The organism is Sphingomonas sp. Root241, assembly GCF_001428865.1.
Lineage (GTDB): Bacteria > Pseudomonadota > Alphaproteobacteria > Sphingomonadales > Sphingomonadaceae > Sphingomonas.
The window spans coordinates 1,720,931-1,834,447 of sequence record NZ_LMIV01000001.1; the positions used below are offsets into that span (position 1 = coordinate 1,720,931).

Consider the following 113,517-nt stretch of genomic DNA (forward strand, 5'->3'; position numbering starts at 1 on the left):
GAGGCCCCATTCAACCGCGTCGTCGCGATGTGAGCGAAGCCCGAAGCGCGAGGACCAGGAGCAACATCAAGGCCGAGGCCATCACGCCAAGCTGTGCGGAACGCAGCTCCCTTGCCACCGCGATCGCGATCTTGACGAGGATGAGCAGGCCGGCGAGCCACAGCAACCCCCGGCCGAGATATACCCAGTGTTTCGCAGCCAAGGTCTGCAACCTTCTCGATTCGAAGCGATGTTCCGCTGGCCGGGCGGGAACAAAGCCCTCCTCAACCCTAAGACACCGACGGCGGGGCATCCTCATTGCGAGCGGAGAGCGACGACCGCGCGCAGGATCACCGCGCGGGCTCCGCCCGGCGCGCGCGACGCCGGCCGACAGATCGCCGAAATTGCTGCTCGAATCCGTCCACCAGGGCGAACACCACCGGCACCACCAGTAGGCTGAGGAAAGTCGATGTAAGCAGGCCCCCGATCACGGCAATCGCCATGGGCTGACGAAAGCTGGCGTCGGCGCCGAAACCAAGGGCTATCGGCGCCATACCGGCGATCATCGCGACGGTGGTCATGATGATCGGACGGGCGCGCATTCGGCAGGCGTCGATCAGCGCATCGGTACGCGACAATCCTCGCTCGGCGATGCCGAGGATGGCATATTCGACCAGCAGGATCGAGTTCTTGGTGACGATGCCCATCAGCATGACCAGACCGATCATCGCGGGCAGATCGATCGCGCTGCCGGCCAGCAACAGCGCCACGAATGCGCCGCCGACCGAAAGCGGGATCGCCGACAATATGGTGATCGGCTGCAGGAAGTCCTTGAACAGCAGCACCAGCACGCAAAAAATGCACAGGATGCCCGCAATCAGGGCGGTGACGAACCCGAATGCGATCTCCCCGCCGATCTCCGCGCCGCCGGCCGGGTCCAGCTTCACCCCCGACGGCAGGGCGGTGATGGCGGGAAGTACGTTGATCCGCGCCAGCGCATCGCCTTGCGCCATCCCGTTCAGGTCCGCGGTCACGGTGATAGTGCGTTCGCGATCGTAGCGATCGATCTGCGATGGCCCGCTCTCGATCGCGATGTCGGCGATGCTCGCCAGCGGCACCGGGCCGTCGCGTCCGGCAACGCGCAGATCGCCGAGTGTCTGCGGATCCCGTCGGGCTTCGTCCGCGATCCGGGTCCGGATGAACAGCTGCCGGTTGTCGAGGTTGAGCCGCGCCAGCTGGGCATCGAAATCGCCGCTCGTCGCGATCCGGACGACCTCGCCGATCGCATCGGCGGTGACGCCGCGCTCGGCGGCGCGCTGGAGGTCCGGCCGGATCACGATCTCGGGCCGGTCGAGGCTGGCGGTCGAAGCGATGTTCGACAGGCTCCCGACCTCTCGCATTTCGCGCTCCAGTTGCCGGGCGGTCGCCGCCAGCGCCTGTGAATCGCTGCCGGCGAGGATCAGGTCCAGCCGGGCGGTGCCGTCGCCGACGGTGAAGCGCGCGCCCGGCACCCTGGCCAGCCGCTCCCTAACCATGGTTTCGATCGCGGACTTGGAGGGCCGCGATCCGCGCGGCGCCAGCAACAGCGTCGAGGATGCGAGACGGACTCCGCTGGCGTCATCCCCGTCGCTTCCCGCCTGCCCGACTGTAGTGAAGATGCTCTCGATGCCCGCGATATCCTTGAGGGCGCCGCGGACTTCCTCGGCGGCCGCCGCCGTCGTTCCCAGCGCGGCGCCCGGCGGGAGCTCGATCGACAGTTCGGTGGTGCTGCGGTCATCGGGGGGCAGGAATCCGGTCGGGATCAACGGCAACAGCGCGATCGACGCAGCAAGGAAAGCGAGCGTCGCCGCGATCGTGGATTTCCGATGGTCGAGGCACCAGCGCACCGCGGCGAGATACGGCCGCATGAGTCGCTGGTTCTTGGGCTCGGGCGCCGCGTCTCCTTTCAGGAGATAAGCGGCCATCATCGGCGTCAGCAGGCGGGCGACCAGCAGCGACGCGAGCACGGCGATCACCGCCGTCCAGCCGAAAGGCTTGAAGATGAGCCCCGCGAAGCCGGACATCATCGCGGTCGGCAGGAACACCGCGACGAGCGTCATCGTCGTCGCGATCACGGCCTTCGCGATCTCGGCGACTGCTTCCTCGGTCGCCTCCATGACCGGTTTGCCCATCCGCCGGTGCCGCTCGATATTCTCCACTTCGACGATCGCATCGTCGACGAGGATTCCGACGACTGCCGCGAGGGCGAGCAGCGTCAGCGTGTTGAGCGAGTAACCGAGCCACTGCATCGCGGCGAAGGTGGGAAGGATCGAAAGCGGCAATGCGGTCGCGGCGATCAGCGTCGCCCGCCCGTCGCGCAGGAATAGCCAGACGACGAAGATCGCCAGAAGCGCGCCTTCGTACAGCATCGCCATCGAGCCTTCATATTGCTCGATCGTATAGTCCACCGACCCGCCGACCGGCGTCAGGGTGAGGCCGGGACTACCGCTCTTCAGCTTGTCGAGCGCGGCCTTGACGCCTTCGGCCACCTCGGTCTCCCCTGCTCCCCGCGCGCGAAAGACCCGAAAGCCGATGACGGGCCTGCCGTTCAGCGACGCCGCCTGGGTGCGTTCGCCGGCGCCGTCCTGGATCGTCGCGACCTGATCGAGGCGCAGACGGCGTCCGTCGGGCAAGGCGATCGGCAGCGCCGCGAGCGCAGACGCCTGCCCGACGATCGCGACCGTCCGGATCGACTGTTCGGCGCCGCCCATTTGCGCGCGGCCCCCCGACGATTGCTGCTGCACTTCGCGAAGAGCGCGCGAAACGTCGCCCGCCGTCACGCCCAGCGCAGCCAAATGCGCGGGATCGACCGTCACCAGCACCTCGCGCTGCACGCCGCCCACGCGCTCGACGCGTCCGACCCCGGGAACCGATCGGACCGCCTTGGTCAGGCGGTCGTCGACGAACCAGGAGAGCTCCGCCTCGTCCAGCCGCGGAGAGGAGACCGCATAGACCAGAACCGGCGCCGCCGCGAAGGTGACGGCGCTGACGGTGGGCTGCAGCATGTCCGCCGGCAAATCCGAGCGAATGCCGTCCATCGCGTCCTTGGTCTGGATCAGCGCGTCCGAAAGCGGCTTCTCCAGATCGAAGGCCGCTTCGATCCGCACGGTTCCGTCGGTGATCGAGGTGGTGACGTGCCGCAGGCCGTCCAGCGCGGCGATCGCGTCCTCAGCCTTTCGCGCGATCTCCGTCTCGAGCTGCGCCGGCGTGGCGCCCGGAAGCGTCGCGACGACCGAGACGGACGGCAGCGTCATATCGGGCAGATCCTGCACTGCCAGCATGCTGAACCCGCGAATGCCCGCGATGGCCAGCAGCACGAACAGCAGGATGGATGGGATCGGGTTTCGAATCGACCATGACGCGAAATTCATGGCCGGGCCTCACGCGCGCCGGCAACGCGAACCACATCCCCATCGCTGAGGAACCCGGCGCCCTTTAGGACGAGCCGCTCGCCTCCGCCGATCCCGCGCAGTATCTCGACGGTCTCGCTTTGGCGTCTGCCGGTCGTCACGCCGCGCAGCACGACCTGCGGGACCGCGGCAGTCCCTGCGATTTGCATGACATAGCTGCGGCCGTCGCGGATCACGACGCATTCCGCCGGCACGGCCAGCGCCGGCGACGTCCCGAACGCGATCTCCCCGGTCACGAACATCCCGGCCCGCGCCCGGCTGCCGGGCACGAGATCGGCATAGACCAGAGCGAGACGCGAGCCGGCATCGAGCGCTGGCGCGGTCTGGCGCACCACTGCGCTGGCCCTGCTTCCGTCCGGAAGCACGAGCGCGATCCGCTGTCCCTCGGCGACGGAGTTTAGCTGCGGGGCAGTGAGCTCACCGCGCCACTCCAGCCGGTTCTGGCGGATCATGCGGAACAGTTCCTGCCCCGACGGCACGACTGCGCCCAAGGTGGCGGTGCGCGCGGTGATCACGCCGTCGTCGGGAGCCAGGACGGCAGTGTAGCGAAGCTCCAGACGCTTGGCGACGAGGAGCGCCGACGCGGTCCTGGCTTCGGTCGCGAACTGCAGCACCTCCAGCTCGCTGATGGCACCGTTCGCCTGCAGCGCTTTCGCGCGCCGGTCATTTGCCGCCGCCTGCTCGTGGCGCGCGAGCAGTTGCGCCTCCTCGGCGCGGAGCAATGCCGGATTGAGCCGGGCGAGGACCTCGCCGCGCCGGACCTGATCGCCGACATTCACGCGCACGTCGATCAGTTGATAGCTGCCGATCTGGGTCCCGATGCTCGCTTCCTGCCAAGGCGCGATGACGCCGGACGCGGTCAGGCGGTGCGGCAGTGTCACGCGCTTCGGAGTGACTACGGTGACGGTCAGCTTGGGTCGCGGCGCGGCCGCGGCCGGCTGCGGGCTTGGCGGCCAGAGCAGATACGCTCCCACGAGCGCCGCTAGAAAGACCGCGATCGCGCCCCCGATGATCCGTTTTCGCGAAGGATTCGCGGAATCCCGTTCGGTCGTAGCCATCGTATCGCTCATCGACGATCATTCCCGTTTCTACCGGGACCGGGCTCGGCCGCGAGCATCTGCCAGGGTGTTCCGGTTCGTCGCACGAGCGCGATCCAGGCCCGTGCCCGATCGGCCGCGGCGACAACCGCGCTTTCCTGCGCCCGGTTGGACTGGCGCCGGGCCTCCTCGAGCTCCAACTGGGCGATCGAACCGGCGCGCCACAGGGCTTCACTGGCCGCCAGCGTGAACCGCGCGGCCTCGATCGCCTCGCCTGAGGTTTCGATGCGCGCGGCAGCCGATTGCTGCGCGGCAAGGGCATCTTCGATGTCCCGGACCGCGGTCCGGACCGCGAAGACGAGCTGCGCCACCGCTTCGCGATAGGACGCTTCGGCAAGCCGCACGTTCGCGGCGCCGGCGCCGCCATCGTGGAGCGGTGCCGTCAGTCCCGCGCCGATCGAGCCGCTGACCCAGGAATCGCTCGATCCCAGCGCCCGGAGCCACTGCCCGGTGAGCAGCGCCGTCAGGTCGATCCGCGGAAGCCGCTCGGCGCGGGCGACTGCGATCTCCGACCACCGCGCCGCCACTTCGCGCTCCGCCGCGACGACTCCGGCGTGCCGGAGGAGGATCGTGGCGGGCAGCGCCGGCGCGAAAGGCGGCGGCGCGGGCATGTCGCCGGGCGCAAGCCGCGAAACCGCCTCCGCATCGAGGCCGGAGAGCGCCACCAGCGCATCGACGTGGCGCCGGCAGATCTCCTCCTGCGCGATCCGTTCGGTTCGCGCGGAGGCCAGATTGCCCTGCGCGGTGGCGACCGCCGCCGGCGCGACATAGCCGAATTCCAGCCGCGCCCGGATGATCATCGATTCCACCTCGCGCGAGGCGATGTCGCGCTCGCGGATCCCGTGGACGAGATGGCATGCACGAAGCGCGAGCGTCGTGTCCGCGATCTCCGCGACGATCGACAGGCGGGCGGCCTCGGCGTCGGCGGTGCGGGCAGTCAGGCGATGCCGCGCGGCGGTCGCCGTCTCGCGGAGCCGCCCCCAGAGATCAAGCTCCCACGCCAGGTCGGCGCCGATGTCGACCGATGCACTGCCCAATCCCGAGCGGTCCCGGCTCCCCGACACGTTTGCACCGATGTTGACACCCGCCCTCCGCCCCGCATCCTCCACCGCCGCCACGGCGCGCGCCTGATCCACTCGCGCCGCCGCCTCCGCAAGCGTCGGATTGTCACGCAAACCGGCTGCCACTAGCTGGTCGACAGCCGGATCGCCGAGCAGGGTCCACCAGTTCTCGCGCTCGACCGTCTCGGGCTGAGCCGCGCCGGCAGAGGCATTGCTCCATTCGCCCGGCAGATCGAGCGCCGGACGCTGATATGCAGGTTGCAGGGTACACCCACCGATCAGAACGAAAGGCACGAATACGAGGCCGGAAAACCGTCTCACCACCAAAAGGAACTCCGCTGTCGGCGCGTCGGAAAATGGCCGGCGATAGCCGGGACGGATCGTTCGGGCAGGACAAGAGGGGCGCCCCTGCTAGGGGAGAACAAGGGCGCCCCGGACAGCCGCCTCAGAAGTTGTAGCTGACGAACGCGATGCCGAAGGGCTGCGTCTTCCGCTTGACGATCGGGCTGTCCTTGACGTCGCCCAGCAGCGTCGTGACGCCGCCGACTACGCCCACGCCGATCCGGTCGGTCAGGCGATATTGCAGGCCGAGATCGGCCTTGGCATCAATGAAGCCGCTTCCTGCGCGAAACTGCGGGAGCCCCGATGCCAGCGCCTGCTGCGCGTTCACGCCGAAATAGCGGTTGTTGTGCTTTTTATCGCCATAGGTCGTCCCGATCGACGGGTTCAGCATCAGCTTCTCGCTGATCATCACCGGGTAGGACAGGCTCGCGTCGACGAGGACCCCCTTGGTGCTGCCGGCGAGGATCTTGGTGGTGCCGAGCGTCGCCTCGAAGCCGAACTGGCGAAATTTCACGAAGCCACGCGCGCCCACTCCCATCGAAAGCTTGCCGATGCCCGGCGGGGCGTCCTTCTTCCGATAGCCGTCCGCCGGAGTGAGGCCGACGCCCACGGTCACGCTCTCGCTGTCGAAGAGATTGGCGCCGACGCCGTCCTGAAAGTTGACGAAGAATCGGCCCAGCTGGATGTCGATCGCGGGCAAGGGCTGGAACCGGTATTTCTCGGCCCCCTGATAGACCGGCATATAAGCGGCGCCGGCCCCGATCGAGATATGGTCTCCGCCTCCATCGGGCCCGGGGCCTTCGGGCTGGACCGGCACCGCGGCTTCCGCCTCCGCCGGAATCTCCGTCTGCGCGAGCGCCGCGCCGGACCAGAAGAAAAACGGAGCCGCCAGGATAACCGCTCGACTGGACATCATCGTTGTAAATTTCATGGATAATCCCACCAGGTGTTGAGTATTGTCAGTTCAATTCCAGCGAACCGCCGGGAAACAGCTTCCATCGAAGATGAAGAGGCTTCCCTCGGTCCTGGACCGTGCGCGCCTGTGTTGCCGGGACGGATCAACCAGGTCGTCGACTTCTTCTATTTGCTTGTGGCCGAAGCCCGACTCGCGAAGCCGCTCACGCTCAGCTTCGATTTTCGCGGCCCCGTGCACTCGGCGAAGGATCGCGTAGCGCCGCAGCGCCTCGAGCCGCGGATTGGCGAGTGGCAGCGGCCCGGTCGGCAGTCCGAGGATCCAGCCGCGCGTGCGGCTTCCGGGCCGCAGGCTCGAGATGGGATCCTTGCACGACAAGGCGATCACCGCCCTTTCGAGCGGTGTCAGTTGTTCGGACATCGGGGTTTTCTCCTTCCTGCCCTGAGACACCGACAGGTCGAAGGACCCTCACCAAAAAAGTGAGGGCCGTTTCTCGCCAAGGCAGAACATGTGGAGAATCCCGGTTCGCGGGTTGCGGCGAGCCTGTCGCCTAGGCGTGCTCAGAAGCGCGCGTCGAACCCCAGCCTTACGGTCCGCGGCCGCAGCGGCGTGACCTGATTTTGACGGCTCAGCCCGAAGGGATTGCCGAATGCGAAGGTGTTCGCACGCGCATCGCCGATATTGGAAACGTCCAGTGAAATGCCGAAGCGCGAGAAATCGAGCCGGGCGCCGATCGCGCTGGTGAGATACTGCCCCTGCGTCACATTCAGGGGCGGAGTCGCGCCCAGATGCGATTGGCCGACATAATGCGCCGAAGCCTGTCCCGTCAGCGTGACGTCGCGTGCCAGCTCGAACCGCCACTGGCTGCCGATCCGCACGCCGTCCTGAGGAATGTTCGGCAGCGTGATCGAAGATGCATTCGTCACCTCCGTCTCCGTTCCAGTCAGATTGGTATAATTGAAGAAGCCGGAAGCCGTCAGCGTCCACACAGTCGAGGCGCGCCAGGTGATCTCGCCGTCCAGCCCATAGATCCTGCCGCTGCCGATATTGGCAGTGGCGGGGAGACCCGAACTGTCGACGAGATCCGCCTGAACATGGTTCCAGTCGACCGCGAAGAGGGCCGCGCGGAGGGACAAGCGGTCCCGCGCAGTGTCTCGCCAACGAATGCCGAGCTCGGTCTGGCTCAGATCGTCCGCCTCGAACTGCTGGCTCTGCGTGGCCGATCCTGAGGCCACCGCGAAACCGCCGGGACGAAATCCCTGCTGATAATGGAGGAAGACCGACAGCGACGGCGAAATATGCCAGTCGAGCGCGGCGTTTCCCGCGAAACGCACTCGCGCTTGCGACGATTTCTCGTCTCCGCCGCGGACATCGTCGAGCAGCTTTCCCGCGCCGTCGGACACGGTCACTCGCCCGCCGCCGGTCAGGGTCAGTGACGGAGCGATCGGGTAGGAAGCTTGTCCGAAGACGGAGAACTCCACTTGCCGATTGCGCACGCCCGCGATCTGCGCCGGGTCCTCCGGAGAACCCAGGAAGCGCGAAAGGCGGCTCACGCTGTAGATCCCGGACAAGCCGGCTACCCAGGGAGTCCGCCGCCCGCCGCCCGAAAGCCGCGTCTCGTTCGAGAGAAGCGCGATATTGTTCTTCTCTTCGAAGCGCCGGGGCGATGTCGCGCCGTCAGAGCCCGTCGCATCGAATATCGAAATCAGATCGTGCCAGACGAGCGATGTCGTGGTGACGAGTTCGCTGCTTCCGAGCACCGGGCGCCGCGCGGTTATATAAGCAAGGCGGTAATCGTTGCGGAACGGCTGCGCGAGGGCATTGCTGCGCTCGAACGGCGGATCGCCGCGCAACGTATATTGCCCGTCGTCGGTCTTGATGTTCTGGACCACCGAGCCAAGGTCGATTGTCCATCCCGCCAGGTCTTCCACACGGAACGTCAGGCGCTGGCCGAAGCTCAGGCTGTCGTTGATGTCGCGCAGATTGCGGGAAGGATCGTCGATATAGCCGGGTTCGCGCGTGCCATAGACGACGAGACGCAGCGCCATCCGGCCCTTGGCGAGCGGCAGATTGAACATCGCAGCGACGTCGCCCCCTGTTCCGCCGAAGCGCGTCGCGCTGGCCCCGATGGACGCAGTCGCATAGGTTTCCGTGCTGTCGGGGAGGTTGGGAACGAGCCGCACCACCCCGCCCAGCGAGCCGGCGCCATACAGCGTGCCCTGCGGGCCGGCGAGTATCTCCACCCGCTTCAGGTCATAGAGATTCAGGTCGGGATCCGGCGCGTTGTAATTGAGCCGAGCGTCCCCCCAATATTGCCCCACCGTCGCCTGGGTGGGACCATTGAAACTGCTGTCGGAGATGCCGCGCACATAGAGCTTGTTGCGTCCGCGACCGAGATTGGTCGAACTGAGCGTCGGCAGCGTCTCGGTGAGCGCGGCCGTTCCTTTCGATCCGTTGCGGGAAAGCCAGGCCGGCTCGAAATCGATTATCTTGGCCGAACCGGGATAATTATCGAGCAGCACGTTCTGCTTGCTGGCGGTGACGACGATCTCTTCCGGCTCGGCGGGCGGATCGGGCGTTTCGACAATGGCCGGCTTCTGCTTGACCGGGCGGGGTTTCGCGCGCGCCCTGATGATCCTGACGGTCACCTTGTCGTAGAAGACGGCCTCGGCGTCGGTTCCCCGCAATGCGCGCTCCAGCGCGTCGCGCACGGAAAAATTGCCGCGCACTCCAGGCGAGAGGCGCCCCGCGAGCTCGGGATCGGTGACGGCAACGGTGATCCCCGCCTTCGCTCCGATCGCGGCCGCCACCTGGCCGAGCGGACCCGGCGCGATATTGAATGTCTCTGCCCGGGCGGCACCGGTCGCGCCGAGGCCGAACGCGATCGCGACGATGGCCGCCGCCCGCTTATTGCCCCGCACTGCCGACCGGTTTCATGATCCACCCGCCCGCTTCTTTCTCCAGGCGCACGTTCAGGGCGAGCTGCAAGCGCCGCAGCTGTTCGGGGCCGCTGCCATCCAGCATGATCGTCCCCGAAAACGGTCGATCGGCCAGGCCGAGGGCGGCCGTGATGGGCACGTCCATGCTGCGGCTCAGATCGGCCGCGACGCGCGACAACGGAGCAGCCGCATAGACAAGCGATCCGGTCTTCCACGAGCCCACGCGCTCGGGTGAAATGCGCGTTACTGCGACGCCGCCCGCTGCCTCCCGGTCGACCAACGCCTGACCGGCGTCCAGGGACACCGCGCCCGATCCGGGATTGTAGACGATCTTCCCTTCGGCAACCGCCACCCGGACCTCGCCAGTCTCATGGACGACGTTGAACACCGTCCCGGCGTCCTCGACGATGTTGTCGCCTACCTCCAGCCGAAACGGCTTCGCACCGTCGTGCCGAATCTGGAAGAGCGCCTCCCCTTTTGCCAGCGAAGCGAAGCGCGGATCCTTGCGATCGAAGGTCATCCGCGTCGCGCCGTTCAGCGTGACCTGCGTGGCCGGATCGAGCTGGACCATTCGCCGCTCACCGGAACGCGTGGCGACTTCGTACCGGCTCGATTCCGCCTGAGGCAGCAGCAGGAACGCGGCCGCAACCGAGGCTGCGAGCCCACCGCCCGCAAGGCCCCAGCGCCATCCGCGCCGAATCGCCGGCTCCGGTTGTTCTTCGGCATCGTTCGCGACTTCGCGGATGAGGACATGCGGCAGCAGCGGTTCGATCGCGAGATCGGCCTGTTCGATCGCGTCATAGGCAGCCGCATGGCGCGGATCTTCCGCGAGCCATTCGGCGAATCCCTCCCAAATTGCGTCGTCGCCGTCGCGTAGCCTGATGTGCCACTCGATCGCGCGCGCCTCGATGCTGTCCGGCGACTCAGCTGGCATGGCGGCCTCTTTCCCCTGTGAGACTCCGCCGACCCGGATGATCCTCATCCAACCGAAGCTTCGCGGCCGAGATCGCTTCATAGGCGCGCGCTAGATGCTTTTCGACTGCGCTGACACTGATGCCGAGTTCTCCGGCTATCGCCCGTTGCGGTTCTCCGTCGATCCGAAAGCGACGGAAGATCATTCGCGTTCGTTCCGGCAGGCCATCCAGGATTCGCTGGAGAATCTTCAGCTGCTCCCTTGCGATGAGTTCGGTCTCGATCGACGGCTGGTCGTCCGCCTCTCCGCCGGCGCCATGCGCGCTCGCCCAATCCTCCTCGCGGCGCTCACGCCGGCCGGCGGTACGCCGATGCAGCAGGAAATGGTTGTTGGTCATTTTATAAAGATAGGCGCGCGGCTGCGCTACGGGTCCAGACCGTTCGGCCAGCAGTTTGATGTTCACGTCCTGAAGCACGTCCTCCGCCTCGTCCGGCGACGCACCACGGCTTTGGAGGAAGCGCGCCAGCGCGGGACGCAATTCCGTAAACAGGGGAATGAGGCCGCCGCCATTCAACATTTCATGCGCACATTCGGCTTTCGGCAGCGATAGTCGATGGACGCCTGATCATTGCCCGCCCTGATCGCATCGATGCCTGGCTGGACATCCATGATGGCATCACGCCGCGCTCTATTGCATCGCTACCGGAGCAAGGTCAACGCGCGCGATCGTAGCTGCCATGAGGTCCGCTTGAATCGGATATACTGATGCTATAAAAGCGACATGATCGGGTGTCAGTTCGCTCAAAGATACCACTTCAGCGCAAGAGGAAAGGATCAGCACCATGCGATTGACCTGTACTTTGCCCCGTACGGCAAGGTGGGCAATCGCCGTCCTGCTTGGAGTGGTAGCGTCGAGTGCGACGGCTCGCACTACCCATCCCGGCAATGCTTCGGGCGCCGCCAAATGCGACGCGATGCGCAGCTTGCGGCTTGATGGAGCAACGATCACTTCAGCCGTGTTCACGCAGGCCGGCAAAGCAATATTGCCGGATCGGGAGGGCAAGGCGGTCCCCGCGCCGCAGCTCCCCGCTTTTTGTCGCATCAACCTGACGATGCGCCCTGAAAGCGGATCGGCAATCGGCGTGGAGCTCTGGTTGCCTGCCGCTGGATGGAATGGGCGCTTCCTGGCGACGGGCAATGGCGGCGGCGGCGGCCGGCTCTCGCTTGGAAATCCGATGATGCAGAATCTCAAGCGCGGCTTCGCGGTTGCGAACTCCGATCTTGGGACTGCGCCCAATGTCCTCACCACGATGGGGCAGCCGGCACGGTGGCGCGACTTCGGCCATCGCGCCAACCACGAGATGACCCGCGCGGCGCGACGGTTCATCAAGGCCTTTTACGGCAGGCTGCCGCAATATTCCTATTTCATGGGGTGTTCGACCGGCGGTCAGCAGGCTTTGGTCAACGCGCAACTTTATCCCGCCGATTATGACGGGATCCTCGTCGGAGCCCCGGCGCAGGATCGGACGCACATCCACATGTCGTTCGTCTGGAACTGGAATGCTCTCGTGGAGACGCCCGGCAGCAGGCTTTCGAATGCCAAGCTGGACCTCGTCCACAATGCGATCATCAAGGCCTGCGGGCGCGGCAAAGACGGTGGCGCACCGGGTGACACGTACCTCACCGATCCGCGGGGGTGCCGGTTCGAGGATGCGGATGTCCCTCGCTGCACCGCCGGCGATCAGGAGAATTGCCTTACGGATGCGCAGTTCCTCGCCCTTCACAAGGTCTATGGCGGCGCGGTCAATCCCCGCAGCGGCGAGCGAATCTATGCGCCCGTCGCGATCGGCAGCGAGGCGGCGCCGCCGGGCCTCGGGGCGCAGCAGCTCGGCACCTGGCCGCTTACCCAATTCTACGCCTTTTACTGGGTCTTTGGCCGCGACACGTTCGAGCCGGCCTCGTTCGACTTCGATCGCGACGTGGACCGCGTCGACGGCGAGCTGGCGGGCATCCTCAATGCGAACAGCACGGATCTGGCCCCTTTCCGCCGGCACGGAGGGAAGATCCTCTGGTACCACGGCCTCAGCGACCCGGTCATCCCGTTCGACACCTCGATCGACTATTACGAGAGAGCGGTGCGCGCGAACGGAGGCGATCTTGCCGCTGTGCAGGATTATATGCGCCTCTTCCTCGTGCCGGGCATGGCGCATTGCGTGCGGGGACCGGGAGCGTGGAACATCGGCCAGGACGTTGCGCCGGGCACGGAGACCTCGGTCGACCGCGACGCGCTCGTCGCCCTCGTTCAATGGGTGGAGAAAGGCCGCGTGCCGGCGCAGCTGACGGGCACGCGCTTCGAGAAGGACGACGTGCGCAAGCCGATCGTCGCCCAGCGCCCGCTTTGCCCCTATCCCGCATTCCCATATTATTCCGGCGGCGACCCTGCCCTCGCGAACAGCTTTCGCTGCAAGGTCCGGACGCGGGGCACCGCTCACGCCAGCGCCGCCCGCTATCTGAACTGAGACCGGCACCGGCACTTTCGTAACGATTCTAGCAAGCATTGCCCGCGATCGTGAAGCCGGTCGCCGCTTGGCATCCCGCGCAGGTAGGCCATTCATCTAATTGTATTTCAATGAAAACATCTTCCTTTCCGGAGGCATTTACGGACGCTTGCCACAAATATACTGGTGCTATATAAGCGACACAAACAAGCCAATCGGCAGGGAGAGGGGAAATATGCGCGCATTGGGACCAATCTGGCTCGCCGGCACATGCCTCGTCGCACTGGCAGCGCCCGCATTCGCGCAGGAGGCGCCCCCCGCGGACACGGCGAACGAGACCCTTACGCCGGAGCAGGAGATCGTCGTCACCGGCGTCCGCCAGAGCCTGGACAAGGCCCGGACGATCAAGCGCGACTCCACCCAGTTCGTCGACGCCATCGTAGCGTCGGACATCGGCAGCCTGCCGGATACCAATGTCGCGGAATCGCTGGCCCGCGTATCCGGCGTGCAGCTCGATCGCGGCATCGGCGAAGGCACGAGCATCGCCATTCGCGGCCTGCGCCAGAACGTCACCCTCTACAACGGCCGCGAACTGTTCGACCCGACGGGCCGCGGCGGATCGGGCATCGACGAGCTGGGCGGCTCCACCTACGGCCTGCTCGCGCTGATCCCGTCGGAACTCGTCGCCAGCCTGCAGGTGACCAAGCTCGCCGGATCCGACCAGATCGCGGGGGCGCTGGGCGGGATCGTCGACATCAACACCCGCAAGCCGCTCGACAACAAGGGGTTCCACGTCACCGCGAGCGGGGGCGTCATCTACGACAGCATGTCCGGACGAAGCGGCTACGAGGCGTTCGGGCTGGTTTCAAACACGATGGCGAGCGACACGTTGGGGTACCTGTTCAGCGTGTCGATGAGCGAACGGCACATCGCCGAGCAGGGGCTCAGCACCTTTTCCGGCTACACCGCCTTCACCAATGGCGGCGTCCGGCGCACCGGCGATGCCGATATGCGCGCGCAGCAGATCCGCGACGACCGCAAGAAGCTGGGCGCGACCGGGGTGCTGCAATGGCGCCCCGGCAACGGCCTCGAAGTGACCGCCGACGCATTCTACAGCCGCCTGACGTCGGATCGCGACCGCTACTGGATCGCCTTCGTGCCGACGGCGGGTCTCTCCAATCCGGTCTTCTCGCCGAACAACGTCCTGCTCGCCGGCACCTCGACCACCACGCCCAATACCAACATGTCGTTCTACGACATCGAGAACGAAGTCTGGTCGACGGCGATCACGGCGCGATACCAGGTGTCCGACGCACTCACGCTGTCGGGCCAGGTGGCGATCGGCGACTCGGTCGCGAATTCCACGCGCAACTATGTGCGCCTGACGCTCCCCGCCTCCGCCGCCAGGCCGATCCGGTTCGATTTTCGCGAGGGCGATTTCGGATCCTTCGACTTCTCGAACTTCAATCTCAGCGATCCCGCCGGCATGACGTTCGGGCTCTATTATGACGACGGACGAAGGGCGGCCACGAAGAACACCCAGGCCCGTGGCGACGTGGAATATGCCTTCAATTCGTCCTTCCTCTCTTCGCTCGAGATCGGCGGCCGGTACGAGCGGCTCGAATCCACCGTGCGCCCGCACAACGCGTTGCTGCGGCCGAACCTGCCGGCATCCGTGTTGACGGGATATCTCAGGCTGTTCTCGAACTCGGATTTCCTGCCCGGACAGTTCGCCGGCGTACCGCGCTCCTATCTCGGCGCCATCGAATCGGCAGTCGGCTCCTGCCACGCCTTCACGGCTTTCCCGACGGTCTCGCAGGATCCCGCCTGCCTCAACCCCTCGCAATCGGTCAGCAGCCTCGGCTCCACCTACGACATCAACGAGACCTTCTGGAACGGCTATGCCAAGCTGAACTTCAAGTCCGACCTCGGCTTCGCGCAGTTGGAGGGCAATGCCGGCGTGCGCTATATCGGCCGGAAGCTGGAATCGATCGGCAACATTCTGGCCGGCACGACCGTCACGCCGACGACCTTCCGCCGCGACGACACCGACTTCCTTCCTTCGGCCGTCGCCAAGCTCAGCTTCAGCGACGATCTGGTGGTCCGCCTGGGCTATGCGAAGGTGCTCTCCTTCCCCAGCACCGCCTCGCTCAACAACGGCATCGCGCTCAACAACGATCCGGTTTTCGCGAACGGCGTGCAGATCCAGGCCGGTACGGGCAGTGGCGGGTCGCCGGATCTCGATGCCTTCTCCGCGACGCAATATGACGCGTCGATCGAATATTATTTCGGCAAGGAGAATCTGATCTCGATCGGCGCCTTCTACAAGGACGTGGGCAGCTTCATCGTCTCGGCTTTGTCGCCCGAACGATACAACAATATCGATTATGTGATCGGCCGCGCGACCAACGGCCAGAACGGCACCGTCAAGGGATTCGAAGTGCTGTACCAGCAGCCCTTCACCTTCCTGCCCGCGCCGTTCGATGGCTTCGGAGCGCTGGTGACCTATTCCTACATCGCCTCCCAGACGCCGCTGAAGGACCCCAACGGGCACAGCTTCACCTTCCCCGGCTTGTCCAAGAACAACGTCAATGTCGTCGCTTATTACGACAAGGGCCCGCTCAACCTGCGCGTGGCGTATAATTGGCGCGACGCCTATTTCGTCTCGCTCAACGGATCGAGCGGCAACGGCGTGTACAACGACAGTTACCAGGATCTCGCCGTGACCTTCAAATATGGAGTCACCAAGAACCTGGAATTCCGCCTCGAAGGGATCAACCTGTTGGACAGCCAGCAGCGCTCCTATGACGGGTTCAGCGAGGCGCTCGTGACCAATGTACAATTCGGCCGCGTCTTCAAGCTCGGCGCATCCCTGAATTTCTGATGTCCCTACGATCGCGACCTGGGCTGAGGACTCATTCTCTCCCCCGTCACCCCGGCCTTGAGCCGGGGTCCCGCTGTCTTTCGGGCGAGCAGAAGAAGCGGGATCCCGGCTCAAGGCCGGGATGACGGCAAGGGGTTTCGCGGTGGACGACATGCAGCCGTTATGAATCGACAGCCTGTATAGGTTCTCAATCAGGATCCCTAGGGTTGCGCGTGGGACAGGATCCGGCAGCCGGAGCGCAAGGAGAGGCGAATGCGATCGACTGATTTCCCGATCCCGCGGATTTCCCGGCGCGGCCTGCTCCTGCTTGCCGCGGCCCCCGCCGTCCTGTCCGCAGCCACCGCGGCCGCATCGGAGCCTCGCCCTTCCCCGCTACCGCCGCGGGACCGGACGACGCGCCATTCGTTGGACGGCGTCTGGAAATTCCGCATCGATCCCTATTCGGACGGCGAGGACCACGCCTGGTTCGCGCCCTCGCTCGATGCGTCCGCCTGGGAAGACATGACCGTGCCCGGCGTCTGGGACGTGATCAACGAGCATTCGGAATATGCCGGCGCCGCCTGGTACCGCACCGGATTCGCGACCGATCCCGGTTGGTCCGGCAAGCTGGTCCGGCTGGTGTTCGAGGCGGCCTATAACGACGCGACGGTCTGGCTGAACGGCCATCTGCTGGGCACGAACGACAATGGCTTCCTGCCCTTCCATTTCGACCTGCGGAACCTGGCGCCGCCCGGCAAGCGCAACCAGCTGACCGTCCGCGTCGACAATCGCCGCAGGCTCGGCGCGGTATGGAATTGGGGCGGCATCCGCCGGCCGGTATGGCTGGAGATCACGGACCCGACCCGGCTCGAGCGCGTGAAGATCACGGCCGAACCCGATCTCCAAACCGGACGCGCCAGGGTCATCGTGCGGGCGCAGGCGGCCAGCCATGGCAGCTCCGCGGCAGACATCAGTGCACAGGTGACGCTTCGCCGGGACGGTGTCGTTATATGGACTTCGCCGGTCCTGGCCGGCACCGGTGACTTCGCTTTCGAGACCGTGCTTGAGCCCGCACAGGTCCATCTCTGGCACCTGAACTCCCCCCAGCTCTACGAGGCCGAGGTCAGCCTGATGCGGGCGGGTGCGACGATCCATTCGCAGGCCAGCCGTTTCGGCATCCGCAAGGTCGAGATCGCTGGCGAGCGGCTGCTGCTCAATGGCGAGCCGATCCGCCCGGTGGGCTTCAATCTCGTCCCCGAAGACCGCCGCACCGGCTCCGTCCTGCCCCCCTCACGCTATCGCGCCGATATCGATCTGATGAAGATGCTCGGCACGACCATGGCCCGGCTTTCGCACTTTCCGTTGCCGCCGGAGGTTCTCGACTATCTCGACGAGGTCGGCATCCTCAGCATCAGCGAGCTGCCGATCTGGGGCAAGAGCGAGTTGGTCGATGCCCGCTCGAAGGTGGCGGCGGATTGGCTGGAACGGCTGATCGACACCCAGTTCAACCATCCCTCCGTCATCGGTTGGAGCGTCGGCAACGAGATCGGCCGGTACGATCGCAATCCGGGCGCGAGGGAGTATGTGCGCACCGCCATCGCGCGCGCCAAGGCGCTGGATCCGGGCCGCTTCGCCGTCTACGTGACGAACACCGCCGGCAATCAGAAGGACGATCCGATCGCGTTCGCCGATCTGATCACGATGAACGCCTATGGCGACCTCGCCGAAGCGATCGAGAAGACACGGGCGCTCCATCCCGGAAAGCCGATCTTCCTGTCCGAATATGGCGGCGGCGGCGCGCTCGACAGCGAGGATCCGAACGAAGCGAAGGACACGGGCGACGCCTTCCTGAACCAGTTGCGCGGCAAGCCCTATGTGATCGGCGGCTCGCGCTGGACGCTGAACGACTATCGCAGCGACTGGGCCGGCTGGCCGTTCAGCCCGCCGACCGGCCCGTCGCAGAATCGCAGCTGGGGCATCTTGACCAGCGATCGCCGGCCGAAGCGGAGCTATTTCTCCTATCGCGCGGCGCATGCGCCGGTGGCGAAGATGGCGCTGGAGCGGCGCGGCGCGGACTGGTCGATCACCCTCGCCCCCCGCGGCGTTGACGATTTGCCTGCTTATGCGATGCGCGGATACCGGATCCTATGGCGCGTGCTGGACGCAGCGGGCAACCCGAGCGACGCCGGGCTGATCGATCTGCCCCCGCTTGCCCCCGGCGCCGCGCCGGTGACCCTCAGGCTGCCGGCGAAGCGTGCAGGTGCGACGATCCTGGCCGACCTGATCGATCCGCTCGGCTATTCGGTGCTCACCGTGAAGAACGACCTGGCGCCTCCCGCGGCACCAGTCATCCGCCATGTCCATGCATCGATCAAGACCGCGCGGATCCTGTTCGATCCCGTCGCCCGGTCCGACGGCTATCGCCTTGCCTATGACGGTCCCGGCGGTCCCAAACAGGCGGCACCCACAATCAACGATTTCATCGATATCGCCGGCCTGGAACTCGATCAGCGTTACGCCTTCCGGCTCGTGGCGTTCAACGAAGCGGGCGAAAGCGCGCCCAGCGCCACCGTCTCCGCCATGACCACGCGTGACGACCTCCCGCCGATCCTGTGGTCCATCCAGTCCGCCGATCGGGCGGTATTCGTGAACTATTCGACCGAGGCGACCGATTATCTCTTCGAGATCGAGCTGACGCTGCCCGGAACCGAACGGGCGCGCAGGATCAGCGTCACCACCCGCGGCACCACGCGGATCCCCGGGCTGGAGAACGGCAAGACCTATCGATTGCGCATGCGCCGCCGCAACGGGATCGGCTTCGACAGCGCCTGGTCCGAACCGCGTTCCGCCACGCCGCGCGGGCCCGGCGATCTGCCGGCGCCGGCGAGCGGCTGTCTCGTGCCCGGCCCGGGCGATCTCACCCTGCTCGTCTTCGATCCGGTTCCCGATGCCGCCGGCTATGAAGCCCGCTTCGGCGGGCGAACGGCATCCATAGGATCGGCCGCATCGGGCACCGTGTTCCTGCGCGGCATCGATCGCGCGCAAGCGGTGTCGCTGCGCGCGATCGACGATTTCGGGCAGCCGGGCCAGGCGCTGGAACTCAGGCGCCTGCACTGATGCCAGGGATAGGAGAAAGTCACATGTTCCGAGCCGCGAAGTTGCTCTGCGCCGCGCTGCTGACACCCGCGTCCGCCGGGCATGCCGGCCCCGCGCCGGATCTGCGCGCGCAGGTCGTGATCTATGGGTGCACGCCCGCCGGGATCACCGCCGCGATGGCCGTGAAAAGGCGCGGGCACGATGTCGTGCTCGCCTGCCGCGACGGCTGGATCGGCGGGATGAGCACCAACGGGCTCGGCTATGCCGATGCCGGCGACCATAAGGCGATCGGCGGCCTCGCACTGCAATTCTACCGCGACGTCAAATCCTATTATGCCGAACGCCACATCACCGACATTCCCGCGCCGCAGCGCCATCCCGGCATATCGAACGAGGATCGCGACACCCAATGGGTGTTCGAGCCCCATGTCGCCGAGGCGATCTACCGGAATTGGCTGACGCGCAACGGCGTGGTTCCGGTCTACGACTTCAAGCTGCGGATCGATCGATCGGGCGTCGTCTCGCGGGGCGGCAAGATCCGGGAAATGGTCGCGAAGGACGGCCGCAGGATCGCGGGCGACCTGTTCATCGACGCCAGCTACGAAGGCGATCTGATGGCGATGGCCGGCGTGTCCTTCACTATCGGCCGCGAAGCCAATGCCCAATATGGCGAAACGCTCAACGGCAATCAGCCGCGCAATTCGGTCTCGCACAATTTCACCCGCGACGTGGATCCCTATGTCGTGCCGGGAAAGCCCGAGAGCGGGCTGCTGCCGCGGATCGAGCCGGGTCCCGCCGGCGTCGAGGGCGCGGGAGACAAGCGCATCCAAGCCTATACCTATCGCCTGTGCATGACGAAGCGGCCCGACATCCGCGCGCCGTTTGTAAAGCCGGCCCACTATGATCCACGGCAATATGAGCTGCTCGCCCGCTATTACGACACCGGCTGGCGCGATCCCTTCACCAAGTACGACGCGATTCCGAACGGCAAGACCGATACCAACAATTTCGGGGGTTTCTCGTTCGACAATATCGGGATGAATTACGGCTATCCGACCGGCTCCTATGCCGAGCGCGAGCGAATCCTCGCCGAGCATCGCGACTATCAGCAGGGGCTGTTGTGGTTCGTGCAGAACGACCCGCGCGTGCCGGCCGACGTCCGCGCGGCGATGGCGCCCTGGGGGCTGTGCGGCGACGAGTTCAGGGACAATGCCCACTGGCCGCGCGAGATCTATGTGCGCGAGGGACGCAGGATGGTCTCCGATTTCGTGATGACGGAGAAGCATTTGCGCGGCCAGGTCCCGACCCCGCAATCGGTCGGATTGGGCTCGTACAACATGGATTCGCACAATGTTCGTCGCTACGTCGACGCCCGTGGCTTAGCGCGCAACGAAGGCAATATCGAAGTCAGCCCGGGCGGCGTCTATGAGATCAGCTACCAGTCGCTGCTGCCCCGCCGGGGCGAGGCACGCAACCTGCTGGTGCCGGCGGCGATCTCGGCATCGCACATTGCTTATGGCTCGATCCGCATGGAACCGGTCTTCATGATCCTGGGCGAGTCCGCGGGCATCGCCGCGAGCCTGTCGCTGCGCTCGCAGGGCGACGTGCAGGATGTGCCTTACGATGCGCTCGAACGGGAGTTGGTCGCGGCGGGCCAGGTGCTCCACCAGCCGAAATAGCCGGCGGATCAGCGTCGGGTGATCCCCGCCCCGCCATCTATTCCCACCACGGTACCGGTGATCCACGCGGCAGCGTCGGAGGACAGGAAGAGGATGAGCTCGGCCACTTCCTCCGCGGTGCCGAGGCGGCCCAGCGGATGCCGGAGCACGTTCGCCGCACGCGCTGCCGCGGGATCGGGTGCGCGATCGAACGAGGCCTGCAGCATCGGCGTATTCACCGACGCCGGCGCGACTCCATTAGCGCGGACGCCGCTATCGGCGACTTCGAGCGCGAAGGTCTTGAGGAAGGTCTCGAGCCCGCCCTTGGACGCGGCATAGGCGGCGAGCCCGGGCGCGCCCATCCGCGCGTTGATCGATGAAACGAAGGTGAACACCCCCTTCCCCGCGCGCTGCATGTCCGGCGCGAACGCCTGCGCCAGGCGAAGGGCGCCGCCGACGTTCACGTCATAGACGCGCAGAAACGCGGCGGGCGACGATTGCAGCGTGCCGGCGAACTCGGTCGTCGCGGCGGCATGGACGACGATCGTCGGCGCGCCGAGCCGAGCCCGGATCGCATCGGCGACGGTCGTCACCGCATCGTCGTCCGCGAGATCGCAGGCAAGCGCCATATCGCCGACGGACGGCACCTGAAGGTCGAGCGCGGCGACGCGCGCACCGGCCGCGGCGAACCGCTCGCACACCGCCGCGCCCATCCCGCCTGCGGCGCCAGTCACCACTGCGATCTCTCCGTCGAGCCGCATCTCTATCCTCCCAGCTCAGCTCTCGGCTTGCCCGCGGTCGCGCGCGCGATCAGCCAGCCGATTGGGTGCAATGCCGCCATCACGAGGAAGACAGTGCCATAGTCGCGCGTCGCGGCGAAGGCGCCGACGAGCTGGGTCGAGAGAATGCCGCCGATCCCGCTGCCCGCCGCGATCAGCCCGAAGATGGTCGCGACTCGGGCCTGGGGGAAGCGATCCACCGCCAACGTGGTGAGGTTGCCTAGGAACATCATGTGCGAGAGTGCGACGAGCCCGGCGAGCGCATAGGTGACCGGCAGCGACGGCTGGAGCGCGATCAATGCACCGAGCGGGGCTAGGCAGGCGCCGATCCCCATCACGCGCAAGCGGGCAGTGATCGGGGTGGTGCCGCGGCGGACGAAGCGACCCGAAAGGAGGCCGCCGCCGATGCTGCCAAGGTCCGCCGCAAGGTAGACGACCCACGCGGTCGCAGCGATCACGGCAAGCGGAAGCCCACGCGCATCGCCCAGATATTTGGGAAACCAGAAGAGGTAGAAATACCAGACCGGATCGGTGATCGTTCGCGTGAGCGCGAGGCCCCAGACCGACTTGTCCCTGAGGATCGCGCCGATCGAGGGCATTTCGGCCGCCGCACCGGAGGCGACCTCGCTCGGCTGGCCGTGGCGTAGCGCAAGCCAGACAGCCATCCACACGAATCCCAGCGCACCCGTCGCCATGAACGCCGAACGCCAGCCATAAGTGAGCGCCAGCCACCCGATCAGCGGCGGCGCGATCGTCGCGCCCGCCATCGCGCCCGCGGTATAGACGCCCACCGCAAAGCCGCGCTCGTGCGGGGCGTAATGCTCGGAGACCGCCTTCGGCGCGGCGACGTAATTGCCAGCCTCGCCGAGCCCGAGCGCGAAGCGCGCCGCGCCGAGCTGGCCGATGCCGTGGACCAGCCCCGTCATCATGTTGGCGATCGACCACCAGCCGACGAACAGCGCCAGCGCCAGCTTCAAGCCGAGCCGGTCGGTGAGCCACCCGACGACGAAATAAGCGAGCGTGTAGGCGATCAGGAAGAGCTGGACGACACGGGCATAGCCGATGTCGTCGATCCCCAGATCCTTCTGGATCGTGGTCGCCAGGATCGAGAGCGTCTGCCGGTCGACATAGTTGAGGACGGTCGAGAAGAAGAGCAATGCGAGGATCGCCCAGCGCACGCGCGGCCGCGGCATGCCCAGGGCACTCATGCCGGCACGCGTTGCGCATGCGTGGCAAGCGCGGAGAGGCCCGCAAGGCTCGCGGCATGGCCGTCGACCAGGTCATGGCCGATCCCGAGCCGATCGAGCACCGCGCCGTACAGCGCCGAGAGCTCGGGCGCGCCGATCAGCGTCACATGGTCCACCGGCTCGCCCGCCTCATGCAGTGCTCCAATCGCGTCGCGCACCTCACACCCGATCAGCAGGCCGGAGAGATAGGGCCGTGCCGTCTCCGCCGAGAGGCTTCCCATGACGAGGAGGCTGCGCGCCGAGAACACCGCATGTTCGAACGCCAGCCGCGGATTGGCGAGCACGGTGTCCACGCCGCGGACGAACGCCGGGTCGCGCGCGGCGATCGGCACGCCCGGCTCGGCAGGGGCCATGCCGCGCCCGACAAGGCTGTGCGTCACGAGGATCTCGAACATCTCACCCGTCATGCTGGTGAAGAAGCGCGTCACGCGCTCGTCCGCAACGCTGCACCATTTGGCGTGCGTGCCGGGCAGGCACAATGTTCGGCGCCCCATGCTGCCGGCACGCACCAGCCATCCGAAGACCTGCGCCTCCTCGCCGCGCATCACGTCGGGCAGGCCGAAGAGGTTGGTGCAGGAAATGCCCGGCACGATCGCGACCGGTACGCCGCGCACTTCGAACCGCGTCATCCGCGCCGCGAGATCGTCGAGGTTCGCCGGGCAATCCGCATAGGGGCAATCGACCCAGCCGATATTCCCCCCCACCATCCCGGCGAGCACGACCGGCAGCGGGCCTTCGCGTGCGATCCACGGCCCCGCAACCTCGAAGAATGTGGCTTCGGGATCGTCGCAGAATTTGATGCCGCGACCATTCGCCGTCTCGATCACGCGCACCGGCGCTCCAGGCTCGCAGAGGTGCAGGCGCATGAAGCTCGAGCCCCAGTCCCCCGCGATGAAACGTCCACTCGCCACGCATACCTCCCCGCACGCCGGCCTCTGGCCTCTATTTGCCCAAAGTGTTGCGTATTTAGCGACAAGTCAATCGACACCTGCCATAGCCGATTGCGCTCGGCAGTCGCATGGATCATGTCTGTCGCGCGAGCGACAACGGAGGAAGCGCCCCTGTGCGGCCCAAACCAAATGCCCAACCCAACCAGAGCCTGATCGACGGCATCGCCACGCTCCAGGCACTCGCCGTCTCGCCCGAGCCGATCGGCAACCGCGAGCTTGCCCGCAAGCTCGGCTTCAACCCGACGCGCGTCAACCGCCTGCTCAAGACGCTCGCTTATCTCGGCATCGCCCGGCAGACCGCCAATCGCAAATACACTGCTGGCCCCGGCATGCATGTGCTTGCCGCGCAAAGCCTTTTCGCCTCGCGCTTCGTCCAGAACGCAATGCCCGCGCTCGAGCAGCTGCGGCGCTTCGGCCTCACGATCGCGATGGGCGTGCTGTGGAACCATGACGTGAGCTATCTCTTCCACGCGCCTCCGGGGATGGAGACGGCGCAGGCGCTCGGCCGCATCGGGCTGCTCCCGGCGAGCGAGAACGGGATCGGCGTCGCACTGCTCGCGGAGCTCGACGACGGGCATATCGCCGAGCTCTACGAGGGCGAGGAAGTGCCCGGCTATCCCGACGGGCTGGACTCCCTGCTCGAGGTCTTGGCCACGACGCGCGCGCAAGGCTATGCGCGCGTTCGGGTCGGCGAGAACCAGGATCGGCACACGATCGCGATCGGAGTCTCCAGCCCCGCCTTCGCAGCGATCGGCATGTCGGGCTGGATTCCGGAAGAAGCCACGCCCGAGATCGTCGCCGCCCTGCGCAAGGCGGCGGCCGAAATCGCGGAATGACGCGAGCGCTGTTGCGGTCATAGAAACATTTTTATTGCTAGTTTAGCAATGATATGGTTGGACGTCCCGACGCCCCAGGGCGCGCACAAGGGATGAACATGTCTACGATCAGCGGCGCATTTCCGGTCCTGCCAACCATCTTCACCGACCAGGGTGCGGTGGACGAGAAGGGGATCTGCGCCGTTACCGACTGGGCGATCGACTGCGGCGTCGACGGCGTCGTCTTTCCCGGGCTGGCGAGCGAATATGATCATCTCACGCTCGACGAGCGGCTCCATCTGATCGCCCTGATCGGCCAGCGCGCGGCCGGACGGGTCGCCTTCATCTGCGGAGCGGGCGGCAAGAGCGATGCGGAAAGCGAGGCAGTGATCGCCGCCGCGGCACAGGCCGGCGCCAGCGCCGCGATGGTGGTGACGCCGAGCCGCCATGCCGACGACCTGGACCGCCTCGCCAGCTTTTATCGCCGGCTTTCCGCCGCGGCGGACGTGCCGATCATGCTCCAGAACGCCCCCAGGCCCATGGGCCTCGGCCTCTCGCCTGCGGCAGTGATCGGGATCGTCCGCGCGGCACCGGGCATCCGATATGTGAAAGAAGAAACTCTTCCCTGCGGCCAAAGGATCACTGCGCTTCGCGAACAGGGCGGCGGGCTGTTGGACGGCGTGTTCGGCGGCGCCGGCGGCCGCTACATCACCGACGAGCTCGCGCGCGGTGCGGTGGGCACGATGCCTGCGGTCGAGATCGCCGACCTGCATGTTCAGCTGATCGCGGCGCACCGTGCGGGCGACTGGGCCCGCGTGCGCCGGCTGTTCGAACGCACGCTGCCGCTGCTCAACATGCAGGCGATCTACCGCTGGCGCCTCACCAAGGAAGTGCTCCGGCGCCGCGGCCTGATCTCCAGCGCCTTCGTGCGCGCACCGGGGCCGGCGCTCGATGCGCATGACCAGCGCGAACTCGACGAACTGCTCGAGGGCCTGGCGGACCTGTTGACGCCCACCGCGACCGTCGCCCAATTTCACGCGGGCTGAGCGGAGACAAATAGATGGACGACCGGATCGAGCGCATCGAAGCCTTTATGGTCACCATTCCGCGCGACACACCCTATCTCGGGCCGCTCGGCGCGGGCGAGGAAATCAACGCGCGCGGCTATTTCGTGCGCAAATCCAACCGCACCATCTATCCGACCCAGGACCGCTCAGTGGTAGTCCGCGTCACCACCAAGAATGGCGTCGTCGGCTGGGGCGAGACCTATGGTCTCACCGCGCCGCAGGTGATCGGCACCTTCATCGAAGACCTGATCGCGCCGATCGTCACCGGACGCGATCCGTTCGACGTCGCGGTGCTGTGGGAGGATCTTTACGACATATTGCGCGTCCGCGGATATGGCGGCGGCTTCTACCTGGACGCAGTCGCCGCGGTGGACATCGCATTGTGGGACATTTGCGGCCGCATCGCGGGCCTGCCCATCCGCAAGCTGCTCGGCGGTGAGCGGCGCCGAACAATCCCCGCCTACATCTCGGGTCTTCCCTGCGCGACGCTCGACGAGCGCGTGGCACTGGCGAAACACTTCGCCGACCAGGGCTTCACGGCGTTCAAGATCGCCGCGGCGGTGAGCTGGGACGGGCTCGACCGCGAGCTCGGTGCGTTGCGCGAGGCGCTGGGCCCCGAGGCGCAGCTGATGGTCGACTTTCATTGGATGCACGGGCGCGGCGACGCCGCCCAGCTGATCCGCCGGCTCGAACGCCACGATCTCGCCTTCGCCGAAGCGCCGGTGAAACCAGAGGATGTGGCTGGGCTCGCGCATGTGGCGCGTTCGGTGACGACGCCGATCGCCGCGGGCGAGGAGTGGCGGACGGTCCACGATGCCGAACCTCGGCTGACGGCGGGCGCGATCGCGATCGTCCAGCCCGAGATGGGCCATACCGGCATCACTCAGTTCATGCGCATCGCACAGCTCGCCGGCGCACACCACCTCCCCACCATCCCGCACGCAACGATCGGAACGGGTATCTTCCTCGCGGCCAGCCTGCAGGCCTCGGCGGCGATCCTCGACTTGCCGATGCACGAATATCAGCATTCGATCTTCGATCGGAACGCCGCGCTGCTCGAGGGACTGCCGGCATGCGAAGCCGGCGCCTATCGCCTTCCCCAAGGCCCGGGGCTGGGCGTCGCCCCGGGCGAAAACTTCTGGCGCTATATCGAAGCGATTTGAGGCCTCGCCCGGAGAGAGCGCGCGTTTGCGCAGCGGCCGTCGCATGCCCGTGCGCAACTCATCGCAAAGCCGCCGGGCGAGCCCTTCCGGACCGACAAATTCTTCCTAGCTTCCTCACGAGAGGGAGGACCTAGAATGGAAGCGTCGCGAGCGAGGATCGCGCCCGAGGTCATCGACTGCATCGCGCAGGACAGATTGCCGAGCATCGACGAGCTGTATCGCGTTGCCGATCGCATCCGCTCCGACTTGCGTGGCACCAAGCCTGCCTTCGCATGGGGAGAAGCCGACCCGGAGGGCATCGAGCGCCTGCTAACCCTGCGGGTGGCTCAGGCCGCGCTGGTCGGCGACGGCGGCGCGAAATAGTTGGCGGTATCATCGCCCGCACCGGATGCGCGCGGCCGCCAGACGGTCTGCCCGGATCAATTTGGCACGCCAATGGCCTCCCTAGAGCAAAACTCGATCGAGAGGCGCGCGAGGCCCGAACTTATATGCTGCTTGGCAAGGGCGCTCTCATGACGCACAAATAGTCGGGGACTGATACGAGGGGCAGACAGATGCGTTGGATCCGCTGGACTGTACGGGCAGTAGCCCTGCTTGCGGTGGGCTGGTCCGGCATCGCGGCGGCGCAGGATGCGCTGGCGGATCCCGCCGGATCGGGCGTGATCGTGTCCGCGGTTCGCTGGCTGGAGGGAACGCTGCTCGGCACGATCGCCACGGTCGTCGCGGTGATCGCGGTCGCTTCGGTGGGGCTGCTGATGCTCACCGGCCGGATCAACTGGCGCTATGGCGCTACGGTGATCCTCGGCTGCTTCATCCTGTTCGGTGCGGCGAGCATCGTCGCCGGGATCCAGTCCACCGCCCAGCTGGGGCAATAAGCGATGAACGGTCTTGAACGGGACCAGTTGTTCGTCGCGCTCACCCGGCCGCAGATGTTCGCCGGCGTCACCTACAGCTATTTCATCGCCAATGCGGTGATCGCCACCGAATTGTTCCTGATCTTCAAGTCTCCCTGGGCGATCGCGGTGGCGCTGGTCATTCACTTCGCCGGGGTGATCCTTTGTCTGCGCGAACCGCGCTTCTTCGACCTGTGGCTCACTCGGCTCGGGCGGTGCCCGCGCGTCCGCAACCATGCGATCTGGCGATGCAACTCCTACCGGCCCTGACCCGCGATCCGGAGGTGGTGCGGCGCGAGGCGCCGGCCGGGCGCCACCTCCCTTATGCGCGTCACGTCGACGACCATACGATCGAGACGCGCGACGGCCTCCTCATGCAGGTGCTCCACTTGCGCGGCCTGCTGTTCGAGACCGCCGACACGGAGGAAATAAACTACCGCAAACGGCTCCGCGACGCGATGCTCCAGTCGATCGGATCGTCGCGCTTCGCGATCTATAATCACGTCGTCCGGCGCCAGGTGGATGCCGAGCTCGCTGCCGAATTTCCGGACACCTTTTCGCAGCAGCTCGACGCGTCGTGGAAGGCGCGGCTCGCGCAGAAGCGACTCTACGTCAACGACCTGTTCCTGACGCTTGTGCGCCGTCCGCTCCAGGGGCGGATCGGCCTGCTCGACCGGTTGCGCGGCGGCGGGGTCGAGGCCGATAGCGGACACGAGCTGCGCCAGCTCGATGTCGCCCGCGATGCGCTGCTCGCCGCGCTCGGCAGCTATGAGCCGCGATTGCTCGGAGTGTACCAGACGCCACAGGGTAGCTGCTCCGAGCCGCTCGAATTCCTGTCCTCGCTCTACAATGGCGAAGTGCGGCCGGTGCTGCTGCCGATGCAGGATCTCGGCGCCTATCTCCCCTATCGCCGCGTGAGTTTCGGGCAAGAGACGATCGAGCTGGGCCCGACGGGTACCTTGCCGCGCAGCTTCGCCGGCCTCGTTTCGATCAAGGACTATCCCGGCCAGACCGCGCCCGGCATGCTCGACGAATTGCTCCGGCTGCCGTTCGAACTGACGATCGCGCAGAGCTTCGGCTTCGTCGAGCGGCAGGCGGCATTGTCGAAGATGAACCTCGCGCTCCGGCGGATGCGCTCGGCCGAGGACGAGGCGGTCAGCCTGCGCAACGATCTTTCCGGCGCCAAGGACGATGTCGCCGCCGGGCGTGCCGGCTTCGGCGAGCATCACATGACCATCGCTGTGCGCGGCGAGACGCCCGCCGAGGTCGACGAGGGCGTCGCCGAGGTGCAGGCGGTGCTTGCCGACATGGGGATCATCGCAGTGCGCGAGGAAATCGCGCTCGAACCTGCATTCTGGGCGCAGTTCCCCGGAAATTTCAAATATATCGCGCGCCGCGGGCTGGTCTCGACCAGCAATTTCGCCGGGTTCGCGAGCGGGCACAACCTTCCGCAGGGCCGCGCGTCCGGAAATCATTGGGGCGATGCCGTCACCCTGTTCGAGACCACCGCGGCGGGCCCTTATTATTTCAACTTCCACCAGGGCGATCTCGGCAATTTCACAGTAATAGGCCCTTCGGGTTCGGGCAAGACGGTGGTGCTCAACTTCCTGCTCGCCCAGGCGCGCAAATTCAGCCCGAGGATCATCTTCTTCGACAAGGATCGCGGCGCCGAGCTGTTCCTTCGCGCGATCGGCGGGCGGTACGATCTGCTGCGTCCGGGCACGCCTTCGGGCCTAAATCCGCTTCAGATCGACGACACGGCCGTCAACCGCCAGTTCCTGATCGACTGGATCGCGCTGCTCGCCGGCGGCGCCGACATCGAGGAGATCGCCCGGATCAAGGATTCGATCGACGCCAATTTCGACCAGCCGATCGAGCAGCGTCGCCTGCGCCATCTCGCCGAGCTCTTCCGTGGCGGCCATCGCCCGCATGCGGCAGACCTGTGGGCACGGCTGCGGCCCTGGTGGGGCGAAGGTGAGCGCGCCTGGCTGTTCGACAATGCGCGCGACGAGACCGACCTGACCGCCGCCACCGTCGGCTTCGACATGACCCAGATCCTCGACGATCCGGCGATGCGCACTCCGGCGATGATGTATCTGTTCCACCGCGTCGAGGAGCGGCTCGACGGGACCGCGGCGATCATCGTGGTCGACGAAGGCTGGAAGGCGCTCGACGACGACGTCTTCGTGCGGCGGATCAAGGATTGGGAAAAGACGATCCGCAAGCGCAACGGCATCGTCGGCTTCGCCACGCAAAGTGCGCAGGATGCGTTGGAGAGCCGCATCGCCAGCGCCATCATCGAGCAGGCGGCGACGCAGATCTTCATGGCCAATCCCAAGGCGCGCGCCAATGATTACATCGACGGCTTCGGGCTGACGCCGCACGAATTCGAGCTGATCCGCACCTTGCCCGACAACGCGCACTGCTTTCTGATCAAGCACGGCAACGAGAGCGTGGTCGCCCGGCTCAATTTGACCGGCGAGCGCGATATGCTGACCATCCTTTCCGGCCGCGAGCGCACCGTACGGCTGCTCGACGAGATTCGCGCCACCAGCGGCGACGATCCCGCAGAGTGGCTGCCGCGGCTGCTGGAGGTCGCATGACCATCGCCTGCCCCGGCATCACCGACGGCGCGTTCCTGCAGAGCGTGCTGGCGTTCGTCGATTGCCAGGCGCAGACGCTTGGAAGCCAGGGCTATCTCGCGCTCTCCGCGCCGGGATCGCCGCTGTCGCTGCTGCTCACGGGCTTGCTCACCCTGTTCGTGGCGTTCTTCGGGTATCGCATGCTGTTCGGCGAGGCCCCGGCGGTGCGCGACGGCGTGCTCGCACTGGTCAAGATCGGCATCGTCCTCGCGCTCGCCACCAGTTGGGCGGCATATCGGACGCTCGCCTATGACGTCGCCTTTCACGGGCCCGCCGAGCTGGTCGCCGGCATCGGCGCTCCGGCCGGCCTGCCCGGCGCCACCGGGGGCATGGGCGTACGGCTGGAACTGGTGGACGATGCGCTCATCGAGCTGGGACGGCTCGGCAACGGCCCTGCCGTGGCGATCCGCACCGGCGTCGAGGGGCAGCAAGTGGTCACGCCCGTGCCGCAGGAGCCGCCGAGCATCTTCGGGTCCTTCGCGCTGGGCACTGCGCGGCTGGTGTATCTCACTGCGACGATCGCCGCGTTCGCCTCGGTTCGGCTGGTCGCCGGGCTGCTGCTCGCGCTCGGCCCCTTGTTCATCGCGTTCCTGCTGTTCGAAGGCACGCGCAGCCTGTTCGAAGGCTGGATCCGCGCACTCGCCGCCGCGGCGATCGGCGCGATCGCGGTGACAGTGTTGCTCGGCGTCGAGCTGGCGCTGCTCGAGCCATGGCTGGCCGATCTGATCGCGCGCCGCGAGGCGCAGCTGTCGATCGGCGGCGGCGCCGCCACCGAATTGCTGGTGGTGGCGCTGGCCTTCGCGCTGGCGCTGCTTGCCGGGCTCGGCATGGCCGCGCGGCTCGTGCTCGGCTTCCGGCTGCCGTCTGCCTGGCGTACCGCCCCGGCCCAGATGATCGCCGGATGGCGCGGCGGCGAGACCTTCGCGCCGTCGATCCGGTCGCCGCGCGAGACGCATGTGCCTGCCGCACAGCTTTCGCGCGCCGCAGCCGTGGCCGAGGCGGTGACGCATGTGCAACGACGCGAGATGGCGGCGCAGCAGGTCGTCGCCGCGTCTGGCCCGCCCGGCCGGGCCATGACGGCCGGGACATCCGGGCGCGACATACCGCCGCCCGCTCCGGCGCCGCTCGGGCAGAGCCATCGCCGCCGCGCGCAGGGCCGTGTGTCCGCCAGCGCCGGACGAAGGGACAGCAACGGATGAAGAATAAATCGCGCGAGGCGCTCGACGCCTATTATCGCGAGGCGGGAAGCTGGGCGGAAGATCAGCAGATGGCGCTGCGTGCGTCGCGGCGTACCGCGTGGATCGTCGCGAGCGTCGCGGTGGCAGTGGCGGCTATGCTGGCGCTCGCGCTGATGCTGCTGACTCCGCTCAAGACCGTCGAGCCCTATACCTTGCTCGTCGACAAGCAGACCGGCTTCGTCCAGGCGCTCAAGCCGCTCGATGCCCAGCAAGTGAGCGGCAACGCGGCGCTGACCCAGTCCTTCCTCGTCCAATATGTCATCGCGCGCGAGAGCTTCGACATCTCGGCCGTGCAGACCAATTACCGGAAAGTGTCGCTCTGGTCGCAGGGCGATGCACGGACGGCGTATGTCTCTAGCGTGCAGGCAGCGAACCCCGACAGCCCGCTGGCGCGGCTCCCCCGCACCACGGTGATCGAGACGCGGGTGAAGAGCGTGTCACCGCTGGGGCAGAATGCCGCATTGGTCCGCTTCGACACCATCCGACGGGATGCGGGTGGGCGCACCGAAGCGCCGCGCGCCTGGGTATCCGTCATTCGCTACCGCTATTCGGGCGAGCCGATGAGCCTCGAGGATCGCTTCGTGAATCCATTGGGCTTCGAAGTGACGCGCTACCAACGCAACGCCGAGGCCGCGCCGACGCCGGAGCCGATTCCGGTTCCGACCCCGCAAGCGACGGCCCCGGCGCTCGTCCCCGCCGCGCCCGCGACACTGCGTCCGGCACCCCAGCCAGCCCAGCCCGAGGTCGAGCTGTGAGGACCTGGCTCGCCGCCATCCTAATGCTTGCCCCATCGCTCGCGCATGCCCAGGCCGCGCCACCACCGCTGCCCGCCCCGCCCAATCCGCGTTTCCAGTCGATCGAATACAGTCCGGACCAGGTGTTCACGCTCCAGGCCGCGCCGGGCTATCAGGTCACGGTCGAGCTGGCCCCCGACGAGCATATCGAGAATGTCGCGATCGGCGACAGCGGCGCGTGGCAAGTGACTGCCAATCGCCGTGGCGACCGGCTGTTTGTCAAGGCGGTCCGATCGGACGTGACGACCAACATGACCGTGGTCACCGACGCGCGGCTCTATTCGTTCGAGCTGGTGCCGCTGCCCGGGCCGCAGCCCGACATGGCCTATGCCCTGCGCTTCCATTATCCCTCGCCAGAGGCCGCGGCGGCCGAAACGGCATCCGGTGCCGAACTCGGCCGCTACAAGATGCGCGGCGCGCGGGCGCTCATCCCCAGCGGGATGCACGACGATGGCGTGCACACCTATATCGAATGGCCGCCCGGGCGCACACTGCCGGCGATCTATGCAGTCAACGATCAGGGCAAGGAGACGCTGGTCAACGGCATGATGCGCGACGGGTGGATGGTGATCGACAGCGTCCAGGCGAAGCTCGTCTTCCGCATTGACCGCAGCAGCGCGACGGCGCAGCGCGTCTCCGAGGGAGGTCGTTAATGGCGACGGCGCCACCCTCGGCCGATCCACGCACGACCAGCGAAGCGACGGTGCTGCCTATGGTCGCGCGGCCGCGATCGGGGCCGCCGATCTGGGCGCTGATACTAGGTGTCGCGCTGATCGGACTGCTGCTGTTCGCGGTTCTCGACGCGCGGCGTCGCGCGCTGACCGCACCGGCGGTGCGTCCGCGCCCGACGGATCTCGTGACGACACCGGCAACGCCGCCGCCGCTATATGTACCGCCCGAGCCCGCGCCGCCGCCGACGGTCGTGATTCGCGAAGTGCCAGCTCCTGCGCCGGCACCCGCATATCGGCCGCCACCGCCGCAGGTCGTCTACGTTCCCCAGCCGGCGCAGCAGCAGCCGATGCCGCCCATGCCGCCGTCGCGCACGACCACGGAGCCCGCGCTCGTGATCGACACTACCGGCTCCGCACCAGCGGTGGCGCCCAACGGGCAGAATGGCCCTGTCGTCCCCGCCTCGCCGCTGGGCGGGCCGAACGCGAACATCGCCGGCACACGCGCGGGCGCCGGCGTGCTCGCGAACAAGGCGACGACGGTTCCGCAGGGCACGCTGATCCCGGCGGTGCTCGAAACCGCACTCGATTCGACCCGGCCCGGCCTCGCCCGCGCGATCGTCTCGCGCGACGTTCGCGGGTTCGACGGCAGCCGGGTGCTGATCCCGCGCGGCAGCCGGCTGATCGGTGAATATCGCTCCGATGCCGAGGCCGGCCAGAACCGCATGCTGGTCAACTGGATCCGGCTGATCCGACCCGACGGTGCCACCATCGCGATCGGATCGCCGGCCAGCGACACGCTGGGCAGCGGCGGCATCCGGGCCAGCGTCAACAGCCATTTCTTCGAGCGCTTCGCCGGCGCCATCCTGCAATCGGCGCTCGATATCGGCGTGAACCTCGCCTCGCGCTCGATCGATTCGGGAGTGGTGATCATACCGCAATCGCAGGGTGGCATCACGCGCATCCCCAACCAGGTCCGGCCGACCCTCAAGGTCAAGCCGGCGACGAGCATCTCGATCTTCGTCGCGCGCGACCTCGATTTCACCGGCGTCGAGGCACGATGAACGCCGCCGCGGCGGAACGCGAGGGGCAGGTCTATCTCCGCTCCTATCTGGCGCCGCTGACCGGCATGCTCGCGCGGCCCGACGTGACCGATATCTATATCAATCGCCCGCAGGAGATCTGGACGGAGACGCTGGGCGGCGCGATCGAGCGCCACGACGCCCCCGCGCTCGACGCCGCCACGCTCGAGCGACTCTCGCGCCAGATCGCCGCGCTCTCCCACCAGGGAATCAGCCGCGAGCATCCTCTGCTCTCCGCGAGCCTGCCCGACGGCGCGCGCGTGCAGGTGATCGCGCCGCCCGCCACGCGCGGCCCGATGGCGATCGCGATCCGCAAGCACGTCTCATCCGATCTTTCCCTCGGCGACTATGTCGCGACAGGCGCCTTCGACACCACTTTGCACCGCCGGCCCGAGCGCGACGAGACTGTTGCCCGGCTGGCGGCGATGCTCGATTCCGGAGACATCGCGGGCATGCTTTCCGCGGCGGTGCGGGCGCGCAAGAACATCCTCGTCTCGGGTGGCACCTCGACCGGCAAGACCACGTTCCTCAACGCGCTGATCCGCGAAATCCCCGCCGAGGAACGCCTGATCCTGATCGAGGATACGCCCGAGCTCCACCAGCATCATGACAATCTCGTCGGGCTGCTCGCCGTGCGCGGTAGCCTGGGTGAGGCGCGCGTGAGCGCGACCGACCTGCTCGCCGCGTCGCTGCGCATGCGCCCGGACCGCATCATCCTCGGCGAGCTGCGCGGCGAGGAGGCCTATGCGTTCCTCCGCGCGATCAACACCGGGCACCCGGGATCGATGACCTCGGTCCATGCCGATTCGGCCGAGCGCGCGATCGAGCAGATCGTGTTGCTGGTGCTCCAGGCCGGCACCCAGCTCGGCCGCGAGGATGTGCGGCATTATGTCCGCAATACGGTGGATGTGTACGTCCATCTCGCGCGCACCGGCGGGCAGCGCCGCGTCGCCGAAGTGATGCTGGCGTGATACTGCCGATGCCGACGATCTGGACGTCGGGCGGAATGGACTCCCTCGCGGATCCGCTGGGATCGAGCCCGCTTCTGAACGCAGTCAGCTGGCTCGAAGGCACTTTGCTCGGCACGATCGCGACCAGCATTGCAGTCGTCAGCGTGGCTGGCACGGGAATGATGATGCTGTCGGGCCGCCTGCCTATCCGGCGCGGCGTAACGGTGGTGATCGGCTGCTTCATCCTGTTCGGCGCGTCGACCATAGCGGCAGGCATCCGCGCCGTTGCCGGAGATATCGACGACGCGGAAGAAAGGCCCGTCGCCGCTGCGCAGCCGGCGATGCCGTCCAACGCAACGCCGGCCAAGCCCTCTCCTCCCCCCGGCTATGATCCCTATGCCGGGGCGGCCGTTCCGACGAGATAGCTGGCAAAAGGCTGCGGAACCTTCGCCCGGCCGCTCAATATTGATCGTGTAAGCGCACCCAGCTCATCGTGCCGCCGGTTTCATTGCGACCCTTGGGCGTGAGATCGAGCCAATTGAACGCGCCCATGAGCAGCTCGGTGCCGCGATGATAGGTCGAGTAGCTGTGGAAGATGGTGCCCGCATCGTCCCTGACGAAGATGCTCAGCCCGAACATGTCCGAGCTGCGCTGGATCCTGGTCAGCCCGTAATTGTAGGTTGCGCGGCCGGCCTCACGATCCTGGGCGGCGAAGGAGACGCCGAAATCATAGTTGAAATCGCCGTCGTCCGAGGACACCCACGGAAAGGTCCATCCCATCCGCGCCTTGACTGCCTCGATCTGATCGACCGGCGCGCGCGAGACCGCGGCGAAGGCGAGGTCGGCATGCTCGAAATGCTGCCGCGCCGCATCGGCGTGATCCATCGTGAACGAGCAACCGGGGCAGAGATGGTCGGAACCGGGGGCTAGCATGAAGTGATAGACGGCAAGCTGGCTGCGCTCGCCGAACAGGTCCGCCAGCGTGCACGGCCCCTCGGGCCCTTCGTAGACATAAGGTTTGTCGATCCTGACCCATGGCAGCTGCCGGCGCTCGGCCCGGAGCGCATCGAGCGCATGGGTCATTTCGCGTTCCTTCTCGAACAGGACCTTGCGGGCGGTGAGCCATTGCTCGCGTGAAACAACCTGGGGGTTCATCATTCGTCTCCTTGCGTGATCGGTCGGTTGCGGGCCGCCAGCCTGAGCCAGGGCGGCAAATGGAAAAGCGCCATCAGCAGGTACATCGCGGTCATCCCGTCGAGCGGCAGGATCGCGGGTCCCGCGGTGCAGACCGCCATCGTCGGCGCGTCGATGGCGGAAATCAGTGCCATTGCGGCGAAGCTGGGCGCGGCCGCCCGTGCAAGCCAGGCAGCGCCCGGCCAATCCTTGTTTGCGGTTGCGGACATCGCCATGCTCCGGTCTCGATTACCTCGGGAACCGGACTAGGCGCGGCGATGACGGGGGTGAGAGTTACAAGTTTGACGGGATTTCGATGGACTCGCTGATCACCGCCGCGGCCCGGGCGCTCGCGATGGGCGATCCGCTCGGCGCGTTGAAGCGAGTCGCGCTGCGCGAGGACCCGCCCGCGCTCGCGCTGCGCGGGATCGCGATGGCGCAGCTCGGCGACCTTGCCAGAGCCCGGGATCTGCTGCGCCGCGCCACGCGCGCCTTCGGATCGCGCGAGCCGGTCGCCCGCGCCCGCTGCATCGTTGCGGGGGCCGAGATCGCACTCGTCTCACGCGATCTCGGCGAGGCCATGCGCCCGCTCGGCGCAGCCCGGACAGTGCTCGATGCACATGGCGACCGCGCCAATGCGGCGCATGCCGGCTATCTCGAGGCGCGGCGACTATTGTTGATCGGTCGACTCGATGAGGCCGAACAAATCCTCGCCGGGCTCGATCCCGATGCGCTACCCCGCGCCTCCCGCGCCGGCTATTGGCTGGTCGCGGCGGGCATCGCGATGCGGCGCATCCGGGCGGCGCCGGCGCAGGCCGCTCTCGAAGCAGCGGAGCAAGCGGCGCGGGACACCGGCATCGCGTCGCTGGCGGCGGAGGTCGCGCAGGCAAGGCAAGCCTTCGAAGCGCCAGCCGCGCGCCTGATATCGACGGAGGGCGAACGGCTGCTCAGGCTCGCCGAAGTCGAGGCATTGATCGCTTCGGATCGGCTCGTGATCGACGCGTGCCGCAATCTGGTCCGCGTCGGCGGAAGCCTGGTCCAGTTGGGCAGCCGCCCGGTGCTGTTCGGCCTCGTTCGCGTGCTGGCCGAAGCCTGGCCTGGAGACGCATCGCGCGAGACCCTGCTCAAACGTGCTTTCGGTGCACGCGAAGCCGATGAATCGCATCGCGCGCGACTCCGCGTCGAAATCGGGCGGCTGCGCAAGGAGCTCGGCGCGCTGGCGGAGATCAGCGCCACCGAGTGCGGCTTCATCCTCGAACCCTTGGGCGCACGAACGGTCGCGGTGCTCGTGCCGCCTGCGGAGAACGATCATGCCGCGCTGCTGGCGCTGCTCGCCGATGGAGAATCTTGGTCGAGCTCGGCGCTCGCGCTGGCGCTCGACACGAGTCCGCGGACCGTGCAGCGCGCGCTGGAGGGACTCGCCGCCAACGGCAGCGCCGAATCCTTCGGCCGCGGCCGCGCATGCCGCTGGATGGCGCGACAGGTGCCCGGTTTCCCGACAAGCTTGTTACTCCCGGCGCCGCTGCCGGATGGCTAGGCCGGCTCCAGAACAGAGGAGCGATGACATGACCGAACCCTATACCGGCGGCTGCGCATGCGGCGCCATTCGCTATGAAGTGGCCACGGAACCCGCGATGATGAACGACTGCCAGTGCCGGCAATGCCAGCGCGACAGCGGCACCGGACACGGCTCGCACCTGACCTTTGTCGGCGCATCAGCGAAGGTGACCGGCGCGCCGTCGATCTGGGAAGCCGTCGGCGACGACGGCACGCGCAAGCATCGGGCGTTCTGCCCGACATGCGGCACGCCGGTTTTCCTGACTCTTCCGGACATGCCGGAAATCTTCGTCGCAAGCGCCGCCAGCCTCGACGATCCGGCGCGCTATCAGCCGCAGTTCGTCATGTGGACCGCGGCGGGCCATATCTGGGACCAGCTCGATCCCACGCTGCCGAAGTTTGACAAGATGCCGCCGGCCAACGCCTGATCCGCCGGGAAGGAGACTGATCATGAAGCACGCTGCAGCCGAGATCGTCCGGGAATATGGCCCTTTTCCCCTCGCCGAGGGCGACGGCATCGGCGGCGTGACCTTCGACGGGGAACGCGTCTGGTTCGCATCCGGTGACCGCGTCAATGCGCTCGATCCGGACACGGGTGAGGTCGTCGGTGCCTTGGAGGTCCCGGCGCATGCGGGAACCGCCTTCGACGGCAGGCATCTGTTCCAGATCGCGGAGGCGGTGATCCGCAAGATCGATCCGGCAAGTGGCGAGATACTCGCCACGATCCCGGCGCCGGGCAATGGCGGCGATTCCGGCCTGGCCTGGGCCGAAGGATCGCTGTGGGTGGGGCAGCACCGCGATCGAAAGATCCACCAGATCGATCCGGACACGGGCGCGGTGCTCCGCACCATTCAGTCCGACCGGTTCGTGACCGGCGTCACCTGGGTCGATGGCGAGCTCTGGCACGGCACCTGGCAGGACGATGCCAGCGACGTGCGTCGAATCGATCCCCGCACCGGCGAGGTGCTCGCGCGGCTTGACATGCCCCAGGGCACCGGCGTGTCGGGACTGGAATCCGACGGCGCCGACCTTTTCTTCTGCGGTGGTGGCAAGAGCGGAAAGGTGCGCATGGTGCGCCGCCCCCCGAACGCATTATAATAGGCTCCCGATTATACGGTCGGAGGTCACGTCATGACGAAACTGACGCTCATCCTGTCCAGCCTGTATCTCGCCGCCGTCGGGCTCGCGCTGATGTTCTTTCCGCTGCAGTTCGGCCGTGGCGCCGTGCCGGCAGATGCCGGTCCCAAGTTGCTCGCATTGTTGCGGCTGCTCGGCGGGCCCTTTCTCGGCATCGCGGTGCTCAACTGGCTGTCGAGAAATGCCGAGCCCTCGGACCTGCGCGCGGTCCTGCTCGCCAATATCGTCGGCTTCGGGGCGGTCGCGGCGAACGATATCCAGGGCGTGGCGAGCGGTGAAGCGCGGGACATCGCCGGGCTGTTCCTGATCGTCCATCTGCTCTTCACCCTCGCCTTCGTGGCGGCGGTACGCTGGAGGCCCCGGACCGGCGACTGATCTGTCAGATGGCGGTCGCGAAGCGAGAATCTGGCCGTCGCGATCGCGTTCAGCGGATCAATGCCGCATAGTCGTCGCCAATCGGCGGCAGCATCAGCCGCGCCGCGAGAGCGGTGAACGCGATCAGCGCCAGCCCCGCCAGCGCAATCCGCACCCGGCGCCCGGGCAGCGGTTCGGTGACGAGCAGGATCGCGGACAGCCAGGCCGCAAGCATCGACCAGAGGTGGTAACGCCAGTCGATCGCGATGCTGACGACGAGGAAGCTCAATTCCATCGCCGTCGCCGACAGCGCGAGTGGAACCGCGAGCCCATGGGCGGCACTTTGCGCGGGCCGCGCCAGTGCCAGCACCGCCAACGCCACGGCCAAGGCGAAAATTGGCGCACCCAGAGGGCTGTTGGCGAGCCAGCCGGCGAACCTGTCATAGCCCGCGACGTGCTGCCCCGGCGAGCGCAGCCCGAATTTGTTCGGCAGCGATTCGGCTTGCGGCACCGCTTGCGGAAAGTGCCAGGGGACGAACCAGCGCATCGTCGCGTTCCAGTGCGCGAGCCGGTGCGACAGATACGCACCGGGATGCTCGCGGATCGCATCTGTCCAGGCGGAGAATATCTCCTGGCGCGGTCGGCCAGTAAGGCCGTCCTGGATGAAGTCGCAGCGCTTGCCGATCGAGAATATGTCCCACAGGATCGAGGAGAAGCAGCGTTGCGCCTCCAGTTTCCGCCATGTCCCCGGCGGCAGCAGCGGCACTGCGTCCGGCCCCTCGCGGTGCGCGATACCGGCCATGTCGAAGATCGGCTGGGTCGCCTCGACGCCGCTCGCCTCGGCACCGAGCACGCCATGGTTGATGATGGGAGACAATGCGAGCGTGGCCAGCGTCGCCGCGCCGATCAGCGGAACGCGCGACCGCCAGTCGTGCCAGCGCCACGGCGCGAACAGTCCCACCGCAAGCGGCGCCACTGCGAAGATCGCATTGGATCGGACGAGCACCGCATAGACGAGCAGCACGAGCACTGCTGCAGCGCGGATGCGGCCGAGCCGCTTCGCTTGCAGCCGTTGCCACGCGACCAGACCGGTCGCGGCGAGCAATGCGGCGGTCATCTGTCCGTCCTTGACCACCACCGCCTGCCAGCCGAGCGCCGGAGGCCAGAGGCCGAGCGCGAGCACCGCCACCGCGGCAATCCGCGCGCCACCGCGGGCCAGTGCCGCGGCAAGCAGGCCGAGCCCCGTCCAGTAGAGCAGAGTCTGGAGCAGAAACATCGGCCCCTGCCCTGACCAGCCCAGCGCATGGAAGAGCGACCAGAGCCGAGCCATTATCGGCGGATGCCAGTCATAGTAACTGCCGGAGACGACCTGCTGGTACTGCGCCACGCTGTCGTAATGCGCGACGCCCGGCCAGAAGAAGAGCAACACGATCGCGCACAGCAACGCCGACGCGAGTCCGAACCGGGCTGCCGGTGAAAATCCCCGCATCAAATGCGGATGCCGCTCAATTTGGAGATACCGCTCGTCGGCAGCATAGGGTGACCGCAGGCATTTGCGCGGGCGAGCAGAAACGCCGCTTCGCGCGCGTTGCGCGTGAGGCTGGCTGCAGCCTCGAATTCGGAGCGGGCCTCGGCCAGCCGGCCGGCCCGAAACAGGAAGTCGCCCCTCGCCGCCGGCAACGGCGCGTAATTGCGCAGGGCGGCCGCGTCGGCAATCTCGTCCACCAGCCGCAGGCCCGCTTCGGGCCCGAACGCCATGCTGTGCGCGACCGCGCGATTGAGATCGACCACCGGCGAGGGCATCACCACGCGCAGTCGATCATAGAGCGCCGCGATGTGGGGCCAATCGGTATCGACGGCGGTTCGCGCGCGGGCATGACAGGCGGCAAGCGCGGCCTGCAGCGCGTAGGGGCCGTCGGCGCCCCCGAGCGCTTCGGCACGGGCCAATGCGTCGAGGCCGCGGCGGATCAGCAACTGGTCCCAGCGGGCGCGGTTCTGCTCGGTCAGGGTCAAGAGGGCGCCGTCCGGCCCGGTGCGTGCGGACAGGCGCGATGCCTGTATCTCCATCAGCGCCAGCAGGCCCGATACCTCCGGATCCTCCGGCATCAGCGCCGCCAGGATGCGGCCCAGCCGCTGCGCCTCTAAGCACAGGCTCGGCCGAACAAGGTCCTCGCCCGCCGTGGCGGCATAGCCCTCGTTGAAGATGAGGTAGACGACCTCGAGCACCGAGGAGAGCCGAGTCGCCCGTTCGGCGCCGCGCGGCACTTCGAAGCTCAGGCCGGCCTTGCCGATCGTCTTCTTCGCGCGGACGATGCGCTGCGCGATCGTCACCTCGCTCGACAGGAAGGCGCGCGCGATCTCGTCGGTCGTCAGGCCGCCGATGACCCGTAGCGTGAGTGCCGCGCGGGCATCGGCCGAAATTACGGGGTGGCAGGCCGTGAAGATGAGGCCCAGCAGCTCATCACCGAGATCGTCGTCCATGGCTGCGATCAGGTCAGCATCGTCGGTTTCGCCGTCCAGTTCCTGCGCGATCTCCTCGTGCTTGCGCTCGCGCATCTTGTCGCGACGGATCGCGTCGATGGCGCGGCGCTTGGCGGCGGTCATCAGCCAAGCGCCGGGATTGGCCGGAACGCCGGACCGAGGCCATTCGGAGAGGGCAATGACCAGGGCGTCCTGCGCCAGTTCCTCGGCACGATCCATATCGCGCACCGTTCGGGCCAGGCCCGCGATGAGCCTGGCCCGTTCGATGCGAAAAACCGCTTCGATCGCCTGTTGGGTCTCGCCACCTGCCATGCCGCCTTGTCGGCCGAAGCGATACGCCAGGCAAGCCGGCTGCGGCTGAGGTTCTCAGGTGCCGACGTCAGTTTCTCATTGCCAGTCAGCCATCTCGTACAGCGGCCGGATCTCGATCTCGCTCGGTCCCGGCATCGGATTGGGGCAGCGCTTCACCCAGGCAACCGCCTCGTCCATGTCCTTGACTTCCCAGAGCCAGAAGCCGGCGACCAGCTCGCGCGTCTCGGCGAAAGGCCCGTCGATGACCGTACGGCCGGGGCCGTCGAAAGCAACGCGTTTACCTGCCGAGGAGGGCTTGAGGCCGTCGGCAGCGAGCAGGATGCCGGCATTGCGCAGCTCATCGTTGAATTTGCCCATCGCCTCCATCATCGCGGTGGTCTCTGGGGTCGGGACAAAGTCCTTTTCGCTGTCTTCGGTTGCCTTCACCAACACCATCACACGCATTGTCTGTCTCCTTGTTTGCGCCAGCCTGATCACTTGGCATCGGAACGACGAACCGGGTTGTCGCGAATCGACACCGGCCTGCAAATTTTTTTCCGGTCTGCGGGGTTGGCCTGATCCTGCTCAGCTTGCGGCGCGGGCCGATCATGCAACGATATGGCAATCGGCAGCCGCTGATCGTCTGAACGCCGGCGAGCGGCCGCTTATTCTTCGATCGTGCCGAAGCTTCCGTGGCGCGCTCCGCGGGTGAGCCGACGGAACTCGGCCTGCTCCATATGCACGAGCGAGCGATGATCGCCGGCTTCGAAGAAGATGTCGGGCTCGCGCGCGAGATCGTCGTCGACGATCATGTCGACGCCATAGCCGGCTCCCAGCGGCGGCACCGCGCCCGGCATGCAATCGTCGAAGATCCCGACCACCTGCCTTTCGCCGGCGAGCCGTGGTTTCCCGTCGAGCTCGGTGTGCAGATCCGCGATGTCGATCCGGCGGTCGGCGGGCAAGACGGCGAGCAGAGGCTCATGATCGGGCATTTCGAGCAGGACAGCCTTTGCCATGCAACTCGGCGGAATGTGCGCGACCCTCGCGGTCTCGGTCGAGGACAAAGTGGGCGGATGCTCGGTCAGCTCGTACTCCGCGTGCTGCGTGTCGAGAAAATGCCGAAGCTTGGGCGCGATGGTCATGGCGGATTCTCCCTGCGTTTGAGTGCGTCACACCGTTTGCGAATGGATGGGGCTCGGCCCGGCAATCTCGCTCAGCGCCTCACCGGCATGGGCTCCAGACGCATGTTCAAATACTCCCGTGCCTGGTTGCCGGCGGATCGTTGATGCCCGGGCCGATCTCCGAATCGAGCGAAGACGGCTGAACGGTTTCGCGGGAGCCGAGCGCGTTCGCCTCCTCGACGTACCGGTGCGCGAGTTCCTGGTGGGCGAGCCGGGCTTCGTGGCAACGGGCATTCGCCGCCGCGTGACGCTCTTCGATCGCGCGCTGCAGTAGAAATGCGAGGCTTCGTTGCGGCTTTGCTGGACTTTCCATGATCGGCCTGCCTGCCGGTTGCGGCGTCCATCAGACGTCCGCGCAGTCGGCCCCGATGGGCGTCAGCCGGCATTGAAGGTACGATCGGGCCCCTTTCAGGTTCCACCCGGTGGGATAGACCGAGGGCTGCATTCGGCCAGTCGGGACAGTCCGTCGTGGAACCTTATGCCGATGGAGGCGTTGTTGCTACCCGCTTGATCGAAAGATGAGTGGAATCGAAGGCTTCGGCCGGTCGGACAACCGACCGAAAGGAGCCTTCAGGGAGCCCCGCCGCAGAAATGCGACGGGGCTTACCTGTATCTGGGTTCCGTCCGATTCGCCGCCTGAAGGGTATGCAACAGACCGCGCGCGGCAAACGTTGCCCCCGGACGTCGCGCAGGGTGCGACGAAGCCGGAGAGAAAGCATGCACGCGCATTATGCCAGGCTCGCGATCAACCTCGTATTGAGCTTCGTCATCATGTATTTCGTGATGTTCGCGATGATCGACGGGGTCAGCGATTTCTTCAACAACATCAACATGTTCTACATGGCGCTGATGATGGTCGCGCCGATGGCGATCCTGATGATGCTGCTGATGGGATCGATGTACCAGAATCGCAGGCTCAACTTCGCGCTGCATGCCGGCTTCGTCGCCTTGTTCCTGCTCGCCTTTGCGGGCATCCGGACTCAAGCAGGCGTTGGGGACGCGCAGTTCCTCCGTTCGATGATCCCGCACCATTCGGGCGCGATCCTGATGTGCCGGGAGGCGCGGATCACCGATCCCGAGATCGCAGCACTCTGTCGTCGGATCGAGGAGTCTCAGCGCAACGAAATCGATCAGATGAACCGCATTCTCGCGCGTTATTGACTCAGGCGACTCATGCCCCGGGGAGTCAGTTGGCCTGCTTGACCCTGGTATAAGGCACGAACTTGCCGAGCTGCACGAAGCCGCGCGGGAAGCGGCTGGTCGAATCGATGAGATGCACCGTGTCGATGCTGCACAGCTGCGAGCCCGAGGTGCGCGTCACCAGGATGACATCGTCGTTCAGCTGGTTCGCGCCGGAACGCGGCTCGTTGACATAGAGGCGCCCGCCGACGCGGTACACGATCGCCTTGCCATCGATGATCTGGCTGCTGCTCACCGACGACAGGCTGATGCAATCGACCGGCTTGCCCGCCACGCGCCCGTCCAGCAGCTTCTGGAGCTTCGCTTCCGGGGTCTGGCGTTCGCCCGCGATGGCAGGCGCGGCAATGGTGGCCGCACCGAGGAACAGGATAGTGAGGAACTTGCGCATTGCGCGATCATGGCACCTTTTGTCTGAACAGGGGCTGAAGCGCGTCGGTCAAATCGCGGTCCTGCTTGAATTGCGCAACGATTGGAGCCATTGCGGCCGGCCGGCCAGACGCGCCGGCAGCCCGGAACTTCGTCATTCGCCAAATCGCCGCCCTGCCCTATCGCAACGAAGACCCGGCAACCGATGCCGCGGTCCGCATTCTGCTGGTCACTTCGCGCGGTACCGGCCGATGGGTGATACCCAAGGGCAATGCGATGTCGGGCACGGCACCGCATGTCGCCGCCGCGCAGGAGGCCGAAGAAGAAGCCGGCGTGGTCGGCCCCGTCTGCCCGACGCCGCTCGGCTCCTATCGGTATCGCAAGCGGCGCGGCAGCGGCGCGTCGCTGATGATGGACGTCGACGTCTTCCCGCTCGCAGTGACGCGTGAACTTCCCAGCTGGAAGGAACAGCAGGAACGCGAACGGCGCTGGTTCACGCTTTCGGAAGCGGCGGACGCCGTGGAGGAACCCGACCTGCGCGACCTCATCCGTTCGTTCGGCGCGTCCGAGTTCAAGGCTGCAACCCAGCGCACCGGCGTCCTTGGCGCCGTCGCCGAAAAATCGAGGTTAGGTCCGATGTTTGCCTGGTTCCAGCGCCTGTTGCCCCGCACGGGCAACTTCTTCGAACTGTTCGAGGCGCATTCGGTCACCGTCATGGCCGCCGGTGATGCGCTGGCGCGCCTGCTCGAGGGCGGCCCCGCGAGCGCCGAGCATGTCCGCGAAGTCATCGAACGCGAGCATGATGCCGACAACATCACCCGCGAAGTGCTCCAGACCGTGCGGAAGACCTTCCTCACGCCGTTCGATCGCGGCGCGATCACGAGCCTGATCGGCGCGCTCGACGATTCGATCGACGAGATGCAGGCGACGGTCAACGCGATCGCGCTCTACGAGGTCGAGAGCTTCTCACCCGAGATGAAGGACATGGCGGCCATCGTCGTCGATGCCGCGCGGATCACCGCAGAGGCGATGCCTTTGCTCCGCAACGTCGCGCAGAACAGCGCCCGCCTGCACGAGCTGACCGAACGCCTCGTCCGCATGGAAGGCCATGCCGACGACATCCACGCCGCCGGCCTCAAGCGCTCGCTCAAGGAGCATGGCGCGACCGATACGCTCAAATTCGTCGTCGAGCGCGAGCTCTACAAGCATCTCGAGCGAATCGTCGACGCGTTCGAGGATGTCGCGAACGAGATCGACGGCATCGTCATCGATCACGCCTGACGCGCCGACATGCACGAACTAGCCCTGCCCCTGCTGATCGGCCTGATCGCCGTCGCGCTGGCGTTCGACTTCCTCAACGGGCTTCACGACGCCGCCAATTCGATCGCCACCGTGGTCGCCACGCGGTTGCTGTCGCCGGTGCAGGCCGTGCTGTTCGCCGCGGTGTTCAATTTCGCCGCTTATTTCCTGACGATCGCGATCCCCTCGCTTCACGCCGTCGCCGAGACGATCGGCAAGGGGCTGGTCGACAAGGATGTCGTGACGCCCGCGGTGATCTTCGGCGCGCTCGGCGGGGCGATGTTCTGGAACGTGCTGACCTGGATGAAGGGCATTCCCTCGTCGAGCAGCCATGCGCTGATCGGCGGTCTGATCGGTGCGGGCGTAGCGCATGCGGGACTGACCGGCATCCATTGGGGCGGGCTCAACAAGACGCTGCTCGCGATCGTATTGTCGCCGACTTTGGGCATGCTGCTCGCGATGCTCGTCATGCTCATCAGCTCGTGGCTGCTGCATCGTGCCACCGCGCGCACTGCCGAGCGCAGCTTCCGCGGCCTGCACCTTCTGTCTTCCGCCGCTTATTCGCTGAGCCATGGCCTCAACGACGCGCAGAAGACGATGGGCATCATCACGGTGCTGCTTTATTCCACCGGCAATCTGACCGGCGAATTCCACGTGCCCCATTGGGTGGCGATCAGCTGCTATGTCGCAATCGCGCTCGGCACGATGACCGGCGGCTGGAAGATCATCGAGACGATGGGCTCGCGCATCACCAAGCTGTCGCAGCACCAGGGATTCAGTGCCTCACTGGCGGGCTCGATCATCCTGTTCTCGGCATCGGCGCTGGGGATTCCGGTCTCGACGACGCACACGATCACCGGCTCGATCATCGGCGCCGGCACCGCACGCCGCGCATCGGCGGTGCGCTGGGGCGTGGCACAGAGCGTGGTCCTCGCCTGGGTGATCACGATCCCCGCCTCGGCGCTGGTCGGCGCGGGCTTCTACGCGCTGACCCTGCTCTTCTAGGCCTCCCTGCGCCCGCCCCGGCACTCGCTGGGAGTCTGGTCGAAACGCGCGCGGAACAGCCGGCTGAAATGCGCGGCGTCGCTGAAGCCCAGCCGTTCGGCGATCGCCCCGATCCGTTCGTCGTTGGTGGAATCGAGAAGCGCGATCCTCGCGGCGTCGAGCCGGCTGTTACGGATGTAGGTCTGCACCCCGCCCTCGGCCTCGAACAGCCGGTGCAGCGTGCTTCGCGAGATGTTCAATCGCCGGCAGAGGCTGGCGACGTTGAGCGACGAAGATTCGAGGTGCGCGCGGATCTCGGTTCGCGCCCGCGCCGCCATGCCGACGATGCGCGGGGGAGCATCGCGTTCGGCATGTGCCGCGGCGTGCACCGCCACCACGAGCAGATCGAGCAGCGTTCGGGCGAGCCGTGGCGCATCCTCGCTGGAAATCGCCTGCAGCGCCTCGCTCAATTTGACCAGATGCGCGTAGAACAAGGCCGCCTCTTCGCGGCCGATGACGAGCCCGTGCAGATCCGCCACCGGGCCCAGTTCCGCCTCGGCCACCGCGCGGGGGATCGCCAGCTGGATCGAGCGGGCGATCGACATGGTCATGGTGATCGGCTGGGCGATGTCGAACAGCAGTATCTCGCCGGAGCGCGCCTCGAACTCGCGGAGCCGGGCCACGCCGTGCATCTCGCCTTCGAGCAGCACGCCCACACCGAGAATGTCGATCCGGTCCGCTGCGATCCGCTCGGGCGTGCGTTCGAGGAGGCGCGCGGTCCCCGTCGAATAGGAGACTGCCATCCCGTCGAGATAGACATTCTCCGCCGAGGTCGAGAACGGACCGATCGGCGTGGAATCGAACAACGCGGCCACGCTGGGCCATCCGCGATCGGACCATGTTTCATGACGCTCGGCGGGATCTATCCCCGCAGTCGAATAACGCACGGGCTCTATGCCCCGCCTGTCCCCCATACACGCGCTCCGGATCTTGCAGGAACGCTTGCAGAGAACGCATGCAATTCCGGCTACTTAACCCGCCTTTTACATTAGATCCCAGACCATGGAAACATGGCAGAAACCCGTAGTTGCGGGGCCAAAGCGCGCGAGACCTTGTTTCTGCGCCGCGCCCTTGATAGGTTTAGAAAACAATTTTTACATGTGAAAAGGTGGGGACATGCGGCTTACGCGGAGACAGGCGCTCGGAAGTTTCGCGGGCGCGAGCGCCGCGAGCGTGTCCCTTCCCGCCGGCGCCGAGGTCGCGCCCGACTGGGCGGGTCTCGTCGACGCCTTTCGCGTGCCCGATTGGTTCCGCGACGCCAAGTTCGGGATCTGGGCGCATTGGAGCGCGCAATGCGTCCCCGAATTCGGCGACTGGTACGGCCGCCAGATGTATCTCCAGGGGAACCCGGTCTACGCGCATCACCTGAAGAATTATGGCCATCCGGCCGATCGCGGCTTCCTCGAGATCGAGAATGCCTGGAAGGCCGAGAACTGGGACCCCGAGCACCTTGTCCGGCTCTACAAGGCGGCGGGCGCGCGCTATTTCATGGCGCTCGCCAATCATCACGACAATCTCGACACCTATGACAGCAAATACCATGCGTGGAATACGCTGCGCGTCGGGCCGAAGCGCGACATCATCGGCACCTGGGAGAAGATCGCGCGGGCCAACGGGTTGCGCTTCGCGGTCTCCAACCACAGCGCGCATGCGTGGCATTGGTGGCAGACAGCCTATGGCTACGATGCCGAAGGTCCGCGGGCGGGCGAGCGTTACGACGCATTCAAGCTCACCAAGGCCGACGGCGCCGGCAAATGGTGGGACGGGCTCGACCCGCAGGAGCTTTATACCGGCCCGTCGATGGTTCCGCCCGAGGGAATCGAGAGCGCGAAGGCGATGCGCGACTGGCACGACGTGCACAGCGGCCGCTGGATGGAATTCGCTCCGCCCCAGAACCCGCACCACGTCGCCAAATGGCTGCTCCGCCAGCAGGATCTGGTCGAGAAATATCGGCCGGACATGGTCTATTTCGACAATTTCGGGCTGCCCTTCGGCAATGTCGGACTCGAGGCGATCGCGCATTACTACCGTCAGAGCATCGCGCGCGATGGCCGCGTCGAAGTCGTCGCCACTGCCAAGCAGCTGACCCCGTATCAGCGCACTGCACTGGTCGACGATGTCGAGCGCGGCTTCAGCGATCGGCTGCGCGGAGAGCCGTGGCAAACCTGTACCTGCATCGGCGACTGGCATTACAACCGCGCACGCTACGAACAGAAATCATATGTGCCCGCAGCCAAGGTCATCCAGCGGCTGTGCGACGTCGTCTCCAAGAACGGTAATCTGTTGCTGTCTATCCCGGTTCGCGGCGACGGCACGATCGATAGCGAGGAGGAGAAGATCGTCGCGGGCATCACGCGCTGGATGCAGCGCAACGGCGACGCGGCGATCTTCGGCTCGCGGCCGTGGCGCATCTACGGCGAGGGCCCCACGAAGGTCGGCGGCGGCATGTTCAACGAAGGCAAGGTCGAATTCACTGCCGACGACGTGCGCTTCACCACGCGCAAGGGCGCGCTCTACGCCGCGCTGCTGGCATGGCCCGAGCGCCCGGTGACGATCGTCGGACTGGGCAAGGCCGCGCTGCCGGATGCCGCGATCGAGCGCGTCACGCTGGTCGGCGGCGGGCGCGTGAAGTTCGAACGCAGCGATGCGGGGCTGACGGTGACTTTGCCGCGCGGCGGCCCGGACGATTTCGTCCCCGTGCTGCGGATGGACGGACGCGGGCTGGTCTGATCCACCCGTGCTCCGGCGAAGGCCGGAGCACGGGAATCTATTCGAACTCGAGGATCGCCGCGTCGACCGCAAGGCTCTCGCCGGGCGCGAAGTTGGCGGCCTTCACCACCCCCGTCCGCTCGGCGCGCAGGATGTTCTCCATCTTCATCGCCTCGACCACCGCAAGCGCCTGCCCCGCCTCGACCTTGTCGCCCGGCGCGACGTGGAGCTGGGTGAGCAAACCCGGCATCGGGGCGAGCAGGAATTTGCTCATGTCGGGCGGAATCTTCTCGATCATGTGGTGCCGATATTGCGCGATATGCGGCGGCAGCACCTCGATGCGGTGCGACGCGCCATGCGCCGTCAGCCGCCAGGCCGATCCCTTGCGCTCGACGCCGACGGTGAGCGGCGCATCGTCGATCCGCACCGCGAACAGCGGCTCGCCCGGGCGCCAATGGCCGATCAATTCCATAGGCTCGCCCGCGCCGCGCACGAGCTGGACACCACCGAAGCGCTCGATCGATAGTTTGAAGCGTTCGCTATCCACCGTCACGATGCGATCGCCACTACCGGCAACGCGCCCGTTGAGCTGGCCGCTGATCTCCGATGCACGGCTGGCGCGCTCGATATCGATCGCCGCAGCCGCTGCCGCCAGCTTGCGCCGAAGCTCGGGCGACGCCGGCGCGCCCTCGAACCCTTCGGGATATTCCTCTGCGATGAACCCGGTGGTCAGCGCACCTTCGCGGAAGCGCGGGTGCTGCATGATCGCGGAGAGGAAGTCGATATTGTGGCCGATCCCGTCGATCCGGAAGCGATCGAGCGCCGCCACCTGCCGATCGGCGGCCTCTTCGCGCGTCGGCGCCCAGGTGACCAGCTTGGCGATCATCGGATCGTAGAACATCGAGATCTCGCTGCCCTCGGTCACGCCGTCGTCGACCCGCGTCACGCCGGTCTCGTCGCGCGTTTCGGCCGGCGGGCGATAGCGCACCAGCCTCCCGGTCGAGGGCAGGAAACCGCGATAGGGATCCTCGGCATAGACCCGGTTCTCGATCGCCCAGCCGGTGAGCTTCACATCCTTCTGCGCAAAGGCAAGCGGCTCGCCCGCGGCGACGCGGATCATCTGCTCGACCAAATCGAGTCCGGTGATCTCTTCGGTCACCGGATGCTCGACCTGCAGCCGGGTGTTCATCTCGAGGAAGTAGAAGCCCTCACCGGTGGTGTCGGCGCCGCTGACGATCAGCTCGACCGTGCCCGCCGAATAATAGCCCACCGCCCGCGCCAGCGCGACTGCCTGTTCGCCCATCCGCTTGCGCATCCCGGGCGTGACGAAGGGCGACGGCGCTTCCTCGACCACCTTCTGGTGCCGCCGCTGGATCGAGCATTCGCGCTCGCCGAGATAGACGATGTTGCCGTGCTGGTCGCCCAGCACCTGGATCTCGATATGGCGCGGCTGCTCGATGAATTTCTCGATGAAGACGCGGTCGTCGCCGAAGCTGGCGAGCCCCTCGCGTTTGGTCGCCTCGAAGCCATCGCGGACGTCGGCTTCCGACCAAGCCAGCCGCATCCCCTTGCCACCGCCGCCGGCCGAGGCCTTCATCATCACCGGATAGCCGATCTCGGAGGCGATCCGCACCGCATGTTCGGTATCATGGATCTCGCCGACGAAACCGGGAACGACGTTCACCCCCGCGGCCCTGGCGAGTTTCTTGGACTCGATCTTGTCGCCCATCGCCGCGATGGCATTGGGCGGCGGGCCCACGAATGCGATCCCCGCCTCGGCACAGGCGCGCGCAAAGCTCTCCCGCTCGGAGAGGAAGCCGTAGCCCGGATGGATGCAGTCCGCCCCGGTCTCCTTCGCGGCGAGCAGGATCAACTCCGCCTTGAGATAGGATTCCGCCGCCGGCGCCGGCCCGAGCCGCACCGACTCGTCGGCCATCAGCACATGCGGCGCACGGGCATCGGCATCAGAATAGACCGCGACGGTGGCGATCCCCATCTTCTTGGCGGTGCGCATCACCCGGCACGCGATCTCGCCGCGATTGGCGACCAGGATCTTCTTGAACATCATAGTTTGCGGACAATCCGAACGATAAGCCAAACAGCCAAGATGTAAGTCACGAAAAAGAAAGCGAGAATCACGAGCAGACCGCTGTCGATGATCGGATCATCCGATCGGTAAGCGACGCCCGCGTACATTGCCCATACGAACATGCTGCCAAGCATGGCCGCGATCCACGACAGTGTGCCGAGTGCGAGCCAAATGGGGCTGCGCCGGGGACGATAAGTCATTCCGCCGCCACGCGCATCGGCTCGTCGCCCCGCAGTGGCGTTAGCCCCAGCCTGGCGAACAGCGCCGCGTCCTTGTCGTCGCCGGCATTGCCCGTGGTGAGGAGCTTGTCGCCGGTGAAGATCGAATTGGCGCCCGCCATGAAGCAGAGCGCTTGCGTCGCCTCGCTCATGCTCTCGCGCCCGGCGGAAAGCCGCACCATCGACTCCGGCATCGTGATCCGCGCCACCGCAACCGTCCGCACGAACTCGATATCGTCGATCTTGGCCAGCGGCGTATCGGCAAGCATGTTGCCGAGCACCGTGCCTTTCACCGGCACCAGCGCGTTGACCGGCACGCTCTCGGGATGCCGCGGCAGCGTGGCGAGCGCGTGGACGAAACCTACGCGATCCGCACGGGTCTCGCCCATCCCGACGATCCCGCCGCAGCACACGTTGATCCCCGCCTCGCGGACATGCTCCAGCGTATCGAGCCGATCCTCGAAGCTGCGCGTGGTGATCACGTCGCCATAGCGCTCGGGCGACGTGTCGATATTGTGGTTGTAGTAATCGAGCCCGGCATCGCCGAGCATCGCTGCCTGGGCAGGCGTGAGCATGCCCAGGGTCATGCAGGTCTCCATGCCCATCTGGCGCACACCGCGCACCATCTCGACGATGGCGGGCATGTCGCGGTCCTTGGGGTTGCGCCACGCCGCGCCCATGCAGAAGCGGCTCGACCCATTGTCCTTCGCCTGCGCCGCCGCCTGCAGCACCGCGCGCACGTCCATCAGCTTCGTCGCCTTGAGCCCGGTCTCGGCATGCACCGACTGGTTGCACGACTGGTTGCAATAGCCGCAATCCTCCGGGCAGCCGCCGGTCTTGATCGACAACAGGGTCGACATCTGGACCTGATCGGGCACGTGATGTTCGCGGTGCACCGTCTGCGCGCGGAACACCAGTTCGCCGAACGGCAGGTTGAACAACGCGGCGATCTCGTCGCGGGTCCAGTCGGTGCGGATCATGCGGGTCCCAATGTCTTGATGAACAGATAGAGGAAGATGCCGAGTCCCAGCGAGAGCAGAAGCGGCGCGGAGATGCGGTAGAAATCAAGGTATTTGGCGGTCGGCTTGCCGTGGAAACGGGTGCGGACGATCTCGCCGGCGCCGCTGAACGAGAGCAGCGCCGACGATCCGATCACCACCAGCGCCCCGATCAACAGTCCGCGAGCACTAGCCGCTGAACCGGCCAGCGCCAGCACCCCGCCCAGCGAGAACAGGGACAGCTGGGTGAGATGCTTGAAATAATCATATAACAGCGCCTCGCCGCCGCCCGTATCGAGCGCCATCTGCTCGTCTTCGTCGGTCATTCGGCAGCCTCTTCGATCGGGGGCAGATTGTGGCCGAGCAGCTTGAGCACTTCGGCGGCCGCGCTGACAAGGTTGGTGCCGGGTCCGAAGATCGCCTGCACGCCGTGGGCGCGGAGGAATTCGTAATCCTGCGGCGGGATCACGCCGCCCGCGACGACCTTGATATCCGGCCGCCCGGCTTGCTTGAGCGCATCGACCAGCTCGGGGATCAGTGTCTTGTGCCCCGCGGCGAGGCTCGAGGCACCGACCACGTCGACCTGCTTTTCCACCGCCAGCGCGCACGTCTCGGCCGGCGTCTGGAAGAGCGGGCCAGAGATCACGTCGAAGCCCAGATCGGCAAAGGCGCTGGCGACGACATTGGCGCCACGATCATGCCCGTCCTGCCCCATTTTAGCGACGAGCACCCGCGGTTTGCGTCCCTGCCGCCGCTCGAACGCAGCTACACCCTCCTCAGCACGCAGCCAGCCTTTGTCTTCGGCATGGGCAGGGCCATAGACGCCCTTGATAGGCGTCACGCCCACTGCGTGCCGGCCGAACGCAACTTCCATCGCCGCCGACATCTCGCCGAGCGTGCAGCGCGCGCGTGCCGCCTCGACGCAGAGCGCAAGCAAATTGTCGCTGGCCACCGCCCCGCGCCGCAAATCGCCCAGAGCCTCCTCGGCCTTCGTCGCATCGCGTTCGGCGCGGGTGCGCTCGATCCGCTTGATCTGGTCGGCGCGGACGCGGGCATTGTCGATGTCGAGGATGTCCATCGGCGCTTCTTCGGCAAGCCGGTATTTGTTGACTCCGACGATCACGTCCTCGCCGCGATCGACCCGGGCCTGGCGCGCAGCCGCCGCCCGCTCGATATGCTCCTTGGGCATGCCGCTCTCGACCGCATGGGTCATCCCGCCCAGCGCCTCGACCTCTTCGATCAGCGCCCACGCCTTTTCGGCGAGCTCGTTGGTCAGGGCCTCGACATAATAGCTGCCGCCCAGCGGATCGACGACATGCGTCATCCCGGTCTCTTCCTGCAGGATCAGCTGGGTGTTGCGCGCGATCCGGGCGGAGAAATCGGTCGGCAGCGCCACCGCTTCATCGAGGCTGTTGGTGTGGAGCGACTGGGTGCCGCCGAAGGTCGCCGCCATCGCCTCGATCGTGGTGCGGATGACGTTGTTGTACGGGTCCTGCTCCTGCAGCGACACGCCCGAGGTCTGGCAGTGCGTGCGCAGCATCTGCGAACGCGCGCTGCCCCCGAAACCGGCGATGATCCGGCTCCACAGCAATCGCGCCGCGCGCAGCTTCGCCACTTCCATGAAGAAGTTCATGCCGATGCCGAAGAAGAACGAGAGCCGCCCGGCGAACTCGTCGATGCTCAGCCCGCGCGCGATCGCCGCACGGACATAGGCCATGCCGTCCGCCAGCGTGAAAGCGAGCTCCTGTACCGCGGTCGCCCCCGCCTCGTGCATGTGATAGCCCGAAATCGAGATCGAATTGAACCGCGGCATGTGTTGAGCGGTATAGGCGATAATGTCCGCGACGATCCGCATCGAGGGCTCGGGCGGATAGATGTAGGTGTTGCGGACCATGAACTCCTTGAGGATGTCGTTCTGGATGGTTCCGGTGAGCTGGTCCTGCCGCACGCCCTGCTCTTCGGCCGCGACGATGTAGAAAGCGAGGCACGGCAGCACCGCGCCGTTCATCGTCATGCTCACCGACATCTGATCGAGCGGTATCCCGTCGAACAGGATCTGCATGTCGGCGAGCGTGTCGATCGCGACCCCCGCCTTGCCGACATCGCCGGTCACGCGCGGATGATCGCTATCATAGCCGCGGTGCGTGGCGAGATCGAACGCGATCGACAGGCCCTTCTGTCCGGCGGCAAGGTTGCGGCGGTAGAAGGCGTTGGACTCCTCGGCGGTCGAGAAGCCGGCATATTGGCGGATCGTCCACGACCGCCCGGCATACATCGTCGCCTTCACCCCGCGCGTGAACGGCGCGAAACCGGGAAGCCCGGGATCGGCCGCGTCGGCGGCGGTGTAGAGCGGCTTGACCGCGATCCCCTCGGGCGTGTGCCAGGTGAGATCTGCATCCTTCACTTCCTTCGCGGCGAGCGCGGCCCAGGCGTCCAGAGACGGCTTCTCGCTCACTTGCCCTTGAACTCCGGCTTGCGCTTCTGGAGGAACGCCGCGACGCCCTCCTGGAAATCCTGCGAACGCGCCGCGACCGACTGGTGCTCCGCCTCCAGCGCCAGCGTCTCCTCCAGCGTACCGCTCAGTGCCGCCTTGATCTGTTTGCGGATCAGCCCGAGCGCCACCGTCGGCATCGCGGCGAGGCGGCGGGCATAGGTCATCGCCGTGTCGAACACGACGCCGTCGTCCGCCACATGGGTGAGCAGCCCCGCCGCCATTGCATCGTGCGTGGAAAGACGTTCGCCCAGCAACGCCATTTCGAGTACTTTCGCCCGCCCTGCCGCCTTGGCGATCAGCCACGTCGCCCCGGCATCGGGGACCAGCCCGATATTGGCGAAGGCGAGCAACAGATAGGCCGAGCGCGCGCCGATCACGATGTCGCCGCCCAGCGCCAGCGACGCCCCCGCCCCCGCCGCGGGACCGTTCATCGCGGTCACGATCGGGATCGGCAGATCGGCCATGGTCTGCTGGACCGGGTTGTAATGATTGCGCAGCCGGTCCCCGGGATCGCCGCCCGAGCCTTCCTTGAGCGAGGCACCGGCGCAAAAGGCCCGCCCCTCGCCGGTGAGCAATACTGCGCGCGCGCCGTCATCGACTGCCCGGCGCAGCGACGCGGCGAGCAGATCGAGCATGTCGAGCGTGACGGCGTTGAGCTCGTCGGGCCGATTGAGCCGGAGCACCGCGACATCGCCATCGAGCGCGTAGAGGATGGTATCGTCGCTCAATGTCCGTCCCTCGGCGTTTCCATGATCTCGGTCAGCACCCCGCCCATGTCCTTCGGGTGGACGAAGAAGATCATCGTGCCGTGCGCCCCGATGCGCGGCTCGCCGATTATCTTGGCGCCCTTCGCTTCGAACCACGCCTTGGCTTCGTGGATATCGGGCACTTCGTAGCACAGATGATGCTGCCCGCCCGACGGGTTCTTCGCGAGAAAGCCGTGGATCGGGGAGCCTTCGCCCAGCGGCTCGATCAGCTCGATCTGGGTATTGGGCGTATCGACGAAGCACACTTTCACGCCCTGTGCGGGCAAATCGAAGGGCGCGCGGATCACCTGCGCACCCATCACGTCGCGATAAAAGGCGATCGACGCCTCGATCGAAGGCGTCGCGATGCCGACATGGTTGAGGCGGCCGAGCTTCATTGCTTCTTCGGCGCCGGCGTGACCGACGGCATCGCATAGGGCATGCCGCAGGTGGCGTAGACCTTGCGGAACATCGCGTCGCCGCCCGGGCCGGCAAACTCCCGCTCGACCATCGTCTCGCCTTCGGGAAAGCCGATGCGGACCTTCTTCGCCTTGGCGATCTCCTCGACGATCAGGAAGACTTCGGCAGTCTCGCCATTATAGGCGCCCTTGCCGGGGAACAGCCACGAGGTCATGTCCGCCAGGCCCTCGTCGAGGGTCAGCGTGACGATCCGCGAATCGCCGGCCGCGACGGCGGGCTTGGGCATGAACTGCACCGAGACGATCGGCACGTTGACCGTGTCGCAGCGCAGCAGCAGCCGCGAACCGTCGGCGGCGCGAACCGTCGCGGTAGAGCTTTTCGGCTGGGCCGGATCGGTGCTCTCGCGGAAAGTCCAGACGCCCGGCGCGGGAGCGGCGGGAGCGGCTGCCGGAGCCGACGCGGGGGCAGTCTGGGCGCCGAAGGCCAGCGCGAAGAGGAAGCTGATCATCTTTATCCTTGCATGCAGTCGGCCACCGCCGCGGCGCCGTTCACAGCGGGATGTTGTCGTGCTTCTTCCACGGGTTCTCAAGCTGCTTGTTGCGCAGCTTGCGTAGTCCCAGCGCGATCCGGCGGCGGGTGGAATGCGGCAGGATCACTTCGTCGATGAAGCCCTTGCTCGCCGCCACGAAGGGATTTGCGAAGCGGGTCTCATATTCGGCGGTACGCTCGGCGATCTCCTCGGGCGTGCGCCCACGGAAGATGATCTCGACTGCGCCTTTCGCCCCCATCACTGCGATCTCGGCGGTCGGCCAGGCGTAGTTGAGGTCGCCGCGCAGATGCTTCGACGCCATTACATCGTATGCGCCGCCATAGGCCTTCCGGGTGATCACGGTGATCTTGGGGACGGTCGCCTCGGCATAAGCGAAGAGCAATTTCGCGCCGTGCTTGATGATCCCCGAATGCTCCTGCCCGACACCCGGCAGGAATCCGGGAACGTCGACGAAGGTCAGGATCGGAATGTCGAACGCGTCGCAGAAGCGCACGAAGCGCGCGGCCTTCTTCGACGAATTGATGTCGAGCACCCCGGCCAGCACCATCGGCTGGTTGGCGACAACCCCGACGGTGCGCCCCTCGATCCGGCCGAAGCCGATCAGGATGTTGGCGGCGTGCGTCGGCTGGATTTCGAAGAACTCGCCTTCGTCAAGCACCTTCCGGACGCATTCGTGCATGTCATAGGGCTGGTTGGCGCTGGGCGGGATGAGGCTGTCGAGGCTGTCCTCGATACGGTCCCACGGATCGTCGCATGGCCGTTCGGGAACGCTTTCCCGATTGGATGCGGGCAGGAAGTCCACGAAGTCGCGGGCCGCGAGCAGCGCCTCGATGTCGTTGTCGAAGGCCATATCTGCGACCCCCGACTTCGTGGTATGCGTCACCGCTCCACCCAGTTCCTCCTGCGTGACGATCTCGTTTGTAACGGTCTTCACTACATCTGGGCCGGTGACGAACATGTACGACGAATCCTTCACCATGAAGATGAAGTCGGTCATCGCGGGAGAATAGACGGCCCCGCCTGCGCAGGGGCCCATGATCAGGCTCAATTGCGGCACCACGCCGCTGGCCAGCACATTGCGCTGGAACACTTCGGCATAGCCGGCAAGGCTGGCGACGCCTTCCTGGATGCGCGCGCCGCCGCTGTCGTTGAGGCCGATCACGGGCGCGCCGACCTTCATCGCCATGTCCATGATCTTGCAGATCTTCTGCGCGTGGCGCTCGGAAAGCGAGCCGCCGAACACGGTGAAGTCCTGGCTGAACACGAAGACGAGGCGGCCGTTGATCGTGCCGCTGCCGGTGACGACGCCGTCGCCGGGGACGATCTGCTCCGCCATGCCGAAATCCACGGCGTTGTGCTCGACATACATGTCGAGCTCCTCGAACGATCCCTGGTCGAGCAGCACCTCGACGCGCTCGCGCGCAGTGAGCTTGCCCTTGGCATGCTGCGCGTCGATCCGCTTCTGCCCGCCGCCCAGACGGGCCGCGGCGCGGCGGCGCTCCAGTTCCTCGATCGTCGACGACATTGCAGGCTCCCGAGAGGTGGCGCCTTCTGCACAGGGCATGCGCGCCGAGGCAAATGCAATGTTGCAAAGTTGCGGCGGGGAGGTTTGCAGAATATGGTGGCCGGGTGAGAACACATCATATCCGTCACCCCCGCGAAAGCGGGGCCCCATCTCCGGACCTGGCCGCGCAATCGCCAGCAGTGCCTTCGTGGCGCCTGCGCGAGATGGGTCCCCGCTTTCGCGGGGATGACGGAGCGGGACGTTCCCTTGCAGGGTGGGGAATCCAGTGAGCACCCCCCGCCGCCGCCTGTTCGAAGGCTTCCGCCTGCGCGACCTGCGCCGCCGCCTCGGCCTCAGCCAGGCGAGCATGGCCGCGCGGCTGGGCATCTCGGTCCCCTATCTGTCGCAGATCGAGAATAACGGCCGCCCGATCACCGATGTCGTGCTGCTCGCGCTCGCCCGCGAATTCCCAATGGAGGCGGCAGACATCGGCGCCGAAGCCGAGACCTCGACTCTGCTCCGCACGATCGACGCCGCCACCGACACCAGCATCGCCGCGCATCCCTTGAGCGAGACCGACGTCCGCCGCGGACTCGAACAGCAGCCTCTCCTCGCCCGCCGCCTCGTCGCGGTGCACGAGGCGTGGCGCCGCAGCCAGGAGCAGCTCCGCGTCCTCGACGACCGCTTCGACACGGGCTCGAGCGACGCCGCGCCGCTCCCCTGGGAGGAGGTGCGCGACTGGTTCCAGGCCGAGGGCAATTACATCGACGCGATCGACCGTTCGGCCGAAGCGCTCGCCGACGCGCTCGACGACGGCCCGGTGAGCCAGGCGCTCGAGGATCGCCTCCGCCGCTGGCACGGCGTGCACGTAATCGCCGAGGACGGCGACGGCAGCCAGCTCAGCCGCTTCGACGAGCGCGAACGCACGCTCGCGCTCAACTCGGGCTTGCCCCCCGAAAGTCGCGCCTTCCTGCTCGCGCACCGCCTCGTCCGCTACGAATTCGCCAACGAGATGCGGCATGTCGTCGAGCTGGCCGGCCTCGCGAGCCAGGCCTCGCGCGAGTTGCTCAGCGTCGGGCTCGCCAATTACGCCGCCGGCGCGCTGCTGATGCCGTACACCGCCTTCCGCACCCGCGCCCGCGAGGTCCGCCACGACATCGATCGCCTCCGCCAGCGCTTCGGCGTCAGCTTCGAGCAGGCGTGCCACCGCCTGTCGACGCTCCAGCGGCCCGGCGCGGCGGGCCTGCCCTTCTTCTTCTGCCGCGTCGACATGGCGGGCAACATCACCAAGCGCCACTCGGCGACGCGGCTCCAGTTCGCCGCGCTCGGCGGCGCCTGCCCGCTCTGGGTGGTGCACGAGGCCGTGGCGATCCCCGATCGCATCCTCGTGCAATTGGCCGAAATGCCCGACGGCACGCGCTACGTCTCGATGGCCAAGGGGCTGGTCAAGCCATCGGGCAGCTATGCCCGCCCCGCCCGCCGCTACGCCGTGGCGCTCGGTTGCGAGGAGGCGCATGCGGCGGACTTCGTCTATGCCGACGATCTGCGCCCGGGCGGCGCCGCCACGCCGATCGGCGCCTCGTGCCGCATCTGCCCGCGCACCGACTGCGACCAGCGCGCCTTCCCGCCGGCCGGATCGGTGATCGAGATCGACGCCGACCGCCGCAGCGTCGTGCCCTACGCGTTCCGCTGAACAATCGTCATCCCGGCGAAAGCCGGGATCTCAGGCGGCAAGCACGCGGCACGAGATCCCGGCTTTCGCCGAGATGACGCGTAGTGTTCTCAAGGTATGTTGTTCGCCAGCCCCACCGCCCCGTTATAGGAAGTGACCATCGCCTCCGCGTCGCCGGCCGAATGCGACTGCTTCACCTCACGATATTGGCCGATCATCGATCCGAGCATGTCCGCCACCCCATCCGACATGCCGAGCCGGCTGGTCTCCCCCGGCTCCTTCGCCTTGGCCTTTGCGTCCGCGATCGCCTTTTGCTGATCGGCCAGCAGCTTCTCCAGCGACGCGACGAGCGCATCCCCCTTGGCGAACACCGCCGGATCGCGCAGGTCTTCGGGCTTGTCGAACAGGCCGACCAGATCCTCGGCCTGCTGCATCGCCAGCTTGGTGTTGTAGGCGACGGTGTCGCCGCTCTGCTTGAGCCTGTTCAGCTCGGCGTCGGCGCCGGCGCGGCGCTGCTTGGCCAACGCGGCGTTGAAATCATCCAAGGCCTTCAGCGCCGCATCGAACTCGGCGATCATCTGGGCGTCTTCCGCCTTGCCGCGCTTGAGCCCGTCCGCGCGATAGGCCTTGGTGTTGTAATAAGCGTAGAGCGGCTTCAGTCGCGCCAGCACCTTTTGCAACGCAGTGTCCAGCGCCTCCGCCGTCGCATCGATCGGGCCCAGCGAACCGGGCAGCGCGCGCGCCGCCTTGAGCTTGGCCGCCTCGGTTTCGATCCAGCCGTCGCTGATCGTGATGGATTCGCTCGGCGACCTGCTGGCTATGCGAGCCTCCCTGTAGGTCTTCGCCGTCGCCGGCAGCCCGAAGGTCTCGAGCAACGCGTTATACGCGTCGGTATAGGCGCTCAATTTGGCCGCGGTGGCGGGCGAGCTCGCCACTTCCTCCGCCGATCCGTTCCCCCCGCTCCCCGAGCCGGAGCCGCCGCACGCGCCCAGCACGAACAATCCTGCCAGAGCGATACCCTGGCGCAATTTTACTCCTCGCATGCGGCAGATCCCCTCAGTCGTTGCGAACGCGTAACGCACTCGCAGCGATTTTGATCCGGATCAATGCCGAGGGTGTAACGTCATCCCGGCGAAAGCCGGGACCTCAGGCGGCAAGCGCACGGCCCGTGGCACGAGGCCCCGGCTTTCGCCGGGTTGACGGAATCAAGCCCGCTCATCCTCTGGCGTCTCGCGCGATCCCGAGCGCGTGGCGACATGCCCGCCCAGCGCGCTTTCCTGCTCGCGGTCGGTGGTGCTGCCGCGCTCGCGGATGTCGTCGACCGGGCCGTCCTCCGGCGTGCGTTCGCCCGATCCGATGAAGTCGCCTTCGCTGCGTGGTTCCTCGTTTCCACGGTCGCGCGGTTCGCGATCGTCGAGGCTGCGCGAGCGGCCCTCGTGCATGCGGCGGTCGTCGGTTGCCATCGTCTCTCTCCTCAAGCGTTGGTGCGGCCGAGCTTCGTCTCGCTCGCCTGGCCCTGCGCGCCGGCGTCGTTCTCGACATCGCCTTCCATGGTGTTCTCGCCGGCCTCGTCATTGGGGTCCGCGCCGGTGGCGAACAGGCCCTTCGACTGGCCGATTCCGGGATTGTCCTCGAGATCATCGCGGGTCCGATCTTCCGGCTGCGTCTGGTCATGCTTGCTGCTGGTCATTGCGCTCTCCTCTCGTCGAGGCTGAACGGACGGGCACGCACGGCGGTTGCCCGCGCCCGCACATGCGTGGCATATTGCAACCAAATAGGAGAGGATCGATGGCCACTGCGCTTCAGCAAGACGCCGGCAACCCCCTGGGCGTCAGCGATGCCGAATGGGAGGCGCGCCAGCAGCTCGCCGCCTGCTACCGCGTGTTCGACATGCTCGGCTGGTCCGAGATGATCTACAACCACATTACCGTGAAGCTACCGGATCAGGAGGGCGCGTTCCTGATCAATCCGTTCGGGCTGCACTTCAGCGAAGTGAAGGCGTCGAACCTCGTCAAGATCGATATCGACGGAAACAAGCTCGGCGACTCTCCCTATCCCGTGAACCGCGCGGGCTTCGTCCAGCATGCGCTGTTCCATCGCCATCTCCCCGACGCCCATTGCATCATGCACACGCACACGACGGCAGGCATGGCGGTGAGCTCGGTGGAGGGCGGTCTTCGCCCCGTCAATTTCTACGCGTGCAATTTCGCCGGGCAGATCGCCTATCACGATTTCGAGGGGGTGACGGTGCGCGACGAGGAGGGCGAGCGGCTGCTCGCGAACCTCGGCGACAAGCGCGTGATGCTGCTGCGCAACCACGGCATCCTCGTGATGGGCCGCACCTTGCCCGAGGCGTTCATCAAGCACTGGTCGCTCCAGCGCGCCTGCGAGATCCAGGTGGCGACGCTGTCGATGGGCGAGCCGCTAATGGTGTCGGACGATGTCGTCGCCGTCCACCAGCGCGACTTGCACATGGCGCAGGTCCCCGGCGGCCCCGGCGCGGCGGACTTCGCCGCGATGGTGCGGCTGGTGGATCGAGTCGATCGGAGCTGGCGGGAGTGATCGATCGTCATCCCGGCGAACGCCGGGATCTCAGGCAACAAGTGCACGGCCCGCGGCACGAGATCCCGGCTTTCGCCGGGATGACGATACCTACCCAAACCGGAACCCGCTGACCGCCCAGCCCATCACGTGATCGCGATAATCGGCCACTGCCGGCCCGTCCCCGCCCGCGCCGAGCGCGACCATCAGCGGCAGGAGGTGCTCCTCGCGGGGATGCGCGAACTGCGCGTGCGGCAGTTCGTCCCAGGCCGCCACCCGCTCCGCCCGCCGAACCGGTTCCGGGTCGGTCACCGCGTCGACCAGCGCCGCATCCCACTCGTCCGCCACCGGCGTCACCTGCGGGCCGCGGGCGCGGAGATTGTGGAAGCTCATGCCGCTGCCCAGGATCAGCACGCCTTCGTCGCGCAGCGGCGCCAGTGCACGGCCGATCGCGATATGCGCCGCCGGGTCGAGGTCTTTCCGGAGCGACAGCTGGGTCAGCGGAATGCCCGCATCCGGCACTGCGACCATCATCGGGATGAACACGCCGTGGTCCCAGCCACGTTCGCGCTCCTCGCCGACCGGAAAGCCGGCGGCTTCGAGCAATGCCTTTGCCCGAGCCGCCACCTCCGGCGCGCCGGGCGCGTCCCAGCGCAGGCGATAGGTGTGTTCGGGGAAGCCGTAATAGTCGAACAATAATGGCTGCCCGTCGCCGCTATGGACCGTGACCTGATCCTCCTCCCAATGTCCCGACACCAGCAGGATCGCCTTCGGCCGCGCCGGCAAGCTGTCGATCAGCCCGGCGAGATAGGCCTGCATGCGCCTCCACATCGGATCGGCAGGGCCGCCCTGCGGATCCATGAAGAAACAGGGCCCGCCGCCATGCGGAATGAAGAGAGACGGCATCTTGGTCATTACTCTGTCCTACAACGCGCTGTTCTGCTATTGTTCCGGAATGGTCGGTCCGGGAAAGCGAAGCGCAAATCCAAGTTACGAAACAAAATTTCATCGCAGCGTAACTTCATTGCGCGTTTGCCGTGCAAATCGTGAAAGTGACCGCCGCGAATCCAACATCGGCGGGACAGGTGCTCGCGACAATGCCGGTTTCGGAAACACCCCGTTTCCGGCTACATCGCTGCAATGACTCGCTTCACCGTCAACAACCAGCCGGTCGAGTACAAGATGGACCCGCGCACCCCCCTGCTCTGGGCGCTGCGCGATGCCTCCAATCTCACCGGCACCAAATATGGCTGCGGGACGGGCGATTGCGGCGCCTGCGCAGTGGATGTCGACGGGGGGCTTCGCCTCGCCTGTCAGGAGACGATCGGCGCGCTCGAGGGAACCTTCGTCACCACGATCGAGGGGCTTTCGAAGGATCGCAGCCATCCCGTCCAGCAGGCGCTGCTCGCCACCAACGTGGTCCAGTGCGGCTATTGCATCCCGGGCGTGGTGATGGCCGCGTCCGTGTTGCTGCGCAACAATCGCAACCCCAGCGAGGAGGACATCAAGGGTGCGATCCCCAACATCTGCCGATGCGGCATCTATCCGCGGCTGATCGGCGCGATCACCGACGCTGCCCGACTGGCGCGGGGCGATGCGCCACTGGCCGCAGGGCCCGAACCGGAGGCGCCTGCGCCCGAATAGTCTTTATCAATTCTTTCAATCACCTTTCGCCGCAATTCAGCAACCGCTCATGCGACGAAGCCTAATCCAGTCCTACGATGTAGCCCGGCCCCTTGCCGGTCTCGACGGAGACAGTTGAGATGAAGAAGACCTTGCTAGCGGTGATCATCGCCGCAACGGCTCTGGTCCCGCCGGCGGCGCTTGCGCAGGACCGGGGGCGCTGGGGCGGCCGAGACCGTTCGGCAAATAATGGCGGCCAGTCCGAGGTTCGCCAGAACCGCGGCGAGTGGCGTCAGCAGCAGCGCGAGCAGGCGCCGCAGGCCCAGCCGCAGCGGCAGTGGAACGGCGGCGAGCGCCAGCGCGGCTGGAATCGTCCGCAGCAACAGGCGCAGCCGCAGCAGGCGCCGCAGGCCGTCCAGCAGCAGCGCGAGCGCTGGGGCGGCGACCGCGGTGACCGCAGCCGGTGGAACAACAGCGGCGATCGCAGCCAATGGACCGGCAACCGCAGCCAGTGGAACGGCGGCACGCGCCGTCAGGATGCGGACCGGCAGCAGCAGTTCGACCAGCAGCGCCAGCAGCAGTTCCGCGAGGGCGACCGCAGCCGCTGGAACGATCGCAACCGGGACGGCGATCGCAGCCGGTACGACCGCGGCAACCGCGACTGGAACGACCGCGACCGGACGCGCAACTGGAGCGGCGACCGCAATCGCTACGACAGCAACCGCGGCTGGAACAACGACCGCAACCGCGGGAGCTGGAACAACCGCTGGCGCAACGACCGCCGCTACGACTGGCGCGGCTATCGCAGCAGCAACCGCAACATCTACCGCCTGCCGCGTTATTATGCGCCGAGCGGCTGGGGCTATGGCTATCGGCGGTTCGGGATCGGCTTCACGCTGAATTCGATCCTGTTCTCGTCGAACTACTGGATCAACGATCCGTTCTACTATCGCCTGCCCGAGGTCGACGGCCCCTATCGCTGGGTGCGCTATTACAACGATGCGCTGCTCGTCGACATCTACACCGGCGAAGTGGTCGACACGATCTACGACATCTTCTGGTAAGGACGCCCGCAGCCTTATCGGAGATCCTGGGGCCCGGTGGCGACACCGGGCTCCTTGCCGTTAAAGCTGTGGTTGCGGCTTGCAAATCCCGCCGCAGCGCGCGATTTCGCAAGGCGTGAGCAAGATCAACAAGAACGAAGGCAGAGTCTCCGGCGGTCCCTCGCCGGCGCGCGCGAAGATCGGGCGCGATGTCTCGGCGCGGCTGGAGGCGAACCCCGCCGTCAAGCGCGCCAAGGTCGAGACGGCGCAGATGTACACCGTGCCCCATTTCCTGAGCGACGCCGAATGCGACGCGCTCATCGCGCTGATCGATTCCAATTCGCGCCCGTCGACCCTTCTGGCTGTGAGCGAAGATCCTGAATACCGCACCAGCCACAGCTCGGACCTGTATCGCTGGTCGCCCGATATTCTCGCGATCGACCAGCGCATCGCCAACCTGCTCGGCATCCCCGAGGAGAATGCCGAGACGCTCCAGGGCCAGCGTTACGCGGTGGACCAGCAGTTCCGCGCGCATTGCGACTATTTCCACGAATCGAGCGCCTATTGGCCCAAGATGAAGGAAACCGGCGGCCAGCGGACGTGGACCGCGATGGCCTATCTCAACGACGTGCCCGAAGGCGGCGCCACCTGGTTCCCGCGTGCGGGCATCCGCTTCAAGCCGAAGCGCGGGCTGCTCGTCATCTGGAACAACATGACGCCCGACGGCACCCCCAATTACGATACGCTCCACGAGGGCATGCGCGTGCTGGAGGGGATGAAGTACATCGTCACCAAGTGGTTCCGCGAAGAGGCGTGGATCAAGGATTACGTCCAGACCTATATCGCCGGCGGGATCGAGAACGCTGGAGACTGAGCTTTACGCCGCCCCTAGGCGGCGATGTGGAGATAGTCCGGATCGAAATCGGCGACCTGCTTCATCCGTTCCCAGTCGGCGATGCGGATCTCGCGGCCGGTCCGCGCGATCACGCCCTCCTCGGTCAGCGCGCGCAGCATCCGGTTGACGTGCACCGAGGTGAGGCCGGTGGCGTCGCCGATATCCTCCTGAGTCATCGGCAGGGTAAAACGATCCGGCGAGCCCAGCCCCGCCGCCTCATGCCGGAAGGCGAATTCGCACAGCATGTGCGCGATCCGCATCTTGGCGTCGCGACGCCCGACATTGAGCACCCATTCGCGGAAGATCGACGCGTCGACCAGGCAATCGCGCCACAGCGCCTTGCCGATCTCCGGCCGCTCCTGCAGCAGCCGCCGGAAATCGCGCATCGGGAAGAACAGGACTTCGGAATCGCTGATCACCTGTAGGTTGTGATCGGCCTTGTCGAACAGCAGATGCTGGATATCGAGAATATCCCCGGCCATATGGAAAGAGACGATCTGCCGGCCGCCATCACTCGCCAGCTTGTGGCGGCAGGCATAGCCTTCGACCAGCAAGCAGCATTCCGAGATCAACTGACCGGTGCTGACGATTGTCGCGCCCGCCCGGAAGCGCTGGGGACGGAGCGGAAGCGACCGGATGCCGGCAACCTCTTCGTCGTTGAGCTTGTTCAGCGACGTGAGCTTCCGGATCATATCCGCGAGCGGATCGACACGAGAAGGCAAGCAAACTCCTCCAGCTTTCATTTCCGGTGGGGTCAAACGACGCAAATGCAGATTGGTTTCCCCGGTTGATCTCGATCAATTCCGTCAACGTAGACCAGTCCTTGCGGCACAACATGACGTACGCGCGCGCTTCTGCTAGGGGCCGCCAGCCGTTGCCGCGGCCGCAACCCGGAAAGTGATCGTGACCGAAGTTCTGCCCATTTGCGTGGCCGCATTGTACCAGTTCACCCGTTTCGACGATTGCGCGGCGATACAGGTGCCCCTTACCGCGGCGTGCGCTGCCGTGAACGTGAAGGGAACGCTGCTGCTCGCGCCCGAAGGGATCAACGGCACGATCGCGGGCAGCGACAGCGCGATCGATCAGGTGCTCGCACAGATCCGCGCCCTTCCCGGCTGCGCGGCGCTCGACGTCAAGAAATCGCGTGCGGCGATCATGCCGTTCCATCGCATGAAGGTGCGCATCAAGCGCGAGATCGTTACGATGGGCGAGCCGGGGATCGACCCGCTGGCCGATGCCGGCACCTATGTCGCCCCGCAGGACTGGAACGCGCTGATCGACCAGCCCGACACGATCGTGATCGATACGCGCAACGACTATGAAGTCGCGCTGGGCAGCTTCGCCGGCGCCATCGATCCCGGCACACGAACGTTTCGCGACTTCCCAGCGTGGTTCCGCGCGCATCGCGACGAATGGCGCGGCGCCGACAAGCAGCCGAAGATAGCGATGTTCTGCACCGGCGGCATACGCTGCGAGAAGGCGACTGCATTCCTCAAGGCGGAAGGCCTGGAAGAGGTCTATCATCTGAAGGGCGGCATCCTCGCTTATCTGGAGAACGTCGCCGCCGAGGAAAGCCGGTGGCAAGGCGAATGCTTCGTGTTCGACGAGCGCGTGGCGGTGGAGCACGGGCTCGAACCCGGCACGCATGCGCTGTGCCGCGCCTGTCGGATGCCGATCAGCGAGGAAGCACAGCGCTCGCCCCTTTTCGTCGAGGGCGTCGCCTGCCCCGCCTGCCACGCCGAGCGCAGCGATGAGCAGCGAGAACGCTATGCCGAGCGCCACCGCCAAACGCTGCTCGCCGAGGGGCGCGGCGAGGTGCATGTCGGCGCGGTGCTGCCAGTACCTTCCGACGATTGAAGCGAGCCTTCCGCCGAAACAGAGCAGAATATTTTGTTTCGGCCGCGTGCGGTTTTTGCGTCGCCGCGGCGTCTGATGCTGTGAGGATCGCAATTCCTCGCGGTCGGAATGGGGAAATTCGATGGTGTCGAGAGTCATGCTTTCGGTGTTGGCGAAAACTGCATATGCATTCGCCGAGCCTGACCTTTTCGCCATGGACGCTCATCTCAGACAATTCCTACCGATAGGTACGAATCTGCTTGCAACCCCGGCTGACAACGTTAATTGCTGCGCCGCAGAAAGGGGACGTCTGTGAGGCGCGCGCTCGTATTAGCAGGATTTTTGTTGCTTGCCGGATGCGGTGGAGAACAGGCGCCGCCTGCTCCTCCCCCGCCGCAGGTGACCGTCGCCACCCCGGTCCAGCGCGAGGTGGTGGACTGGGACGACTATACCGGCCGCTTCGTCGCGCCGCAGGACGTCGAGATCCGGCCACGCGTCAACGGCGTGGTGACCGCGATCCACTTCCGCGACGGACAGGACGTGCGCCAGGGCGCGCCCTTGTTCACGATCGACCCCCGCCCCTATCGCGCCGCGCTGGCTCAGGCGCAGGCACAAGCGACGCGCGCCAATGCAGCGCTGTCGAACGCCCGGCAGGTCACCGCGCGCAGCCGCAAGCTGGCGACCGCGCAGGCCGTCAGCACCGAAGAGCTCGAGGCGAACATCGCTGCCGAGCGCACCGCCGCGGCTGATCTGGCGGCCGCCCGCGCCGCGATCACCAATGCCGAGCTCAATTTGAGCTTCACCACTGTCCGCGCCCCGTTCAGCGGCCGCATGTCGGACCGCAAGGTGAGCATCGGCGACTCCGTCGCCGATGGCCAGACCGTGCTCACGCGTATCGTCTCGCTCGACCCGATCTGGTTCGAGTTCGAAGGCGCCGAGAGCTTCTATCTCAAGAACCTGCGCCAGGATCAGCGCGGCGAGCGCGGCTCTTCGCGCACCACCGCCAACCCGGTCCAGATCCAGCTCGCCGACGAAGCCGAATATCGCTGGAACGGCCGGATGGAGTTCCTCGACAATGCCGTGGATCCCGATTCGGGCACGATCCGTGCCCACGCCGTGGTGCAGAATCCCACCCGCTTCCTGACCCCCGGCATGTTCGGCCGCGCGCGGCTGCTTGGCTCGGGCACGTACAAGGCGATGCTGATCCCCGACGAGGCGATCGTCACCGATCAGACCCGCCGACTCGTCTATGTCGTCGGAAACGACAACAAAGCGGTGCCGCGCCCGGTGGAAGTCGGCGCGACGGTGGAGGGCCTGCGCATCGTCCGCGACGGCCTCGCACCGACCGACCGCGTGGTCATCACCGGAGTCGGTCGTCTGCAGCCCGGCGCGCCGGTCCAGCCGGTGAAGGGCGTGATCAAGGCCGATCCGACGAAGCAAGCCGCGCCGACCGCTCCGACGCAGGAGCCGGCCTCGGGCCAGGCGACTGTCCGCTAAGGCCTCCGCCATGAAATTCCCCCATTTCTTCATCGAGCGGCCGATCTTCGCGGCGGTGCTGTCGATCCTGATCGTGATCGTCGGTGCGATCGCCTATCCGTCGCTGCCGATTGCTCAGTATCCGAGCATCGCACCGCCCACGGTGGTGGTCACCGCCACCTATCCGGGCGCGAGCGCTGAGACGTTGGCGGAGACGGTCGCCGCGCCGCTCGAACAGGCGATCAACGGCGTCGAGAACATGATCTACATGACCTCGTCGTCGACCGGCAACGGCCAGACGCAGATCACGATCGCGTTCAATCAGGGCACCAATGTCGATCAGGCGCAGGTGCTGGTGCAGAACCGCGTGCAGCAGGCCGAGCCGCGCCTGCCCGAGGACGTGCGGCGTCTGGGCATCACGGTGAACAAGAACTCGCCCGACTTCCTGATGGTCGTGTTCTTCACTTCGCCCGACAACAGCCTCGAGATCCCCTACATCTCCAACTACGTCACGCTGCAGGTGCTCGATCGGATCGCGCGCGTGCCCGGCGTCGGCCAGGCGCAGGCGTTCGGCGGACGCGATTACAATATGCGCGTGTGGATCGATCCCGGCCTTGCCGCCGCGCGCGACATGACCGTGGACGAAGTGGTCAATGCCATTCGCGGCCAGAACCTTCAGGTCGCCGCCGGCGCCGTCGGTCAGCCGCCTTATGGCAAGGCGAGCCCCGCCTTCGAGCTGGGCGTCCAGGCCAAAGGCCGCCTGAGCACGCCCGAGGAATTCGGCAAGGTCGTGATCAAGCGGGATACGCAGGGCCGGCTGACCTATCTGCGCGATGTCGCGCGGATCGAGCTCGGCGCGCAGGACTATAGCTTCAACGGCTATCTCGGCGGCAAGAGCGCCGTCGGCATGGGTATCTTCCAGATGCCCGGATCGAACGCGCTCGCCACTGCGGACGCCGTGAAGAAAGAACTCGATACGCTCGCCCAGAGCTTCCCGGCGGGGATGAAATATTCGATCGACTACAATCCCACCGAGTACATCTCCGAATCGATCAGCGCAGTCGAACACACGCTGATCGAGGCGCTGATCCTCGTGGTGCTGGTGGTGCTCGTCTTTCTTCAAAGCTGGCGCACCGCGCTCATCCCGATCATCGCGATCCCGGTATCGCTGGTCGGCGCCTTCGCGGTCTTGTTCGCCTTCGGCTACTCGCTCAACACGCTGTCGCTGTTCGGCCTCGTCCTCGCGATCGGCATCGTCGTCGACGACGCGATCGTCGTCGTCGAGAATGTCGAGCGCCTGATGGAAGAGGAAGACATCGGCCCGCGCGAGGCGGCGCACAAGACGATGGACGAAGTCTCGGGCGCGATCATCGCGATCTCGCTCGTGCTCGTCGGGGTGTTCGTGCCCACGATGTTCATCCCGGGCATCTCGGGTGCTTTCTACCAGCAGTTCGCGATCACCATCGCCTCGGCGACGGTTTTCTCGGCATTCGTCTCGCTGACCCTGTCGCCGGCTTTGTGCGCCTTGGTGCTCAAGAAGCCCGAGCACGACAAGGCGCCGCGACCGGGCTTGCTCGGATTGCCGGGGCGTGCGGGCAGGAAGTTCAATGCCGGATTCACCTGGCTCTCGCACAAATATAGCCGGCTCACCGCACGGCTGGTGCGGATGCTGGTGATCGTCGGCGTGATCTATGTCGCATTGATCTTCGTCGTGGGCTGGCGGTTCACCGCCACGCCGAGCGGCTTCATCCCGCCGCAGGATCAGGGTTATCTGATCGGCGTCGTCTCGCTGCCTCCCGGATCGTCGCTCCAGCGCACCGATGCCGTGGTACGCGAAACGATCAAGGAATCGATGAAGCTCCCCGGCGTCCAAACCTCGATCGGGTTCGCGGGCCTCGACGGCGCGAGCTTTTCGACCGCGCCGAATGCGGGCGTGGTGTTCTTCGCGCTCAAGCCGCATGCCGATCGCAAGGAAAGTGCCGACGAGATCCAGCAGGCGCTGTATCCGGCGCTGGCAGGGATCAAGGGTGGCGACATCATGATCATCGCCCCGCCGCCCGTTCCGGGCATCGGCACCGGCGGCGGCTTCAAGATGATGATCCAGGACCGCAGCGGCCAAGGCTATCAGGCGCTGGCACAGGCATCGATGGCGATGATGATGGGAGCAGGCCAGGCGGAGGGCGTCGCCGGCGCCTTCTCGCTATTCAACGTGGGCACCCCGCGCCTCACCGCCGAGGTCGACCGCGACCGCGCCGAGCGGATGGGCGTGCCGGTCTCGAACATCTATTCGACGCTCGGTTCCTATCTGGGCTCGGCCTATGTCAACGACTTCAACTATCTCGGCCGTACCTTCCGCGTGACGGCGCAGGCCGATGCGGCCTATCGCGACGACGCGTCGGACATTCAGGCGCTGAAGACGCGCTCGGCCGCCGGCAAGATGGTGCCGATGAGCGCGGTGATGGCATTGAAGAACGATGCGGGCCCGTATCGCGTGGTGCGCTACAACCTCTACCCCGCCGCCGAGCTGATGGGCGACACCAAGCCCGGTTTCTCGACCGGCCAGTCGCTCGATTCGATGGAAGCGCTCGCCGCCAGGACGCTGCCCAAGGGCATGGGCTTTGAATGGACCGAACTCGCATTCGAGCAGCGCCAGGCGGGCAATACCGGCCTGATCGCCTTCGGTCTGGCCGTGGTGTTCGTCTTCCTGCTGCTCGCGGCGCTTTACGAGAGCCTCGTGCTGCCGCTGGCGGTGATCCTGATCGTACCGATGTGCCTGCTCGCCGCGATCCTCGGCGTGAATCTGATGGGAATGGACAATAATATCCTGACGCAGATCGGCCTCGTCGTGCTGATCGGCCTCGCTGCGAAGAACGCGATCCTGATCGTCGAGTTCGCACGGCAGGGCGAGGAAGATCAGGGCCTCGAACCGCGCGCCGCGGCCGAACAGGCGGCACATCAGCGCATGCGGCCGATCATCATGACCTCGATCGCGTTCATCCTCGGCGTGCTGCCGCTGGTGATCGCCACCGGCGCGGCGGCGGAGCTTCGCCAGGCGCTGGGCGTCGCGGTGTTCTTCGGGATGATCGGCGTGACCTTCTTCGGCCTGCTCTTCACGCCGGCTTTCTATGTGATGGTTCGCAAGCTCGCGAGCTGGACCGAGCGGCAACGTGCGAAGCTGAGCCGCAAGAAGCCCGAAGCGCCCGAAGCGGAGGCCACGGCATGAAGCGCCTGACACTCCTCGCAGCCGGGCTGCTTTCGGCCTGCGCGGTCGGCCCGAACTACGAGCGCCCCGCGACGCCGCCGACCGCGGCGGGCAATTTCGTCGATCCCGGCGTCACGAAGGTCTCGACCGGTGCCGTCGAGGGCGAATGGTGGCATCTGTTCCGCGATCCGGCGCTCGACCGGCTCGTGGTCGACGCACTGGCCCACAACACCGACATCCGCGTCGCCGCGGCGAATCTGCGCCGCGTTCGTGCATTACTGTCGGAAGCCCGCAACCAGCGGCTGCCGACCACCGATCTCAGCGCCTCCTACACCCGCCAGCGGGCGGGCGCGAACGCGACCAATATCCCGGGTGCACAGAGCGCCGAGTTCGACTTCTTCCAGGTCGGGCTCGATGCGGGCTACCAGGTCGACATATTCGGCCAGGTCTCGCGCTCGATCGAAGCGGCACGCGGCGATGTCGCCGCGGCGCAGGCGGCGCTCGATGCCGCCCGCATCGCGGTCGCGGCCGAGACTGCGCGCGTCTATGCGCAGGCGTGCAGCTTCGCGGCCCAGGCCGCGGTGGCGCGCGAAACCGCACAGCTTCAGGACCAGACACTCGGCTTGACCCGGCGCCTGCTCGAGGCCGGGCGCGGCACCCAGCGCGATGTCGATCAGGCGCTGGTACTTTCCGAGAACGCGCGTTCGCAGGTTCCGCAGTTCGAGGCCGAACGCCGGGCCGCACTCTATGCGCTCGCCACGCTCACCGGCCGGCCGCCGGCCGAAACCGATGCCGCCGCCGCGCAGTGCACCGTGCCGCCGCAGGTGAGCGGGCTGATCCCGGTCGGCGACGGCGCCGCCCTCCTCGCCCGCCGTCCCGATGTCCGCCAGGCCGAGCGCTTGCTCGCCGCCGATACCGCACGCGTCGGGGTCGCCACTGCCGCGCTCTATCCTTCGATTCGGCTGCTCGGCTCGGTCTCGCTCGGCGCGCAGGATATCGGCGATCTCGCCAAGTCCGATTCGTTCAGCTTCTCGCTCGGGCCGCTGATCAGCTGGAGTTTCCCGAACATGGGCCAGGCGCGGGCGCGCCTGCGTCAGGCCGAGGCGACCTCCGAAGGTTCGCTCGCCACATTCGACGGCACCGTGCTCACGGCGTTGCGCGAAGTCGAGCAGGCGCTGGCGCGCTATTCGGGCGAGATCGAGCGCAACGTCGCGCTGCGCCGCGCCGAAGCCGCTGCGACCAACGCGGCGCGCATCGCCGGACTGCGCTTCTCGGCAGGCCGCGACACCTTGCTCCAGCGCATCGATGCCGAGCGCGACCGGGCTACCGCCCGAGCCACGCTGGCGCAGTCGAACGCCGCGCTGGCGGAGGCACAGGTCGCCTTGTTCAACGCACTCGGCGGCGGCTGGGAAACCGCGCCGCAGCCGGTGCGGCGCGAGGCTGTCGTCAACTAGGTCGCGCTGACGTCCCGCGCACGCGTGCGGTGCCCGCGCTCCTGCGCAGGGCATCGACTGCCGCGACGCATTCGCTCTCGGTGCGAAAGCCGGTGCCAGAGGCGATGATCAGCCCCGCGCTCGAGCAGAAGCGCCAGCGCCAGTCCTCGCCGGAGAACAGGATCGAAGTGAGCTTCACGCGTTCGGCGCGATAGATCTCGAACCAGGCTTCGTTTCCGGTATGCAAATCCTGCTCGGCGCAGGCTGCACGGTGATCCGGCCGGCTTCGCTCCGGGATCGGGTTCGAACGCGGCCCGGTAGATTCCGGGCCGACAAAGGGGCTCATGGCCGCAGCCGGGTGCGCGTGACGGCGCCGGTCAGCACACGCTTGCCGAATGCCTTCGCCACCGCCTGCGCTCCGTCGATGTTCATGAGGACCACGCGCGTGCCACGTGGGTGCAAGGGCTCGATCGCACTGATCTCAGCCTTGTGCTTCGCCGCCATGGCAATGACGTCGGCCCGATCGGCGTCGATATTGATTGCGCGTGACACGTATGTCTCCCGTTGGAGCGGGAGCGCACGCATCTCTCAGCCGCGCCTTGCTCGAAGATGGTCGGCGCGATGTTCCCGATATGGGGTGCGAGCGGTGCTTTTACCAGTAAGCCCTCATGGCCGCCGCACGGTAATGGCCGTACCGTCATAGACGAAGCTTTGCGCCGACTCCGCGAAGTCCGGTGCGATCGCACGTTCCGGCGCGTAGAACCGCACCGATATTGCGCGTTTGCCCGGCATGCCCTGATAGTCGCCCTGGCGAGCACCGATGGTCAGCGTGCCCGCCCCCTCGTCCCATTTCACCGGAATGCGCGCGAACTTGCCCTGCTTGTAGCTGGGACTGACCCCGTCATCCTCATAGAGCGAGAAGGATCCGTCGGCGCCGGTGAAGACATGGAGCACGATCGGCCCGTCGGGCTGCTCGGCCACGTGCTGGATCGCCGCGCCCGTCGGCACGATCGATCCGGCCCGGACGAAGAGCGGCATGCGCTCGCGCGGCGCGGCGGCCTCCACGGTCTGGCCGCCCTTCACGAAAGCGCCGGTCGCGAAATCGTACCAGTCGGCGCCCGCAGGCAAATACACCTCCCGCTCGCGCGCCTTGAACCCGGTCACCGGCGCGACGAGGAAAGCCGGCCCGAACATATATTCGTCGTCGAGATTCCAGGTTTTGCGATCGCCCGGGAAGTCCATCACCAGCCCGCGCATCATCGTGCCGTCCTTGTGCCAGGTGTCGGCGGCGATGGTGTAGATATAGGGCATCAGCCGGTAGCGCAGGCGATCGTACCAGACCATCGCATCGTACATGGCGGAATCGCCCGCCGCGATCTCGAAGATCTCGCGCTTCGGCGTCTCGCCATGGCTGCGGAACAAGGGCGAGAAGGCGCCGAACTGGAACCAGCGCAGATTGAGCTCGCGCCATTCGGCGACATGCTCGGGTTCCTGGTTCGTATAGCGATCCTCGAGCGCGAAGCCGCCGATATCGTGCGTCCAGTTGGGCACGCCCGACATCGACAGGTTGACGCCGGCCGAAATCTGATCGCGCAGGTCGTCCCAGCGTGCGGTGACGTCGCCCGACCACAAGGCCGCGCTCGTCCGCTGGATGCCGCCGAAGCCCGATCGCGAGAGGATGAAGGGTCGCCGTTCGGGCTGGGCGCGGCGCAGATTATCGGCCACGCCTTCGACATGGACGAGCGGATAGCTGTTGAACACCGCGGCGCCGGGACCCATCGCCGTCGGACCCATCTGATACGCGCGTTCCTCGATCGACAGGTTCGAATGCATGTCGGGCTCGTCCGAATCGAGCCACCAGGCGTCGAAACCCTTCGAGACCAATTTGTCGGCGATCTGCTTGAAATAGAGATCGCGGGCGCCCGGCGCATAGGGATCGTAGAAGGTGTTGGCATAGCCGGGCCCGACCCAGTCCTTCTGCCCGGCGTCAAGTGGACGGCGATATAGAAAGCCCTTGGCGTCGAGCGCCTTGCCGTTCTCGGTGTGGGGATAGAATTTGGCCCAGACCGAGATCATCACCTGCGTGTTCAGCGCGTGCGCCTCGTCGACCATCGCCTTGGGGTCGGGGAAACGCGAGGCATCGAAATCGTGGCTGCCCCATTGGTCGTCTACCCAATAGCGCCAGTCGAGAACCACATTGTCGATCGGAATCTGGCGCTTGCGATATTCGCGGACGACCGAGAGCAATTGCTCCTGCGTGTCGTAACGCTGGCGGCTCTGCCAGAAGCCATAGGCCCAGGCGGGCATCATCTCGGCCTTGCCGGTGAGCCCACGATAGCCGGCGATGACTTCGTCCATGCTGCGCCCGCCGACATAATAATAGTCGATCGCTCGGCCGACGTCCGACGACAGCCATAGCGAGTTGCGGTCGGGCCTGGGCAGCGGATCCGAATGGAACAATGCGAGATAGCCCGCATTGGGCTCCCATTCGACGCGCAGTTCGACGGTCTTGCCCGCGGTCATCGGCAGCTCGAAATTATGGAACCATGGGTTCCAGTTCTGCCGCCAGCGCGAGAGCACTTCCTTGCCGTCCGCGAACACCTTCACATAGCTCGACGAATAGAGCCGGAATTTATGCGTGCCGGTCTTGTCCGGGGTGACGCTGCCGCTCCACACCACGGCCTGCTTGCCGACCACCACGCCGGCGGTGTTCTGCCCGCTCTCCGATGAGGCGACGGTCTGCGCCCTGGCTGCATCGGGCCAGTTCTTCTGGTCCCTGATGAACTGATAGTCGATAAACGGCTCCTGCCGGCTCACTATGAGCTTGTCGCCGAGGAAATAATCGGCCTTCCAGCCCGGCTTGCCGCCGCTGGCGACCTTCAGACCCTGCCCGACATGCGCATAAGGCACAGGGTTGCCGAAGCGCGTGATCGAGTTGTTGTCCCAGAGCAGCCCGTAATTGCGCGTCGACACCACGAAGGGAATCGCGATGTCCATATTGTGCTGGGCGAGTTCGACGTCCTCGCCATTATAGTTCATCTGCCGGTTCTGGTGCTGGCCTAGGCCGTAGAAGCCCTCGTCGGTGCCGCGGTTGAACTGCTGCTCGGTGGCGAGGAACGGCTTGCCGTCGGCGGTGGTCGCAGTGAAGCGCCGCCGCGCCTCCTCGGCCAGCACGAGCTTGCCTTCCGCGTCGCGAAACTGCACCCGGCCGTCGGAGAGCCGGATCTCCGCGGTCGCCTTGGGCAGCTTGAGCGTCACCAGCCCCTTGGTTTCGGTGACGACGGGATCGCCCGCCGCGTCCGCAATCACCATCAGGCTCTTCGGTATCGCCAGGTCGGTCGCCGGAACCGCGGTCACCCGGAAGCTGGCGTCGCCATAAGCGAGCACCCGCACGCGCTTCGTCGCGCCCTGGTCCGGCGTGACCACCACGCCGTGCGCGACCCGCTCGACTTCGGACGCCAGTGCCGTGCTCGACATCAGCACAATGGCGAGCGATGCCGCCCCCAGCAATTTCCTCAAGCCCCGTCTCCCGATATTTTCACATGCGCTATCTATTTTCATCAGACCCGTCCAGCCGCGCTTGCGAGCCCAATCATTGCTGCAATGCGGCGATCCGCAGAATCCCGGCATTGAAGCGTTAACCTTGCCCCGCTAACCATGCGCCGGGGATCTTTGCGGGTGGGTGTGGCGCGATGGTCGAGTTCTTTATCTTCATTTACGCAATGATGGCGATGTTCGTGCTCTTCGCGATGCAGCGCAATCGGCGTGAGCAACGGCCGAATTCCCAGATGGTGACGATGGTCGGCTGGGGTCTGTTTTCGCTATCCTCGACGCTGGCCATCCTGATGGGCGCGGTCGCCCTTGCGCTGGCGCTGGGCCTCCAGATGCAGCTTCCCGACGCCCCCCTCTTCTAAGGGCGATGCCGCTCTACGAAATCGGCGGCCACCAGCCACGAATCGCTCCCGACGCATGGGTGGCGCCGAGCGCCGACCTGATCGGCGACGTGCATCTCGCCGAACTGACCAGCGTCTGGTTCGGCGCCGTGATCCGCGCCGACAACACGCCAATCGTGGTGGGCGCGCGCACCAACGTCCAGGACGGGGCGATGCTGCATTCCGATCCCGGCGCCCCCTGCACATTGGGTGAGGACGTCACTGTCGGCCATCACGCGATCCTCCATGGTTGCACGATCGGCGATCGCACGCTGATCGGAATGGGCGCCACGATCCTCAATCGCGCAGTGATCGGCGAAGACTGCCTCGTCGGCGCCGGTGCGCTCATCACTGAGGGCAAGACCTTCCCGTCGGGCCATCTGATCGTCGGCTCGCCGGCCAGGGCGATCCGCCCGCTCGACGATATGCAGAAGGCGATGCTCAAGGCCTCGGCAGCGCTCTACGCGGCCAAGCAGCGCGATTATGCGCAGGGTCTCCGCCGAGTCGACTAGGCCTGTCGCTCAATGTCCGGCCATGCCGTAACGTCGCCCATGCCGGGATAGACAGGCATTCGAGTTGCGCTACAAAACTGGTCCATGGCCCTTCCCCCACTGTTCGATCGCCTTCGGCTTCCCGTCATCGGATCGCCGCTGTTCATCATCTCGGTGCCCGATCTGGTGATCGCGCAGTGCAAGGCGGGGATCGTCGGATCCTTTCCCGCGCTCAACGCCCGCCCGCAGAGCCTGCTCGACGAATGGCTGCATCGGATTACCGAGGAGCTGGCCGCGTGGGACCGCGCCAACCCCGACGCGCCCTCCGCGCCCTTTGCGGTCAACCAGATCGTCCATCGCTCGAATGACCGGCTCGAGGCCGACCTCCACACCTGCGCCAAGTGGAAAGTGCCGATCGTCATCACGTCGCTCGGGGCGCGGCCCGAGCTCAACCACGCGGTGCACAGCTGGGGCGGCATCACCCTCCACGATGTCATCGACGATCGTTTCGCACACAAGGCTATCGAAAAGGGCGCCGACGGGCTGATCCTCGTCGCCACCGGCGCGGGCGGCCATGCGGGCGTGCTCAATCCCTTCGCCTTCGTTCAGGAAGTCCGCGAATGGTTTGGTGGGCCCCTGATCCTCTCGGGCGCGATCGCCACCGGCCGCGCGGTGCTGGCGGCGCAGGTACTCGGCGCCGACCTAGCCTATATCGGCTCGCCGTTCATCGCCACCGACGAGGCGAATGCCGTCGACGCCTATAAGCAGGGCATTGTCGACGGCCGGGCGGCCGACATCGTCTATTCGAACCTCTTCACCGGCGTACATGGCAATTATCTGCGCAGCTCTATCGTCGCGTCCGGGCTGGACCCCGACAAATTGCCCGAAAGCGATCCTAGCGCGATGAACTTCGGCGGCGCCAAGGCGTGGAAGGAGATCTGGGGATCGGGTCAGGGGATCGGCGCGGTGAGCGCGGTCGAGCCGGCCGCGGTCAAGATCGAGCGCCTGAAGCAGGAATACGCCGCGGCCAAGGCCGCGTTGCGCTAGAGCCTTTGGTTCTATCGTGCTCCTGCTTTCGCAAGAGCCCAGGCCTAGAAAGAAGCCGACAGCCTTTCGAGCATCCGCCGCGCGGGGCTCTCGTCCACGGCCGGCTCGTCGAGCGAGGCATCCAGCCGAGCCACCCGACGGTGCAGCTCGATACTGGTCGCGATGATCGCGCGAGCCTGTGTCGGCATCGTCTCGAGGATCGCGGCTTCGGTTTCGGGCGCCTCGCCTAGCCGCCGCGAGGGTGACAGCGCGTCGACCGGCGTGAGCTCGCCCGCCTCGACCGCGCGCTGCGTCAGCAGCCAAGCGATGATGTGCATCAGCCGCGTTGTCACCTTGAGCGATTCGCAGGAGAAAGTGACGCGGCTCAACGCTTCGAGCGAATCGCGCTCGGCGCGCCCCAGCACATCGAAATAGGCGCGCGCCTCATCCGCCAGCAGCATCGCCTCGACATAGAGCGAGTCGACCAGCTTGCGGTGGATCGTCGAGGTTGCCTGCGGCGTCATCCTGCAATGGAGTGCCATAACGGGCGCGCCAGTTGAATGCTTAATATTACAGCACTTGCGTCCCGGTGCGGGAGGCTCAGGCGATGATGTCGGGGACGAGCTGGTCTTCGAGTTGGGCGATCTCGTCGCGTAGCCGCAGCTTGCGCTTCTTCAGCCGCGCGAGCTGAAGCTGATCTGCCGAGCCGGTGCCCCGAAGCGCGTCGATCGCCATGTCCAGGTCACGGTGTTCGGTGCGCAGTGTCTCGAGCCGTCGCTGGGTCTCGCTCTCGTCCATTCCCGCCCCCTTTTACGCGTACGCGCCGCATCGAGCCGCGAAATGCTCCCAACGAGCCATCGCGCCTTTTCCGCAGGCTGTCGATTGCGCTCAATAGGGGGGGCGACAAGCGGCTGCAAAGGTGATTTATTGGTTGACCCCGGCGCCAATCGAAGGAGGAACGCTTCCATGCAGAACGCGCATTTCGCGGCACTCAACGCCAAGCATTCGACACTGGATCAACGGATCGCCGTCGAATCGCAGCGGCCGCTTCCCGATCAGATGTTGATCGCGGAATTGAAGAAACGGAAGTTGCGCGTCAAGGAGGAGCTCAGCCGCTAACGCGGAGACGCGATATTTTGTCGGGGAGCTGTGGCATCGGGGCCGCACCTCCCCGATATCGGGGCGCAACCCGCTCGGAAACGCGTCGATCTAACGCAATGTAGAAGCCGAAACCGGCTCGCGCCTCAGCGGCGCGTGATGATCGGCTTGGCGAAATGCGCGGTCTGTGTGCCCTTGCCCACGGGCTTGCGCGCCAGCATCGGATCGATCTCGATGTCGAAGGCGACGCCGACACGGCCATCGGTCGCCCAGGCGATCCGACCCTTCACCCAGCCCACGCCACGCACTTCGATCTCGACCGGCGCACCGGCTTCGACGGGCGCCGCATATTCGGCCATCAGACCACCGGACGAGAGATTGCGCACGCGCGCCTGCACGACCTTGTCGTCCCCGACGACTCGGAACTGCGCGGTCAGCAACAGGCTGTCGCGTGAGCCGCTGCGCTGGCCGGTGAAATCATCGGCCGAGAGCGCGTTCACGGCTTCGGTAGAGAATTGGTCCATCGGTGCTGCTCGAACGCCAAAATTGATCTGCGTCGGTTAGAGCAGCAATCCCTGACGAAAGCGTAAATTTAAGGCGCGCCGACTAAAAATCACGCGCCCGTCGAAACCGCTATTCGTCGCGCGAAACCTTCTCGTTCCGCTCGTGACGCTCCTGCGCCTCCACGGTCATGGTCGCGATCGGCCGTGCCTCGAGCCGGGCGAGCGAAATCGGCTCGCCGGTCACTTCGCAATAGCCATATTCGCCCTCGTCGATCCGGCGCATCGCCGCGTCGATCTTGGCGATCAGCTTGCGCTGGCGATCCCGGGTGCGCAGCTCGATCGACCAGTCGGTCTCGCTCGACGCGCGATCGGTGAGATCGGCTTCGCGCAGCGAATCGGTCTGGAGCTGGTTGAGCGTGCCGGCGGCCTCGCGATAGATCGCGTCCTTCCAGGCAATCAGTTTCTCGCGGAAATATTCCTGCTGCCGCGGATTCATGAACGGTTCGTCGTTGTGCGGCCGATATCCGTCGTCGCCGTCATTCGCTGCCGGGGGGAAGTGTTTCCCAGGTTCGTCGGAGCGATCCAATACTGTAGCCATCCCCACTCTCCACACCGGTCACCCAGTGGCCAAGCCGCTGGACGACTGCCTTTTGCCCGGACGCCCTATACTTGCGCCCGAGCGCATAGACAAGCGCGCTATTATGACAGCCGCCATCTCTAATTCCCGGTAACATGGAGGAAATTAGCGGCCGCTGAACAACAGTCACCGGCCCCGGCAAAATTTAACCATATCCGGTAACAAGTATCCCGCCACGGCGCCGGCGAACCGTACCGAAACCGCACATTAACCATAAGCTCTGCATCGTGACGGTAAAAAAACGTCCAAGAACACGGTAAACAGCCCTCAGCCCGCTTGCACTTAATAGTTTGTTTTGCGTTTCTTGGTCATTGAGGGCGCAGAAGCTGCTGACGGTTCCGTGGGGAGCGAGCGCCAGCAACAGGAAGAGTGGGACATCATGTCGGTTCGCATGGCCTTGGCGAAACTCTGCGCATGTGCCTGTGGCGGCGCAGTCATCGGCGGTGGCGGCGTCTATGCCGTGGAGCGCGTGACGCAGCCCAGCGTGGTCCAGCAATATACGGTCGCGAAGAAGCGAGTCGTCCGCAAGGGGCCGGTAGCCGGCGTCGTGCGCAAGAAGCTCGTCCGCCGCGTGACCACGACCACCACGACTCAGGCAGCGCCCCAGGTCGTCGTCGTGGCGCAAAGCGCGCCGATCCCCCTTCCCCCGCGCGAAATGCCCGTGGTCGCCGCTGCCAGCAGCGCGGCGGCAGGCGTTGTCGGCGGCTCGGGCGGCTATGGCGGCTTCGGCGGCGGCTTCTTCGCCGGCGGCTTCTTCGGCAGTTCCGGGAGCAGCTCGGGCAGCAGCAGCGGAATCAATATCGAGATTTCGAGTGGCGGCACGAGCACCTCCTCGGGGGGCTCGTCCACTTCGACCGGTGGTTCGTCCACTTCGACCGGAGGCTCGTCGACCTCCACCTCCACTGGCGGCTCGTCGACCTCGACGTCCACCGGCGGGTCGTCCACTTCGACTTCGAGCGGCGTCAGTTCGTCGACATCGTCCTCGACTTCCTCGTCGACCTCTTCGTCCACGTCATCCTCGACGTCGTCGTCGAGCGGCAACTGGAGCAGCACGTCGAGCGGCTGGAGTACCTCGAGCGGCTGGGGCTGCAAATGGGGCAAGCATTGCGGCGGATCGAGCGGTCATCATGGGTCGAGCGGGTCGAGCGGCTCGTCGGGAGGGCCCGAGCCGGTCCCCGCCCCGCCGATGATCCTGCTCTTCGGCGGCGCCGCCGCGGCGCTGGTCGCACGCAAGCGCTTGGGCAAGAAGAAGGACTTGGCCGAGGCATAAAGCCTTATCCATAACCGTCACCCCCGCTTTCGCGGGGGTGACGGTTATGGGTCGATATGCCCGCCCCTCTACCCCACCCTCACTCCGTCTTGAGCAGCACTTCCTCGATCTGCGGCACGGTGTGGCCGGTCAGATCCTTGCCGATCTCCGCCTTCAGCCGGTCGCTCACTTCCTTGTGATAATGCTTCCGGAGCTCGCCCAAAGTCTTGGGCGGGGCGATGATGATCAGTGATTCGAAATCGTTGTTGAGCGCGCGCTTCTTGAGCAACGCGGCGGTCTCGGCGGCGAAGCGGTCCTCTTCGAGCTGGTGGAAATCCACTTCGTCCATATTTCCCGCGCCCCATTGCGCGCCCGCGGTGCGGGTCCCCATCGATCCGCCGGCGAGATCGGTCGCCTGCTCGTTGTGATCGGGATTGTGTTTGTCGATCACTTTCTTCTCGACCTGCAGGTTGGGAATGGTGGCATCGCCTTCGTTCCTGAGGAACAGCATCTTCCGGCCATCCACGACCACCACGACCGTATCGTGCGGAACCTGCATCATTCGTCTCCTTCGTTTGGTTGCACCTCCAACGCAGCCGCGCGGCGCAGGGTTGCGCAGCCCACCGCGCGCAGCCATACGCCCGGCCATGCACGACATCCGGTTCATCCGCGAAAACCCCGAAGCCTTCGACGCCGGACTGGCGAAGCGCGGGCTGCCGCCACGTTCGGCCGAACTGCTCGCGCTCGACGAGCGCCGCCGCGCGCTGATCACCGAGGCACAGGCCGTCCAGGCGCGTCGCAACGAGGCCTCGAAGGCGATCGGCGCGGCCAAGGCACGGCGCGACGATCCTACCGATCTGATGGCCGAAGTCGCCGCGCTCAAGGAACGGATGCCGGCGATCGATGCCGAGGAGAAGGCAGTAGGCGCCGAGCTCACGAGCGCGCTGGCCGCGATACCCAACCTTCCCCTCGCCGACGTGCCGCAAGGCGCCGACGAGGAAGACAACGCGCTGATCCACGAACGGGGCACGCCGCCCTCCTTCCCCTTCGAAGCGAAGGAACATGACGCGATCGGCCCCGCGCTCGGGCTCGATTTCGAGACCGGGGCTCTGCTCTCGGGCTCGCGCTTCACCTTCGTCCGCGGCAGCGCCGCCCGGCTCCACCGCGCGCTCGGCCAGTTCATGCTCGACACGCTCACACGCGAGCATGGCTTCGAGGAAGCGGTCGTCCCTTTGCTCGTCCGCGACGAAACCATGTTCGGCACCGGCCAGCTTCCCAAATTCACCGAGGACAGCTTCCAGACCACCGACGGCCGCTGGCTGATCCCGACTTCGGAAGTCAGCCTCACCAACAGCGTGCGCGAGCAGATCCTGCCCGAAGAGGTGCTGCCGCTGCGCTTCACTGCGCTCTCGCCCTGCTTCCGCTCGGAGGCCGGCTCCGCGGGGCGCGACACGCGCGGCTATATCCGCCAGCACCAGTTCGAGAAGGTCGAGATGGTTTCGATCACCACCCCCGACCAGTCCGAGGCCGAGCATGAGCGCATGACGTCCTGCGCCGAGGATATTCTCGACAAGCTCGGCCTCGCCTTCCGCCGGATGAAGCTCTGCACCGGCGACATGGGCTTTTCGGCCGCGCGCACCTACGATCTCGAAGTGTGGCTGCCCGGCCAGGCGCGTTATCGCGAGATCTCGTCCTGCTCGACCTGCACCGATTTCCAGGCCCGTCGGATGAACGCGCGCTACCGCCCTGAAGGCGAAAAAGCGACGCGCTTCGTCCACACGCTCAACGGCTCGGGGCTCGCGGTGGGCCGCACCCTGGTCGCAGTGGTCGAGAACTACCAACAGGAAGACGGCTCGGTCGCGGTGCCGGAAGTGCTCCAGCCCTATCTCGGCGGGTTGAACCGTCTGGAGCCGAAATCTTGATCCTCCCCGGCACGGGGAGGTGGCAGCGCGAAGCGCTGACGGAGGGGGCTCTCCGCCAGCGACACTGCCTCGGGCAGCCCCCCTCCACCACCGCTTCGCGGCGGTCCCCCTCCCCGTACCGGGGAGGAGCTAGATAATGCGCATCCTGCTCACCAACGACGACGGCATCCACGCGCGCGGCCTCGCGGTGCTCGAACGCATCGCGCGGACGATCTCGGACGACATCACCGTTGTCGCGCCCGCCGAGGAGCAATCGGGCAAGAGCCGTTCGCTCACACTCACCGAGCCGTTCCGCGTCCGTCGCCTCGCCGACGATTGCTATGCCGTGCGCGGCACGCCCACCGATTGCGTGATGTTCGCGCTCGCCGAGGCGATGAAGGATTCGCCGCCCGATCTGATCCTCTCGGGAGTCAATCGCGGTGGCAATCTCGGCGAAGATGTGAGCTATTCCGGCACCGTTTCCGCCGCGATGGAGGGTGCGCTGGCCGGCATCCGCTCGGTCGCACTCAGCCAGCGCTACGAACAGGTCGGCATGGGCGACAAGGTCCCTTTCGACACTGCCGAGGCCTGGGGCGAACGCGCGCTCAAGCCATTGCTCGACGCGCCCTGGGCGCCGCGGACCCTGGTCAACATCAACTTTCCGCCGGTCCCGCCCGAAGCCGTGAGGGGGATCAAGCCGGTCGCGCAGGGCCTGCGCGATTATGGCCGGGTCGGGCTCGACAAGCGTGTCGATCCGCGCGGCTTCCCTTATTATTGGCTCGCGATGAGCCGGCTGCCGCATACGCCGGATCCGGATACCGATCTGGAGGCGATCGAGCAGGGCTGGATCACCGTGACTCCGCTCCATCTCGATCTGACGCATCGCAACTCGCTGGAAAGTCTCAAGTCGGTCTATTGTTAAGCATCCTTGTTTCCCTTATTAAATTTTCAGGGGTGTGGGGGAGCTGCAATGCGCCGGATAGGGGCACTGCTGTTCGGCGTCATATTGACGTCGGGCTGCATACCGGCTGAGGCCGGACGAGGGGCGCGCAGTTACGATGCGCCCGAGCAAAATCGGCAACAGGAGCCGTTCGAGCGCCGGTCGCTCGATCAGGACGTGCGCGCGCTTCCCGCGCCACCGCCTGCCTGGGAAGCGCGCCGCGTCAGCGCCGATGCCCGGCAAGTGGCGAGCGCAACCTATGTCGTGCAATCGGGCGAGTCGCTCCGTTCCATCGCGGCCAAGACCGGTGCGGGCTCCGAGGCGATCGCCCGCGCCAACAATCTCGCCGCCCCCTTTGTCATCCAGCCCGGCCAGCGGCTCAGCATCCCGGGCGGTCGCTATCATCTCGTCCGCGCCGGTGAGACCGGCATAGCAATCGCTCGTGCTTATGGCGTTGTATGGTCGCGAGTCGTTTCGGCCAATGCGCTCGAGGAGCCCTTCATCCTGCGCACCGGTCAGCGCCTGCTGATCCCGAGTGCCCGGCCCGAGACGATCGAGGAGCGCGCCGCGCGCTTCCATCTCGATATCGACGATATCCTCACCGGCGGCGAACCCGCGCTCGCGGCCAATGCCAAGCCCGCGAGACCGACCGCCTCCTCGGCGCGCGTGCTCCCCGCGACCACGCCGGTGGCGACTCCGGTCACGCGTGCGGCAAGCCAGTTCGCCTGGCCGGTAAAGGGCGCGATCGTCAGGCGCTTCGGCCCCGGCAAGAGCGGCGAGCGCAACGACGGCATCAAGATCGCCGTCCCGCTCGACACGCCCGTCCTCGCCGCCGCCGACGGTGTCGTCGCTTATGTCGGCAGCGACGTGCCGGCGCTCGGCGGCCTCGTCATCGTCAAGCACGGCAATGCCACCACCACGGTCTATGGCCATGCCGGACAATTGCTTGTGCAGCGCGGCCAATCGGTGAAGAAGGGCCAGATGATCGCGCTCTCCGGCAATTCGGGATTCGCCGACCGACCCGAACTCCATTTCGAAATCCGCCAGGGGCGCACGCCGGTCGATCCGGTATCGAGGCTGCCCGCACGGTAACGCGTCATGGCCGTGCTCCCGCCTGCGACGCTCAAGCGCAAATCGAGCCTGCCGGTCTGGCTCTCGATCGGGTGGCGGGTGCTCGCGGTGGTAGGGCTGCTCGCGCTCGCCGTGGGCGTCCACTGGATCGAGCGCGACGGGCTGAAGGACACTGCCGACGGGCAGGTCAGCTTCCTCGACATCCTCTATTTCACTTCGATCTCGGTGACCACCACCGGCTATGGCGACATCGTGCCGGTCAGCACTTCGGCACGGATGTTCGACGCGTTCGTGGTCACGCCGATCCGCGTCTTCGTGGTGCTGCTCTTCCTCGGCACCGCGTACAATTTCGTGCTCAAGCGCACCTGGGACAAATGGCGTATGGCAGTAATCCAGCGGACCCTTTCGGGGCACATCATCGTCGCCGGCTACGGCACCACCGGCTCGGAGACCGTCGACGAGCTGATCGCGCGCGGCACCGATCCCGGGCGCATCGTGGTCATCGACACGCGCGAGGAGAATCTCGATCGTGCCAAGGCGTGCGGCTGCATCGTCCTCCAGGCCGATGCGACGCGCGACCAGATCCTCAAGGACGTCCGGATCGAAAGCGCCGAATCGATGATCGTCTGCGCGGGCCGCGACGACACCTCGATCCTGATCACGCTCACTGCGCGCCACCTCGCCCCGGGGATCCCGATCAGCGTCATCGTCCGCAACGAGGATAACGAGCTGCCCGCGCGCGCCGCCGGAGCCACCACGGTCGTCAATCCGGTGAGCTTCGCCGGGCTATTGCTCGCCAGCTCGTGCAAGGGCCCGCATCTTTCCGAATATCTGATGGACCTCGCCTCGTTCCACGGCGAAGTCGAGCTCTCCGAACGTCCGGTGCGCAACGAGGAAATCGGCAAGCCCCTCACCGCGATCCAGACCGGCCTCGGCCTCCGCATCTATCGCAATGGTGTCGCCCACGGCCACAAGGCATCCGAAGCGGCGGCGTTGAGAGCCGGCGATCAGATTGTCGAGATCGTCACCGGCTGAGGCTCTCCCGCGCCTCATCGCACTCCTCGCAGCCTTCATCGGCACCATGCAGAAAAACCAAAGGGTCCGCCTGAATCCGCGGCACCGCCAAGCGGATCAGGTCCGCCGCCTCGATCAGCCGCGCATGGGCATTCCCAATCAGCCCTTCGCGTTGTAGCCCCTCGGCACGCAGCCAGTCGTCAGCGAGCGCGAACTTCTCGCAGCAGCTGTCATTCTCGCCATAGTCCACGCGCACGCCGTCGGCGCGGGTATAGTGGAAGGCGCTGCGATAGGGTGCGCCGCCCAGCAATTCGGCCAGATGCAGCATCGTATTGGCATCCTGCCCCACGCCGAGCAGCAGGATCTGGCCGCCCGCCTCGCGGATCCGGTCGATCGCGCTGCCCGGTGCCGCAGGCGGCAGCACGAACGGCCCGCCGGTGATCCATTCGGCCCTGGGCCCGACTGCCGCCACCGCATCGAAATGCGCGCTGCGTACCACCCCCGGCTGCTGCCAGAACAGCGACGGCACGATCCCCAGATCCTCGCGATTGGCCGTCGTGGCGGGATCGAAGGGCACATCGTCCTCGCCGGTCGCGGACGGCATCGCCAGGGTTCCCGCCGGCCCCACCGCCTCACGCAGTGCCGCGATCAACCCGAGCGGCCCGTCCACGACCGGCCGCACTGCGCGATAGCTCGAATGCACGAGCAGCACACCGCCTTCGCGAACACCCAGTGCCCGGAGCTGCCCCGCTATTTCGTCCTGCGTCGCCGCTTTCATGCTTGACCCTCGTCGCATCGCCATGATGGTCGCATCATGTCCGCCACACTCCTCGCCCGCGCTTTGCCGATCCTGCTGCTGATCGTCTCGAACATCTTCATGACCTTCGCCTGGTACGGTCATCTACGCTTCAAGGCCGTGCCGCTGATCCTCGTGATCCTGGTGAGCTGGCTGATCGCGCTTCCCGAATATATGCTTGCCGTCCCCGCCAACCGTTGGGGAAGCAGCGTGTATTCGGCCGCCCAACTCAAGGGGATGCAGGAAGTGATCACCCTCGCGGTGTTCGCGGTCTTCTCGATCCTCTATCTCGGGCAGAAGATCACGGTGAACCACCTGATCGGTTTCGCGCTGATCGCCGCGGGCGCATTCTTCCTGTTCCGGGCTCCGGTTTCGGCCTGAGCTAGCTTTTTCCGCCAAAATCCCTATGTGCCGCGGCAATCATGGCAACCAAACTCCCTGAGTCCCCTCGCATAGGGATGGTGTCGCTCGGCTGTCCGAAGAACCTCGTCGACAGCGAACGCATCCTCACCAAGCTGCGCAGCGACGGCTATGCGATGTCCCCCGATTATCAGGGCGCCGACATCGTGTTGGTCAACACCTGCGGCTTTCTCGATTCCGCCAAGGAAGAGTCGCTCGAAGCGATCGGCGAGGCGATCGCCGAGAATGGCCGCGTCATCGTCACCGGCTGCATGGGCAAGGAAGCCGAAGTCATCCGCGCGCGCTTCCCGGGCGTGCTCGCAGTCACCGGCGCGCATCAATATGAGGAAGTCGTCGGCGCGGTGCACGAAGCGGCGCCGATGCCGCCCTCGCCCTTCGTCAATCTCGTGCCGGACGCGGGCCTCAAGCTGACGCCGCGCCACTACAGCTATCTGAAGATCTCCGAGGGCTGCAACCACCGCTGCGCCTTCTGCATCATTCCGAGCCTGCGCGGCGATCTCGTCAGCCGCCGCCCCGACGCGATCCTCCGCGAAGCCGAGAAACTGGTCGAGGCGGGCACCAAGGAATTGCTGGTCATCAGCCAGGACACTTCGGCTTACGGTGTCGACATCCGCAAGGAATCGCGGATGTGGAAGGGGCAGGAAATCGTCCCCCACATGACCGATCTCGCCCGCGAGCTCGGCAAGATCGCCCCCTGGGTGCGGCTGCATTACGTCTACCCCTACCCGCATGTCGACCAGGTCATCCCGCTGATGGCCGAGGGGCTGGTGCTCCCCTATCTCGACATCCCGTTCCAGCATGCCTCGCCCGCCGTGCTCCGCCGCATGCGCCGCCCCGCCAACGAGGCGAAGGTGCTCGAACGGCTGCGCGGCTGGCGCGAAATCGCACCGGACATCACGATCCGCTCGACCTTCGTCGTCGGCTTTCCCGGCGAGACCGAGGAGGACTTCCAATATCTGCTCGACTGGCTCGACGAAGCCCAGCTCGACCGCGTCGGCGCGTTCCGCTTCGAGCCGGTCGAGGGTGCTTCGGCGAACAGCCTGCCCGATCCCGTGCCCGAAGAGGTCAAGGAAGAGCGCTACGCCCGCGTGATGGAGAAGACCGCGGCGATCTCCGCCGCCAAGCTCCAGGCCAAGGTCGGCCGCACGCTCGAAGTGATCATCGACGAAGTCGGCGATGAGGGCGCCACCGGCCGCAGCCAGGCCGACGCTCCCGAGATCGACGGCGAAGTCTTCCTGCGCGACGCCGGGCATCTGAAGCAAGGCGACATCGTCAAGGTCGCGATCGAGGACGCCGACGAGCACGATCTCTACGGCGTGCCCGTCTCCGCCTGATTTTCTGCCCTTCACCGCACGGAGGGCTGTTTTCCAGAGCATCTCGATCTAGATCTCCGCGCAGAAGGAGAATCCTGATGCGTCCTCGCTCGTTTCTTGTGCTCGCGATGCTCGCCGCGCCACTCCCCGCGGCCGCGCAATCCGGGGGCACCGCGCATCTTTATGCCTATAGGCTCAGCGACAAACCCGCCTTCGAGGCCGGGTATCGCAAGCACCTCGAATGGCATGCCCGGATCGGCGACAAGCTGGTCTGGTACGCCTGGTATGTGACTGCGGGTGATCGCGCGGGTGCCTTTGTCGACGGCACGTTCGGAACCACACCCGAGCGCCTCGAGAACCGCCCCCGCATCAAGGAAGACGGCGCCGACTTCCGCGCCAACGCGGCGGCTTATTCCACGGCGATCGGCAACGAGGGTTGGGAGCTGTGGCGCGAGGCCAGCCAGGCGCAGCCGCTCGAACAGCGAAAGCCGCAGGCGCTCGTGCAGGTTCATGCCATCGCCGTAACCGACGCAAAGCGGTTCGAGGCCGCGCTGCTCGCCCGCCCCGTCACCGGCGCAAGCTGGTATCGCGGTATCGGCGAGACGCCCGCTCCCTATCTGCTCATCGCCCCCGTCGCGGCCGCCGATACCAAGCCCGATCTCGCCGCCTTGCTCGGCGCCGATCACCCGGCCCTCGCCTTCGCCCGCGCGGTTCGCTCGGAAGCCTGGACTTATGCACCGCGCCTCGCGCTGCTCCCGGGCGAACCACTTGCGCCCTGAGCCATGCGTTCCGGGTAAGGCGGCCGTTCATCATCGAAAGAGCGGCCGGGATGACGCGGCGGAAAGGCTGGCCTAAGCTCGCGCCATCCATACCGGAGGCCCGATGTTCCGCACCCTGCTCGCCGCCCTGATCGTCGCCACCCCGGCTGCCGCCCAGCAGCTCACACCCGCCGAAACCGCCAGGGTCGATACGATCGTCGCCGACGCGCTGAAATCGTCGGGTGTGCCCTCTGCCTCGGTCGCGATCGTCCGCGACGGCCGGATCGTCTTCGCCAGGGCTTATGGCGATCAGGGCCCGGGCATGAAGGCCACTAGCGCCGATGCCAAATACCAGATCGCCTCGGTCTCCAAGCAGTTCACTGCCGCCGCGCTCCTGCTGCTCGAGGACGAAGGCAAGCTCAGTCTCGACGACAAGGTGTCGAAATGGGTGCCGGACATCACCGGCGCCGACAGGATCAGCGTCCGCCAGCTGCTCAGCCATACGGCGGGCATCCAGGATTATTGGCCGCAGGACTATGATTTCGCGGCGATGGAAAAGCCGGTCACGCCGCAGCAGATCCTCGATCGCTGGGCGAAGAAGCCGCTCGATTTCGAGCCGGGCACCGCCTGGCAATATTCGAACACCGGCTATGTCGTCGCCGGCATGATCATCGAGAAGGCTTCGGGCATGAAACTGCTCGATTATCTCCAGAAGAACATCCTCAAGCCGCTCGGCATGCAGGCGATGGACCAGGATTATGCCGTCGGAAAGGGCTTCCCCCAAGGCACGCACCGCTTCGCGCTAGGCCCCGTTCGCCCCGCCAGACCCGCCGCGCATGGCTGGCTCTGGGCGGCGGGCGAGCTGGCGATGTCGGCCAGCGATCTCGCCAAATGGGACATCGCCCGGATCGACCGGAAGATCCTCTCGCCAGAGGATTGGGCAGCGCAGGAGACCGAAGTGAAGCTCGCCGACGGCGGCGCCACGCGTTACGGCCTCGGCGTATCGCTCGGCACGCGCGAAGGAACGCCGGTGGTCGAGCATGGCGGCGAGGCTGTCGGCTTCCTCTCGGAAAATTTCGTCCTGCCCGAGAAGCGTTTCGCAGTGGTCGCTTTGGTCAACGCCGATTTCGGCGGCGCGCCGGGCGATATCACCGCCGACATCACCAATCTCTTCTACCCGGTCACCCCGCCGCAGCCCGCAGCCAATCTCGATCAGCAGCGCGACGCGCTCGCCCGAAACCTGTTCGATCAGTTGCGCACCGGCAAGCTCGATCGCGCACTGCTCACCGAAGACGCCAATTACTATTTCACCCCGCAGGCGACCGCCGACTATCACGACAGCCTCGCCCCGCTCGGCGATCCGGTACGCTTCACGCCGCTCGGCAAGCCCCGGCTGCGCGGCGGCTTCGTCAACCGCAATTACGAGATCGTCTATGACGACAAGCGGCTGATCGCGATCACCTATGCCGAGCCGGGCGCGCAGGGAAAATTCGAGCAGTTCCTGGTCCAGCCGCGTTGATCCGTGCTGCGCTCCTCTCGGGCGCTGCCTGGCTGAGCCTCGCCAGCCCGAGCGATTCGCTGACGCAAGTGACCAGCGTCGATCCGCTGACGGTGGAGGACGACGACTTCGCCCGCCATCGCGATCCGGGTGAATGGAAGGGACTAAACGTCAGCCGTATCGAGTTCCGCGAGGAGCGTGCGGCGTGGCGGCTGTGGCGGATCCACAACGCCCGCCACTCCAAAGGCCCGCTCTGGTTCGTGCCGCACGATAACGAAAATGCCGGGTTCGAGGCGGGGCTGGAGGCGGTGCGCAAATATGGCGGCACGCTGATCGCCGTCGATGCCGGCATCGCCGACGACGGCGCCCGGATGAACCGCGCGGTCGATTACGGCCGGCCGATCGATCCCAACCGCAACTTCGACACCGCTCTGCCCGGCTATGCCCGCCGCATCCTCGCCGATCTGAAGCCGGGCATGCCTATCATCGCGCTCCACACCAATGCGCGCGGCTTCGACACTGGCGAATCGCGCTGCAACAAGTCCGATCCGCCCGGCAGCGGCGTGATCTCGATCCGATATTGCGACGATACGCTGCGCCCCAGCCCCTCGCTCGGCCGCGCCTGGCCGTGGGACGACGACGACACCGTCGCCTTCGCCACCTTCCGCACCAGCGACAGCCCCGCCGCCGCCTTCTGCCGCGACGCGATGATCGCCGCCGACTTCAACGTCGTCCAGGAGCGTGTCGTGGAGAGCGATCGCTCGCTCTCCAACTACGCGGTGCTCCACGATCTCGACTATCTCAACTTCGAGACGCTCGATCGCGGCGACGATGCCGGCGGCCTCGCCGAGGGCCGCCGCCGTCTCGTCCACATCATTGATCGCGCGGTTGCGATGTGCGCCCCCAGGGTGAAGCCGGTCGCCGGCTAGGTTGAAGACTCACACTATTTTTCGTCATCCCCGCGAAAGCGGGGACCCATCTCCTGAGCGAGCGGCAAATTGCGCCGGTGCGTTTGTGGATAATGTTGGAGATGGGTCCCCGCTTTCGCGGGGATGACGGATTTTGAATATGGGTCTCGATCTACCCCGCGATGCCATCGAGCACCGCCACGGCATCCTCCGGAAGCCGCAGCTCCCGCACCGCCAGATTCTCGCGCAGATGTCCCAGCGAGGATGTGCCCGGGATCAGCAGGATGTTCGGCGAGCGCTGGAGCAGCCAGGCTAGCGCGACCTGCATCGGCGTCGCTCCGAGCTGCTGCGCCACCGTGTCGAGCGCGCCCGACTGGAGCGGCGAGAAGCCGCCGAGCGGGAAGAAGGGCACATAGGCAATCCCCGCCTCCGCCAGCGTATCGATCAGCGCGTCGTCGTCGCGATGCGCGAGATTATAATGGTTCTGCACGCAGACCACCGGTGCGATCCCGCGCGCCTCCTCGATCTGCGTCGCGGTTGCGTTGCTGATCCCGAGGTGCCGGATCAGCCCCTGCTCGCGCAGCTGCGCCAGCCGCTCGAACTGCGGCGCGATCGTGCCTTCGCTGAGCCCATGGCCGCCATCGCCCATCACGCGGAGATTGACCGCGTGGATCGCCTCGAGCCCGAGGTTGCGCAGATTGTCGTGCACCGCGGCCTCGATTTCGTCGGGGCTGAACGCCGGCAGCCACCCGCCGCTCTCGTCCCGCCTGGCACCGACCTTGGTCACGAGGACGAGGTCCTCGGGATAGGGATGCAGCGCCTCACGAAGGATCTGGTTGGTGACGTGCGGGCCGTAATAGTCGCAGGTGTCGATGTGATCGACGCCCGAGGCCACCGCCTCGCGCAGCACCGCAATGGCTTGGTCACGATCCTTGGGCGGGCCGAACACCCCGGGCCCGGCAAGCTGCATCGCGCCATAGCCGACGCGGTTCACGCTGCGGTCGCCCAGTTGGTACGTCGTCGGAAAATCGGACATCGTCTGCACTCCTCTATCGAGACCCGGCCTATCTAGGGCTTGCATCCTCGCGCGATAATCCAGCACAATCAGCACAAGCTGTACGGAATTTCGCACAATGGATCTTGGCGACCTCGACGCCTTCCTCGCAGTGGCGCGTGCCAGGGGATTTCGCGACGCCGCGCGTATCACCGGCGCCAGCGCATCGGGTCTCAGCGATGCGGTGCGTCGGCTGGAAAGCAAATTGGGCATCCGCCTGCTCAATCGCACCACGCGCAGCGTCGCGCCGACCGAGGCTGGTACGCGGCTGCTCGAACGGCTCGGCCCCGCACTCGGCGAAGTCGAGGCAGCGCTCGACGTGGTCAATCTCTTCCGCGACAGGCCTGCCGGCACACTCAAGCTCAACGTGCCGGTGATCGCCGCGCGGCTGGTGCTCCCCGCAATCCTGCCCGGCTTCCTCGCCGCTTATCCCGAGATCCAACTCGAGATCATTGCGGAGGACAGTTTCGTCGACTTACCCGCCTCGGGTTGCGACGCCGGGATCCGCTACGACGAACGGCTCGAACAGGACATGATCGCAGTGCCTATCGGGCCGCGCGTCCAGCGCTTCGCGGCCGGCGCATCAGCCGACTATCTCGCGCGCCGCGGCAGGCCCGAGCATCCGCGTGACCTGCTCGATCATGCCTGCCTGCGCGGCCGCTTCGCCAATCGCAGCCTCCATGGCTGGGAATTCGTACGCGACGGCGAGACGGTTCGCGTCGATCCCAACGGCCCCTTAGTGGTCAGCCTGAGCACCGCGTTCGACCTTTTGATCGACACTGCGGTCGCCGGAGCCGGGATCGTCACTTCGTTCGAGGGCCTGCTGCGCCCCCATTTCGAAAGCGGCGCGCTGGTGCCGATCCTCGAAGACTGGTGGGAGCGCTTCCCCGGCCCCTTCCTATATTACCCCGGCCGCCGCCTCGTCCCGGCGCCGCTGCGCGCGTTCATCGACTATGTGAAGGCGCACCCTGCGGCCTGACAAACCGGTTGTAATGTAGGATTTCGCCTGCTGAGATCGACGCTCGGACCTCGGCCCTCGCTCTTTGACAGTGTCGATCCCGGCCGGAACACCAATCGCGTAGGGCTGAGCCTTCGAGATTTTTCCGCATGGCCACGCCGCGCTGGAACATGCTCGGCAGTGTGACCTTAGTGTGACCTTTGGGTTCGCAAGATGCGCGCCCGCGGCGACAAACCTCGCGACCATAGGCTTGCAATCGAGTCCGGACCCCGGACCTCAGGACGGCAGCGCATAGGCGACGACCTCATCGCTCACCGGCGTCTCCATGAAATGGTGCCCGCCGGCATAGAGCACGAGATACTGCTTGCCGTTCATCTCATAGGTCATCGGCGTCGCCTGCCCGCCGCTCGGCAGCACGTCCTTCCACACCGTCTTGCCGGTGTTGAGGTCGATCGCGCGGATCAGATTGTCGGTCGCCGCAGCGATGAAGACGAGGCCGCTCGCGGTCACCACCGCGCCGCCATTGTTGGGCGTGCCGATCGTGATCGGCAGCATCGAGGGGATGCCGAACGGCCCGTTGGTCCGCGCCTCACCGAACGCGCGGTCCCAGATCGTCTTGCCGGTCGCCATGTCGATCGCGCGGATCCCGCCATAAGGCGGCTGCTTGCACAGCATGCCGGTGAAGGGCAGCCGCCAGCCGGCATTGACGTTGATCGCAAAAGGCGTGTTGGCCTGCGGATCGCCCGCGCCTTCGGCACCGCCGATCTCGCCGCGGGCCTGATCGCGCGGCGCCCAGCCCAGCTTGTCGGCCTCGGCCCGCGGCACCAGCCGGACGTAATTGGGCATGTCGTTGTAATTGGCGACGATTACCCCGCGCGCTGGATCGACCGCGATCCCGCCCCAGTCCGTCCCGCCATTATAGCCGGGATATTCGATCGAGTGCCGGTCGCTCTCCGGTGGCGTGAAGAATCCCTTGTAGCTCGCCCGGCGGAACTGGATCCGGCAGATCATCTGGTCGATCGGCGACATGCCCCACATGTCGCGCTCGGTCAGGTCGGGTTTGCGCAGCGTATGCCACAGCGACACCGGCTGCGTCGCCGCGCGCTGCTCGGGCTCGACGCCACCGCCGGGCACGCGCATCTCGCCGACCGGAGTCAGCGGCTGGCCGGTGCGGCGGTCGAGCACATAGATGTCGCCCTGCTTGGACGGCAGCACCAAAGCCGGCGCGCCCTTGTAATCGACCAGGGTCGCCTGCGCGCCGAAATCATAGTCCCACACGTCCTTGCGCACCGCCTGGAAGCGCCATCGCGGCTTGCCGGTCGTCACGTCGAGCGCGACCAGCGAGGTGGCGAATTCATTCTCCTGCGGGCGGCGCAGCGACGAATAATAGTCCGCCGCAGCATTGCCCATCGGCAGATAGACGAGGCCCAATTGCTCGTCGCCCGAGGCCATCGTCCACATGTTCGGCGTGCCGCGCGCCCATTCCTGCCCCTGCGGCGGTGCGCCGCTCCATTCCGGGTGCATCATGTCCCATGCCCAGCGCAATTGCCCGGTCCGCGCGTCGAACCCCTGGATCACGCCCGAAGGCGCCCAGCGGTCCTGCCCGTCGAGCACCTGGTGCCCGGTCACCAGCACGCCGCGCACCAGCGTCGGTGGCGAGTTGATCGAGACGAACCCGTCGGGGACCTTGCCCATGCCCACTTTGGCATCGACCTGCCCGTTGGTGCCGAAATCGGCGCAGAGCCGCCCCGAGCGCGCATCGACCGCGATCAGCCGTGCATCGAGCGTCCCCTCGATGATCCGCGTCGCGCAGGGCTGGTCTGCCGCCATTCCCGGCACCGCATAATGCACTACTCCGCGGCATGCCGCCGTATACGGGATCGCATTGTCCGGCACCTTCGGATCATAGCGCCAGCGCTCCTTGCCCGTCGCCGGATCGAGCGCGATCATGATGTTCTTCGGCGTGCACAGATACAGGCTGTCGCCCACCTTGAGCGGTGTATTCTCGGCGCCATAGGTGTTGCGGATCTGCGGTGAAGACGGGAGATCGCCGGTGTGGATCGTCCAGACGCGCCGGAGCTTGCCGACATTCTCCGCATTGATCTGGGTCAGCGGCGAATAGCGCCGCGCGCCGGTCGTCCCCCCATAAGCCGGCCAGTCGGCGCCGACTTGCTGGCCCGAAGGATCGCCCATCCCACGCGTGCCCGCCGCCGGAAGCGCCGCCAGCACCGGATTGGGCTGGTTCGCCGCCGCCACCCAGAAATCGGCCGTGGTGAGCACCAGCGCCGCGGCCATTCCGATCAGCGCCAGCCGCCAGCGGTCCTGCCGCCGGCTCAACGTCGCCATCGCCGCGATCACCGCGAGCAATAGCACCACCGGCGCGATCACCCGCGGCACCTGCGCCCAGGCATTGGCCCCGACTTCCCACCATGCCCAGAGCGCGCTGAGCACGACGATCGCGAGATAGATCCAGCCGCCGAGCATCCGCCCGCGGACCAGCAGCACGCCCGCCACCACCATCACGACGCCGGTCAGCAAATAATAAAGCGATCCGCCGAGCACTGCGAGCCACGCCCCGCCGATCGCCAGCACCAGTCCGATCAGCGCGACGAGCACGCCGGCGAGGATCGACAGCCAGCTCCCCCATCGTCTGCTGGCAGGGGGTTCGCTCTGTACCGGGGGCTGATCGTCGGCAGTGCCACGAGCATCGGTCACACGCAGTCTCCCGTGAACGGGGCGCTCCCTTGAGGCTGGAGCGTCGAGGCTTTGGGCTAACCAGCCGAAGCCGTGACGGTTCCGAAAATGAACAAAAATTCATCTTGAACATCGGGGGCTAGGCGTGGCGGCGTTGCGCCCCTAGATCACTGCCATGCCTGATCTCCCGACGCTTGTTCAGCCCGACCGCGGCCAGCCCGCACGCATCATCCACCTGATCGACGCCAAGGGCTTTGACGCCTGGCTCGCCGCCCAGCCGCCGCGCCACCGCACCGCCGCGCAGGCGCAGAAGCTCGCCCCCACCGGCTATTCGAGCGCGATCCTGCCCGGTGACGGGCCCGAGGATTGGTCAGTGGTGACCGTGGTCGCCAATGTCGAGCGCCTCACCCCCTGGTGCCTCGCCAAGCTCGCCGAAACCCTCCCTGAGGGCACCTACCGCGTCGACGGCCGCGAGCCCGGCAAGGCGCTCTACGGCTGGCTCACCGCGCAATACAAATTCGACCGCTACCGGAAGAAGGACGACAAGGCTCAGGGCCCGCGCGTCCTGCTCACCGCCGATCCGGCGAAGATGGAAGAGGCGCTGCGCCTCGCCGGCGTCACCTTCAAGCTGCGCGACCGGATCAACACCGGCGCCAATGACATGGGTCCGGCAGACCTCGAGGCCGCCGCCGCCGATCTGGCGAAGGAATATGGCGCCACCCTCACCGTCGTGAAGGGCAAGGAAGTCGAGAAGGGCTATGGCATGCTCTGGGCGGTCGGCAAGGCCGCCGGCGAGGGCCGCGAGCCGCGGCTGATCGAACTCGAATGGGGTAATCCCGAGCATCCGCGCATCGCCATCATCGGCAAGGGCGTGTGCTTCGATACCGGCGGACTCGACATCAAGCCCGCCGCCGGCATGCGGCTGATGAAGAAGGACATGGGCGGCGCCGCGCACGCGCTCGCGCTCGCCGAGCTGGTGATGCAGAACCGCCTGCCGGTGCGTCTCCACATGCTCGTCCCCGCGGTCGAGAATTCGATCAACGGCGAGGCGACCCGTCCCGGTGACGTGATGATCTCCCGGAAAGGCCTATCGGTCGAGAACAGCAACACCGATGCCGAAGGCCGGCTGATCCTCGGCGATGCGCTCACCAAGGCGGCCGAGAGCAACCCCGAACTCGTCTTCGATTTCGCGACCTTGACCGGCGCCGCCCGCGTCGCGCTGGGTGCGGACCTGCAGGCCCTGTTCGCCAATGACGACACGCTCGCCTCGGAACTGCTCGCCGCGGCGGAGGCCGAGGCGGATCCGATGTGGCGCATGCCGCTCTACGATCCGTACAAGGATCTGCTGAAGTCCGACGTCGCCGATCTGGTCAACGCCGCCGAGGGCCCGTTCGGCGGCGCGATCACCGCGGCCCTGTTCCTCAAGGAATTCGCGCCGGAGAAGGCGCAATGGGCACATTTCGACATCTTCTGCTGGAACGGCTCGGCCAAGCCCGGCCGGCCCAAAGGCGCCGAAGCAGTCAGCCTGCGTGCGACATGGAAGGTGCTGAAGGACCGCTACGGCGGCTGAACCGCGTTGGATTGAAGATCCATACTTCTGACCGTCATCCCCGCGAAAGCGGGGATGACGAAAAAGCGTAGCATCTCGGCGTAGATCCGTCCGTCGAACCCCTCCCCGTCGCCCCGCGCCTCTGCTATCGCCTGCCGCATGCAGGCCGCGCACCCCAGGCTCACTCTCGTCGCGTGCATCCTCGCGTCGAGCCTCGCCTTTATCGACGGATCGGTCACCAATGTCGCGCTGCCGGCGATCGGGGCGGACCTCCACGCGACGCCCGCCGAGCTGCAATGGACGATCAACGCCTATCTGCTGCCGCTCTCGGCGTTGCTGCTGATCGGCGGCGCGGCGGGCGATCATTTCGGGCGCCGCAAGCTGCTCGTCATCGGCATCGCGATCTTCACGGTCGCATCGGTCGCCTGCGCGCTGGCGGCGGATCTCACCCTCCTCCTCGCCGCACGCACGCTCCAGGGCATCGGCGCGGCGATCCTGCTGCCCAACAGCCTCGCGACGCTCGGCCATTCCTTCACCGGTGAGGCGCGCGGCAAGGCGATCGGCACCTGGGCCGGAGTCGGCGCCATCGCCGGCGCGGTCGGCCCGCCGCTCGGCGGCTGGCTGGTCGACGCGATCGGGTGGCGCGCGATCTTCTATGTCAACGTGCCGGTCGCCGCCGCGGCGATCCTGATCGCGCTGCGCTACGTCGAGGAGAGCGCCGAGGGCGAACTCCCGCTCGATTTGCCCGGCGCCTTCGCCGCCACGATCGCGCTGGGGGCGCTTACCTGGGCGCTCACCCTCTGGTCGAGCCATCATGCCTTCGGCGCCACCGTCGCGATCGGCCTCGCCGTCGGGCTGCTCGCCACGGGACTGTTCCTGTGGATCGAGCATCACCGCGGCGCCCGCGCGATGATGCCCGTCGCCATGTTCGGTTCGCGCGCCTTTGCGGGGCTCACGCTACTCACCTTCCTGCTCTACGGCGCGCTCGGCGGCGTGCTGCTCCTCCTGCCCTATGTGCTGATCCAGGCCGCGGGCTACACTGCACTGCAGGCCGGGCTCGCGCTGCTGCCGATGCCGCTCGGCATGGGGCTGGCGTCGCGGGTGATGGGGCGCGTGACGGCGCAGGTCGGCCCGCGCTGGCCGCTCACCATCGGCGCGCTGATCGTCGCGATCGGCTTCGCATTGCTCGTGCTGGTGAACGAGGACGCGTCCTACTGGACCTCGGTCTTCCCCGGGTGCCTCGTCATCGCGATCGGCATGTCGAGCGTCGCCGCGCCGCTCACCACCGCGGTGCTCGCCTCGGTCGACGATACCCATGGCGGCACCGCCTCGGGCTTCAACAGCGCGATCGCGCGCACCGGCGGGCTGATCGCCACCGCGATCGCCGGCGCCGTCATCGCCAGCGCCGGCCCGGCGCTGATCGCGGCCTTCCACGGCGGCGCACTGGTCGGCGCCGCCCTCGCCGCCGCGTCGAGCGTGACCGCCCTGGTCACGCTGGGTGAAATCAGGAAAGCGAAGCCGCAGCCTCGATAATCGGCACGAACTTCTCGGCGGTCAGGCTCGCACCGCCGACCAGCGCGCCGTCGACATTGTCGACCGCGAGGATGTCCGCCGCATTCGCGCCGGTCACCGATCCGCCATAGAGGATGCGGATCCCGTCGGCCGCGTCGCCCACCATCGTCCGCAGCTTGGCCCGCGCGATCGCGTGCATCGAGGCGATTTCCTCGAGCGTCGGGGTCTTGCCGGTGCCGATCGCCCAGCGCGGCTCGTAAGCGAGCGTCAGCCAGTCGCCATGCGCGCTTTCGGGCAACGACTTTTCGATCTGCGACTGGACGATCCGCTCGGCGCGGCCGGCATCGTGTTCGGCCTCGGTCTCGCCGCAGCACAGGATCACCTTGAGCCCCTGCCGCCGCGCCGCCGCAGCCTTGGCCCAGGCATCGTGGCTGGTCTCGTGCTGGTCGGCACGCCGTTCCGAATGGCCGACGATCGTCAGCGTCGCACCGCAGTCGCGCAGCATCGCGGCCGAAACGCAGCCGGTATGCGCGCCCTTGTCAGCCTCGTGCACGTCCTGCGCCCCGATCGGCAGCGCGCCTGCCACCCCCACCGCCGGTTCGATCAAGGTGAACGGCACGCACAGCGCCACGTCGACGCCCGGATTCGCCGCAGCCGCGGCCGCGATCGCCTCGACTTCGCCCAGCTGCGCCTTCAGCCCGTGCATCTTCCAGTTTCCGGCGACCAGCTTGCGACGCATGTCGTACTCCTCCTGTTTGGTCGCAGGCGATACCAAGCCTCACGCGCTGCACAAGCTTGAAGGGAGCGTGTCGCGGCCCTAAAGCACGCCAAATTCCTCTTTCGAACGGCCCTTCATGCTCAGTTTCTTCCGCCGCTTCACCAAGTCGCGCTTCGGCCTGATCGCAGTGTTCGTCTTCCTGGCGATCATCGCGCTGGCCTTCGCCGCCGGCGACATCACCGGCGCGCGCTCCACGGTGGGCGGCGCCGGCGGCAACGTCGTCGCCAAGGTGGGCGACCGCAAGATCACCGATCGCGAGGTCCGCGAGCGGATCGACATCTATCTGCGCAATCTCCAGCGCGGCGGGCAGAATGTGACGATGGAGCAGTTCCTCGCCCAGGGCGGTTTCGAGATGGCCCTCGACGAGATCATCAACAACGCCGCCATGGTCCAGTTCGCGCAGGATTCGGGGATGCAGGTCAGCAAGAAGCTGGTCGACGGCGACATCGCGAGCAACCCGGCTTTCTTCGGGCTCGACGGTAAGTTCAGCCAGAAGCAGTTCGAGGATCTGCTGTCGCAGAACCGCATCTCGCCGGTCGCCTTTCGCGAAGACATCGCCAACACGCGCTACAGCAGCTGGATGCTGAACCGCGCGACCCTGGGCAGCCAGATCCCCGACGGAGTCGTCCTGCCTTATGCCTCGCTGCTGCTCGAGCGCCGCATGGGAACCGTCGGCCTCGTGCCCACGATCGCGATGGACCCCGGCGCCGATCCGGACGACAAGACGCTGACCGCCTACTATAATTCGAAGCGCCTGCGCTACATGGTGCCCGAACGCCGCATCGTCCGCTTCGCGGCGGTCAAGCCCGACGCGCTGAAGGCGCGCACGGCCGCCACCGAGGCCGAGATCGCCAATGCCTATAAAAAGGCCGGCAATCGCTTCGCGGCAACCGAGAAGCGCAGCATCCGTCAGCTCGTCATCCTCGACCAGGCGACCGCCAACCGGATCGCCGGCGAAGTTAGGGGCGGCAAGACCCTCGCCGCCGCCGCGACCGGCGCGGGTCTCGAAACCACCAGTTTCGACGGCGTCGAAAAGCCCGCGCTTGCCGGCCAGACCGCCCCCGCGGTCGCCGATGCCGCCTTTGCCGCGGCGCAGGGCGCAGTGGTCGGCCCGGTGCGTTCGCCGCTCGGCTGGCACCTGCTCCAGGTCGAGAAGATCGAGCAGGTCGCCGCCAAGACGCTCGATCAGGCGCGGCCCGAACTCGCCACCGAGATCGGCGCGCGCAAGCTCGCCGAGACGCTGGCTCAGCTGCGCCAGTCGCTCGACGACGGCATCGGCGACGGCAAGACCTTCGACGAGGCCGTGGCCGACGCCAAGCTCGTCGCCGAGCGCACGCCGGCGCTCACGCCAGCCGCCACCAATCCCGACGATCCCAATTTCAAGCCCGATCCGCTGCTCGTCCCGGTCATGCGCGCCGGCTTCGGCATCGAGCAGGTCGACGACGAGCCGCAGATCGTGCCGCTCGGGCCCGATGGTAGCTTCGCCGTGGTCGACCTCGAGCGGATCGTGCCTGCCGCGGCGCGTCCGCTTGCCCAGATTCGCGCGCGCGTCGTGAAGGATTATCTGGTGGAGCAGGCGCTGCAAAAGGCGCGGACCATCGCCACCGCCGTCGTCGCCAAGCTCGAAAAGGGCGTGCCGATGCAGCAGGCGCTGACCGAATCCGGCGTCACCAAGGGCCCGCCGCCCAAGGATTTCGACTTCAAGCGCGCGGAAGTGCTCAACCGCCAGCTGGCGCCCTATCTCCAGATGGCGTTCAGCATGGCGCCCAAAAAGGCCAAATTGGTCGAGGGGCCCAACCGCGAGGGCTTTTACGTCGTCTATCTCGCGCAGGTCGAGCAGCACAGCGCCGCCGGCGATCAGGCCGCGATGGCCCGGGTGCGCGGCGAAATCGCCCCGCAGGTCGGCGGCGAGTTCGCCCGCCAGTTCGTCGCTTCGGTGCGCAGCCAGGTGAAGGTGTCGCGCAACGAAAAGGCGATCCAGCAGCTTCGTGCCGATCTCGCCCGCACGGGGACGGCCAGCGGATCGTGACGCAGGGCGTCGAAGCCGCCCGGTCGGCGCTCGCCGCCGGGCGCCCGGCCCTGCTCTGGCGCCGACAGGTCGCCGATACCGAAACGCCGGTCGCGACGGCGCTCAAGCTGATCGAGCCGGGCCGCGGTGATTTCCTGCTCGAGTCGGTCGAGGGCGGATCGGTCCGCGGCCGCCACAGCCTGATCGGACTCGCCCCCGATCTGGTCTTCCGCGCCACCGGTGACGAAGCCGCGATCAACCCGCACTGGCTGACCGACCGCAAGGCGTTCGCGCTTTGCCCCGAACCCGCACTGGAGGCATTGCGCGGCCTCGTCGAGCGCTGCCGCATGGAAGTGCCCGCCGAGCTGCCGCGCGCGCTCGCCTGCCTCGTCGGCTATTTCAGCTACGAGACCGTCGGCTTGGTCGAGAAGCTCCCGCGTCCGCCGGCGAACCCGATCGGCGTGCCCGACATGATGTTCGTGCGGCCGACAATGGTCCTGATCTTCGATCGCCTCGCCGACACATTGTTCCTCGTCGCGCCGGTCTGGCCCGATGCGTCCCGCGACCCGGAATCGCTGATCGAGGCGGCCGCCGAACGCATCGACGCCACCGCCGCGCGGCTGGCGAGTGCTCCGCTGCCCGCCCCTATCCGCGCCGACCTGCCCGAAGTCGCCCTCACGCCGGTGCTCCCGCCCGGCCGCTATGGCGAGATGGTCGCGCGCGCCAAGGATTACATCGCCGCCGGCGACATCTTCCAGGTCGTGCTCGCCCAGCGCTTCACCACCCCCTTCGCGCTGCCCCCCTTCGAGCTCTATCGCGCGCTGCGCCGGGTGAACCCCTCGCCCTTCCTCTATCATCTAGACCTGCCGGGCTTCGCGCTCACCGGATCGAGCCCCGAGATCCTCGTCCGCGCGCGCGACGGCGAAGTGACGATCCGCCCGATCGCCGGCACCCGCCCGCGCGGGGCTACGGCGTCCGAGGACGAAGCCAATCGCGCCAGCCTCCTCGCCGATCCCAAGGAACGCGCCGAGCATCTGATGCTGCTCGATCTCGGCCGCAACGATGTCGGCCGTGCGGCGGAGGCAGGCAGCGTCCGCGTCACCGACAGCTACACCGTCGAATTCTACAGCCACGTCATGCACATCGTCTCGAACGTGGTCGGCAGGCTCAAGGCCGGTAGCGACGCGCTCGACGCCCTGTTCGCCGGCTTCCCCGCCGGCACGGTCAGCGGCGCGCCCAAGGTCCGCGCCTGCGAGATCATCGCCGAACTCGAACCCGAGACGCGCGGCCCCTATGCCGGCGGCGTCGGCTATTTCTCGCCCGATGGATCGATGGACAGCTGCATCGTGCTCAGGACCGCATTGGTGAAGGACGGCGTGATGCACGTCCAGGCCGGTGCCGGCATCGTCGCCGATTCGGATCCCGCCTATGAGCAACGCGAATGCGAAGCCAAGGCCGGCGCCCTCTTCGCCGCCGCCCGCGAAGCCGTGGCAAGGGCCAGCGAACCCGGATTCGGCCAGTAACCTGTTCTCCCCTCCCTGTAAGGGAGGGGCTGGGGGTGGGTGCGAGCGAAGCGAGCCCTGCAACAAAGCTCGTGGCAAAAAGAAAAGGCCGGGCATCGAGCCCGACCTTTCCTACCCACCCCTTGATCCCCTCCCTTACAGGGAGGGGAAAGAATTACGGCGTCGTCGTCCGCGCAGCCTTCGCCTTGGCGTCGAGCCGTTCCTGATACCATTGCCGGATCGCCGCGCGCGTGCAGCCCGTCTGGCCGCCGGTGCCGACCGGCGAGCAGCTGTTCGGCAGCCCTGCGCGGTTGAATTGCTCCACTGCCTCCACCCGGTTGGTCCACGCGTTCGAACCGGCGTCTTCCTTGGGCTGGTCGCGGAAGCGCTTGGGGATGCGATAGGGCGATTCGCCGGCATTGGCGCACACGACGATCTCGTCCGGATCCTCGGTCTTGGGACATTGTTCGTCACCGTAGAGCAGGATCGAGCGGACGCGCTTGGGCGGCTCGTCCTGCGGCCCGCGGACCTGCGCAGGAGCCGGACTCGCCATCAACGCGGCAAATAACAGACTGGAAATCATGCAAGCTCCTTCGACGGGTCAACGCCCCGGTGCGCGATACCGTTGCCCCGCACTATGGCCGTGCGAAGGCAATGGGGCCACGCCAAGGCAATTCCGGGCCAAGACAATTGTGAGAGAGCGCAAAACGCCTTAACCGGACCTGCATGATCCTCGTCCTCGACAATTATGACAGCTTCACCTGGAACCTCGTTCATTACCTGATGGAGCTCGGCGCCGAAGTGCAGGTGGTCCGCAACGACGCGCTCAGCGCGCGCGACGCGATCGCCAGCAATGCCCAGGCCTTCCTGATCTCTCCCGGCCCCTGCACGCCCAACCAGGCGGGGATCAGCCTCGATCTCGTCGCCGCCTGCGCCGATCTGAAGAAGCCGTTGCTCGGCGTCTGCCTCGGCCATCAGGCGATCGGCCAGCATTTCGGCGGCCAGGTCGTCCGCGGCGGGCTGATGCACGGCAAGACCTGTCCGGTCGAGCATGACGGCACCGGCCTGTTCGAAGGACTGCCCTCCCCCTTCACCGCGACGCGCTATCATTCGCTGATCGTCACCGACATTCCCGACGATCTGATCGTCAATGCCACCGCCGACGACGCCTCGGTGATGGGTTTCCGCCACCGCGACCTGCCGATCCACGGCGTCCAGTTCCACCCCGAGAGCATCGCCACCGAACACGGCCACGCGATGCTGGCCAACTTCATGCGGCTGGCCGGGATTGAGGCTAAGGCGCTCGCCTGAAGGCGGCTGCTATTGACGAAAAGCGACCGTAGCGCCCGCGCCTCGGTCGGCAGCTTCGCCCCCACTCACCCGGTCACTTCACGATCGTGGTGAGCGGCTTTCCCTTCTCCAGAACATAGGTCGCCAGCTCGGCGGCGTTGTCCGTTCCGATATTCCGCGCCGCATGCACGGTCTCCGCCGGAACGAACAGAACGTCGCCGGCCTTGAGCGCGACCGCCTTGCCGGCGACCTCATATTCCAGCGATCCTTCGAGCACGTAGATGATCTCTTCGCCCGGGTGCGTGTGGCGCGGGAAGGAGGAGGCCGGCGCGAAGTTCACGCGCGCCTGAAGCACCTCCCGGCCCGGGACGGCGAGATCGTGTCGCTGAAGGTCGGTGCGCGTCGTGCCTGCGGGGCGAGCCTGCTGCGGGAGCGGCGACGCGCTCCCGAGAGCAAACATGGCGATTCCCAGAAGCGTGACGGGCAGCGCTTGCACGGCCTTCACCCTCCATCCCGAAGCGAGCGGAAGCCGGATCGGATCTCCTGGGTAAAGAGCTCCGGCTGCTCCCATGCCGCGAAATGGCCGCCCCTGGGCAAGCGGTTATAGTGCACGAGGTTGGGGAACGCCTTTTCGGCCCAGCTCTGCGGCACCTGGTAGAGCTCGTCGGGGAAGGCGCTGACGGCAACGGGTATGGTCACGCCCTGCGGCGCGAAGAAGGGGAGCTTGTTCTCCCAGTACAGGCGCGCTGACGAAACGCCCGTGCGCGTGAGCCAGTAGAGCGTGATGTTATCGAGAATGTCATCGCGCGTCAGGCCCTCTTCCTGTTCGTCGAAAACGCGCGCGATAAGCTCGTAACTGCGCGCATCGTGATCGAGGATCCATGCGGCCAGCCCGACCGGCGAGTCCTCGATCGCATAAAGCGTCTGGGGCCGATTGGTCATCTCCTGCGCGTAGGCGAGGCCCTTCTTGAAGAAGAAGTCGAGCTGCTCATATGCCTGCTGCTCGTCGGCCGAGAGTCCCGCCGGCGGCGGACCTCCCGCATGGAGGGACTGGAAGATCTCGCCGGGCACCGCGGATGGCATGTTCAGATGGATGCCGAGCAGCTGCGTCGGGAACAGCACCGCCAATTGTTCGGTCACCGGATCACCCCAGTCGCCGCCCGAGGCCACGAACTTCGAATATCCCAGGCGGCCCATCAGCTCTGTCCATGCGCGGGCGATCCTGACCGGATCCCAGCCGAGCTCGGTCGGCTTGCCCGAAAATCCGTAGCCGGGCATCGACGGAATGACCACGTCGAACGCGTCCGCGGCGGTGCCGCCATAAGCAGCCGGGTTCGCCAGCGGCGCGACGACCTTCAGCTCTTCCACAATCGATCCGGGCCAGCCATGCGTGAGGATCAGGGGAAGCGCGCCGACCTCTCCGGATTTGACGTGGATGAAGTGGATGTCGACGCCGTCGATATTCGTCACGAACATCGGCAGCGCATTCAACCGCGCCTCGAACGCGCGCCAATCGTAGCGATTCGCCCAATAATCGGCGAGCTTGCGCATCGTCGCGAGCTGCACGCCCTGCGTTCCGTCTGCCACCAGCTCCATGCTCGGCCAGCGCATCGCGTTAATCCGCTGTCTGAGGTCGGCCAGCTCTTCGTCGGAGGCATGAAATGCAAACGGCCGGATCGATGTGTCCTCGGCGGGAGCGACGATCACCATTTCCGTCGGACCGTCGCTCCCGTCGAACATCGGCTTGGTCTCGACAGGAATGGCGGACGAGCTCGAGGTCGCGAGATCGGGCCGCGAGGTAACAATATCCCCTGATTGCGTCATGATCGTCTCCTCGTCCGAGAAGCGGGCGTCATGCGTTCTGGCTTCGGACGGCAAGAGATGCCGACCGTCAGGATCGGCGCTGCTGTCTCGTGAGGGTCGAAAGGCGAGCCGCACCCGGTTCGCCGAAAATTTCGACTCGGTCGCGAAGGCGCAAGAAATGTACGATCCGAAGCGACGAGTGTCAGCAATATTAAAGGGCGGTTTCGCATTCGGTTAGTGGATTTCCGATTGACCCGTCTTTGGCGAACCGGCCCGTGGTGGCGGCTTTCCGGCAGTCTCACTCGAGAGTCGCCTCCCAAATCCGCTGGCAAAATAGAATTTGTTCTGCTTGTGTTCGCAAATGCCTGAACAGCCGAGTCCCCTTCCTTTGTCACCCCGCGCGTCGGTGTCGCGTGACTGTCGCTTCGCCGGCGCGAACCTGGCGCTTCCGCCGAAAAACCCGCTTTCGAGTCAAGCGAGTCAAGCAGCACGGTCCATTTACCTGCGAGCATCCTCGCAATCCTGCGCAGCCCAGCTTGCCCGCGCGCCAGCAGGATTTGCTCGACTCGCAGCCGCTCCGCCGGGATAGAGGCGGCGTGACGACCTTCACCAGCCTTCCCGACCCCGTGTCGCCGCTGTCGCGAGAAACCGCCGCGCTGGCGTTCGCCGACATTCTCGACGGGAACGTGCCCGAGCAGGCGATCGAAGCCTTCCTGATCGCGCTCAGCATTCGCGGCGAGACCAGCATCGAAATCGCCGAGGCCGCGCGGGCGATGCGCGACCGGCTGATCCCGATCACCGCTCCCGAAGGCGCGATCGACGTCTGCGGTACTGGCGGCGACGGCCATCACACGCTCAACGTGTCGACTGCGGTGAGTCTCGTCGTCGCAGCCTGCGGCGTGCCCGTCGCCAAGCACGGCAATCGCGCCGCTTCGTCCAAGGCGGGCGCCGCCGATACGCTCGAGGCACTGGGCCTCAATCTCGATCGTGCCGCCGCGCGGGCCGAGGAGAGCCTGCACGAGCTCGGCATCGCCTTCCTCTTCGCCCAGCATCACCACCCTGCGCTGGCGCGGATCGGCCCCCTGCGCCGCCGGATCGGCCGCCGTACGATCTTCAACCTGATGGGCCCGCTCGCCAATCCGGCGCACGTCACCCGCCAGCTGATCGGGATCGCCCGCCCCGATTACGCGCCGATCTATGCCGAGGCGCTCACTCAGCTGGGTTCAGAGGCGGCCGCGGTCGTCTCGGGCGAGGAGAGCCTCGACGAGCTTTCCACGGCGGGTGCGAGCATCGCCGTCAATGTCGGCTGCGCGACTCTGCCCACGCGGATCACGCCCGAGGATGCGGGACTTCCCCGCCATCCGCTCGCGGCGATCCGCGGCGGCGATCCCGAATATAATGCGCTCGCGCTCCGGCGGCTGCTGCTCGGCGAGTCCGGCGCCTATCGCGACGCCGTGCTGCTCAACGCCGCCGCCGCATTGATGGTCGCCGGCCACGCCGACAATCTCGTCGACGGCGTCGAGGAAGCCGCCGAGGCGATCGATGGCGGGCTCGCCAACGCACTGCTCGATTGCTGGATCGCCTTCGCATGAGCACGATCCTCGACAAGATCCTCGAAACCAAGCGTGCCGAGGTTGCCGCCCGCCGCACTGCGCCGGTGTCGCGCGCCGATCCCTCGCCCCCGCGCGGCTTCAAGGCCGCGCTCGACGCCAAGATCGCCGCCGGGGGCTATGGCCTGATCGCCGAGATCAAGAAGGCGAGCCCTTCCAAGGGCCTGATCCGTCCCGATTTCGATCCCCCGGCGCATGCCCGTGCCTATCAGGCAGGCGGCGCCGCCTGCCTCTCGGTGCTCACCGACCAGGAATATTTCCAGGGCCATGAGGACTATCTGATCGCCGCCCGTGCCGCCTGCGATCTGCCGGTGATCCGCAAGGATTTCATGGTCGATCCCTGGCAAGTCGCCGAATCCCGCGGCATCGGCGCCGACGCGATCCTGATCATCGTCGCCGCGCTCGACGACGGCGCGATGGCCGAGATCGAGGCCGCGGCGATCGAGCTCGGCATGGACGTGCTGGTCGAAGTCCACGATGCCGACGAGCTCGAGCGCGCGCTCCGCCTCAGATCGCGGCTGATCGGCGTCAACAATCGTAACCTTAAGACCTTCGAAGTCGATCTTCAGAAAACCTACGAACTTGTTCGCCATGCCCCGAAGGATTGCACCTTCGTCGCGGAGAGCGGCCTCACCGGCCGTGCCGATCTCGATGCGATGGCCGAACACGACATCCGCTGCTTCCTGATCGGCGAATCGCTGATGCGCCAACCGGATGTCGAAGCCGCGACCCGGGCGCTGGTGGGATGAGCGGGCAGCGCATCCTTTTCCCTCTCCCCTTGTGGGAGAGGGAGGGAGCCGACGAAGTCGGCGGAAGGGTGAGGGTGAGTGAGACCCCTGTCCCCCTCACCCTTCCCACTCGCTTCGCGAGCGGGCCCCTTCCCTCTCCCACAAGGGGAGAGGGAGTTGAGTGACCTCACCCATCTCGACGAAACCGGCGCCGCGCGCATGGTCGACGTCGCCGGCAAGCCGGTCACCGCGCGCGAAGCCGTCGCCACCGGCCGGATCACCATGTCCGCGGAAGCCGCCGCCGCGATCCGCGCGGGCAGTATGAAGAAAGGCGATGTCCTCGCCACCGCCCGGATCGCCGGGATCATGGCCGCCAAGAAGACCGCCGAGCTGATCCCGCTCTGCCACCCGCTTCCGCTCACGCGTGTCGCGGTCGATCTCGCCCCCGACGCAACCGGCGTCACCGTCACCGCCACCGCCGCGACCGAGGGCAAGACCGGCGTCGAGATGGAGGCGCTCACGGCCGCCAGCGTCGCATTGCTCACGCTCTACGACATGGCCAAGGCACTCGATAAGGCGATGGTGATCGGCGACATCCGCCTGCTCTCGAAGACCGGAGGCAAATCGGGCGACTGGACCGCATGAGCCGCCGGAACGCCCCCGCGCCGCCGTCGTTATCCTGTCACGAAAGTGTCATGGAGGACTTGAGGGTTGCGCGAAGTTTCGGTGCTGAAAGGGCTCGGTTACCTCACCTCCACGTTGAGCGTCCTCCTGCTCGGCATCGTCTCCTTGAAGGCGGCTGAGGAGAGTCCATTGCTGCTCGCCTGCCTGTTGCTGGGAATGACGACGTCGGTCGCCGGCATGTGCCTGCGCTGGCGCTCGCACCGCCTCGAGCAGCACGAAAAGGATCGCGAACGGGAATCGCCCGCCGCGCTTCCGGCAAGCCCTCTGCGTCCTTTCCCCGACCGCAATTAGGGATTCTACAACCGCGTCTCTTAACCCCCCTTTCAGCCCGTTTAGGCAAAGTCGCCCCACGGACCGGGGTGGAAAAAACAGAAATGATTCAGGCACTCAGGTCCGCGACTGTCTTTTCGCTTTCCGCCGATCCGCCCCGCGCCGTGCTCAACCAGCCGGACGCGCAGGCCGCCTTCGACGCGGCATTCCTCGTCAGTGATTGCGAACGCTACCCCTGCTCGCTCGAGCGGCTCTCGTCCGCCGGTGCCACCCTCCAGCTCGGTGCCCAGCTCGTGCAGGACGAGCCGATGCACCTCGAAATGGCGAGCGGGCAATCGGTTACCGGCAAGGTCGACTGGTCCGCCGATGGCGAAGCCGGTTTTGTCTTCGACGAGCCCATCGACATCATCAGCACGCTCGCACGCACTCTCGCCAGCCTCCCGGCCGAACGCCGGGCCATGCCGCGCGTCGAGATCCGCCAGCTCGTCTCGATCCGCAGCGGCGGCAAGGTCGAGCACGCCCGCACCCGCAACATCTCGCAGGGTGGCGTCGGTATCGACACCGGCCTCGAGCTCGCCGTCGGCGATCCGGTGCAGCTCACTTTCGATGCGCTTCGTCCGCTCGACGGCACCGTTCGCTGGGCGCAGGACGGCCAGGCCGGCATCGCCTTCGATGAGGGGCTCGGCTGGCAGACGCTGATGCCGTGGTTCCGCCACATCCAGCGCGCGCAGCCGGGTGGCGAACGTACGCCGCTCAACCTCGAGAGCGAAGGGATGATCCCCGACAAGCACGCGATCCGGCTCGACGCGCCGGCAAGCATCCGCGAGGGCGTACGCTGGTGGAACGCACGCGTCCGCGGCATCACCGCGCATCTCGTCGAGCTCGAGACCCGCG

General features: G+C 66.4%; 110 protein-coding genes (1 of these 110 running past the window's edge). 59 read left to right on the forward strand and 51 right to left on the reverse strand.

Going from position 1 to position 113,517, the window contains the following annotated elements; genetic code table 11:
* Positions 1–10 precede the first annotated feature (10 nt).
* The 10 genes from ASE13_RS07985 to ASE13_RS20015 form a co-directional block, all read right to left on the reverse strand.
* Positions 11–166 carry a hypothetical protein gene (locus ASE13_RS07985; protein WP_156404784.1) on the reverse strand — a complete coding sequence of 52 codons (156 nt, stop codon included), beginning with the start codon at positions 164–166 and terminating at the stop codon, positions 11–13.
* Positions 167–329: 163 nt separating this feature from the next.
* Positions 330–3,389 (reverse strand): efflux RND transporter permease subunit, encoded by a 3,060-nt coding sequence (locus tag ASE13_RS07990; protein WP_056613317.1) that lies wholly within the window; start codon positions 3,387–3,389, stop codon positions 330–332.
* Entirely contained in the window at positions 3,386–4,498 is a 1,113-nt protein-coding gene (locus ASE13_RS07995; protein WP_056613319.1) for an efflux RND transporter periplasmic adaptor subunit, read from the reverse strand. Before ASE13_RS07995 ends, ASE13_RS07990 begins: the two co-directional genes overlap by 4 nt.
* Complete coding sequence (locus tag ASE13_RS08000; RefSeq protein WP_235536882.1) at positions 4,495–5,907, reverse strand: efflux transporter outer membrane subunit; 1,413 nt, start codon at positions 5,905–5,907, stop codon at positions 4,495–4,497. The genes ASE13_RS07995 and ASE13_RS08000 overlap by 4 nt, the downstream gene beginning before the upstream one ends.
* 124 nt (positions 5,908–6,031) lie before the next feature.
* Entirely contained in the window at positions 6,032–6,859 is an 828-nt protein-coding gene (locus ASE13_RS08005; protein ID WP_056613323.1) for a MipA/OmpV family protein, read from the reverse strand.
* A gap of 33 nt (positions 6,860–6,892) precedes the next feature.
* Complete coding sequence (locus ASE13_RS08010) at positions 6,893–7,261, reverse strand: hypothetical protein (protein ID WP_056613326.1); 369 nt, start codon at positions 7,259–7,261, stop codon at positions 6,893–6,895.
* Between the two features lie 140 nt (positions 7,262–7,401).
* Positions 7,402–9,762, reverse strand: a complete 2,361-nt coding sequence (locus tag ASE13_RS08015) for a TonB-dependent receptor domain-containing protein (RefSeq protein ID WP_056613328.1) — start codon at positions 9,760–9,762, stop codon at positions 7,402–7,404.
* Positions 9,749–10,714, reverse strand: coding sequence for a FecR family protein (locus ASE13_RS08020; RefSeq protein ID WP_162254677.1), 966 nt, complete (start codon positions 10,712–10,714; stop codon positions 9,749–9,751). The genes ASE13_RS08015 and ASE13_RS08020 overlap by 14 nt, the downstream gene beginning before the upstream one ends.
* On the reverse strand, positions 10,704–11,270 hold the full coding sequence (locus tag ASE13_RS19390; RefSeq protein ID WP_082596442.1) for an RNA polymerase sigma factor: 567 nt from the start codon (positions 11,268–11,270) through the stop codon (positions 10,704–10,706). Before ASE13_RS19390 ends, ASE13_RS08020 begins: the two co-directional genes overlap by 11 nt.
* Positions 11,271–11,381: 111 nt before the next feature.
* Positions 11,382–11,717, reverse strand: a complete 336-nt coding sequence (locus ASE13_RS20015) for a hypothetical protein (RefSeq protein ID WP_162254653.1) — start codon at positions 11,715–11,717, stop codon at positions 11,382–11,384.
* An 88-nt stretch (positions 11,718–11,805) separates the two neighbouring features.
* Here ASE13_RS20015 and ASE13_RS08030 point away from each other — a divergent pair, with 88 nt between their 5' ends.
* The 4 genes from ASE13_RS08030 (at position 11,806) to ASE13_RS08045 (ending at position 20,829) form a co-directional block, all read left to right on the forward strand.
* Positions 11,806–13,212 carry a tannase/feruloyl esterase family alpha/beta hydrolase gene (locus ASE13_RS08030; RefSeq protein ID WP_200955591.1) on the forward strand — a complete coding sequence of 469 codons (1,407 nt, stop codon included), beginning with the start codon at positions 11,806–11,808 and terminating at the stop codon, positions 13,210–13,212.
* Between the two features lie 214 nt (positions 13,213–13,426).
* Positions 13,427–16,075, forward strand: a complete 2,649-nt coding sequence (locus ASE13_RS08035) for a TonB-dependent receptor (RefSeq protein WP_056613337.1) — start codon at positions 13,427–13,429, stop codon at positions 16,073–16,075.
* A 252-nt stretch (positions 16,076–16,327) separates the two neighbouring features.
* Positions 16,328–19,171, forward strand: a complete 2,844-nt coding sequence (locus ASE13_RS08040; RefSeq protein ID WP_082596446.1) for a glycoside hydrolase family 2 TIM barrel-domain containing protein — start codon at positions 16,328–16,330, stop codon at positions 19,169–19,171.
* A 23-nt stretch (positions 19,172–19,194) separates the two neighbouring features.
* Positions 19,195–20,829, forward strand: coding sequence for an FAD-dependent oxidoreductase (locus ASE13_RS08045; RefSeq protein WP_156404785.1), 1,635 nt, complete (start codon positions 19,195–19,197; stop codon positions 20,827–20,829).
* A gap of 8 nt (positions 20,830–20,837) precedes the next feature.
* Here the strand turns inward: ASE13_RS08045 and ASE13_RS08050 are convergent, their stop codons facing one another.
* From ASE13_RS08050 to ASE13_RS08060, 3 genes are read right to left on the reverse strand one after another with little or no spacing between them, the layout of a single operon-like run.
* Positions 20,838–21,569 (reverse strand): SDR family NAD(P)-dependent oxidoreductase, encoded by a 732-nt coding sequence (locus ASE13_RS08050; RefSeq protein ID WP_056613340.1) that lies wholly within the window; start codon positions 21,567–21,569, stop codon positions 20,838–20,840.
* A gap of 2 nt (positions 21,570–21,571) precedes the next feature.
* The gene (locus ASE13_RS08055) at positions 21,572–22,795 is read right to left on the reverse strand and encodes an MFS transporter (RefSeq protein ID WP_235536884.1); all 1,224 of its coding nucleotides are present in this window, start codon (positions 22,793–22,795) and stop codon (positions 21,572–21,574) included.
* Positions 22,792–23,745, reverse strand: coding sequence for a 2-dehydro-3-deoxygalactonokinase (locus ASE13_RS08060; RefSeq protein WP_235536885.1), 954 nt, complete (start codon positions 23,743–23,745; stop codon positions 22,792–22,794). The genes ASE13_RS08055 and ASE13_RS08060 overlap by 4 nt, the downstream gene beginning before the upstream one ends.
* Positions 23,746–23,897: 152 nt before the next feature.
* Between ASE13_RS08060 and ASE13_RS08065 the strand changes: the two genes are divergently transcribed.
* The 13 genes from ASE13_RS08065 to ASE13_RS08125 all read left to right on the forward strand — a co-directional run bounded on the left by ASE13_RS08065 (position 23,898) and on the right by ASE13_RS08125 (position 35,521).
* Positions 23,898–24,620 carry an IclR family transcriptional regulator gene (locus ASE13_RS08065; protein ID WP_056614934.1) on the forward strand — a complete coding sequence of 241 codons (723 nt, stop codon included), beginning with the start codon at positions 23,898–23,900 and terminating at the stop codon, positions 24,618–24,620.
* Between the two features lie 98 nt (positions 24,621–24,718).
* Positions 24,719–25,645: a dihydrodipicolinate synthase family protein gene (locus tag ASE13_RS08070; RefSeq protein ID WP_056614940.1), complete on the forward strand. Its 927-nt coding sequence runs from the start codon at positions 24,719–24,721 to the stop codon at positions 25,643–25,645.
* A 14-nt stretch (positions 25,646–25,659) separates the two neighbouring features.
* Entirely contained in the window at positions 25,660–26,829 is a 1,170-nt protein-coding gene (locus ASE13_RS08075) for a mandelate racemase/muconate lactonizing enzyme family protein (RefSeq protein ID WP_056613346.1), read from the forward strand.
* A 135-nt stretch (positions 26,830–26,964) separates the two neighbouring features.
* On the forward strand, positions 26,965–27,192 hold the full coding sequence (locus tag ASE13_RS08080; protein WP_056613348.1) for a hypothetical protein: 228 nt from the start codon (positions 26,965–26,967) through the stop codon (positions 27,190–27,192).
* Positions 27,193–27,383: 191 nt separating this feature from the next.
* Positions 27,384–27,704, forward strand: coding sequence for a TrbC/VirB2 family protein (locus ASE13_RS08085; RefSeq protein ID WP_082596448.1), 321 nt, complete (start codon positions 27,384–27,386; stop codon positions 27,702–27,704).
* A 3-nt stretch (positions 27,705–27,707) separates the two neighbouring features.
* Positions 27,708–27,992, forward strand: coding sequence for a type IV secretion system protein VirB3 (locus tag ASE13_RS08090; protein ID WP_056613350.1), 285 nt, complete (start codon positions 27,708–27,710; stop codon positions 27,990–27,992).
* Entirely contained in the window at positions 27,971–30,325 is a 2,355-nt protein-coding gene (locus ASE13_RS08095; protein ID WP_056613352.1) for a VirB4 family type IV secretion/conjugal transfer ATPase, read from the forward strand. The genes ASE13_RS08090 and ASE13_RS08095 overlap by 22 nt, the downstream gene beginning before the upstream one ends.
* Positions 30,322–31,563, forward strand: a complete 1,242-nt coding sequence (locus ASE13_RS08100; protein ID WP_056613354.1) for a type IV secretion system protein — start codon at positions 30,322–30,324, stop codon at positions 31,561–31,563. Before ASE13_RS08095 ends, ASE13_RS08100 begins: the two co-directional genes overlap by 4 nt.
* Entirely contained in the window at positions 31,560–32,357 is a 798-nt protein-coding gene (locus tag ASE13_RS08105; protein WP_056613356.1) for a virB8 family protein, read from the forward strand. The genes ASE13_RS08100 and ASE13_RS08105 overlap by 4 nt, the downstream gene beginning before the upstream one ends.
* A 23-nt stretch (positions 32,358–32,380) precedes the next feature.
* Positions 32,381–33,049: a TrbG/VirB9 family P-type conjugative transfer protein gene (locus ASE13_RS08110; protein WP_056613358.1), complete on the forward strand. Its 669-nt coding sequence runs from the start codon at positions 32,381–32,383 to the stop codon at positions 33,047–33,049.
* Positions 33,049–34,128, forward strand: a complete 1,080-nt coding sequence (locus tag ASE13_RS08115; protein ID WP_235536886.1) for a TrbI/VirB10 family protein — start codon at positions 33,049–33,051, stop codon at positions 34,126–34,128. The genes ASE13_RS08110 and ASE13_RS08115 overlap by 1 nt, the downstream gene beginning before the upstream one ends.
* Positions 34,125–35,117: a P-type DNA transfer ATPase VirB11 gene (gene virB11, locus ASE13_RS08120; protein WP_056613359.1), complete on the forward strand. Its 993-nt coding sequence runs from the start codon at positions 34,125–34,127 to the stop codon at positions 35,115–35,117. The genes ASE13_RS08115 and virB11 overlap by 4 nt, the downstream gene beginning before the upstream one ends.
* Positions 35,114–35,521: a TrbC/VirB2 family protein gene (locus tag ASE13_RS08125; protein WP_235536887.1), complete on the forward strand. Its 408-nt coding sequence runs from the start codon at positions 35,114–35,116 to the stop codon at positions 35,519–35,521. Before virB11 ends, ASE13_RS08125 begins: the two co-directional genes overlap by 4 nt.
* A 34-nt stretch (positions 35,522–35,555) precedes the next feature.
* Here ASE13_RS08125 and ASE13_RS08130 read toward each other — a convergent pair whose 3' ends face one another.
* Positions 35,556–36,251, reverse strand: coding sequence for a DUF899 domain-containing protein (locus tag ASE13_RS08130; protein ID WP_056613360.1), 696 nt, complete (start codon positions 36,249–36,251; stop codon positions 35,556–35,558).
* Complete coding sequence (locus ASE13_RS08135; protein WP_235536888.1) at positions 36,251–36,499, reverse strand: hypothetical protein; 249 nt, start codon at positions 36,497–36,499, stop codon at positions 36,251–36,253. The genes ASE13_RS08130 and ASE13_RS08135 overlap by 1 nt, the downstream gene beginning before the upstream one ends.
* An 86-nt stretch (positions 36,500–36,585) precedes the next feature.
* Here ASE13_RS08135 and ASE13_RS08140 point away from each other — a divergent pair, with 86 nt between their 5' ends.
* From ASE13_RS08140 to ASE13_RS08155, 4 genes are read left to right on the forward strand one after another with little or no spacing between them, the layout of a single operon-like run.
* On the forward strand, positions 36,586–37,806 hold the full coding sequence (locus ASE13_RS08140) for a hypothetical protein (RefSeq protein WP_056613362.1): 1,221 nt from the start codon (positions 36,586–36,588) through the stop codon (positions 37,804–37,806).
* A 28-nt stretch (positions 37,807–37,834) separates the two neighbouring features.
* Positions 37,835–38,254 (forward strand): GFA family protein, encoded by a 420-nt coding sequence (locus ASE13_RS08145; RefSeq protein WP_056613363.1) that lies wholly within the window; start codon positions 37,835–37,837, stop codon positions 38,252–38,254.
* 22 nt (positions 38,255–38,276) lie between these two features.
* The gene (locus ASE13_RS08150; RefSeq protein ID WP_056613364.1) at positions 38,277–38,924 is read left to right on the forward strand and encodes a PQQ-binding-like beta-propeller repeat protein; all 648 of its coding nucleotides are present in this window, start codon (positions 38,277–38,279) and stop codon (positions 38,922–38,924) included.
* 33 nt (positions 38,925–38,957) lie between these two features.
* Entirely contained in the window at positions 38,958–39,338 is a 381-nt protein-coding gene (locus tag ASE13_RS08155) for a hypothetical protein (RefSeq protein WP_056613365.1), read from the forward strand.
* 49 nt (positions 39,339–39,387) lie between these two features.
* Here the strand turns inward: ASE13_RS08155 and ASE13_RS08160 are convergent, their stop codons facing one another.
* The 5 genes from ASE13_RS08160 to ASE13_RS19775 all read right to left on the reverse strand — a co-directional run bounded on the left by ASE13_RS08160 (position 39,388) and on the right by ASE13_RS19775 (position 43,583).
* A complete protein-coding gene (locus tag ASE13_RS08160; protein WP_056613366.1) occupies positions 39,388–40,806 on the reverse strand; it encodes a hypothetical protein in 1,419 nt (472 codons plus the stop codon).
* Positions 40,806–42,110 carry an RNA polymerase sigma factor gene (locus ASE13_RS08165; protein WP_056613367.1) on the reverse strand — a complete coding sequence of 435 codons (1,305 nt, stop codon included), beginning with the start codon at positions 42,108–42,110 and terminating at the stop codon, positions 40,806–40,808. Before ASE13_RS08165 ends, ASE13_RS08160 begins: the two co-directional genes overlap by 1 nt.
* 75 nt (positions 42,111–42,185) lie before the next feature.
* Positions 42,186–42,554: a YciI family protein gene (locus ASE13_RS08170; protein WP_056613368.1), complete on the reverse strand. Its 369-nt coding sequence runs from the start codon at positions 42,552–42,554 to the stop codon at positions 42,186–42,188.
* Between the two features lie 200 nt (positions 42,555–42,754).
* A complete protein-coding gene (locus ASE13_RS08175) occupies positions 42,755–43,231 on the reverse strand; it encodes an aminoacyl-tRNA deacylase (protein WP_056613369.1) in 477 nt (158 codons plus the stop codon).
* Between the two features lie 106 nt (positions 43,232–43,337).
* Entirely contained in the window at positions 43,338–43,583 is a 246-nt protein-coding gene (locus ASE13_RS19775; RefSeq protein WP_156404786.1) for a hypothetical protein, read from the reverse strand.
* A 404-nt stretch (positions 43,584–43,987) separates the two neighbouring features.
* Between ASE13_RS19775 and ASE13_RS08180 the strand changes: the two genes are divergently transcribed.
* On the forward strand, positions 43,988–44,431 hold the full coding sequence (locus ASE13_RS08180) for a DUF305 domain-containing protein (RefSeq protein WP_056613371.1): 444 nt from the start codon (positions 43,988–43,990) through the stop codon (positions 44,429–44,431).
* A 25-nt stretch (positions 44,432–44,456) separates the two neighbouring features.
* On the opposite strand, the gene ASE13_RS08185 is transcribed toward ASE13_RS08180, so the two are convergent.
* On the reverse strand, positions 44,457–44,858 hold the full coding sequence (locus ASE13_RS08185; RefSeq protein ID WP_056613372.1) for a hypothetical protein: 402 nt from the start codon (positions 44,856–44,858) through the stop codon (positions 44,457–44,459).
* Between the two features lie 134 nt (positions 44,859–44,992).
* On the opposite strand from ASE13_RS08185, the gene ASE13_RS08190 reads away from it, so the two are divergent.
* Complete coding sequence (locus ASE13_RS08190; RefSeq protein WP_235536939.1) at positions 44,993–46,117, forward strand: DUF47 family protein; 1,125 nt, start codon at positions 44,993–44,995, stop codon at positions 46,115–46,117.
* Positions 46,118–46,126: 9 nt separating this feature from the next.
* Positions 46,127–47,140: an inorganic phosphate transporter gene (locus ASE13_RS08195; RefSeq protein ID WP_056613374.1), complete on the forward strand. Its 1,014-nt coding sequence runs from the start codon at positions 46,127–46,129 to the stop codon at positions 47,138–47,140.
* Here the strand turns inward: ASE13_RS08195 and ASE13_RS08200 are convergent.
* Positions 47,137–47,994, reverse strand: a complete 858-nt coding sequence (locus tag ASE13_RS08200; RefSeq protein ID WP_056613376.1) for a helix-turn-helix domain-containing protein — start codon at positions 47,992–47,994, stop codon at positions 47,137–47,139. The genes ASE13_RS08195 and ASE13_RS08200 overlap by 4 nt on opposite strands.
* A 301-nt stretch (positions 47,995–48,295) precedes the next feature.
* On the opposite strand from ASE13_RS08200, the gene ASE13_RS08205 reads away from it, so the two are divergent.
* Positions 48,296–49,909, forward strand: a complete 1,614-nt coding sequence (locus ASE13_RS08205; RefSeq protein WP_056613377.1) for an alpha-L-fucosidase — start codon at positions 48,296–48,298, stop codon at positions 49,907–49,909.
* A 37-nt stretch (positions 49,910–49,946) separates the two neighbouring features.
* On the opposite strand, the gene ASE13_RS08210 is transcribed toward ASE13_RS08205, so the two are convergent.
* Genes ASE13_RS08210 through ASE13_RS08245 form a run of 9 tightly spaced genes read right to left on the reverse strand, consistent with a single transcriptional unit; the run spans position 49,947 to position 58,928 of the window.
* A complete protein-coding gene (locus ASE13_RS08210; RefSeq protein ID WP_082596637.1) occupies positions 49,947–51,953 on the reverse strand; it encodes an acetyl/propionyl/methylcrotonyl-CoA carboxylase subunit alpha in 2,007 nt (668 codons plus the stop codon).
* Positions 51,953–52,177, reverse strand: a complete 225-nt coding sequence (locus tag ASE13_RS19780) for a hypothetical protein (RefSeq protein ID WP_156404787.1) — start codon at positions 52,175–52,177, stop codon at positions 51,953–51,955. Before ASE13_RS19780 ends, ASE13_RS08210 begins: the two co-directional genes overlap by 1 nt.
* On the reverse strand, positions 52,174–53,175 hold the full coding sequence (gene bioB / locus ASE13_RS08215; RefSeq protein ID WP_056613382.1) for a biotin synthase BioB: 1,002 nt from the start codon (positions 53,173–53,175) through the stop codon (positions 52,174–52,176). Before bioB ends, ASE13_RS19780 begins: the two co-directional genes overlap by 4 nt.
* The gene (locus tag ASE13_RS08220) at positions 53,172–53,519 is read right to left on the reverse strand and encodes a hypothetical protein (RefSeq protein ID WP_056613384.1); all 348 of its coding nucleotides are present in this window, start codon (positions 53,517–53,519) and stop codon (positions 53,172–53,174) included. The genes bioB and ASE13_RS08220 overlap by 4 nt, the downstream gene beginning before the upstream one ends.
* Positions 53,516–55,648: a methylmalonyl-CoA mutase gene (gene scpA, locus ASE13_RS08225; protein ID WP_056613386.1), complete on the reverse strand. Its 2,133-nt coding sequence runs from the start codon at positions 55,646–55,648 to the stop codon at positions 53,516–53,518. The genes ASE13_RS08220 and scpA overlap by 4 nt, the downstream gene beginning before the upstream one ends.
* Positions 55,645–56,415, reverse strand: coding sequence for an enoyl-CoA hydratase-related protein (locus ASE13_RS08230; protein ID WP_056613388.1), 771 nt, complete (start codon positions 56,413–56,415; stop codon positions 55,645–55,647). Before ASE13_RS08230 ends, scpA begins: the two co-directional genes overlap by 4 nt.
* Positions 56,412–56,831, reverse strand: coding sequence for a methylmalonyl-CoA epimerase (gene mce / locus ASE13_RS08235; RefSeq protein ID WP_056613390.1), 420 nt, complete (start codon positions 56,829–56,831; stop codon positions 56,412–56,414). The genes ASE13_RS08230 and mce overlap by 4 nt, the downstream gene beginning before the upstream one ends.
* On the reverse strand, positions 56,828–57,361 hold the full coding sequence (locus tag ASE13_RS08240) for a hypothetical protein (RefSeq protein ID WP_056613392.1): 534 nt from the start codon (positions 57,359–57,361) through the stop codon (positions 56,828–56,830). Before ASE13_RS08240 ends, mce begins: the two co-directional genes overlap by 4 nt.
* Before the next feature lie 40 nt (positions 57,362–57,401).
* On the reverse strand, positions 57,402–58,928 hold the full coding sequence (locus tag ASE13_RS08245; RefSeq protein ID WP_056613394.1) for an acyl-CoA carboxylase subunit beta: 1,527 nt from the start codon (positions 58,926–58,928) through the stop codon (positions 57,402–57,404).
* Positions 58,929–59,193: 265 nt separating this feature from the next.
* Here ASE13_RS08245 and ASE13_RS08250 point away from each other — a divergent pair, with 265 nt between their 5' ends.
* The gene (locus ASE13_RS08250) at positions 59,194–60,600 is read left to right on the forward strand and encodes a helix-turn-helix domain-containing protein (protein WP_056613397.1); all 1,407 of its coding nucleotides are present in this window, start codon (positions 59,194–59,196) and stop codon (positions 60,598–60,600) included.
* A gap of 89 nt (positions 60,601–60,689) precedes the next feature.
* Here ASE13_RS08250 and ASE13_RS08255 read toward each other — a convergent pair whose 3' ends face one another.
* The 3 genes from ASE13_RS08255 to ASE13_RS08265 form a co-directional block, all read right to left on the reverse strand.
* On the reverse strand, positions 60,690–61,607 hold the full coding sequence (locus ASE13_RS08255) for a DUF3829 domain-containing protein (RefSeq protein ID WP_162254678.1): 918 nt from the start codon (positions 61,605–61,607) through the stop codon (positions 60,690–60,692).
* A gap of 177 nt (positions 61,608–61,784) precedes the next feature.
* Positions 61,785–62,042: a hypothetical protein gene (locus tag ASE13_RS08260; RefSeq protein WP_056613401.1), complete on the reverse strand. Its 258-nt coding sequence runs from the start codon at positions 62,040–62,042 to the stop codon at positions 61,785–61,787.
* A gap of 11 nt (positions 62,043–62,053) precedes the next feature.
* Complete coding sequence (locus tag ASE13_RS08265; RefSeq protein WP_056613403.1) at positions 62,054–62,269, reverse strand: hypothetical protein; 216 nt, start codon at positions 62,267–62,269, stop codon at positions 62,054–62,056.
* Positions 62,270–62,367: 98 nt separating this feature from the next.
* Here ASE13_RS08265 and ASE13_RS08270 point away from each other — a divergent pair, with 98 nt between their 5' ends.
* Positions 62,368–63,141 carry a class II aldolase/adducin family protein gene (locus tag ASE13_RS08270; protein ID WP_056613404.1) on the forward strand — a complete coding sequence of 258 codons (774 nt, stop codon included), beginning with the start codon at positions 62,368–62,370 and terminating at the stop codon, positions 63,139–63,141.
* A gap of 90 nt (positions 63,142–63,231) precedes the next feature.
* Here the strand turns inward: ASE13_RS08270 and ASE13_RS08275 are convergent, their stop codons facing one another.
* Positions 63,232–64,035, reverse strand: coding sequence for a DODA-type extradiol aromatic ring-opening family dioxygenase (locus tag ASE13_RS08275; RefSeq protein ID WP_056613406.1), 804 nt, complete (start codon positions 64,033–64,035; stop codon positions 63,232–63,234).
* A 225-nt stretch (positions 64,036–64,260) separates the two neighbouring features.
* On the opposite strand from ASE13_RS08275, the gene ASE13_RS08280 reads away from it, so the two are divergent.
* From ASE13_RS08280 to ASE13_RS08290, 3 genes are all read left to right on the forward strand, one after another.
* The gene (locus ASE13_RS08280) at positions 64,261–64,764 is read left to right on the forward strand and encodes a (2Fe-2S)-binding protein (RefSeq protein WP_056613409.1); all 504 of its coding nucleotides are present in this window, start codon (positions 64,261–64,263) and stop codon (positions 64,762–64,764) included.
* A 119-nt stretch (positions 64,765–64,883) separates the two neighbouring features.
* Entirely contained in the window at positions 64,884–65,807 is a 924-nt protein-coding gene (locus ASE13_RS08285; protein ID WP_056613411.1) for an RcnB family protein, read from the forward strand.
* Between the two features lie 115 nt (positions 65,808–65,922).
* Positions 65,923–66,660 (forward strand): prolyl hydroxylase family protein, encoded by a 738-nt coding sequence (locus tag ASE13_RS08290; RefSeq protein WP_156404788.1) that lies wholly within the window; start codon positions 65,923–65,925, stop codon positions 66,658–66,660.
* A gap of 14 nt (positions 66,661–66,674) precedes the next feature.
* Here ASE13_RS08290 and ASE13_RS08295 read toward each other — a convergent pair whose 3' ends face one another.
* Positions 66,675–67,373, reverse strand: a complete 699-nt coding sequence (locus ASE13_RS08295) for a Crp/Fnr family transcriptional regulator (protein WP_235536889.1) — start codon at positions 67,371–67,373, stop codon at positions 66,675–66,677.
* Positions 67,374–67,581: 208 nt separating this feature from the next.
* Between ASE13_RS08295 and ASE13_RS08300 the strand changes: the two genes are divergently transcribed.
* The 4 genes from ASE13_RS08300 to ASE13_RS08315 all read left to right on the forward strand — a co-directional run bounded on the left by ASE13_RS08300 (position 67,582) and on the right by ASE13_RS08315 (position 74,649).
* Complete coding sequence (locus ASE13_RS08300) at positions 67,582–68,538, forward strand: rhodanese-related sulfurtransferase (protein ID WP_414885312.1); 957 nt, start codon at positions 67,582–67,584, stop codon at positions 68,536–68,538.
* A 378-nt stretch (positions 68,539–68,916) separates the two neighbouring features.
* Complete coding sequence (locus ASE13_RS08305) at positions 68,917–70,014, forward strand: efflux RND transporter periplasmic adaptor subunit (protein ID WP_235536891.1); 1,098 nt, start codon at positions 68,917–68,919, stop codon at positions 70,012–70,014.
* 10 nt (positions 70,015–70,024) lie between these two features.
* Complete coding sequence (locus ASE13_RS08310; protein WP_056613417.1) at positions 70,025–73,216, forward strand: efflux RND transporter permease subunit; 3,192 nt, start codon at positions 70,025–70,027, stop codon at positions 73,214–73,216.
* On the forward strand, positions 73,213–74,649 hold the full coding sequence (locus tag ASE13_RS08315; RefSeq protein WP_056613420.1) for an efflux transporter outer membrane subunit: 1,437 nt from the start codon (positions 73,213–73,215) through the stop codon (positions 74,647–74,649). The genes ASE13_RS08310 and ASE13_RS08315 overlap by 4 nt, the downstream gene beginning before the upstream one ends.
* Here ASE13_RS08315 and ASE13_RS08320 read toward each other — a convergent pair.
* The 3 genes from ASE13_RS08320 to ASE13_RS08330 all read right to left on the reverse strand — a co-directional run bounded on the left by ASE13_RS08320 (position 74,642) and on the right by ASE13_RS08330 (position 78,147).
* On the reverse strand, positions 74,642–74,875 hold the full coding sequence (locus ASE13_RS08320; RefSeq protein ID WP_235536892.1) for a YegP family protein: 234 nt from the start codon (positions 74,873–74,875) through the stop codon (positions 74,642–74,644). The two genes, ASE13_RS08315 and ASE13_RS08320, sit on opposite strands and share 8 nt — an antisense overlap.
* A gap of 95 nt (positions 74,876–74,970) precedes the next feature.
* Entirely contained in the window at positions 74,971–75,180 is a 210-nt protein-coding gene (locus ASE13_RS08325; protein WP_056614959.1) for a hypothetical protein, read from the reverse strand.
* Positions 75,181–75,294: 114 nt separating this feature from the next.
* Positions 75,295–78,147, reverse strand: coding sequence for a TIM-barrel domain-containing protein (locus ASE13_RS08330; protein ID WP_056613423.1), 2,853 nt, complete (start codon positions 78,145–78,147; stop codon positions 75,295–75,297).
* Between the two features lie 173 nt (positions 78,148–78,320).
* On the opposite strand from ASE13_RS08330, the gene ASE13_RS08335 reads away from it, so the two are divergent.
* The 3 genes from ASE13_RS08335 to ASE13_RS08345 all read left to right on the forward strand — a co-directional run bounded on the left by ASE13_RS08335 (position 78,321) and on the right by ASE13_RS08345 (position 80,098).
* A complete protein-coding gene (locus ASE13_RS08335) occupies positions 78,321–78,542 on the forward strand; it encodes a hypothetical protein (protein ID WP_056613426.1) in 222 nt (73 codons plus the stop codon).
* Between the two features lie 5 nt (positions 78,543–78,547).
* The gene (locus ASE13_RS08340) at positions 78,548–79,072 is read left to right on the forward strand and encodes a gamma carbonic anhydrase family protein (RefSeq protein WP_056613428.1); all 525 of its coding nucleotides are present in this window, start codon (positions 78,548–78,550) and stop codon (positions 79,070–79,072) included.
* 84 nt (positions 79,073–79,156) lie between these two features.
* Positions 79,157–80,098 (forward strand): NAD(P)H-dependent flavin oxidoreductase, encoded by a 942-nt coding sequence (locus ASE13_RS08345; RefSeq protein ID WP_056613430.1) that lies wholly within the window; start codon positions 79,157–79,159, stop codon positions 80,096–80,098.
* A gap of 44 nt (positions 80,099–80,142) precedes the next feature.
* Here the strand turns inward: ASE13_RS08345 and ASE13_RS08350 are convergent, their stop codons facing one another.
* Together ASE13_RS08350 and ASE13_RS08355 are read right to left on the reverse strand one after the other, a co-directional pair.
* Complete coding sequence (locus ASE13_RS08350; RefSeq protein WP_056613432.1) at positions 80,143–80,601, reverse strand: DUF1465 family protein; 459 nt, start codon at positions 80,599–80,601, stop codon at positions 80,143–80,145.
* A 76-nt stretch (positions 80,602–80,677) separates the two neighbouring features.
* On the reverse strand, positions 80,678–80,875 hold the full coding sequence (locus ASE13_RS08355) for a YdcH family protein (RefSeq protein WP_056613434.1): 198 nt from the start codon (positions 80,873–80,875) through the stop codon (positions 80,678–80,680).
* A 168-nt stretch (positions 80,876–81,043) separates the two neighbouring features.
* Here ASE13_RS08355 and ASE13_RS19395 point away from each other — a divergent pair, with 168 nt between their 5' ends.
* The gene (locus ASE13_RS19395; RefSeq protein WP_081855594.1) at positions 81,044–81,196 is read left to right on the forward strand and encodes a YdcH family protein; all 153 of its coding nucleotides are present in this window, start codon (positions 81,044–81,046) and stop codon (positions 81,194–81,196) included.
* Positions 81,197–81,321: 125 nt separating this feature from the next.
* Here ASE13_RS19395 and ASE13_RS08360 read toward each other — a convergent pair whose 3' ends face one another.
* Both ASE13_RS08360 and dksA read right to left on the reverse strand, forming a co-directional pair.
* Entirely contained in the window at positions 81,322–81,699 is a 378-nt protein-coding gene (locus tag ASE13_RS08360; protein ID WP_056613436.1) for a PilZ domain-containing protein, read from the reverse strand.
* A 109-nt stretch (positions 81,700–81,808) separates the two neighbouring features.
* The gene (dksA, locus tag ASE13_RS08365; protein ID WP_029724107.1) at positions 81,809–82,276 is read right to left on the reverse strand and encodes an RNA polymerase-binding protein DksA; all 468 of its coding nucleotides are present in this window, start codon (positions 82,274–82,276) and stop codon (positions 81,809–81,811) included.
* Positions 82,277–82,655: 379 nt separating this feature from the next.
* Here dksA and ASE13_RS19400 point away from each other — a divergent pair, with 379 nt between their 5' ends.
* On the forward strand, positions 82,656–83,585 hold the full coding sequence (locus tag ASE13_RS19400; RefSeq protein ID WP_200955593.1) for a PEP-CTERM sorting domain-containing protein: 930 nt from the start codon (positions 82,656–82,658) through the stop codon (positions 83,583–83,585).
* A 79-nt stretch (positions 83,586–83,664) separates the two neighbouring features.
* Here the strand turns inward: ASE13_RS19400 and ASE13_RS08375 are convergent, their stop codons facing one another.
* Positions 83,665–84,123, reverse strand: coding sequence for a host attachment family protein (locus ASE13_RS08375; protein ID WP_056614962.1), 459 nt, complete (start codon positions 84,121–84,123; stop codon positions 83,665–83,667).
* 88 nt (positions 84,124–84,211) lie between these two features.
* Between ASE13_RS08375 and serS the strand changes: the two genes are divergently transcribed.
* From serS to ASE13_RS08395, 4 genes are all read left to right on the forward strand, one after another.
* On the forward strand, positions 84,212–85,486 hold the full coding sequence (gene serS / locus ASE13_RS08380; protein WP_056613438.1) for a serine--tRNA ligase: 1,275 nt from the start codon (positions 84,212–84,214) through the stop codon (positions 85,484–85,486).
* Positions 85,487–85,622: 136 nt separating this feature from the next.
* Entirely contained in the window at positions 85,623–86,387 is a 765-nt protein-coding gene (gene surE / locus ASE13_RS08385; protein WP_056613440.1) for a 5'/3'-nucleotidase SurE, read from the forward strand.
* 48 nt (positions 86,388–86,435) lie between these two features.
* Positions 86,436–87,497 carry a M23 family metallopeptidase gene (locus tag ASE13_RS08390; protein ID WP_056613442.1) on the forward strand — a complete coding sequence of 354 codons (1,062 nt, stop codon included), beginning with the start codon at positions 86,436–86,438 and terminating at the stop codon, positions 87,495–87,497.
* 6 nt (positions 87,498–87,503) lie between these two features.
* Positions 87,504–88,511, forward strand: a complete 1,008-nt coding sequence (locus ASE13_RS08395; protein WP_056613444.1) for a potassium channel family protein — start codon at positions 87,504–87,506, stop codon at positions 88,509–88,511.
* Here the strand turns inward: ASE13_RS08395 and ASE13_RS08400 are convergent.
* The gene (locus ASE13_RS08400; protein ID WP_200955595.1) at positions 88,501–89,268 is read right to left on the reverse strand and encodes an AAC(3) family N-acetyltransferase; all 768 of its coding nucleotides are present in this window, start codon (positions 89,266–89,268) and stop codon (positions 88,501–88,503) included. The genes ASE13_RS08395 and ASE13_RS08400 overlap by 11 nt on opposite strands.
* Positions 89,269–89,304: 36 nt before the next feature.
* Between ASE13_RS08400 and ASE13_RS08405 the strand changes: the two genes are divergently transcribed.
* The 5 genes from ASE13_RS08405 to ASE13_RS08425 all read left to right on the forward strand — a co-directional run bounded on the left by ASE13_RS08405 (position 89,305) and on the right by ASE13_RS08425 (position 94,204).
* Positions 89,305–89,667, forward strand: a complete 363-nt coding sequence (locus ASE13_RS08405) for a DMT family protein (RefSeq protein WP_056613446.1) — start codon at positions 89,305–89,307, stop codon at positions 89,665–89,667.
* Positions 89,668–89,708: 41 nt separating this feature from the next.
* Positions 89,709–91,040, forward strand: coding sequence for a 30S ribosomal protein S12 methylthiotransferase RimO (gene rimO / locus ASE13_RS08410; RefSeq protein WP_056613448.1), 1,332 nt, complete (start codon positions 89,709–89,711; stop codon positions 91,038–91,040).
* A gap of 77 nt (positions 91,041–91,117) precedes the next feature.
* Positions 91,118–91,798, forward strand: a complete 681-nt coding sequence (locus tag ASE13_RS08415) for a hypothetical protein (RefSeq protein ID WP_056613451.1) — start codon at positions 91,118–91,120, stop codon at positions 91,796–91,798.
* A gap of 103 nt (positions 91,799–91,901) precedes the next feature.
* Positions 91,902–93,296: a serine hydrolase domain-containing protein gene (locus ASE13_RS08420; RefSeq protein ID WP_056613453.1), complete on the forward strand. Its 1,395-nt coding sequence runs from the start codon at positions 91,902–91,904 to the stop codon at positions 93,294–93,296.
* Positions 93,293–94,204 (forward strand): hypothetical protein, encoded by a 912-nt coding sequence (locus ASE13_RS08425; protein WP_056613454.1) that lies wholly within the window; start codon positions 93,293–93,295, stop codon positions 94,202–94,204. Before ASE13_RS08420 ends, ASE13_RS08425 begins: the two co-directional genes overlap by 4 nt.
* Before the next feature lie 151 nt (positions 94,205–94,355).
* On the opposite strand, the gene ASE13_RS08430 is transcribed toward ASE13_RS08425, so the two are convergent.
* Positions 94,356–95,219, reverse strand: coding sequence for an aldo/keto reductase family oxidoreductase (locus ASE13_RS08430; protein ID WP_056613456.1), 864 nt, complete (start codon positions 95,217–95,219; stop codon positions 94,356–94,358).
* A 97-nt stretch (positions 95,220–95,316) separates the two neighbouring features.
* Here ASE13_RS08430 and ASE13_RS08435 point away from each other — a divergent pair, with 97 nt between their 5' ends.
* Entirely contained in the window at positions 95,317–96,216 is a 900-nt protein-coding gene (locus ASE13_RS08435; protein WP_056613458.1) for a LysR family transcriptional regulator, read from the forward strand.
* 255 nt (positions 96,217–96,471) lie between these two features.
* On the opposite strand, the gene ASE13_RS08440 is transcribed toward ASE13_RS08435, so the two are convergent.
* A complete protein-coding gene (locus ASE13_RS08440; protein WP_414885313.1) occupies positions 96,472–98,811 on the reverse strand; it encodes a membrane-bound PQQ-dependent dehydrogenase, glucose/quinate/shikimate family in 2,340 nt (779 codons plus the stop codon).
* Between the two features lie 253 nt (positions 98,812–99,064).
* On the opposite strand from ASE13_RS08440, the gene ASE13_RS08445 reads away from it, so the two are divergent.
* Positions 99,065–100,459 carry a leucyl aminopeptidase family protein gene (locus ASE13_RS08445; RefSeq protein WP_056613463.1) on the forward strand — a complete coding sequence of 465 codons (1,395 nt, stop codon included), beginning with the start codon at positions 99,065–99,067 and terminating at the stop codon, positions 100,457–100,459.
* A gap of 138 nt (positions 100,460–100,597) precedes the next feature.
* Positions 100,598–101,971 carry an MFS transporter gene (locus ASE13_RS08450; RefSeq protein WP_056613465.1) on the forward strand — a complete coding sequence of 458 codons (1,374 nt, stop codon included), beginning with the start codon at positions 100,598–100,600 and terminating at the stop codon, positions 101,969–101,971.
* Here ASE13_RS08450 and tpiA read toward each other — a convergent pair.
* Positions 101,943–102,689, reverse strand: coding sequence for a triose-phosphate isomerase (gene tpiA, locus ASE13_RS08455; RefSeq protein WP_082596455.1), 747 nt, complete (start codon positions 102,687–102,689; stop codon positions 101,943–101,945). The genes ASE13_RS08450 and tpiA overlap by 29 nt on opposite strands.
* Before the next feature lie 115 nt (positions 102,690–102,804).
* Between tpiA and ASE13_RS08460 the strand changes: the two genes are divergently transcribed.
* Positions 102,805–104,757, forward strand: coding sequence for a peptidylprolyl isomerase (locus ASE13_RS08460; RefSeq protein ID WP_056613467.1), 1,953 nt, complete (start codon positions 102,805–102,807; stop codon positions 104,755–104,757).
* Positions 104,754–106,259 carry an anthranilate synthase component I gene (trpE, locus tag ASE13_RS08465; RefSeq protein WP_056613470.1) on the forward strand — a complete coding sequence of 502 codons (1,506 nt, stop codon included), beginning with the start codon at positions 104,754–104,756 and terminating at the stop codon, positions 106,257–106,259. The genes ASE13_RS08460 and trpE overlap by 4 nt, the downstream gene beginning before the upstream one ends.
* 154 nt (positions 106,260–106,413) lie before the next feature.
* Here the strand turns inward: trpE and ASE13_RS08470 are convergent, their stop codons facing one another.
* The gene (locus ASE13_RS08470) at positions 106,414–106,821 is read right to left on the reverse strand and encodes a hypothetical protein (protein WP_082596457.1); all 408 of its coding nucleotides are present in this window, start codon (positions 106,819–106,821) and stop codon (positions 106,414–106,416) included.
* Positions 106,822–106,964: 143 nt separating this feature from the next.
* Here ASE13_RS08470 and ASE13_RS08475 point away from each other — a divergent pair, with 143 nt between their 5' ends.
* Positions 106,965–107,549: an anthranilate synthase component II gene (locus ASE13_RS08475; protein WP_056613472.1), complete on the forward strand. Its 585-nt coding sequence runs from the start codon at positions 106,965–106,967 to the stop codon at positions 107,547–107,549.
* Positions 107,550–107,622: 73 nt separating this feature from the next.
* Here the strand turns inward: ASE13_RS08475 and ASE13_RS08480 are convergent, their stop codons facing one another.
* Both ASE13_RS08480 and ASE13_RS08485 read right to left on the reverse strand, forming a co-directional pair.
* Complete coding sequence (locus ASE13_RS08480; protein ID WP_056614972.1) at positions 107,623–107,988, reverse strand: cupin domain-containing protein; 366 nt, start codon at positions 107,986–107,988, stop codon at positions 107,623–107,625.
* Between the two features lie 41 nt (positions 107,989–108,029).
* Positions 108,030–109,352 (reverse strand): epoxide hydrolase family protein, encoded by a 1,323-nt coding sequence (locus ASE13_RS08485; protein WP_082596642.1) that lies wholly within the window; start codon positions 109,350–109,352, stop codon positions 108,030–108,032.
* 575 nt (positions 109,353–109,927) lie between these two features.
* On the opposite strand from ASE13_RS08485, the gene trpD reads away from it, so the two are divergent.
* The 5 genes from trpD to ASE13_RS08510 form a co-directional block, all read left to right on the forward strand.
* Positions 109,928–110,923: an anthranilate phosphoribosyltransferase gene (trpD, locus tag ASE13_RS08490; protein WP_056614975.1), complete on the forward strand. Its 996-nt coding sequence runs from the start codon at positions 109,928–109,930 to the stop codon at positions 110,921–110,923.
* Entirely contained in the window at positions 110,920–111,690 is a 771-nt protein-coding gene (gene trpC / locus ASE13_RS08495; RefSeq protein ID WP_056613477.1) for an indole-3-glycerol phosphate synthase TrpC, read from the forward strand. Before trpD ends, trpC begins: the two co-directional genes overlap by 4 nt.
* A 156-nt stretch (positions 111,691–111,846) precedes the next feature.
* Entirely contained in the window at positions 111,847–112,314 is a 468-nt protein-coding gene (gene moaC / locus ASE13_RS08500) for a cyclic pyranopterin monophosphate synthase MoaC (RefSeq protein ID WP_056613479.1), read from the forward strand.
* A gap of 66 nt (positions 112,315–112,380) precedes the next feature.
* Positions 112,381–112,644, forward strand: coding sequence for a hypothetical protein (locus tag ASE13_RS08505; protein ID WP_056613481.1), 264 nt, complete (start codon positions 112,381–112,383; stop codon positions 112,642–112,644).
* Positions 112,645–112,727: 83 nt separating this feature from the next.
* On the forward strand, positions 112,728–113,517 hold the 5' portion of the coding sequence (locus ASE13_RS08510) for a PilZ domain-containing protein (protein WP_056613483.1). It continues 164 nt past the right edge of the window; only the first 790 of its 954 coding nucleotides appear in the window; the start codon lies at positions 112,728–112,730; its stop codon lies off the right edge, out of view.

Coding starts and splice junctions, on each gene's coding strand:
- ASE13_RS08485 (WP_082596642.1), bottom strand. CDS start 109,352: ATGACGCAATCAGGGGATATTGTTACCTCGCGGCCCGATCTCGCGACC.
- ASE13_RS08100 (WP_056613354.1), top strand. CDS start 30,322: ATGACCATCGCCTGCCCCGGCATCACCGACGGCGCGTTCCTGCAGAGC.
- ASE13_RS08295 (WP_235536889.1), bottom strand. CDS start 67,373: ATGATCCGGAAGCTCACGTCGCTGAACAAGCTCAACGACGAAGAGGTT.
- ASE13_RS08360 (WP_056613436.1), bottom strand. CDS start 81,699: ATGGACCAATTCTCTACCGAAGCCGTGAACGCGCTCTCGGCCGATGAT.
- ASE13_RS08435 (WP_056613458.1), top strand. CDS start 95,317: ATGGATCTTGGCGACCTCGACGCCTTCCTCGCAGTGGCGCGTGCCAGG.
- ASE13_RS19780 (WP_156404787.1), bottom strand. CDS start 52,177: ATGACTTATCGTCCCCGGCGCAGCCCCATTTGGCTCGCACTCGGCACA.
- ASE13_RS08445 (WP_056613463.1), top strand. CDS start 99,065: ATGCCTGATCTCCCGACGCTTGTTCAGCCCGACCGCGGCCAGCCCGCA.
- ASE13_RS08210 (WP_082596637.1), bottom strand. CDS start 51,953: ATGTTCAAGAAGATCCTGGTCGCCAATCGCGGCGAGATCGCGTGCCGG.
- ASE13_RS08075 (WP_056613346.1), top strand. CDS start 25,660: ATGGACGACCGGATCGAGCGCATCGAAGCCTTTATGGTCACCATTCCG.
- bioB (WP_056613382.1), bottom strand. CDS start 53,175: ATGATCCGCACCGACTGGACCCGCGACGAGATCGCCGCGTTGTTCAAC.
- ASE13_RS08050 (WP_056613340.1), bottom strand. CDS start 21,569: ATGCGGCTCGACGGAGAGATCGCAGTGGTGACTGGCGCCGCAGGCGGG.
- ASE13_RS19390 (WP_082596442.1), bottom strand. CDS start 11,270: ATGTTGAATGGCGGCGGCCTCATTCCCCTGTTTACGGAATTGCGTCCC.
- ASE13_RS08240 (WP_056613392.1), bottom strand. CDS start 57,361: ATGATCAGCTTCCTCTTCGCGCTGGCCTTCGGCGCCCAGACTGCCCCC.
- ASE13_RS08245 (WP_056613394.1), bottom strand. CDS start 58,928: ATGTCGTCGACGATCGAGGAACTGGAGCGCCGCCGCGCCGCGGCCCGT.
- ASE13_RS08285 (WP_056613411.1), top strand. CDS start 64,884: ATGAAGAAGACCTTGCTAGCGGTGATCATCGCCGCAACGGCTCTGGTC.
- ASE13_RS08415 (WP_056613451.1), top strand. CDS start 91,118: ATGCGTCCTCGCTCGTTTCTTGTGCTCGCGATGCTCGCCGCGCCACTC.
- ASE13_RS19775 (WP_156404786.1), bottom strand. CDS start 43,583: ATGGAAAGTCCAGCAAAGCCGCAACGAAGCCTCGCATTTCTACTGCAG.
- ASE13_RS08040 (WP_082596446.1), top strand. CDS start 16,328: ATGCGATCGACTGATTTCCCGATCCCGCGGATTTCCCGGCGCGGCCTG.
- ASE13_RS08030 (WP_200955591.1), top strand. CDS start 11,806: ATGCGCCCTGAAAGCGGATCGGCAATCGGCGTGGAGCTCTGGTTGCCT.
- ASE13_RS08010 (WP_056613326.1), bottom strand. CDS start 7,261: ATGTCCGAACAACTGACACCGCTCGAAAGGGCGGTGATCGCCTTGTCG.
- ASE13_RS08335 (WP_056613426.1), top strand. CDS start 78,321: ATGGTCGAGTTCTTTATCTTCATTTACGCAATGATGGCGATGTTCGTG.
- ASE13_RS08400 (WP_200955595.1), bottom strand. CDS start 89,268: ATGAAAGCGGCGACGCAGGACGAAATAGCGGGGCAGCTCCGGGCACTG.
- ASE13_RS08315 (WP_056613420.1), top strand. CDS start 73,213: ATGAAGCGCCTGACACTCCTCGCAGCCGGGCTGCTTTCGGCCTGCGCG.
- ASE13_RS08115 (WP_235536886.1), top strand. CDS start 33,049: ATGGCGACGGCGCCACCCTCGGCCGATCCACGCACGACCAGCGAAGCG.
- ASE13_RS08280 (WP_056613409.1), top strand. CDS start 64,261: ATGACTCGCTTCACCGTCAACAACCAGCCGGTCGAGTACAAGATGGAC.
- ASE13_RS08045 (WP_156404785.1), top strand. CDS start 19,195: ATGTTCCGAGCCGCGAAGTTGCTCTGCGCCGCGCTGCTGACACCCGCG.
- ASE13_RS08405 (WP_056613446.1), top strand. CDS start 89,305: ATGTCCGCCACACTCCTCGCCCGCGCTTTGCCGATCCTGCTGCTGATC.
- ASE13_RS07995 (WP_056613319.1), bottom strand. CDS start 4,498: ATGAGCGATACGATGGCTACGACCGAACGGGATTCCGCGAATCCTTCG.
- ASE13_RS08460 (WP_056613467.1), top strand. CDS start 102,805: ATGCTCAGTTTCTTCCGCCGCTTCACCAAGTCGCGCTTCGGCCTGATC.
- dksA (WP_029724107.1), bottom strand. CDS start 82,276: ATGGCTACAGTATTGGATCGCTCCGACGAACCTGGGAAACACTTCCCC.
- ASE13_RS08130 (WP_056613360.1), bottom strand. CDS start 36,251: ATGAACCCCCAGGTTGTTTCACGCGAGCAATGGCTCACCGCCCGCAAG.
- ASE13_RS08070 (WP_056614940.1), top strand. CDS start 24,719: ATGTCTACGATCAGCGGCGCATTTCCGGTCCTGCCAACCATCTTCACC.
- ASE13_RS08355 (WP_056613434.1), bottom strand. CDS start 80,875: ATGGACGAGAGCGAGACCCAGCGACGGCTCGAGACACTGCGCACCGAA.
- ASE13_RS08150 (WP_056613364.1), top strand. CDS start 38,277: ATGAAGCACGCTGCAGCCGAGATCGTCCGGGAATATGGCCCTTTTCCC.
- ASE13_RS08205 (WP_056613377.1), top strand. CDS start 48,296: ATGCGGCTTACGCGGAGACAGGCGCTCGGAAGTTTCGCGGGCGCGAGC.
- surE (WP_056613440.1), top strand. CDS start 85,623: ATGCGCATCCTGCTCACCAACGACGACGGCATCCACGCGCGCGGCCTC.
- ASE13_RS08180 (WP_056613371.1), top strand. CDS start 43,988: ATGCACGCGCATTATGCCAGGCTCGCGATCAACCTCGTATTGAGCTTC.
- ASE13_RS08420 (WP_056613453.1), top strand. CDS start 91,902: ATGTTCCGCACCCTGCTCGCCGCCCTGATCGTCGCCACCCCGGCTGCC.
- ASE13_RS08085 (WP_082596448.1), top strand. CDS start 27,384: ATGCGTTGGATCCGCTGGACTGTACGGGCAGTAGCCCTGCTTGCGGTG.
- ASE13_RS08090 (WP_056613350.1), top strand. CDS start 27,708: ATGAACGGTCTTGAACGGGACCAGTTGTTCGTCGCGCTCACCCGGCCG.
- ASE13_RS08450 (WP_056613465.1), top strand. CDS start 100,598: ATGCAGGCCGCGCACCCCAGGCTCACTCTCGTCGCGTGCATCCTCGCG.
- ASE13_RS08475 (WP_056613472.1), top strand. CDS start 106,965: ATGATCCTCGTCCTCGACAATTATGACAGCTTCACCTGGAACCTCGTT.
- tpiA (WP_082596455.1), bottom strand. CDS start 102,689: ATGCGTCGCAAGCTGGTCGCCGGAAACTGGAAGATGCACGGGCTGAAG.
- ASE13_RS08145 (WP_056613363.1), top strand. CDS start 37,835: ATGACCGAACCCTATACCGGCGGCTGCGCATGCGGCGCCATTCGCTAT.
- ASE13_RS08390 (WP_056613442.1), top strand. CDS start 86,436: ATGCGCCGGATAGGGGCACTGCTGTTCGGCGTCATATTGACGTCGGGC.
- ASE13_RS08395 (WP_056613444.1), top strand. CDS start 87,504: ATGGCCGTGCTCCCGCCTGCGACGCTCAAGCGCAAATCGAGCCTGCCG.
- ASE13_RS08260 (WP_056613401.1), bottom strand. CDS start 62,042: ATGGCAACCGACGACCGCCGCATGCACGAGGGCCGCTCGCGCAGCCTC.
- ASE13_RS08195 (WP_056613374.1), top strand. CDS start 46,127: ATGCACGAACTAGCCCTGCCCCTGCTGATCGGCCTGATCGCCGTCGCG.
- ASE13_RS08175 (WP_056613369.1), bottom strand. CDS start 43,231: ATGACCATCGCGCCCAAGCTTCGGCATTTTCTCGACACGCAGCACGCG.
- ASE13_RS08480 (WP_056614972.1), bottom strand. CDS start 107,988: ATGTTTGCTCTCGGGAGCGCGTCGCCGCTCCCGCAGCAGGCTCGCCCC.
- ASE13_RS08340 (WP_056613428.1), top strand. CDS start 78,548: ATGCCGCTCTACGAAATCGGCGGCCACCAGCCACGAATCGCTCCCGAC.
- ASE13_RS08035 (WP_056613337.1), top strand. CDS start 13,427: ATGCGCGCATTGGGACCAATCTGGCTCGCCGGCACATGCCTCGTCGCA.
- ASE13_RS08170 (WP_056613368.1), bottom strand. CDS start 42,554: ATGCGTGTGATGGTGTTGGTGAAGGCAACCGAAGACAGCGAAAAGGAC.
- ASE13_RS08140 (WP_056613362.1), top strand. CDS start 36,586: ATGGACTCGCTGATCACCGCCGCGGCCCGGGCGCTCGCGATGGGCGAT.
- ASE13_RS08105 (WP_056613356.1), top strand. CDS start 31,560: ATGAAGAATAAATCGCGCGAGGCGCTCGACGCCTATTATCGCGAGGCG.
- ASE13_RS08185 (WP_056613372.1), bottom strand. CDS start 44,858: ATGCGCAAGTTCCTCACTATCCTGTTCCTCGGTGCGGCCACCATTGCC.
- trpC (WP_056613477.1), top strand. CDS start 110,920: ATGAGCACGATCCTCGACAAGATCCTCGAAACCAAGCGTGCCGAGGTT.
- ASE13_RS08270 (WP_056613404.1), top strand. CDS start 62,368: ATGGCCACTGCGCTTCAGCAAGACGCCGGCAACCCCCTGGGCGTCAGC.
- ASE13_RS19395 (WP_081855594.1), top strand. CDS start 81,044: ATGCAGAACGCGCATTTCGCGGCACTCAACGCCAAGCATTCGACACTG.
- ASE13_RS08470 (WP_082596457.1), bottom strand. CDS start 106,821: ATGATTTCCAGTCTGTTATTTGCCGCGTTGATGGCGAGTCCGGCTCCT.
- ASE13_RS08005 (WP_056613323.1), bottom strand. CDS start 6,859: ATGAAATTTACAACGATGATGTCCAGTCGAGCGGTTATCCTGGCGGCT.
- ASE13_RS08350 (WP_056613432.1), bottom strand. CDS start 80,601: ATGACGCCGCAGGCAACCTCGACGATCCACCGCAAGCTGGTCGACTCG.
- ASE13_RS08080 (WP_056613348.1), top strand. CDS start 26,965: ATGGAAGCGTCGCGAGCGAGGATCGCGCCCGAGGTCATCGACTGCATC.
- serS (WP_056613438.1), top strand. CDS start 84,212: ATGCACGACATCCGGTTCATCCGCGAAAACCCCGAAGCCTTCGACGCC.
- rimO (WP_056613448.1), top strand. CDS start 89,709: ATGGCAACCAAACTCCCTGAGTCCCCTCGCATAGGGATGGTGTCGCTC.
- ASE13_RS08345 (WP_056613430.1), top strand. CDS start 79,157: ATGGCCCTTCCCCCACTGTTCGATCGCCTTCGGCTTCCCGTCATCGGA.
- ASE13_RS08155 (WP_056613365.1), top strand. CDS start 38,958: ATGACGAAACTGACGCTCATCCTGTCCAGCCTGTATCTCGCCGCCGTC.
- ASE13_RS08375 (WP_056614962.1), bottom strand. CDS start 84,123: ATGCAGGTTCCGCACGATACGGTCGTGGTGGTCGTGGATGGCCGGAAG.
- ASE13_RS08135 (WP_235536888.1), bottom strand. CDS start 36,499: ATGTCCGCAACCGCAAACAAGGATTGGCCGGGCGCTGCCTGGCTTGCA.
- ASE13_RS08110 (WP_056613358.1), top strand. CDS start 32,381: ATGCTTGCCCCATCGCTCGCGCATGCCCAGGCCGCGCCACCACCGCTG.
- ASE13_RS08265 (WP_056613403.1), bottom strand. CDS start 62,269: ATGACCAGCAGCAAGCATGACCAGACGCAGCCGGAAGATCGGACCCGC.
- virB11 (WP_056613359.1), top strand. CDS start 34,125: ATGAACGCCGCCGCGGCGGAACGCGAGGGGCAGGTCTATCTCCGCTCC.
- ASE13_RS08165 (WP_056613367.1), bottom strand. CDS start 42,110: ATGGCAGGTGGCGAGACCCAACAGGCGATCGAAGCGGTTTTTCGCATC.
- ASE13_RS08220 (WP_056613384.1), bottom strand. CDS start 53,519: ATGACCGACGAAGACGAGCAGATGGCGCTCGATACGGGCGGCGGCGAG.
- ASE13_RS07990 (WP_056613317.1), bottom strand. CDS start 3,389: ATGAATTTCGCGTCATGGTCGATTCGAAACCCGATCCCATCCATCCTG.
- ASE13_RS08275 (WP_056613406.1), bottom strand. CDS start 64,035: ATGACCAAGATGCCGTCTCTCTTCATTCCGCATGGCGGCGGGCCCTGT.
- ASE13_RS08310 (WP_056613417.1), top strand. CDS start 70,025: ATGAAATTCCCCCATTTCTTCATCGAGCGGCCGATCTTCGCGGCGGTG.
- mce (WP_056613390.1), bottom strand. CDS start 56,831: ATGAAGCTCGGCCGCCTCAACCATGTCGGCATCGCGACGCCTTCGATC.
- ASE13_RS08430 (WP_056613456.1), bottom strand. CDS start 95,219: ATGTCCGATTTTCCGACGACGTACCAACTGGGCGACCGCAGCGTGAAC.
- ASE13_RS08160 (WP_056613366.1), bottom strand. CDS start 40,806: ATGCGGGGATTTTCACCGGCAGCCCGGTTCGGACTCGCGTCGGCGTTG.
- ASE13_RS08095 (WP_056613352.1), top strand. CDS start 27,971: ATGCAACTCCTACCGGCCCTGACCCGCGATCCGGAGGTGGTGCGGCGC.
- ASE13_RS08020 (WP_162254677.1), bottom strand. CDS start 10,714: ATGCCAGCTGAGTCGCCGGACAGCATCGAGGCGCGCGCGATCGAGTGG.
- ASE13_RS08055 (WP_235536884.1), bottom strand. CDS start 22,795: ATGAGTGCCCTGGGCATGCCGCGGCCGCGCGTGCGCTGGGCGATCCTC.